Source organism: Vibrio palustris, assembly GCF_024346995.1.
In the GTDB taxonomy this organism is placed as follows: domain Bacteria; phylum Pseudomonadota; class Gammaproteobacteria; order Enterobacterales; family Vibrionaceae; genus Vibrio; species Vibrio palustris.
In genome coordinates, this window is the sequence record NZ_AP024888.1 from 634385 (window position 1) to 749727 (window position 115343).

At 42.8% G+C, this 115343-nt stretch carries 109 protein-coding genes, 6 tRNA genes and 1 pseudogene (2 of these 116 running past the window's edge); 40 read left to right on the forward strand and 76 right to left on the reverse strand.

The features are described 5' to 3' along the window. The 5 genes from OCU30_RS15205 to OCU30_RS15225 form a co-directional block, all read right to left on the reverse strand. Positions 1–1082, reverse strand: partial view of an FAD-binding protein gene (locus OCU30_RS15205; RefSeq protein ID WP_077314214.1) — the 5' portion only. It extends 364 nt beyond the left edge of the window; only the first 1082 of its 1446 coding nucleotides appear in the window; the start codon lies at positions 1080–1082; the stop codon falls past the left edge of the window. Beyond that, entirely contained in the window at positions 1079–1915 is an 837-nt protein-coding gene (locus tag OCU30_RS15210; RefSeq protein WP_077314213.1) for a TauD/TfdA dioxygenase family protein, read from the reverse strand. Before OCU30_RS15210 ends, OCU30_RS15205 begins: the two co-directional genes overlap by 4 nt. Before the next feature lie 386 nt (positions 1916–2301). Continuing rightward, complete coding sequence (locus OCU30_RS15215; protein ID WP_077314212.1) at positions 2302–2991, reverse strand: hypothetical protein; 690 nt, start codon at positions 2989–2991, stop codon at positions 2302–2304. Positions 2992–3238: 247 nt separating this feature from the next. Beyond that, positions 3239–3802, reverse strand: a complete 564-nt coding sequence (locus OCU30_RS15220; RefSeq protein ID WP_077314211.1) for a sugar O-acetyltransferase — start codon at positions 3800–3802, stop codon at positions 3239–3241. 41 nt (positions 3803–3843) lie between these two features. Further along, positions 3844–4629 carry a nucleotidyltransferase domain-containing protein gene (locus OCU30_RS15225; protein WP_077314210.1) on the reverse strand — a complete coding sequence of 262 codons (786 nt, stop codon included), beginning with the start codon at positions 4627–4629 and terminating at the stop codon, positions 3844–3846. A gap of 367 nt (positions 4630–4996) precedes the next feature. Here OCU30_RS15225 and OCU30_RS15230 point away from each other — a divergent pair, with 367 nt between their 5' ends. The 3 genes from OCU30_RS15230 to OCU30_RS15240 are packed head-to-tail and all read left to right on the forward strand — an operon-like array spanning position 4997 to position 8879. Beyond that, positions 4997–5704 carry a gluconate 2-dehydrogenase subunit 3 family protein gene (locus tag OCU30_RS15230; protein ID WP_077314209.1) on the forward strand — a complete coding sequence of 236 codons (708 nt, stop codon included), beginning with the start codon at positions 4997–4999 and terminating at the stop codon, positions 5702–5704. Continuing rightward, positions 5701–7479: a GMC family oxidoreductase gene (locus tag OCU30_RS15235; RefSeq protein WP_205408795.1), complete on the forward strand. Its 1779-nt coding sequence runs from the start codon at positions 5701–5703 to the stop codon at positions 7477–7479. Before OCU30_RS15230 ends, OCU30_RS15235 begins: the two co-directional genes overlap by 4 nt. Continuing rightward, a complete protein-coding gene (locus tag OCU30_RS15240) occupies positions 7476–8879 on the forward strand; it encodes a cytochrome c (protein WP_077314207.1) in 1404 nt (467 codons plus the stop codon). The genes OCU30_RS15235 and OCU30_RS15240 overlap by 4 nt, the downstream gene beginning before the upstream one ends. Positions 8880–9038: 159 nt before the next feature. Here OCU30_RS15240 and OCU30_RS15245 read toward each other — a convergent pair whose 3' ends face one another. From OCU30_RS15245 to OCU30_RS15255, 3 genes are all read right to left on the reverse strand, one after another. Beyond that, entirely contained in the window at positions 9039–9515 is a 477-nt protein-coding gene (locus OCU30_RS15245; RefSeq protein WP_077314206.1) for a GNAT family N-acetyltransferase, read from the reverse strand. Positions 9516–9631: 116 nt separating this feature from the next. Beyond that, the gene (locus tag OCU30_RS15250) at positions 9632–10663 is read right to left on the reverse strand and encodes a DUF2235 domain-containing protein (RefSeq protein WP_077314205.1); all 1032 of its coding nucleotides are present in this window, start codon (positions 10661–10663) and stop codon (positions 9632–9634) included. 343 nt (positions 10664–11006) lie between these two features. Then, a tRNA-Gly gene (locus OCU30_RS15255) sits at positions 11007–11081 on the reverse strand. Positions 11082–11491: 410 nt separating this feature from the next. On the opposite strand from OCU30_RS15255, the gene OCU30_RS15260 reads away from it, so the two are divergent. Continuing rightward, the gene (locus OCU30_RS15260) at positions 11492–13396 is read left to right on the forward strand and encodes a methyl-accepting chemotaxis protein (RefSeq protein ID WP_077314204.1); all 1905 of its coding nucleotides are present in this window, start codon (positions 11492–11494) and stop codon (positions 13394–13396) included. Positions 13397–13565: 169 nt separating this feature from the next. Here the strand turns inward: OCU30_RS15260 and OCU30_RS15265 are convergent, their stop codons facing one another. From OCU30_RS15265 to OCU30_RS15280, 4 genes are all read right to left on the reverse strand, one after another. Then, on the reverse strand, positions 13566–13934 hold the full coding sequence (locus OCU30_RS15265) for a hypothetical protein (RefSeq protein WP_077314203.1): 369 nt from the start codon (positions 13932–13934) through the stop codon (positions 13566–13568). Between the two features lie 3 nt (positions 13935–13937). Then, positions 13938–14312 (reverse strand): hypothetical protein, encoded by a 375-nt coding sequence (locus OCU30_RS15270; protein WP_077314202.1) that lies wholly within the window; start codon positions 14310–14312, stop codon positions 13938–13940. A gap of 18 nt (positions 14313–14330) precedes the next feature. After that, positions 14331–14636 (reverse strand): ElaB/YgaM/YqjD family protein, encoded by a 306-nt coding sequence (locus OCU30_RS15275; RefSeq protein ID WP_077314201.1) that lies wholly within the window; start codon positions 14634–14636, stop codon positions 14331–14333. A 249-nt stretch (positions 14637–14885) separates the two neighbouring features. Next, the gene (locus OCU30_RS15280; protein ID WP_077314200.1) at positions 14886–15815 is read right to left on the reverse strand and encodes a ParB/Srx family N-terminal domain-containing protein; all 930 of its coding nucleotides are present in this window, start codon (positions 15813–15815) and stop codon (positions 14886–14888) included. Between the two features lie 1002 nt (positions 15816–16817). On the opposite strand from OCU30_RS15280, the gene OCU30_RS15285 reads away from it, so the two are divergent. Together OCU30_RS15285 and OCU30_RS15290 are read left to right on the forward strand one after the other, a co-directional pair. Next, on the forward strand, positions 16818–16994 hold the full coding sequence (locus tag OCU30_RS15285) for a DUF1328 domain-containing protein (RefSeq protein WP_077314199.1): 177 nt from the start codon (positions 16818–16820) through the stop codon (positions 16992–16994). 55 nt (positions 16995–17049) lie between these two features. Beyond that, positions 17050–17250 carry a hypothetical protein gene (locus OCU30_RS15290; RefSeq protein ID WP_077314198.1) on the forward strand — a complete coding sequence of 67 codons (201 nt, stop codon included), beginning with the start codon at positions 17050–17052 and terminating at the stop codon, positions 17248–17250. 214 nt (positions 17251–17464) lie between these two features. On the opposite strand, the gene OCU30_RS15295 is transcribed toward OCU30_RS15290, so the two are convergent. Both OCU30_RS15295 and OCU30_RS15300 read right to left on the reverse strand, forming a co-directional pair. Further along, positions 17465–17797 (reverse strand): YggL 50S ribosome-binding family protein, encoded by a 333-nt coding sequence (locus OCU30_RS15295; RefSeq protein WP_077314197.1) that lies wholly within the window; start codon positions 17795–17797, stop codon positions 17465–17467. A gap of 165 nt (positions 17798–17962) precedes the next feature. Beyond that, the gene (locus OCU30_RS15300; RefSeq protein ID WP_077314196.1) at positions 17963–18457 is read right to left on the reverse strand and encodes a GNAT family N-acetyltransferase; all 495 of its coding nucleotides are present in this window, start codon (positions 18455–18457) and stop codon (positions 17963–17965) included. Between the two features lie 161 nt (positions 18458–18618). Between OCU30_RS15300 and OCU30_RS15305 the strand changes: the two genes are divergently transcribed. After that, the gene (locus OCU30_RS15305; protein ID WP_077314195.1) at positions 18619–19275 is read left to right on the forward strand and encodes a nitroreductase family protein; all 657 of its coding nucleotides are present in this window, start codon (positions 18619–18621) and stop codon (positions 19273–19275) included. Positions 19276–19429: 154 nt separating this feature from the next. On the opposite strand, the gene OCU30_RS15310 is transcribed toward OCU30_RS15305, so the two are convergent. Beyond that, positions 19430–19768, reverse strand: coding sequence for a hypothetical protein (locus OCU30_RS15310; protein WP_077314194.1), 339 nt, complete (start codon positions 19766–19768; stop codon positions 19430–19432). Positions 19769–20162: 394 nt separating this feature from the next. Between OCU30_RS15310 and OCU30_RS15315 the strand changes: the two genes are divergently transcribed. Next, positions 20163–21785, forward strand: a complete 1623-nt coding sequence (locus OCU30_RS15315; protein WP_077314192.1) for a methyl-accepting chemotaxis protein — start codon at positions 20163–20165, stop codon at positions 21783–21785. 88 nt (positions 21786–21873) lie between these two features. Here OCU30_RS15315 and OCU30_RS15320 read toward each other — a convergent pair whose 3' ends face one another. From OCU30_RS15320 to ypfH, 3 genes are all read right to left on the reverse strand, one after another. Further along, a complete protein-coding gene (locus tag OCU30_RS15320; protein WP_077314191.1) occupies positions 21874–22380 on the reverse strand; it encodes a GNAT family N-acetyltransferase in 507 nt (168 codons plus the stop codon). 65 nt (positions 22381–22445) lie between these two features. Further along, the gene (locus OCU30_RS15325; RefSeq protein WP_162841029.1) at positions 22446–22913 is read right to left on the reverse strand and encodes a GNAT family N-acetyltransferase; all 468 of its coding nucleotides are present in this window, start codon (positions 22911–22913) and stop codon (positions 22446–22448) included. A gap of 138 nt (positions 22914–23051) precedes the next feature. Further along, positions 23052–23681 (reverse strand): esterase, encoded by a 630-nt coding sequence (gene ypfH, locus OCU30_RS15330; protein WP_077314189.1) that lies wholly within the window; start codon positions 23679–23681, stop codon positions 23052–23054. Positions 23682–24091: 410 nt separating this feature from the next. Here ypfH and OCU30_RS15335 point away from each other — a divergent pair, with 410 nt between their 5' ends. Together OCU30_RS15335 and OCU30_RS15340 are read left to right on the forward strand one after the other, a co-directional pair. Beyond that, a complete protein-coding gene (locus OCU30_RS15335) occupies positions 24092–24292 on the forward strand; it encodes a hypothetical protein (protein WP_077314188.1) in 201 nt (66 codons plus the stop codon). 1036 nt (positions 24293–25328) lie between these two features. After that, positions 25329–27542, forward strand: coding sequence for a glycoside hydrolase family 6 protein (locus tag OCU30_RS15340; protein WP_077314187.1), 2214 nt, complete (start codon positions 25329–25331; stop codon positions 27540–27542). Between the two features lie 159 nt (positions 27543–27701). Here OCU30_RS15340 and OCU30_RS15345 read toward each other — a convergent pair whose 3' ends face one another. The 4 genes from OCU30_RS15345 to OCU30_RS15360 are packed head-to-tail and all read right to left on the reverse strand — an operon-like array spanning position 27702 to position 30068. Then, positions 27702–28181 (reverse strand): ASCH domain-containing protein, encoded by a 480-nt coding sequence (locus OCU30_RS15345; protein WP_077314186.1) that lies wholly within the window; start codon positions 28179–28181, stop codon positions 27702–27704. A 43-nt stretch (positions 28182–28224) separates the two neighbouring features. After that, entirely contained in the window at positions 28225–28593 is a 369-nt protein-coding gene (locus OCU30_RS15350; protein ID WP_077314185.1) for a MazG nucleotide pyrophosphohydrolase domain-containing protein, read from the reverse strand. Between the two features lie 24 nt (positions 28594–28617). Continuing rightward, positions 28618–29037 (reverse strand): GNAT family N-acetyltransferase, encoded by a 420-nt coding sequence (locus OCU30_RS15355; RefSeq protein ID WP_077314184.1) that lies wholly within the window; start codon positions 29035–29037, stop codon positions 28618–28620. A gap of 29 nt (positions 29038–29066) precedes the next feature. Next, positions 29067–30068, reverse strand: coding sequence for a S66 family peptidase (locus OCU30_RS15360; RefSeq protein WP_077314183.1), 1002 nt, complete (start codon positions 30066–30068; stop codon positions 29067–29069). A 208-nt stretch (positions 30069–30276) separates the two neighbouring features. On the opposite strand from OCU30_RS15360, the gene bioB reads away from it, so the two are divergent. Then, positions 30277–31377, forward strand: a complete 1101-nt coding sequence (gene bioB / locus OCU30_RS15365) for a biotin synthase BioB (RefSeq protein ID WP_077314182.1) — start codon at positions 30277–30279, stop codon at positions 31375–31377. Between the two features lie 182 nt (positions 31378–31559). Here bioB and OCU30_RS15370 read toward each other — a convergent pair whose 3' ends face one another. From OCU30_RS15370 to OCU30_RS15405, 8 genes and pseudogenes are all read right to left on the reverse strand, one after another. After that, positions 31560–31967 carry a GFA family protein gene (locus tag OCU30_RS15370; protein WP_077314181.1) on the reverse strand — a complete coding sequence of 136 codons (408 nt, stop codon included), beginning with the start codon at positions 31965–31967 and terminating at the stop codon, positions 31560–31562. A gap of 560 nt (positions 31968–32527) precedes the next feature. After that, positions 32528–33526 (reverse strand): alpha/beta hydrolase family protein, encoded by a 999-nt coding sequence (locus tag OCU30_RS15375; RefSeq protein ID WP_083730721.1) that lies wholly within the window; start codon positions 33524–33526, stop codon positions 32528–32530. 136 nt (positions 33527–33662) lie between these two features. After that, positions 33663–34085 carry a hypothetical protein gene (locus tag OCU30_RS15380; protein WP_077314179.1) on the reverse strand — a complete coding sequence of 141 codons (423 nt, stop codon included), beginning with the start codon at positions 34083–34085 and terminating at the stop codon, positions 33663–33665. Between the two features lie 307 nt (positions 34086–34392). Next, positions 34393–35262: a delta-class carbonic anhydrase gene (locus tag OCU30_RS15385; protein WP_077314178.1), complete on the reverse strand. Its 870-nt coding sequence runs from the start codon at positions 35260–35262 to the stop codon at positions 34393–34395. 343 nt (positions 35263–35605) lie between these two features. Continuing rightward, positions 35606–36058: a GNAT family N-acetyltransferase gene (locus OCU30_RS15390; RefSeq protein ID WP_077314177.1), complete on the reverse strand. Its 453-nt coding sequence runs from the start codon at positions 36056–36058 to the stop codon at positions 35606–35608. 250 nt (positions 36059–36308) lie between these two features. Continuing rightward, entirely contained in the window at positions 36309–37046 is a 738-nt protein-coding gene (locus tag OCU30_RS15395) for an SDR family NAD(P)-dependent oxidoreductase (RefSeq protein WP_077314176.1), read from the reverse strand. Positions 37047–37183: 137 nt separating this feature from the next. Next, a pseudogene (locus OCU30_RS15400) lies at positions 37184–37426 on the reverse strand (hypothetical protein); the annotation flags it as partial. 153 nt (positions 37427–37579) lie between these two features. Further along, positions 37580–38035 carry a GNAT family N-acetyltransferase gene (locus OCU30_RS15405; protein ID WP_077314175.1) on the reverse strand — a complete coding sequence of 152 codons (456 nt, stop codon included), beginning with the start codon at positions 38033–38035 and terminating at the stop codon, positions 37580–37582. 138 nt (positions 38036–38173) lie between these two features. Here OCU30_RS15405 and OCU30_RS15410 point away from each other — a divergent pair, with 138 nt between their 5' ends. After that, entirely contained in the window at positions 38174–39148 is a 975-nt protein-coding gene (locus OCU30_RS15410; RefSeq protein WP_261821310.1) for a transposase, read from the forward strand. A 171-nt stretch (positions 39149–39319) separates the two neighbouring features. Here the strand turns inward: OCU30_RS15410 and OCU30_RS15415 are convergent, their stop codons facing one another. From OCU30_RS15415 to OCU30_RS15430, 3 genes are all read right to left on the reverse strand, one after another. After that, positions 39320–39931, reverse strand: coding sequence for a hypothetical protein (locus tag OCU30_RS15415; RefSeq protein WP_077315067.1), 612 nt, complete (start codon positions 39929–39931; stop codon positions 39320–39322). Between the two features lie 141 nt (positions 39932–40072). Further along, a complete protein-coding gene (locus OCU30_RS15425) occupies positions 40073–40846 on the reverse strand; it encodes a DUF2971 domain-containing protein (RefSeq protein WP_077315126.1) in 774 nt (257 codons plus the stop codon). A gap of 314 nt (positions 40847–41160) precedes the next feature. Then, the gene (locus OCU30_RS15430; protein WP_077315065.1) at positions 41161–41697 is read right to left on the reverse strand and encodes a hypothetical protein; all 537 of its coding nucleotides are present in this window, start codon (positions 41695–41697) and stop codon (positions 41161–41163) included. Positions 41698–41862: 165 nt separating this feature from the next. Between OCU30_RS15430 and OCU30_RS15435 the strand changes: the two genes are divergently transcribed. After that, positions 41863–42837, forward strand: coding sequence for a transposase (locus OCU30_RS15435; RefSeq protein ID WP_077315064.1), 975 nt, complete (start codon positions 41863–41865; stop codon positions 42835–42837). 232 nt (positions 42838–43069) lie between these two features. On the opposite strand, the gene OCU30_RS15440 is transcribed toward OCU30_RS15435, so the two are convergent. From OCU30_RS15440 to OCU30_RS15480, 8 genes are all read right to left on the reverse strand, one after another. After that, entirely contained in the window at positions 43070–43240 is a 171-nt protein-coding gene (locus OCU30_RS15440) for a hypothetical protein (RefSeq protein ID WP_159439151.1), read from the reverse strand. Between the two features lie 3 nt (positions 43241–43243). Then, positions 43244–43771, reverse strand: coding sequence for a hypothetical protein (locus tag OCU30_RS15445; RefSeq protein ID WP_077315063.1), 528 nt, complete (start codon positions 43769–43771; stop codon positions 43244–43246). 139 nt (positions 43772–43910) lie between these two features. Next, a complete protein-coding gene (locus OCU30_RS15455; RefSeq protein ID WP_139343491.1) occupies positions 43911–44378 on the reverse strand; it encodes a hypothetical protein in 468 nt (155 codons plus the stop codon). A 122-nt stretch (positions 44379–44500) separates the two neighbouring features. After that, entirely contained in the window at positions 44501–44800 is a 300-nt protein-coding gene (locus tag OCU30_RS15460; RefSeq protein WP_077315061.1) for a hypothetical protein, read from the reverse strand. An 877-nt stretch (positions 44801–45677) separates the two neighbouring features. Continuing rightward, positions 45678–45752, reverse strand: a tRNA-Gly gene (locus tag OCU30_RS15465). Positions 45753–45974: 222 nt separating this feature from the next. Next, entirely contained in the window at positions 45975–47072 is a 1098-nt protein-coding gene (locus tag OCU30_RS15470) for a M35 family metallo-endopeptidase (RefSeq protein ID WP_159439150.1), read from the reverse strand. Positions 47073–47340: 268 nt separating this feature from the next. After that, a complete protein-coding gene (gene qhpR / locus OCU30_RS15475; protein ID WP_205408818.1) occupies positions 47341–48396 on the reverse strand; it encodes an AraC-like transcriptional regulator QhpR in 1056 nt (351 codons plus the stop codon). A gap of 241 nt (positions 48397–48637) precedes the next feature. Continuing rightward, positions 48638–49648 (reverse strand): phosphotransferase enzyme family protein, encoded by a 1011-nt coding sequence (locus OCU30_RS15480; RefSeq protein WP_077315059.1) that lies wholly within the window; start codon positions 49646–49648, stop codon positions 48638–48640. Positions 49649–49935: 287 nt separating this feature from the next. On the opposite strand from OCU30_RS15480, the gene OCU30_RS15485 reads away from it, so the two are divergent. Both OCU30_RS15485 and OCU30_RS15490 read left to right on the forward strand, forming a co-directional pair. Then, on the forward strand, positions 49936–51273 hold the full coding sequence (locus tag OCU30_RS15485; RefSeq protein WP_077315058.1) for an aspartate aminotransferase family protein: 1338 nt from the start codon (positions 49936–49938) through the stop codon (positions 51271–51273). A gap of 280 nt (positions 51274–51553) precedes the next feature. Then, positions 51554–52618 carry an aldo/keto reductase gene (locus OCU30_RS15490; protein WP_077315057.1) on the forward strand — a complete coding sequence of 355 codons (1065 nt, stop codon included), beginning with the start codon at positions 51554–51556 and terminating at the stop codon, positions 52616–52618. Between the two features lie 312 nt (positions 52619–52930). Here OCU30_RS15490 and rplT read toward each other — a convergent pair whose 3' ends face one another. The 4 genes from rplT to thrS form a co-directional block, all read right to left on the reverse strand. Beyond that, positions 52931–53284 carry a 50S ribosomal protein L20 gene (gene rplT, locus OCU30_RS15495; protein WP_077315056.1) on the reverse strand — a complete coding sequence of 118 codons (354 nt, stop codon included), beginning with the start codon at positions 53282–53284 and terminating at the stop codon, positions 52931–52933. Positions 53285–53326: 42 nt separating this feature from the next. Continuing rightward, positions 53327–53521, reverse strand: a complete 195-nt coding sequence (rpmI, locus tag OCU30_RS15500; RefSeq protein ID WP_077315055.1) for a 50S ribosomal protein L35 — start codon at positions 53519–53521, stop codon at positions 53327–53329. A 98-nt stretch (positions 53522–53619) separates the two neighbouring features. Then, positions 53620–54147 carry a translation initiation factor IF-3 gene (gene infC, locus OCU30_RS15505; protein ID WP_261821311.1) on the reverse strand — a complete coding sequence of 176 codons (528 nt, stop codon included), beginning with the start codon at positions 54145–54147 and terminating at the stop codon, positions 53620–53622. Positions 54148–54174: 27 nt separating this feature from the next. Continuing rightward, positions 54175–56103 carry a threonine--tRNA ligase gene (gene thrS, locus OCU30_RS15510; protein ID WP_077315053.1) on the reverse strand — a complete coding sequence of 643 codons (1929 nt, stop codon included), beginning with the start codon at positions 56101–56103 and terminating at the stop codon, positions 54175–54177. A gap of 347 nt (positions 56104–56450) precedes the next feature. Between thrS and OCU30_RS15515 the strand changes: the two genes are divergently transcribed. Further along, positions 56451–57239 carry a siderophore-interacting protein gene (locus OCU30_RS15515; RefSeq protein WP_077315052.1) on the forward strand — a complete coding sequence of 263 codons (789 nt, stop codon included), beginning with the start codon at positions 56451–56453 and terminating at the stop codon, positions 57237–57239. Positions 57240–57410: 171 nt separating this feature from the next. Here OCU30_RS15515 and OCU30_RS15520 read toward each other — a convergent pair whose 3' ends face one another. Together OCU30_RS15520 and yjjG are read right to left on the reverse strand one after the other, a co-directional pair. Further along, complete coding sequence (locus OCU30_RS15520; RefSeq protein WP_077315051.1) at positions 57411–58109, reverse strand: GntR family transcriptional regulator; 699 nt, start codon at positions 58107–58109, stop codon at positions 57411–57413. Positions 58110–58186: 77 nt separating this feature from the next. After that, the gene (gene yjjG, locus OCU30_RS15525; RefSeq protein WP_077315050.1) at positions 58187–58864 is read right to left on the reverse strand and encodes a pyrimidine 5'-nucleotidase; all 678 of its coding nucleotides are present in this window, start codon (positions 58862–58864) and stop codon (positions 58187–58189) included. Between the two features lie 177 nt (positions 58865–59041). Here yjjG and OCU30_RS15530 point away from each other — a divergent pair, with 177 nt between their 5' ends. The 3 genes from OCU30_RS15530 (at position 59042) to yiaY (ending at position 62270) form a co-directional block, all read left to right on the forward strand. Next, positions 59042–59983: a LysR family transcriptional regulator gene (locus tag OCU30_RS15530; RefSeq protein WP_095532922.1), complete on the forward strand. Its 942-nt coding sequence runs from the start codon at positions 59042–59044 to the stop codon at positions 59981–59983. 83 nt (positions 59984–60066) lie between these two features. Next, positions 60067–60717 carry an isoprenoid biosynthesis glyoxalase ElbB gene (gene elbB, locus OCU30_RS15535; RefSeq protein ID WP_077315048.1) on the forward strand — a complete coding sequence of 217 codons (651 nt, stop codon included), beginning with the start codon at positions 60067–60069 and terminating at the stop codon, positions 60715–60717. Positions 60718–61121: 404 nt separating this feature from the next. Then, positions 61122–62270: an L-threonine dehydrogenase gene (gene yiaY / locus OCU30_RS15540; RefSeq protein ID WP_077315047.1), complete on the forward strand. Its 1149-nt coding sequence runs from the start codon at positions 61122–61124 to the stop codon at positions 62268–62270. Between the two features lie 173 nt (positions 62271–62443). Here the strand turns inward: yiaY and folE are convergent, their stop codons facing one another. Beyond that, positions 62444–63097 carry a GTP cyclohydrolase I FolE gene (gene folE / locus OCU30_RS15545; protein ID WP_077315046.1) on the reverse strand — a complete coding sequence of 218 codons (654 nt, stop codon included), beginning with the start codon at positions 63095–63097 and terminating at the stop codon, positions 62444–62446. Positions 63098–63258: 161 nt separating this feature from the next. Here folE and moeA point away from each other — a divergent pair, with 161 nt between their 5' ends. The 3 genes from moeA to OCU30_RS15560 all read left to right on the forward strand — a co-directional run bounded on the left by moeA (position 63259) and on the right by OCU30_RS15560 (position 66173). Further along, entirely contained in the window at positions 63259–64497 is a 1239-nt protein-coding gene (gene moeA, locus OCU30_RS15550) for a molybdopterin molybdotransferase MoeA (protein ID WP_077315045.1), read from the forward strand. Positions 64498–64505: 8 nt separating this feature from the next. Further along, complete coding sequence (moeB, locus tag OCU30_RS15555; RefSeq protein WP_077315123.1) at positions 64506–65258, forward strand: molybdopterin-synthase adenylyltransferase MoeB; 753 nt, start codon at positions 64506–64508, stop codon at positions 65256–65258. A 78-nt stretch (positions 65259–65336) separates the two neighbouring features. Beyond that, entirely contained in the window at positions 65337–66173 is an 837-nt protein-coding gene (locus OCU30_RS15560) for a sulfurtransferase (RefSeq protein ID WP_077315044.1), read from the forward strand. Positions 66174–66296: 123 nt separating this feature from the next. On the opposite strand, the gene OCU30_RS15565 is transcribed toward OCU30_RS15560, so the two are convergent. Continuing rightward, on the reverse strand, positions 66297–67310 hold the full coding sequence (locus OCU30_RS15565) for a sugar-binding transcriptional regulator (RefSeq protein WP_077315043.1): 1014 nt from the start codon (positions 67308–67310) through the stop codon (positions 66297–66299). Positions 67311–67769: 459 nt separating this feature from the next. On the opposite strand from OCU30_RS15565, the gene tal reads away from it, so the two are divergent. From tal to OCU30_RS15580, 3 genes are all read left to right on the forward strand, one after another. After that, complete coding sequence (gene tal / locus OCU30_RS15570) at positions 67770–68720, forward strand: transaldolase (protein ID WP_077315042.1); 951 nt, start codon at positions 67770–67772, stop codon at positions 68718–68720. A gap of 103 nt (positions 68721–68823) precedes the next feature. Further along, positions 68824–70815, forward strand: coding sequence for a transketolase (tkt, locus tag OCU30_RS15575; protein ID WP_077315041.1), 1992 nt, complete (start codon positions 68824–68826; stop codon positions 70813–70815). Positions 70816–71096: 281 nt separating this feature from the next. Then, on the forward strand, positions 71097–72146 hold the full coding sequence (locus tag OCU30_RS15580; RefSeq protein WP_077315040.1) for an OmpA family protein: 1050 nt from the start codon (positions 71097–71099) through the stop codon (positions 72144–72146). Positions 72147–72244: 98 nt separating this feature from the next. On the opposite strand, the gene OCU30_RS15585 is transcribed toward OCU30_RS15580, so the two are convergent. The 6 genes from OCU30_RS15585 to OCU30_RS15610 form a co-directional block, all read right to left on the reverse strand. Next, positions 72245–72859, reverse strand: a complete 615-nt coding sequence (locus OCU30_RS15585; RefSeq protein ID WP_159439149.1) for an OmpA family protein — start codon at positions 72857–72859, stop codon at positions 72245–72247. 193 nt (positions 72860–73052) lie between these two features. After that, complete coding sequence (locus tag OCU30_RS15590; RefSeq protein WP_077315038.1) at positions 73053–73661, reverse strand: beta-phosphoglucomutase family hydrolase; 609 nt, start codon at positions 73659–73661, stop codon at positions 73053–73055. Positions 73662–73760: 99 nt separating this feature from the next. Beyond that, entirely contained in the window at positions 73761–74306 is a 546-nt protein-coding gene (locus tag OCU30_RS15595; RefSeq protein WP_077315037.1) for a GNAT family N-acetyltransferase, read from the reverse strand. Between the two features lie 202 nt (positions 74307–74508). After that, positions 74509–75141: a response regulator gene (locus OCU30_RS15600; RefSeq protein ID WP_095532921.1), complete on the reverse strand. Its 633-nt coding sequence runs from the start codon at positions 75139–75141 to the stop codon at positions 74509–74511. Next, positions 75138–76856 (reverse strand): nitrate/nitrite two-component system sensor histidine kinase NarQ, encoded by a 1719-nt coding sequence (narQ, locus tag OCU30_RS15605; RefSeq protein WP_077315035.1) that lies wholly within the window; start codon positions 76854–76856, stop codon positions 75138–75140. Before narQ ends, OCU30_RS15600 begins: the two co-directional genes overlap by 4 nt. Positions 76857–77106: 250 nt before the next feature. Next, positions 77107–77802 (reverse strand): SH3 domain-containing protein, encoded by a 696-nt coding sequence (locus tag OCU30_RS15610; protein ID WP_077315034.1) that lies wholly within the window; start codon positions 77800–77802, stop codon positions 77107–77109. A 593-nt stretch (positions 77803–78395) separates the two neighbouring features. Between OCU30_RS15610 and glgC the strand changes: the two genes are divergently transcribed. Further along, complete coding sequence (glgC, locus tag OCU30_RS15615; RefSeq protein ID WP_077315033.1) at positions 78396–79613, forward strand: glucose-1-phosphate adenylyltransferase; 1218 nt, start codon at positions 78396–78398, stop codon at positions 79611–79613. Positions 79614–79697: 84 nt separating this feature from the next. Here glgC and OCU30_RS15620 read toward each other — a convergent pair whose 3' ends face one another. Further along, a complete protein-coding gene (locus tag OCU30_RS15620) occupies positions 79698–80615 on the reverse strand; it encodes an AraC family transcriptional regulator (RefSeq protein WP_077315122.1) in 918 nt (305 codons plus the stop codon). 194 nt (positions 80616–80809) lie between these two features. Here OCU30_RS15620 and OCU30_RS15625 point away from each other — a divergent pair, with 194 nt between their 5' ends. Together OCU30_RS15625 and OCU30_RS15630 are read left to right on the forward strand one after the other, a co-directional pair. Next, complete coding sequence (locus OCU30_RS15625) at positions 80810–81958, forward strand: iron-containing alcohol dehydrogenase (RefSeq protein ID WP_077315032.1); 1149 nt, start codon at positions 80810–80812, stop codon at positions 81956–81958. Positions 81959–82219: 261 nt separating this feature from the next. Beyond that, positions 82220–82675 (forward strand): methylglyoxal synthase, encoded by a 456-nt coding sequence (locus OCU30_RS15630; RefSeq protein ID WP_077315031.1) that lies wholly within the window; start codon positions 82220–82222, stop codon positions 82673–82675. A 141-nt stretch (positions 82676–82816) separates the two neighbouring features. Here the strand turns inward: OCU30_RS15630 and OCU30_RS15635 are convergent, their stop codons facing one another. The 4 genes from OCU30_RS15635 to helD form a co-directional block, all read right to left on the reverse strand. Continuing rightward, positions 82817–84409, reverse strand: coding sequence for an RICIN domain-containing protein (locus OCU30_RS15635; RefSeq protein ID WP_077315030.1), 1593 nt, complete (start codon positions 84407–84409; stop codon positions 82817–82819). 380 nt (positions 84410–84789) lie between these two features. Continuing rightward, positions 84790–86382, reverse strand: coding sequence for an RICIN domain-containing protein (locus tag OCU30_RS15640; protein WP_077315029.1), 1593 nt, complete (start codon positions 86380–86382; stop codon positions 84790–84792). A 375-nt stretch (positions 86383–86757) separates the two neighbouring features. Continuing rightward, positions 86758–87375 (reverse strand): bifunctional nicotinamidase/pyrazinamidase, encoded by a 618-nt coding sequence (gene pncA / locus OCU30_RS15645; protein ID WP_077315028.1) that lies wholly within the window; start codon positions 87373–87375, stop codon positions 86758–86760. Positions 87376–87384: 9 nt separating this feature from the next. Beyond that, positions 87385–89448, reverse strand: a complete 2064-nt coding sequence (helD, locus tag OCU30_RS15650; protein WP_077315027.1) for a DNA helicase IV — start codon at positions 89446–89448, stop codon at positions 87385–87387. Positions 89449–89689: 241 nt separating this feature from the next. Between helD and yccS the strand changes: the two genes are divergently transcribed. The 4 genes from yccS (at position 89690) to OCU30_RS15670 (ending at position 93964) form a co-directional block, all read left to right on the forward strand. Further along, on the forward strand, positions 89690–91867 hold the full coding sequence (yccS, locus tag OCU30_RS15655; RefSeq protein ID WP_077315026.1) for a YccS family putative transporter: 2178 nt from the start codon (positions 89690–89692) through the stop codon (positions 91865–91867). A gap of 202 nt (positions 91868–92069) precedes the next feature. Next, positions 92070–92231, forward strand: a complete 162-nt coding sequence (locus tag OCU30_RS15660; protein WP_162841033.1) for a hypothetical protein — start codon at positions 92070–92072, stop codon at positions 92229–92231. Between the two features lie 56 nt (positions 92232–92287). Next, on the forward strand, positions 92288–92602 hold the full coding sequence (locus tag OCU30_RS15665; protein ID WP_077315025.1) for a hypothetical protein: 315 nt from the start codon (positions 92288–92290) through the stop codon (positions 92600–92602). Between the two features lie 141 nt (positions 92603–92743). Then, positions 92744–93964, forward strand: a complete 1221-nt coding sequence (locus tag OCU30_RS15670) for a hydroxymethylglutaryl-CoA reductase (RefSeq protein ID WP_077315121.1) — start codon at positions 92744–92746, stop codon at positions 93962–93964. Here the strand turns inward: OCU30_RS15670 and modC are convergent. From modC to modA, 3 genes are read right to left on the reverse strand one after another with little or no spacing between them, the layout of a single operon-like run. After that, positions 93961–95079 carry a molybdenum ABC transporter ATP-binding protein ModC gene (gene modC, locus OCU30_RS15675; protein ID WP_077315120.1) on the reverse strand — a complete coding sequence of 373 codons (1119 nt, stop codon included), beginning with the start codon at positions 95077–95079 and terminating at the stop codon, positions 93961–93963. The genes OCU30_RS15670 and modC overlap by 4 nt on opposite strands. Positions 95080–95087: 8 nt before the next feature. Further along, on the reverse strand, positions 95088–95780 hold the full coding sequence (gene modB / locus OCU30_RS15680; RefSeq protein ID WP_077315024.1) for a molybdate ABC transporter permease subunit: 693 nt from the start codon (positions 95778–95780) through the stop codon (positions 95088–95090). Between the two features lie 6 nt (positions 95781–95786). Continuing rightward, on the reverse strand, positions 95787–96566 hold the full coding sequence (gene modA, locus OCU30_RS15685; RefSeq protein ID WP_077315023.1) for a molybdate ABC transporter substrate-binding protein: 780 nt from the start codon (positions 96564–96566) through the stop codon (positions 95787–95789). Positions 96567–96978: 412 nt separating this feature from the next. Here modA and OCU30_RS15690 point away from each other — a divergent pair, with 412 nt between their 5' ends. Then, a complete protein-coding gene (locus tag OCU30_RS15690) occupies positions 96979–97500 on the forward strand; it encodes a hypothetical protein (RefSeq protein WP_077315119.1) in 522 nt (173 codons plus the stop codon). A 19-nt stretch (positions 97501–97519) separates the two neighbouring features. Here the strand turns inward: OCU30_RS15690 and luxQ are convergent, their stop codons facing one another. The 6 genes from luxQ to OCU30_RS15720 form a co-directional block, all read right to left on the reverse strand. Further along, positions 97520–100084 carry a quorum-sensing autoinducer 2 sensor kinase/phosphatase LuxQ gene (gene luxQ / locus OCU30_RS15695; RefSeq protein ID WP_077315022.1) on the reverse strand — a complete coding sequence of 855 codons (2565 nt, stop codon included), beginning with the start codon at positions 100082–100084 and terminating at the stop codon, positions 97520–97522. Between the two features lie 11 nt (positions 100085–100095). Continuing rightward, positions 100096–101199 (reverse strand): substrate-binding domain-containing protein, encoded by a 1104-nt coding sequence (locus OCU30_RS15700; RefSeq protein WP_077315021.1) that lies wholly within the window; start codon positions 101197–101199, stop codon positions 100096–100098. 182 nt (positions 101200–101381) lie between these two features. Next, on the reverse strand, positions 101382–102536 hold the full coding sequence (locus tag OCU30_RS15705; protein ID WP_077315020.1) for a conjugal transfer protein TraF: 1155 nt from the start codon (positions 102534–102536) through the stop codon (positions 101382–101384). A 124-nt stretch (positions 102537–102660) separates the two neighbouring features. Then, a complete protein-coding gene (locus tag OCU30_RS15710) occupies positions 102661–102957 on the reverse strand; it encodes a GIY-YIG nuclease family protein (protein WP_077315019.1) in 297 nt (98 codons plus the stop codon). After that, the gene (locus tag OCU30_RS15715; RefSeq protein WP_077315018.1) at positions 102950–103627 is read right to left on the reverse strand and encodes a YceH family protein; all 678 of its coding nucleotides are present in this window, start codon (positions 103625–103627) and stop codon (positions 102950–102952) included. Before OCU30_RS15715 ends, OCU30_RS15710 begins: the two co-directional genes overlap by 8 nt. A 35-nt stretch (positions 103628–103662) precedes the next feature. Next, entirely contained in the window at positions 103663–103866 is a 204-nt protein-coding gene (locus tag OCU30_RS15720; RefSeq protein ID WP_077315017.1) for a hypothetical protein, read from the reverse strand. 190 nt (positions 103867–104056) lie between these two features. On the opposite strand from OCU30_RS15720, the gene OCU30_RS15725 reads away from it, so the two are divergent. The 4 genes from OCU30_RS15725 to OCU30_RS15740 all read left to right on the forward strand — a co-directional run bounded on the left by OCU30_RS15725 (position 104057) and on the right by OCU30_RS15740 (position 107399). Beyond that, positions 104057–104380 carry a DUF496 family protein gene (locus OCU30_RS15725; protein ID WP_077315016.1) on the forward strand — a complete coding sequence of 108 codons (324 nt, stop codon included), beginning with the start codon at positions 104057–104059 and terminating at the stop codon, positions 104378–104380. Between the two features lie 298 nt (positions 104381–104678). Continuing rightward, positions 104679–104918: a YgjV family protein gene (locus OCU30_RS15730; protein WP_077315015.1), complete on the forward strand. Its 240-nt coding sequence runs from the start codon at positions 104679–104681 to the stop codon at positions 104916–104918. A gap of 124 nt (positions 104919–105042) precedes the next feature. Beyond that, the gene (trxC, locus tag OCU30_RS15735) at positions 105043–105477 is read left to right on the forward strand and encodes a thioredoxin TrxC (RefSeq protein WP_077315014.1); all 435 of its coding nucleotides are present in this window, start codon (positions 105043–105045) and stop codon (positions 105475–105477) included. Between the two features lie 320 nt (positions 105478–105797). Further along, entirely contained in the window at positions 105798–107399 is a 1602-nt protein-coding gene (locus tag OCU30_RS15740; RefSeq protein ID WP_077315013.1) for a BCCT family transporter, read from the forward strand. Positions 107400–107873: 474 nt separating this feature from the next. Here OCU30_RS15740 and OCU30_RS15745 read toward each other — a convergent pair. From OCU30_RS15745 to OCU30_RS15755, 3 genes are all read right to left on the reverse strand, one after another. Further along, a tRNA-Cys gene (locus tag OCU30_RS15745) sits at positions 107874–107947 on the reverse strand. A gap of 10 nt (positions 107948–107957) precedes the next feature. Further along, a tRNA-Leu gene (locus tag OCU30_RS15750) sits at positions 107958–108044 on the reverse strand. A gap of 313 nt (positions 108045–108357) precedes the next feature. Next, on the reverse strand, positions 108358–108993 hold the full coding sequence (locus tag OCU30_RS15755; RefSeq protein ID WP_077315012.1) for a hypothetical protein: 636 nt from the start codon (positions 108991–108993) through the stop codon (positions 108358–108360). Positions 108994–109539: 546 nt separating this feature from the next. Between OCU30_RS15755 and OCU30_RS15760 the strand changes: the two genes are divergently transcribed. Further along, complete coding sequence (locus tag OCU30_RS15760; RefSeq protein ID WP_077315011.1) at positions 109540–110103, forward strand: porin family protein; 564 nt, start codon at positions 109540–109542, stop codon at positions 110101–110103. A gap of 89 nt (positions 110104–110192) precedes the next feature. Here the strand turns inward: OCU30_RS15760 and OCU30_RS15765 are convergent, their stop codons facing one another. Next, positions 110193–111440: a 2-hydroxycarboxylate transporter family protein gene (locus OCU30_RS15765; RefSeq protein WP_235861874.1), complete on the reverse strand. Its 1248-nt coding sequence runs from the start codon at positions 111438–111440 to the stop codon at positions 110193–110195. 285 nt (positions 111441–111725) lie between these two features. Between OCU30_RS15765 and OCU30_RS15770 the strand changes: the two genes are divergently transcribed. After that, positions 111726–113330, forward strand: coding sequence for an ATP-binding protein (locus tag OCU30_RS15770; RefSeq protein WP_077315009.1), 1605 nt, complete (start codon positions 111726–111728; stop codon positions 113328–113330). Then, positions 113323–114000, forward strand: coding sequence for a response regulator (locus OCU30_RS15775; RefSeq protein WP_205408817.1), 678 nt, complete (start codon positions 113323–113325; stop codon positions 113998–114000). Before OCU30_RS15770 ends, OCU30_RS15775 begins: the two co-directional genes overlap by 8 nt. Before the next feature lie 133 nt (positions 114001–114133). Here OCU30_RS15775 and OCU30_RS15780 read toward each other — a convergent pair. From OCU30_RS15780 to OCU30_RS15790, 3 genes are all read right to left on the reverse strand, one after another. Beyond that, positions 114134–114207, reverse strand: a tRNA-Cys gene (locus tag OCU30_RS15780). A gap of 31 nt (positions 114208–114238) precedes the next feature. Continuing rightward, positions 114239–114325 (reverse strand) — tRNA-Leu (locus tag OCU30_RS15785). 249 nt (positions 114326–114574) lie between these two features. Beyond that, positions 114575–115343, reverse strand: partial view of a family 43 glycosylhydrolase gene (locus tag OCU30_RS15790; protein ID WP_077315008.1) — the 3' portion only. Its footprint extends 638 nt past the window's final position; 769 of the gene's 1407 nt are visible here — the last part of the coding sequence; its start codon lies off the right edge, out of view; it ends in the stop codon at positions 114575–114577.

Consider the following 115343-nt stretch of genomic DNA (forward strand, 5'->3'; position numbering starts at 1 on the left):
CTGACGTAATCTTGGGCATGGGTGCCATGTTTTGAATATTTGGTTGAACGTACTAACTCTCCTGAGCTCTCAATCACACTCGCCGCAATAGGCTGTCTTTCATTCTGGTAACTCTGCAATAGCGATGCAGGCGCTGCCTGTTGTAATTGCATACTTAGCTTCCAGATCAGATTAAACGCATCGGCTAATCCGGTATTTAGCCCCTGTCCACCATTAACGGAATGAATGTGCGCCGCATCTCCAGCTAAAAACACGCGATCCTCTAGCGAAAATTTTTCAGCGATTGATTCTTTGACTGTAAACTGGGAATACCAAATGATGTCTTTAAATGTCAGTGAGTGTGGGGTTACCGCTCTCCGTATCTTGGTGATTACCTCTGCTTGCGTAAATTCATCCGTATCCATTCTAATATAAAAACGATCCAAATCACCTTCGCGTGGAATCCAAGCCACATCTGACGTATCAGTCTGAAATACGATAATCTCTGGAACTTTAGGAAAATCAGTTTCTAGTACCCCATCAATCACAGCCCAAGTGATTTTGGGCCGGATAATATCGAATGGAATATCAAAATGGCGGCGTACAAATGAGTGAGAGCCATCCGCACCAATCACAAAACGTGACTGAACTTGCTCACCTGAATCTAAGGTCGTTATACATCCTTGTTCATTTAAGGTGATATCTTGAACCGATGTTAATCGCCGTACAGCGTGATCGTATTGTGTTAGTTTCTTATCCAAAAGCTGTTCAATATAAGATTGCCCAAGCATCAGAAAGTGTCGATGATAACACCCCTCTAACGCCTCCCACCAAGAGGATTGACGCGAAACAAACTCACCATTAGCCCAGATAGAACTGGTATTACAGGTTTTACCTAATGGATAGAGATCATCAAATAAATCTACTAATTCAAGAAGTTGTAGTGTTCGAGCATTCAATGCATCCGCTCGTCCAACCATTAATGGCCCAGCGGATTTATCAATAATTACGGTATTTAAACCACTGCGCGCCGCTAAATAACCACACATTAACCCAACAGGGCCTGCGCCAATAATAGTAATGTCTGTATACATGGTATTCATTGATAAGACTCCAAGTTTGGATTGTCAAAAGGAGGGTTACTCAGTATTTGTACACGCCGGATATAGCGGGCGGAATGAGAGTGAAATGACTCACGCCCATGTAGCAGCGAAAAGTTATCGTTAATCACGATATCTCCGTTTTGCCATTCATGAGCATAGAAATTATTGGTGTGGTAAAGCGCAGCACGTAGACTTTCATGCAATTGCATGACTTCATGTTGTTCTATACCGGTGAACTGCATATGCGGGGGATTAATTAATTCCCCTTTTTCCTCAAAATGCGGTTCGTTATAACGAATGACAGGATAGCCTTTATAAGGATGCTCACTAATGATCGGGGCAATGGTGCGACTATTATAGAACGCCATCTTGCGCTCATACACGCCGGTCGCTCTTCGCCATAATGCTAAATCTTCTGCCGATGCTTGTTCCAATATGCGCTGCGTATTAGAAAATGTGGTTCGGCCACCTTGCCCTGGGTTAGGTGCCTTGACACATTGAAATATCTGACACTCAGGCACTTGAGGACGATACATCCCATCCCAATGTAGTGGCATATAGCTGTTATCGAAAATATGATCATTAGGCTCATCATGTTGGATAAGCTCTAATACTTTACCAAAAGGCCAAACACTCACTTCCCCCCACTGTTCACTATAAGCAATTAAATCTTCGTTAGTTGCTAATGTATCAAAACCTCTTAGTACAACTAATCCCTCACAATGAAATAAATGCTTTAACTCTTCCATCGGAATAACATTTAAATTCGTATCATTAACTGGTTCTAATTGAATACCAAATGGCTTTAATCTGGTTATTTTATAACTTTGCATATACCTACCTAATAATATAAAGGAAGCAACACATTATTTACAAATTAATAGAAATTCAAACACAAAACTTATTAAAGGAATGGCATTATCAATATAAAACATTGATAATAAAAAATATTACTAACTATGCTACCTTGTTAAAAGCCTTTTCATGAATAATAAAATAGATATCACAATATTTTATAAGTCATAAAAAATAAACTTACTAAATTAATTAACAGTAAAAATCACAAAAATTAGCAGTGAATTTTTTATTTTATATAAATAGTCATTAAGCCTAACGAGAAAACTAGTTAAGTGTTATTCACTCATGAAAAAACTCAACGCATAAAAAAACGAATCAATAGATTCGTTTTTTATCAGTTGAGTTTAACTAGTTTACTAAATTATTCATCTGAATCCGCATGAGAGGCGGCATTAAAGCTGGTCATATTTTCAAAAGCCTCCATCCAAAAATAAGAACTAATAAAACTAAATTGGCGTGATGCCCCATTATCGGCTATTTGCTGCAACTGCCAGACAATACCTGGCGCTTCTGGGAATTGGTCGCCTTGGATTTGATCTTCATATAACCGATTGATTAACGCAAGCTCGCCTTGGCCATGAGCCAATAGTCGCACCATCGAAGACTCAGGCGATGTATCGAAAATCGTCATATCTTCTTCGTTTTCGCCCGTGACTGTCAGCGTCATTTCCACGCCTGTTGGCTCGGCAAAGGTACCATTGAATGCTTCTCTTAATAACGCATACGCGCTAAAGAATCGCTCATGATACAAACAGTTGGCATATTCTTCCCAATAACGGTCTTCGAGCATGTCATGGCTGACTTGATCAATTTTTCCTTGCGGTAATTCTGGAAACAAATGGGTTAATACCACCGCCGCTGCGCCTTCTGGACCTTGGTCATTCAGCGACATCATGCACATTTCTCTAAGCTCAGTCGCATCCATCGCGTCTAAGTCTTCATCAAAACTCATAATATGCATTAGCGCGCGATAATCATCATTAGACCACGCGTTGTTGATTTGGTTAATTTTCTGGAAGGAATCGATTTGAACTGTAAATTGTGGCTGCATTGTGCACTCCTACTTGACGTTCATCTTGCAGAGAATTGAGCTGCTCGTGTTGATTACAAGTCAGCATGGATCTTGATAAAAGCAAGATCGAACCACCAATGTACCTTGTGTGGACGTAATATGCTAATCCTGCATATAATTATGGGTAAAACTTCACCAGCGCCGCAGTAGTTCGTTTATGTCTTTACCGCCAAAGACTGAGTGATGATTAATAACCATCAGCACCGTTGATGGGTTGACTCTGATGCTATGAGGAGAGAGGAACCTGCTTTATCACTTGCGCTGGGTTGCCGCCAATCACCACATTATGGCCAAAACTTCGTGTCACTACGGCGCCAGATGCCACCACAACATTATTACCTAACGTCACACCAGGGTTAATCACCGCATGGCCACCGATCCAACAGTTATCACCAATAGTGATTGGCTGCGCGAATTCTCGTCCCTGCTTTCTGGCGATTGGCTCGACCGGATGGGTGGCGGTATAAATGCCCACTTGTGGGCCAATAAGACAATCATCACCAATGGTTACCAAGGCGACATCTAATATGACGCAACCAAAGTTCGCATAAAAGTTATCACCAACATGGATATGACGACCATAATCACAATGAAACGGAGATTCAACGTGTAGCGTACTTCCCGTCGCGCCAAATAAACTTGTTATAAGATCTTGGCGTTGTTCAGAAAACTGAATAGAAGTCAGGTTCAGTTTTTCGGTCATTAGTCGCGCTTGTAAACGTAGCGCCACTAACTCCTCATCACTCGCATCATAAAGCTCTCCGGCGAGCATTTTTTCTCTTTCTGACACATAAGCCTCCTTGCTGACGCTATTGTCACTCACCTTATTCACTAACTTACGCTGTTGTTGACTTTTTGTGGTGCGAGGATCTCAGCACTTAAGCGCTGGAATAATTCAATAGCGCCCGACTTCGACGTTAACTCGCCCACCGCGTATTGATACGCTAAATCCAAGTCAGCCTTATGATTGGGATAATACACTTTTGCCACAGCAGCGCATTGGGCTAAGTTGATATACCAACTGCCATCTTGCTCGGCAACATAGTAATACGCCGACCTGAGTAATTTTTTACCAATAATTTTAGCAACATTTATATCACTCATAATGGCAAATTCTGGCTGCATCTTTAGTAAATAATTGCATAAATCTCCATTAATAGCTTGGGCTATGGCAAGACTTGGTTTGTGACGAGGAAAATGAACGGAATGATCCTTACCCCAAATACAACAGCAGCAATGCTTTAACCAAAAGTGCCAATGGTAAACTTCTCGCGGCTTAAGCACATCATAGAGATACCCTGGGTCAATATCGAGCTTACTAATTTCTGAATAAGTTTGGGGAATGCTAGCCGATATTTCATTAAACACCTGCTGGTGGTGAGCAGTGAGAGGAGTATTGAGTAGGATAGAAAGATCTAAGTCAGAACAACCAATAACCGCCTCTCCTCTTGCCACACTGCCATACAAATAGATGCTATCCACTTGCTTAGGCAAACGCTGAACGAGCTGTGAAACAACCTGATCGACCACCATTTTAAATTCACGTTGGATAGAATTTACAGAACAAACATTATCGATAAAACCGTGTTTATCTAGACCTCGGCGACACTGATGCATGCTGAATCCTTTCAGAAAAGTCTTATCGTAACACTCACAACGACTTGTGGCATCGACAATTATGCGTAAAGTCAGGCGTACATTTGCACAGCAATGCGGTGAGGCAATTTTAGCACTCCGCTTGAAAATACGCACACAGTTACTAGGCTAAATAACAAGTTACGCGCTTTGGTTAGATATCAAATACCAGAATGAGAGTGGTTACTCGTAGTAACATAAGTAAGCTAAGCGACACACTAACACTGCCTATGTGCCATTTTAAATTCTTAGATTTTGGCCGCCCCTACTGATGATATATAGATAACTCCGACTTAATCGCGTAACTAGTGAACATGGTTGTTCATCATTTTTATCGCAAGGAGTCTCTATGACTAACATTAACCGCCGTCGTTTTCTAAAAGGCGGCAGCGCGACATTAATCACATCCTTTGCCCTTCCTAGCCTCGCCGCCTCAAATACCACTGCAGATACTGCTGAAGATGTCGGACGCGGCGGCAAGTATCAATTACAATTTTTCTCTGACTCTGACTTTGAAATCGTGGAAGCCATCATTGATCAGTTGATTCCAGGAGACGAGCTCTCACCAGCAGCGAGTGAGTTAGGCGTCGCCGAATTCATCGACAGTGAGCTTGCCGGCCCTTATGGCCAAGCCACTCACTGGTATATGCAGGGTCCTTTTGAACCCGGTCTTCCCACGCAGGGTTATCAAACGCGGCGTACACCGGGACAATTGATCAAAGATGGGATTCACGCCGTGGAAAGCGTCGTTCAAGCAGATTATCAAACGCGCTCATTTACCGCGTTACCATCAGAGCAACAGGTAGAATTATTGGAACGCATTGAACAAGGAGAACGTGAGCTCCCTGGCTTGGATGGAACATTGTTTTTTAAACACTTACTCGCTCTCACCAAACAAGGCTTTTTCTCCGATCCAATGCATGGCGGTAATAAACACATGGCCGCATGGAAAATGATTGGTTTTCCTGGGGCGCGATCGAGTTTTTATGAATGGAAGGATAACACCGACAAGCCCTACTCTATCGCACCCGTAGCGATTAAAGGAGTGAAATCATGAGTATAAAAAAACCAGCAGTGGATGTTGTCTGCGTGGGCTTTGGCATGACCAATGCGATCGCCGCACAAGAGTTAACAGAGGATAACTTGCATGTCGTCGCACTGGAACGCGGTAATTGGCGTAATACGAGTCCCGATTTCGCCTATCCTAAAAATACCGATGAGCTGAAATGGGATACCCGCCATAAATTACAGATGGATCTCTCCAAATCAACGATAACCTTTCGTAATCGCCCACATCAAAAAGCGCTTCCAATGCGCCACCTCGGCTCATTTTTACCTGGTAGCGGTGCCGGTGGTTCAATGGTGCACTGGAGCGGCCAAAATTGGCGTGCCTCGCCCAATGATCTTCGTTATCGCTCGTGGTTAGAAGAGAATTATGGCGCAGACTTTATCCCCGATGAGATGACGATCCAAGACTGGGGGGTCAGCTACGAAGAATTAGAGCCTTACTACGCAAAGTTTGAATTAATGTGTGGTATTTCAGGTAAAGCGGGTAACCTCAATGGTGAAATACAAGCCGGCGGTAACCCGTTTGAAGGGCCACGTTCTGGTGAGTACCCGTTACCGCCCTTAACTCAGCCGCATAGTTGCGAGGTATTTAACGACGCTGCTAAATCGCTTGGATTACATCCATTCCCAGGTCCGGCGGCACAAACATCTAAGCCCTATCGCAATATTTATGGTGTAGAGATGCAAGCTTGCACCTACTGCGGCTTTTGTAGCCATTATGGCTGTTACAACAATTCAAAAGCCTCACCACAAGCATGTATTCATCCGGCATTAATGCCTAAACCGAACTTCGAATTACGCTGTAATGCCCACGTGACACGTGTGCTATTAAGTGAAGATGGCAAACGCGCCACCGGCGTCGAATACATGGATGCCGATGGACAATTGATTGAGCAACCCGCTGATATCGTCATCATCGGCGCGTTCGCACTCTTTAATGTGCACCTGTTGCTCAAATCGGGGATTGGTGAACCTTACAACTATGAAAAACAAACAGGCGTTGTCGGGCGAAATTATGCCTATCAAGCACTGACTAACGCAACGGTCTTTTTCAAAGATAAAACCTTCAATCGCTTTGTTGGCGCAGGCGGCTTAGGCAGTTGTGTTGATGACTATCAGACCACTCAGTTAGAGCACGACAAACTCGGCTTTATCGGCGGAACATATTTAGCAACATGGCAAGGCGGCGCAGCGCCGATTGCCGCAACCCCCGTACCTGACAAAGTCAAAAACTGGGGCAGTGGTTGGAAACAAGCCGTGACTCAATACTATGACTCTCACCTTTCGATTAACTCTAGTGGTTCGGTCATGTCTTATCGCAGCGCGTTTCTCGATTTAGATCCCACTTACAAAGATGAGTTTGGTGAACCATTGTTGCGTATGACCTTTGATTTTTATGAGAATGAGCAAAAGATGTCGCGCTACGCGATGCAACAAGTTAAACAGATCGCGCAAGCTATGTCGCCGGAACATATCGATGTACATCAGCTCAATGTGCCTTATGACATCGTCCCTTATCAATCGACCCACAATACGGGCGGCGCGATTATGGGCAGTGATCCGCGTACCAGTGTCGTCAATAAATATCTACAGGTTTGGGACGTACCCAATGTGTTTGTCCCCGGCGCCAGTGCATTTCCACAAAACTTTGCTTATAACCCGACTGGCACGGTTGGCGCACTGACCTATTTTATGGTGGATGCCATTCGTCATAAATATCTAAAAGCGCCTGGTCCTTTGGTCTCAACGGAGGAGATTGCATGAATCATTCATCATCAATGCGACTGTTGCCGCTCATCTACCTATTAGCCAGTAGCGGAGTGTATGCCCAGCAAGACACCCACTTCCCGTATAAAAAACAACAGCCGATTGCCGCTCACGTGCAATCAGCTGCCTTAGCAGATAAAGCGCGCAGCGCGGCAATCAAGCGTGGGGCAGCAGTCGCGCGAGCGGCAGATTGTAGTGCTTGCCACACCGCCACAGCGCAACATCCCTATGCGGGAGGGTATCAATTTGATACTGGCGTCGGGGTACTGTATTCATCCAACATTACCTCTGATCCCGACCATGGTATTGGAGATTGGACTTATGCTGACTTTGCTAAAGCCATTCATAAAGGCGAGAGTAAAGACGGCCATAATCTGTACCCTGCGATGCCGTTTGCCGCTTATCAAGGGATGACCGAACAAGATACCAAAGATTTATGGGCTTATATTCATGCCCTTAAACCAGATAGCTACCAGCCACCAGACAATGATATGTCTTGGCCGTTTAGCATGCGTTGGGGCATCTCTTTATGGAAATGGACCTTTGTGGATGATGAAAGGTTCACTCCAGATCAGCAACATTCAGATCAGTGGAACCGAGGCGACTACTTGGTCAATGTACTCGGGCATTGTGGCTCTTGTCATACAGAGCGTAATATCGCTATGGCGAAAGACCATGATAAGGCCCTGCAAGGCGCTGTTACGCAAGGCTGGTATGCCCCATCACTGTTATCGGGCACAGACCAGCCTCTCGATAAATGGGATATCAATGAATTAACCCGTTTCCTAGGTACTGGTGTCACGCAAAACCACTTTGCCGCAGGACCAATGCGAGAAGCAGTAGAACACAGTTTGCAGTATTTATCGGTTCAAGATCGCCAAGCGATCGCGCTTTACTTAAAAACATTGAGAAAAGATACCGATGGCGATACGGTTGCGATGGCGAAAGAGCCCGAACTGCCGACCATCACAAAACCTGCGGCGACGTCCTCGTTGACTCTAGACAATATGCATGCACGCACAGCCAGTTTTACTATAAGCGATCCTGTGCTCGATAATGCAATGACACAAACGGACCACCCCGGAGCCGCATTATACCGAGATAACTGCTCGGCTTGCCACTTACAAGGACAAGGAATGCCAGGCATGGTGCCGAATCTTGCCCACAGCACCGCGGTCACCGCAAAACAGCCCAATAATCTACTGCAGGTCATTTTGCATGGTGCGCGTAATGCTCAAACAGAGCAGCATCCAACCGTGCAAGTGATGCCCGCATTTAATGAGCGATTAAGTGACCAACAGATTGCTCAACTGGTTAACTATTTACATCAGCAGCTCCGCCATGATGACTCTGATACGGATACTGTCACCGCAGAGCAAGTCGCAGAGTATCGCTAACTCAATACTCACACTAACCGCCACACTCACCGATATCATCAATCATTGGTGAGTGTGGGCAAGGACGCATCATATCGTAATAAAAACGGTAGGATAACAGTGAAAACCTTGTTCATTTAGAGTGGATGTCTTGGTATTTTAGCGCACTTAAACTGTTTTTTAGGTAGGTAGCCAAAGCTGATAAAAGTCGGTTTCATCATGCTTAGGATTCTTACGCACAAACTGCCAACCGTGGCGCTTATAAAATGTAAGAGCTGGTTTGTTAGTCCGGCTTACTGAAAGTACCGCACGCAAACACCCCGCTTTACTCAAAGTGCTTACAATATAATCCTGTATTATTGGAGCGATTCCTAACCCTCTAAAATTCGGTTTTAAGTAAATAAGATGCACATAGCCAGTTTCCGGTTCAGGTGAAAAACTACGAAACTCTAACTGTCCTGCAAACTGGTCATCGACAAATACATGGATGTAAAACCATTCTAATGTCGTTAACCGTTCAACGACCCGTTGACGATAACCGTTGATGAAGTCGTCGAAACCATCGTAATGCCCAAAACTACAAAAATACGCATCTTTCCTAGCAGCAACACATAGTTCAAAATCATCCATGTCAATCTGCCGAAAACTAATTTTCATACTTAATTTTGCCCCCAATCATCTAACACCTCAATCAGCTGTCCACATTCACTATGCGACGACAATGATGAGATTATCACGCATTTGGCTCAAGACACTATATTGAAAAGCGCGCATTACTTACCAAGGGAAATACCATCCCACCCTAGGGTTTCAACTAACTGCTTAAGCTGTTTAGGGCGATATTGTTCATCCCGCTCATATCGCTGTTTGACACTAGGATGGATCATTGTGCCTGCCACATTTAACGGGCGATAGTACGGTTTTCGGAAACGGTAAATACTGGTTCTTGATGGATGAAGTTTACCTGTCACGCCGTCGGTTAGTGACTTAAAAAGATGCGCTTCAATGGATAGCCCAGCGGAGCGGGCCTCTGTGAGCATCCATTCTAAGGCGGTATCGGAGGAGCTGGTATGGGTTATGGGATCAGGCTTATTTGCTCCACCAATATCACTGTGGGTACCAGCAAACCAAACTTGCTTCATATTCACCCCACTCCTTTGTTGCCAAATAGTGGGCTGAAAATCTTCACGCTTTTCATCGATGGATAACGCGTGTCGGGCAAACGTAATATTTGGGCCCATTTTAGTGTCATAAAATTCGTCTTTTCTATCAAACACTCCCAATAAACTAAATGGTATGCCTAACGCCCCAACCGTATCCCACACACCAATAAAGTGAACATTTTTACGGGTATTACAGTACATGTCGCGAAACGTCAGCGCTTTACTTCCCTCTGGGTGGCAGTTTTGAGCAGGGCTTTTATAGATAGACCAGGCTTGCTCTATCCGATTGGCATGATCGCGCTTTAATATTCCACAATTATTGATAAGCCCGCATAACGCTCGTACGGTATACGCTCCGCGGCTAAAGCCAAATAAATAGATATGATCGCCTTCTGTGTAGTTTTGTACAATATAGCGATATCCATCCAATATGTTCTTATGTATGCCTTTCCCCGTGATCCCACTGCTGTATTTGTCATGTTCAGAGCCTAACCCCCAGTCATAAAACACATGCTGGTTAATCCCCGTAGTGGAAGGTGAAATTGCGCGTGCGATTTTAAGCACATTCGTTGGGAAATCTTTTTGCAGATCTTTTTCCGGTCGTTCCCATGTACCATCAGAGCACACCACAATATTGGCCATGATTCTTCCTTGATTTCGCTTAAACTTTATTTTGCGTAACAAAACACGCAAACAAGGCACCGCCATAATTTCACTTATCTAGGTTACTGGGTTCTGCCATACCGTTAAGCGCTATTGTCTCATCCTGCTGGAACGTAAATGTTTAGTGTATGATTTTTATAGAGAACACAACCAGTAAATTACGCATCTATATGCATATTTATATCAAGAATAGTTAAAGATTTCTATGGCTCATGTTTTGACAGTACGAATAGACTGAAAAAAAGGGCAAGACGGAAAAACACTTAATGTGTAAGGATGTGGATATAGTCTGATAATGACAGGTAATGAGAGGAAACAAGATTGGAGCGGGCAGCGGGAATCGAACCCGCATCATCAGCTTGGAAGGCTGAGGTAATAGCCATTATACGATGCCCGCTTTGGTGCGCATCGAAGCGATGGAATTAATATGCCACTTTCATTCCCAAAAGGAAAACCTTTTTTCTTTAAAAACGAGCACTTGAATATGAATTAAACAAGTTGGGCATTTATCACTCAAAAAAAACCGCAAGTCATGGATGATGAGTTTGCAGTACTAGGTGGCGTATGATGTATGAGGTTGTGCTCACCTTCACCAAGAATACACGTCATCTCACCCTAGTTGATATAGCAAAAACTGCCAATATATTTTAGCTTTTGACTCATTTATGAAACATATTTCATTTATAAGTTTTAAAAAATATATTTTGTCCGCATTTTTTGTCGCAAAATCCTGACAAAAAATTTACAATATATGCCGCTTATTTCATACCTTATTCGAAAAGACACTAGTACTGTAAAGGATTACACATGAAAAACCCCTTAGAAAACGCCTCTATTGGCATAAAACTGGCCTTTGGTTTTGGCGTTGTACTGATACTAACGCTCATTGTTGCAAGTACTGGCTTTATGGGAGTTAACACTCTATTAGAGCGTGCTAATAAAGTTCAACACTCCAACCAAATGCGTCAAACAGTCACAGAGTTAGGGAATCAACGAAAATTATATCTAGACACTGGATCCCAAGGCGCTTACTCCAATGTTTTGACACTAGAAGATGAATTGAGTAAACAAATATCTCTCGCAAAAAAACTTTATGTCAGTGGAGATGATATAAAACGAGTCAATAGTGCAGACCAAGCTCTTAAACAATATACACACACGTTTTCTAAACTGCATGCTGATCGCCAAGAATGGGTAAGAACGGGTAAAGAGGCAAGCGGCGTACGTAACAACCTCACCGAAAAAGCCGATTTGATGATTAAGGCGCTGTCAAAAGACGACAATTACATGGCAATGCTGACGACATTAAAAGTCAAAAATGAAATAGCTGATACCATGTTGGTCATCACGAAGAATGTAGGTAAAAACAAACCCATCCCATCCGATGTTATTAACCAACGTATTCCAACTATCGCAACAGACATACAGAAATTGCAACTTGATGGCGAAGCACAGACATACCAGCGAGACATTAATCAATTATTTATTCAATATCGGCAATTATTAAATACGAATCCAGATTTAACGAAAAAGCTCACTGAGAGCTCAACCCAATTGCTTTCCTATGCCAAAGAAATCACGAGTAATCTGCAAGAATTGAGCGAGCAGCAGCGTCAGAAAAGTGTGCATGACGGTGCAAAAGTTCGAACTTTACTGATTACAGTAACCATAGGTGCAATTGTTATGGGGGCGTTCTTCGCATGGTTTATTCGTCATATGATTGTTACGCCAATGCGAGATGTTACCCAAGCCGTATCGGCAATCGCTGACGGTGATTTAACTCACACCTATCGCACAGAACGTCGTGACGAATTAGGCAAGTTATACAATGATATTGGCACCATGAACGTGACGCTACACACATTGATCTCTGAAGTGATCAATGGTGTGCTTAACCTCAGTAGCACGAGTGAACAGCTCGAAAACATATCACACAATAGCCAAAACCGTATGCAATCTCAGCGGGATGAAACCGATCAAGTCGCGACAGCCATTAATCAAATGTCAGCCACGATTTCTGAAGTGGCTCGTAACGCCAACACAGCGGCGTCGGCCACCACGACTACGGATGAATTAGTGAACCAAGGAAGCTCAATGGTTAACAACACCGTAACGCAAATCAGTGAATTGGCAACCGATTTGAATAATACCAGCCAAACGATGGCTGCGTTAAAAGAGCGTTCTGATAATGTTGGTAATGTATTAGAAGTGATTAAAGCAGTGGCTGAACAAACAAACCTACTTGCTCTAAACGCGGCGATTGAAGCCGCTCGTGCCGGTGAAGCTGGGCGAGGCTTTGCAGTGGTCGCCGATGAAGTTCGTGGGCTAGCTAGTCGTACGCAAAAGTCAGCCAAAGAAATCGAAGACTTAATTCATCAATTACAGAATGGCGCGGAAGAGTCATTCAATAAAATTGAAGCGAGTCGTGACCTTTCGACTCGTAATGCTGACCAAGCGAAAGATGTGATGGCATTATTTGAAAATATCAGCCTAGAAATGGGCAATGTACAGGATATGACTCAGCAAATCGCCACCGCTTCCGAAGAGCAATCTCAGGTATCGGAAGACATCAACTCCAGTATTGTTAACGTGCGTCATTTAGCGGATGAAACCACTGAAGGCGCTGCTGAGTCAGTGACCGCGGTCGCTAACTTGAAAGCGCTTAGCTTAGATTTGAAATCCTTAACCGAACGTTTTAAGACCAAAAGCTAATCACTCTTAGCCATCATCTAAAACATCGAAAGCCCCTGCCAAACTTGTCAGGGGCTTTTATTTCGTAGCCGTTTCGATACTCGCTCAGTTATGAGCGAGTCTGAACATCACTAATAGATGGGTAAACGACGTAACTCTCAATGAATAGCGATTCAGTAATAAGGCAAGATTATAGTTGTGACGGAGTGTCATCGGACGGCGCAGCGGGCGATGCACTCGCCTGATCGTTAGCCGATTCTTCGGCTTTAGATGTGGCGTCTTGTGGTTGCGCTGCCATATAGGTCATGACTTGGGCTGACAAAAAGCTCAATATATCTCGGCTTGCACCATTTAATAAATTGCGCCTCGCTTTTTTCGCCATGTCTGTTTGAGTGGTCGCTCCCATGACAAAACTTGCCAACAAACCAACCGGACTGCTCGCCATATCAATGGCACTCTTTTGTGCTTTTTTTCTCGATTGCTCAGCGTGCTTTTCTAGCTGCTTAGTGTGCAGGTACAATGCATCACGTTGATGCTGCATATGCTTAATGCCAAACATGCCCTACTCCTCTTCCGCTGGAATAATCGTATCCAAGGTACGTGAAAAGTTCATATTATTTAGCGTACGCTTTACAAAATACAGTAAGACAATCGCGCTCAGAAAGGTAACCAATGTTGCGGTTAAAAATATTCCGATGAGTGGCAGACCATAACTCCACGCTATCACAGCACTGGTTGCGATGATCAATAACCAAGTTGTGAGTAACAGAAAAATCACACCGCACATTAATGCTAAAAGTTGAGCGCTAGATGCTACCCATAGTTTAGCTTCTAGCGCTCCCAGCCCTAATACACTCTTGAACCACTGTTTGTGAGACGTCACCGCCTGACTAAAATCAGAGGTGTCTGACGACGTGTCAGAGTGTGGTGCTTCCATAGTGGTTATTCCTTGATGCTATTTACGCTTGCATAAAAAACTCGCAGCGACAGCGCCAGCTAAAAAGGCAATACCGATGGCTTTTGCGGGGTTTTCTTTTGCATATGAACCCACCGCTGAACTAACTTTTTCCGATTGTTGCTTAGCAGTGTCGGCCATTTTATGTGCCTGTTCACTAATTTGTTGAGCAACTTCTTCAATACGCTCTTGAGTTTGCTCTTTCGCTTCTGCTGCACTATCGACGCCTTTATGTGCTACATCAGCCGCGTCGTCTACTTTCTCATGTGCTTTTGATTGTGTCGTGCTCTTAGTTGCTGTAGCCATTCTAAACTCTCCTTTGATTTAAAAATGAAGCTAACTTCAACGCCTGTAACGATTCAATACAATGTTATAGCGATCGAGATAACTTTAACGTATCTGTCACTCTAGCGTATTTTTTCGACACACGCCAATCTAGTTTGAGTACTAAATATTTTTTTCTTATTTAGATACAATAAGATGTGAGATGCGTTCACGATACTGGTCTTTATCTTCAATACCTATGTCATCGCGTCTCAAGACAGGGCTTCCTGATTATTGCTTCATCTTCAATTGATGCTTATAACGCAGCATGTTATCAACCTTGCCATTAGATTTAAGTAATTTATCCAGCCCTTTTTGGCTAAATTGACGAAACTGACCCATTTGTGTGGTTGAACGTTTAGAACCACCGACATTGTGAGTTTTTAATGTCAAAATTACCTGACTCACAGCCCTGATCGCTCGTTCATAGCCCGCTTTATCATTGAGATCAAATTCTTTAAGGGCAACTTTATCGCGTATTTCATTAGCCCAATAGAACTCCAAAAATGGCACTGGCGATGGTGGTTTGTTCCACGCAACACCACGCGAAAAATACATTAATGCACGGTATTGATCATTCGCGAAATTCGTCAATCCAAGTGACGAAGGTAATTCACTGACCTTTATCGTTTGAGCAGATTGATTATATAACCAAACGTTACCATCCTCTTTCATTGCATGCCAAAACTGCGTCATATTAGGCAAGCTTCGATAGTCTTTAGCGACAAGAAGATGTATACGAAAATGCGCCCCACCCTTGGGCATTTCATAAAACGCATTTAATGTATGATGACCATCGGTTAGGTAATACTGTCCATTAGGGGCAATAACGACCGTTTTCATTTCATCTTTGTCAGTGCCGACACGCGCCTCGCAGTTATAACTGTCACTATTCAATAGGCTTGCAGACTTAACGCTACCCATCACGCCACGCTGTCCGTTCGCTTCGCATATATCATCAAATAGTTTTTTACGGTCAACGGAGTACCGTCCGAGTTTATACCACACTTGATCGTAACCAATTGATGCTTGAGTGGGATGCAATTGGCTCAAAGAAAGCTCTACAATATCGCCTACGCTTATATCCTCTGTTGTCCTAGCTTGTGCTATCGTACACACAGTACACATCACACCCACTACTAATAATCGCAACAACATCATTCATTAACCTTCGTACAATATGAAACACTATCTAAATATTAGAGCATCAACATGACAAACACGTTGCGGATTCATCGCCATGTTTTAACGATGCGTTATTCATTCACATTATTCACGCCAACGAACTCACCCAACTGAGTTATCAGCTTAATCAATAAGTTCTGTTGTTTTGGTTGTTTACCGCCGAATAAGCAAGATAATGCTTATTATTAGAAAAAAGCTTCTTTTCAAACTTCATTCTAATCTACTCACACATCGCTAAAAGAATCTAAGCACACGATCAAATGACCGTGTAATGCCGCGAACCTAGTATTTAAATGAATGAAGACAAATAATGAGACGGGTAGCTTTTCTAGCGGTTAATCCGCTCCACAAGGCTTTCTAATGGGAACTGAAATTATTTTTTGGATAAAAAACCATGCGTAAGATTACAAAATCAGCTATTTGTTTGGTACCATTTTTTAGTCATTATACAGCTTATTTTCGCTGGAACCTTTTTCATAACTCACGGTCTCAATCCCATGCATCAGTTATTAGTTGGTGTTTTTCTTTCTTGTATAACCACCAAGCAAACGTTAAAATTAATAAATAAATGATATTATTTAGCAGGTGTAGTGGTTCTCGCCGCCTAAACCTAAAATATGTATATTTATAAGAAATAAACCAGCAACTTTTTATATTTTAATCAGAGAGATAACACCATCACCAACATCGCCTCTATATTCATAATATGAAAAATCCAATCAATACCACTCAAAATATTATTGGCTATGTTTTAGCAAAACTCATAACCATGAATCTAAAATGTTAAAAAAATGCATTAATTTGTCATGTGAAGATTAAAATTATCATTTTTTGAAGCCATGTGGATTAATGTGGGGAAAATTTTTATCATTTCCAAATCCTTGTCTATAGTTGATCACAGTTAGCGTTAACTCTCATTGATTATTCCAATATATGAATTTGCATGAGAGCAACATCAACTACTCTAAGGAGAACTTAATGTTAGGTTGGACCGTACTATTTTTAGTCATTGCGCTTGTCGCAGGCCTGTTAGGCTTTACTGGTATTGCTGGTGCGGCTGCAGGGATCGCTAAAGTTATTTTCTTTATTTTTATCGTGCTTTTATTGGTTTCACTAGTATCAAGAGCATTAAAGGGTAAAGCCCCTAAACCTTAATAATCATCACTCGAATAATGTTTATTAAGGGAATTGAAGTATTTAAGGAGTTCATATGAAAAACATCGTTTTAATCGTAGTCATTGTTGCAGCAGTATTGTTTGGCGCTTCTATGTTCATGAAATCAGATGATAATACAACGGCCGAAGACGTCGGTGAAACCATTGATAACACCGTCACTGATAGCGGTAATGCTATCGAAGATAAATGTGAACAGCTAAAAGAAAAAGCAGGCGCTGAAGATAGCGATTGTTAATTAATCAGACTCAAGGTTGCGGTTATTAATAGCCACACCTTACGCAAAAAATCCCGCAAGTTATTGCGGGATTTTTTTATGCTATCAGATGAATTATGTGGGTTCATACCCATCGCAGGTAATACAGCAACGTCATCTAATAGTTGTTATCTTGTAACTTAATGCGCAGACGGAATTAAGCGTGTGGCAATGTGAGTTACAACATAGCGGAAAGTTAAACGTCGCCGTTTACATCCACCAAGGGACCAATTTTAATGTTAGAACACATCGGCTTAGCGTCTAACCAGCTTTCAATGGCTTGTTGCTGTGTTTCTGTTACGGAATCATAACGGCCACCAGCCATTACGAACACATTAAACTTTTCATTAGAGGCTGAACCGCCAAACATTAAATCCTGACCTTCGATAAACTCGACAAAGTCATCGAAAAACGTATGAAGCTCGGCTTCATCTTGTGGTTCTAAGTTGAATTCTAATTCAAATCCAAAAACCGTGAACTCACCGGTCAGTAATTTCTTTCTTAATCTTCTGCTGCGATTTGTCGCCATTATTTCTCCGTCACTCGTTATAGCTGCTTTGATAGTCAAGCCGCCCCGTTGTACACACTTATGCGTTTATAAGCAAATATTGCGGCAAAAAGTTTTTTTTCAATGCGCCTATTGAGCAGTCACTAAGCAAAAAAATTAGCGTTATATTTCCACTTTGTTACGCTTTTAAGGTTGCTCACACGCAAAGCGATACACAATATTTTCAATTGTATGCTCTGAAATCTCGATATCGATTCTACCAATACGCTCAAACCCCAGGTGCTGATAAAAGCCATTCGCTGCATTTTCTACCCAGGTATATAACCAGAATGGCTGACCAAATTGTTGTTTTAGTTCAGATAGTAGTGCTTTGCCTATCCCCTGCTGCTTGAAACGGCTGTCGATATACAGCCTTTGTACTTCATAACCATTCACTACAGACTCATAGTGTGAATGAAGGTTCAGCAATGCATATCCTTGCAGAGCACCATGCTCTTCACATACTAATATTCTACAATGAGGATCATTCAAATAGTCGATAAATTGAGCTTCTGTAAACGTCTCAAAGACATACTCAGAAAACTCACGCCTAATGCCAGCGACTGCGTAGTTGTCCAACCACACCTTTATCGATAATGCCGCTAAGTTAATACAATCTTGCTGTTTTGCTAATCTAATCATGGCTTCCTACCTCGTAAGCTCCCAACCAGTAATGGCACATTTAACGACACGCCCCGTTCTTCCTCAAGCTCTAATTATGTTTATCAAAGCCGATACAAGGCGTATCATTTGCTCTGTTTTAAGATATTAATAACATAATTTATTTTCGATAGGGGAAAACGATGACTCATCCAATGATTGCAGATCTAGAAGCACGCTATACAACTAAAAAATACGATGCATCGAAAATCATCTCAGAGCAGGATTTAGCGATTCTTTTAGAAGCCATACGCTTATCACCATCATCAATTAACTCTCAACCTTGGAAGTTTATTGTCATCGAATCGGAGCAAGCAAAAGAACGTCTGCATACTACATTTGCAAACAAGTTTCAGTTTAATCAAAAGCATATTAAAACAGCGTCTCACACGATTTTATTTGCCTATAACCCTGAGTACACCCGTGAAGATTACGAGAAGGTCGTGGATGCAGATGTCGCCAATGGCCGTATAGCAAAAGACAATCGTGATAGTGCATTCGGCGCATTTGCGTTTGTTGGGCTCAATACCGATGAACAAGGAAGAAATGCTAACTGGACCAAAGCTCAAACCTACATCGCATTGGGTAACGCCATGCACGCCGCCGCACGTTTAGGCATTGACTCGACCCCTATGGAAGGCGTTGATAAACAGATGATCAGTCAAGAGTTTGCACAAGAGCTACAAGGCTATGAATGTGAGCTTGCTTTAAGTGTTGGCTATCATCTGCCTGCTGATGATTACAATGCCAGTTTGCCAAAATCTCGTTTACCATTGGCGGACGTGGTCACGCGTATTTAACCCAATCGATTGGTTACGAACGCGCGGTCGGCACATGCAATAGCCAAGGGCACTCGCTGTTAAACAGCCGGTGCCCTATATTTTTAACACCATTCATGAGACTAACGTTTCGCCCAAATTACAATACCACACAGCGCGTGATACGCTGTTCGTTCTAAAACTCATCATGAGTGTCACGCTCGTGATAACTCGGAAACTCCATCTCTATCACCCCATCATGATGAAGTGTAAACGACACTTTCTCGTGCTGTATTCCTGTTTCGTATATATCAGAACAACCACGGAACACTTCCCAATCGACCCCATAGTAAAGTTGATATAACTCTCCTGTAATATACTCAACACGTTCAACCTGAATACCGTTTACATTATGAGCCGTCTGATCGATGTAAGTCAGATCAGGAATCAGACGCTGCTCAAAGTCACTTTTATTAAGCGCTAAATAAATGGCAAGCTCAGAACATAACTCTGCGCCGTTAACGAGCGGTTGCATGGAACTCGAAAAAATTAATCTCACCGTCTCAGTCTCCCTGACTTATTCTCTGTTCGTCGTTGTTGGTATCGTGCAAGGTGTCGTTTTTATTAATCAACGCCACACAAAATCTATACTTCTACAACTATATGAAGTAAAAAGAACTATCCTCGCAAAAACTTACGTGAGCCCTGCTTGTCGCAGTTTAACTCTAAAGCAGCAGTTACTTGCTGAGATTTCATAGTATACTCACACTCATCAGCGATGGCCTATCATGCCCTACGCAATTAGGCTGCTGCTAACAAGCATTCATACGCCCATAAACATGGTGGGTAAATAGAGAACTGGCATCACAAGAAGCCACAATAATTATAAAAATAAAACATTATTATAGATAACTAAGAGTAATAAAAACATGACTATAAATATGCGCCTCACCGTAGGCTTTGGTGTGATTTTATTAATGATGCTCACATTGACCATCATTGGAACCTCAAGAGTGAATCAAATTGATAGTAATATAACTGAAATCAATGATCTTAACTCCGTGAAACAGCGTAACGCCATTAATTTCCGAGGCTCTGTACATGACCGAGCGATTGCTATCCGTGATGTCGTCTTACTACGCAATAACACGGATTTACAAAACACCATAACACTTATCAATAAGCTTAATGATGACTACCAAGTCTCACATAAAAAAATGAGCGTGCTACGCAACGATATGTCTGCCGATGAACGTGCATTACTCACAAAAATTAATGATATTGAAAGCCATACCGTCCCTCTTGTTAATAACATTATTGCAGCAAAACAGGCGAATAACATCGATCTAGCAACAAAGTTATTGCTCGATGATGCGCGTCCATCCTTTGTTGAATGGCTAAACACCATCAATCAATTTATTAATCTAGAAGAACAAAAAAATAATATCCTGACCGATAAAACACGAAGTATCACCAGCTCATTTGAAATATGGATGATTTCACTCTCTGTATTGGCCGTCATCATCGGTATAGTGGTTGCTTATGTTATTAGTAAACAAATAAAAAATGCTGTAGGCGGAGAACCTCACGAGGCTGCCGAAGCCATCGCACGCATTGCGAAAGGGGATTTGACTACACAAATAAACTCATGCAGTCCGAATAGCATGATGGCTTCTATTCAAATTATGCAAAAAGAATTAAAAACCATTGTTAATAACATTATGCAATCCTCACAGGCACTTTCTTCTCACTCAGAAAGTGTCGCTTTCGGCTCTCAACAAGCACTCAATGCGGCAGATAGTCAGGTAACACTGACGGATTCGGCGGTCGAAAGCTTAACGGATATGAGTCACAGTATTGATGCCGTCGCGAGTGCCGTTAAACAAACCGAAGATAATTCAAAAATCACGGCGCAGCTTTCCCAGCAAGGTAGCGCTTCAGTCGATAAAGTCGAGTCTGAAATTCGCGAGATATCCACCGCGATAAACGCGACCGTAAGTCAAGTTAATGTATTACAAGCGGATGTTAAAAACATTGGCGATATACTCAGTGTTATTCGTAGTATTTCTGATCAAACCAATTTATTGGCACTCAACGCCGCCATTGAAGCGGCTCGCGCTGGAGAATCAGGCCGTGGCTTTGCCGTGGTAGCCGATGAAGTCAGACAACTCGCGAAACGCACTGGAGATGCAACGGGTGATATCGAGAAAATGATTTCACAGATTCAAGATAACACGCAAGCCTCGGTCACCTCGATGGAAACAACAGTGCCACAAGTTGAAAATGGTTTAGCGTTAATGAATGAAGCAAATAAGCTATTAAAAGAAATCGAACAGCAAGCGAATGACTCACTAGATAAAGTATTAGAAGTTGTAGACTCCACATCGGCACAAGTCGCAACGGCCGCGCAAATCAGTGCCGGTGTTGAAGATATTGCCAGTATGTCTAAAGACACCAGCTTATCATTAAAAAATAATGCGCAAGAAGCCGTAGCGTTAGCGGATTTATCAAAAACATTGAAACAATACATGAGTTATTTCAAAGTCGAGTAAAGTACTTCGAAGTACCAATCTAAATAAGGACATACCGATACATATTGTCAATGGTATGTCCTTATCAGTTCTCGTGGCTCAAAAGGTATTACAATAACTTATAAAAATACACTGTGCCTTCAAGCTCACCGTTAGAGCTACGAGCAAACTGAGGAATATGCCCTGCTTCTGTATAGCCAATTGCCCGATATAAAGAAGAAGCTACATCACCAATTCGAGTATCGAGTACAAGTAACGATAAACCAAGCTCACCAGCAACACTTTCCATACGCGCCATGAGTTGTTTACTCACACCTTGTCCTCTGGCATCCGTATGAACCATGAGTTTTTCAACTTCTCCACGATGTGCGCCATTGGGTTTAGCACACAATGATAACTGAACCGCGCCGATGACTTGCCCACTCTCACAAGCTATAAATATTTTCCTTTCCCCTGTCTCTAGTTGTTTAGCAACAGATGACCAATACAAAGACACTTCTTGCTCATCGACAGGCGTTAAAAAACCAACAGAAGCGCCACTTTCAATACAATCTGTGAGCAAATCCTGTAATTGTTCAGCCACATCTGTAATCGTATTAATTTCCTTAATATCCATTATATTCCCTATATTCCTTATGATTAAATGATACCCCAAACGCTATTTTGCATAATGAATCGTGGCTACATCCATTTTTCCATCACAAAATTCTTAAGATGCTGACCTCGAATTTCAACATTTTTAATCTCTGCGACTTGAAAACCAAAGTGTTCATAAAACGCTCTGGCCGTAATACTAACATGCGAATAACACCGCTTAAGGCCATGTTGTTTAGCCCGATTTAATACGCAATTCATGAGCGCTTTGCCAATGCCCCGCTTTTGATACTCATGGTGGCAAAAAAAATGGTCAATTAGCCCATCGGCTTGCAGATCAGTATATCCAACAATAACATCACCAATCTGTGCAACTATTGGTAAGGCATCTTTCATATATTGCTTCCAAACGGATAAATCGAAACCATCAGGTGCCCAAGCCTCTACTTGTTCTTGCGAATAATCACGGATATTAATACGACGAACCGTACAAAAAAACAGATTCCATAAAGCTTCAGCATCTGTTTCTACATACTCTCTAATGACTATCTCCATCGCTGTTCCTTCAGTGTATTCCTTCTCAGCGCGACTCATTCTCAATAAACCGATGCTAAAAAGAGTATGGGGGGACTTGTTATCATACTTATATTTATACGCTCAAACCCTATCTATCGAGAACCATAAAGCAAAACGTCACTCATCTGAGGATTGCAGGTAATTCACGATCAAATCGACTTCTATTTGATTAATCGAGTGACCAAGATTAGGGAGCAGATCGTAAGTTGTCTCAGCGCCTAACTCATGTAATGCAGTATAAGCCTGTTGCGCAAATTGATGAGCAATCACTGGGTCTTGGTCGCCATGGAGAAAATGAACCTTGGTGCCTAATGGGACCGTTCCTGGTGTATTGGCGAACCTCCCCGATAATGAGATTACATGAGAAGCCATACGCTCATCGTGGATTTGAGTTGATGATAACGCCATTATCGCGCCCTGTGAAAAGCCAATTAATACGGTATTGTCCGCTGTCACACTTAGCTCTTGCTGCCATGCTCGAATGGTATCCATAAAGCGAGGCATCGTCGCCTGTATTTTAGCCAAGCGATTTTCTTCCGTCACTCCTTGGACGGAAAACCACTGAAAGCCCTCACCAAAATCAGAATCATCAGGAGCTTGTACAGAAATAACAGCCGTATCTGTAAAGTGCTTTGCTAAGTTTTCACCCAGCGAAGCTAAGCTTTGAGGTGTCGCACCGACGCCGTGAAACATAAGAATTAAGCGTTTAGGATCAGAAGGACGCTGTAATATTAATGCAGGTGTCATAAAGGTTCCTTGATTAGTCTTCACCAATAAATCGTAAAAAATATGACGATATGCCGTGGTAGAGGTTCGTATGTAATGTCACTGCTTATTAATAATACATACCGCTTTCAGCACCCAAAGACAAGCCCAACCCACACGGTGCGCGTGATAGAAAAGTTAAAACACCATTTGTCAGTGAATACGCATAATATATTGTTAAATCATACCTTCGTGTACGGAAAATTAAAAGTTCCTAATAATCAATAACTAAAAGCTTAGTTATTGATTGCACTTAGCATCAACATGAAACAGATCATTTTAAAAATAATAAACATTTTTGAAAGTTAGTTACGGACATTGATCACACTTTCTTTTTGTTGTATAGTTATTACACACTGAATTGGTAATTTAATTACATTAAGGAATCCACTATGTTATCTGTAATTAAGAACATCTTTGTACCGAAAAAAGATTATGCTGGCCGTAGCATCAACGCGATGATTGCACGCCTTGCCGCGCAAACAAATACAGATGTACAGGCTTGGTCATACCTGCACGAGCTAGAAGCTTACGAAAATACAAATACTGGAATGCGTGTATACCGCCACGAAGTTTCTCAGCGTGCCGCATGATTACTTTTCTGGCTACCGATATTTAAGGGTCGACTTTTAGTCGGCCCTTTCGTTTTTAATAACATGACTCATACAGCCATGTTAATAGTGTGCACCTAAACCACCTCTCACCATCATCGTTAACCGCTTAGCAGCACTATCACACTCTCCAAAAAAATCTCTTTTAATCAATGATGATGTGTCTGATCATTTGAGCGATAACAATCCTCGTAATACCCCCACAAGTAGTAATCATCGTAAAGTCGTTGTCATAACTCCCCTATCACTAAGCGAATGCTACGACGGTCGTTGCGCCGTACCAATCGGCACTCTCGGATAAAACCAGAAGGCTCGCATAACGACGTGACCATGGTATAAGAAGCGTGACGGCTTTTCTTACATCCGAGTCTCATCAATCTTATTATTCAATCGCTTTAAATAACTAATATCTCATTTATTAATGTTGATATAATCCATCATTTCAATATTTTTATAACATAGCGTATTATTTATTTTACGGAACTTTTATATTATCAATAACGCTGATGAAATTTTACAACTGACACGAAAACGATTACCTTAAAAATAATAAGTGACCATCCTCCCAAATATTTGTAACGCATATTAAACCAAAATAAATTTTTGGAACCTAATTACATAAATCATTAATTATAATAGTCAGTTAAAGTAAATTTTATTTCCTACCTTTAAGTGAATTTTTAAGAAAAAACATCGGCATGCGAAACCACCTCTTATCCCTCTGAATTAATTGAATAAAAATACGTGTAGGTTAATTTAATTTCTTCGACAAACAAATTAAATACATAATATTTAATTCATTAAAAACCTCGCACCTTTAGTGGTACAACCTCACAATATATCGCTTTTTATATTTTATTTATTGGTTATTTCTTGACGAAAATAAAAGCGGCATCTAAACCCAGATAGTATGAATAATAAGCCGTATATTTATTCAGACAAGAAACGTTAAGTCCATAATGTAGTGACCGTCTAAGCCTGGAAGGTTGAGACAAAATAAAATATTAGGAGACGAGAAATGAGAAAAGGGAAGAATAAAATTCGGCTATTGCCGCTCGCCTTGGCGATAGGCGCAGCAATATCGTCGCTTGGTGCACAAGCCGCATCCTGTTCATATTCATTAACCAGTGAATGGGATACAGGATTTCAAGGCGCAGTCACCATCACCAATGACGAAAACACCGATATGAATGAGTGGCAGATTGGTATGAAATACCCTGCTGGGATAGCTGTTACACAATCTTGGAGCGGTAAACTTTCTGGCAGTAATCCCTACTACATTCAGAATACAGCATGGAATGGTACGATTAAAAAAGGCCAAAGTTTAGTCATCAACTTCATGGGTACCAGCAATGGCATCAGCGCTAACAATGTGGAACTCATCGGGTCAACTTGTAGCGAAGGCGACACTGCTCCTTCGAACAATTTACCTGAGGCCGTCGCTGATGCGACACCTGTCTCTGGCATTGCCCCATTGGAAGTGAGCTTCAGTGGCACTCGCTCAACCGATGAAGATGGCGATACACTGACGTACGTCTGGGACTTTGGTGATGGTGACACCTCGGCGGGTAAAGAGGTTATGCATACCTATACAGAGCCGGGCGAATATACGGCTAAACTCACGGTCAGTGATGGCACTGGCGTGGATACCGAAACCGTCATAATCAATGTGACGACACAATCAGGTAATACTCCACCGGTTGCAGCGATGACAGTGACGCCGGCATCCGGACAAGCCCCACTGCTGGTTAACTTTGATGGTTCTGCCTCTACGGATGCCGATAATGATGTGCTGACTTATATCTGGGACTTCGGTGATGGCGCAACTGGCTCAGGGGTTAACACATCACATACGTATGCCGACGCTGGGCAATATACCGTCGCATTAATCGTGACCGATGGTATAGACACCAATAAAATCATTAAAACCGTTAATGTGACCGATGATGATGTACCACCGACAGTACAACGTGTGGACAACCCATTTCGCGATGCAAAATGGTATGTCAACCCAGAATGGTCAGCCAAAGCATCAGCAGAACCAGGCGGTAGTGCCATCGCAGATCAAAGCACTGGTGTTTGGCTCGATCGCATTGGCGCGATTGAAGGAACAGACAAAAAAATGGGGCTGCGAGCACACTTAGACGAGGCTCTAAATCAAGGCGCTAACCTGTTCACGGTTGTGGTGTACGACTTACCGAACCGAGACTGTAAAGCGAAAGCTTCAAATGGCGAGTTACTCATTTCTGAAGGCGGCATGGCCCGTTATAAAGATGAGTTTATCGACCCAATTGCCGAGATCTTTGCCGACCCGAAATATAAGAGCATCCGTATTTCGGCGGTGATTGAGATTGACTCGTTACCGAACCTTGTCACCAATCTAGACATTCCAAAATGTCAAGAAGCCAATGGACCTGGCGGCTACCGTGAAGGGATCACTTACGCGCTCAATAAATTCTCCCCTATCAAAAACGTCTATTCCTACATTGATGCTGCTCACTCAGGCTGGTTAGGTTGGGACAGTAACTTTGGTCCGGCAGTGACCCTAATTGCCAACGTGGTCAAAGGCACCAATGCAGGATGGGATAGCGTTGCTGGCTTTGTTACCAATACAGCCAACTACAGTCCACTGGTTGAAACCTACCTTCCGAATCCAAATCGGAATGTCGGTGGTGGGCCGATTCGAAGTGCCCAATTTTACGAATGGAATCCGTACTTTGATGAAAAAGACTATGCGATTGAATTTCGTAAAAAAATGATCAACAAAGGTGCACCAACGACCTTAGGTATGTTGATTGATACTGGCCGTAATGGTTGGGGTGGCCCTGAACGGCCAACACGTGTGAGTTACTCTTCGGATAAGAACACCTATGTGGATGAGTCACGCATCGATCAGCGTTATCACCGTGGTAATTGGTGTAACCAACCCAGTGGTATTGGGTATAAACCGTGGGCAGACCCTTATACTGGTGTCGATGCCTTCGTTTGGGTAAAACCACCTGGTGAATCAGATGGTATCTCTGAACCGAATTTCCAACCGGATCCAGATGACCCAGCAAAACAATACGATCCAATGTGTGATCCTAACAAAATGAGTGATTCTGCGCCTTATCCAACCGGTGCAATGGACAACGCGCCACATGCCGGCCGTTGGTACTCAGAAGGATTCCAACATCTACTAGAAAATGCTTACCCACCAGTAAGTCAACCTGCGGGGCCTCCTGCTGAATAAGCTAGCGAGTAACCGCCCTGACAACCTAATATTATTTAGGAAAGTCAGATAAAAAAGCCGGATCTGTTAACAGATCCGGCTTGTTCGCATTGATGAAAGCATGTGTAACGCTTCATGAGTTATAGAAAGACAAAGAAGCACTATGATTTATTCCACTTTTCATTTACTCAAAGTTGAGGGATATACGACGTTGAAATGCTCTAAAACCAGAGACATCTCTTGTGACGGTTGAATGCCCAATTCCTCACATTCTTGACTAAAGAAAGCCCAATGAGCCTCGCGCCACCACTCTAACGATTTATCGCCCTCACCTTCTTCGGCCGCAAACTCCGCTGTCACATCACAATAGAGACACGTGCTGACCGAAATAATTTCAACGATACACACAGGCGTCCCGTTCCAGTTCGTGACTACATGCAGATCGCCAACTTGAGGACGGCTTTCATCAGCATGGCTATACCAATACTCAAGACTGCACGATGCACGCTTTTCTCCACGCGCAATGAGATCCGCACACACATTGGCGTTGTACTCATCCGCACAAAAATAGCCAGCACTAAAAGATTGGTACTTTTGCGCAGTATCGGCTGACAACGTACTTAAATAGTACTGTAAATACTGCTCACTTCTTTCGTCCATTGTTTCTCTGACACTCCCAATAAATTCAATATGTTACGATTCACTATTTTTCGTTGGCATGCTCTTCTGCTAACTGTTTTTTCTGCTGTTGCTTCACGTCATCCCAAGGAATACCATTCTCAATAGCACCGACGCGCTCTTCATACTTACGACAGGCACGGGCAATGATGCTATCCAACGTTACCCCAGCCTCTTTTTCAAGAGATAAAATGGCGTTGAAATAATCCCAAAGTACATCGCCAAGTTCATCTTCAAGATAACAACGCCGATGTTTGGGGATTTCCTCGACAACCTCATCGACTTCATTTTTCATTTCTGTCAAATAGATTTGCGAGCCAGAATACCAAGGGTTGCTATTATCAAACTCTGACTTACGCTTAGCGATTTGAAACAATTTATCAATATGTTGCATTTTAACTCCACGACATTACATAGGTTACGTACTGACTTGTTTTTTAAGAAAATAACTGGTGTGGTTAGGCGGCATATCGTCCAGTTCACCAAAGATGACATACCCTTGTTTTTGATAGAACGCTAGTGCTTGGAAGGAGGTCGTTTCTAAACGGTAACGCATAATACCTTGAGCACACGCATAGCCTTCCAAGTGGCTTAACAATCTTGAACCGAATCCGCGCGAACGTATCTCTGCCGACATCCACAAGCCTTCCACATACAGCCAGCCCCATTTTATTTCCCCAAGAATACCGCCTACGGTCTGGTTATTCTCATCCTTAACAAAAGCGGACACTTTTTCGCGATGCACAACGCCAGTGATGCCCTCATTAAACCCATTTAGGCCGGCTTTCAGCACTTCAAAATCATCGTCACTCGGTTGAGTCACCGTTGTTATTTTCATTCGCTCACCTCTTTTTGCAAACCTAGTAACTATCGCAAGAGCCAGTTTTCTTCAAGGCTAAATTCATGCCTATCAAAATCAATTTTCCCCTTCACTCCCAGCGGGGTGACTAGCATCGGGTGTGTGTGGCAACTATCAAAACCATAGAGTATCGGCACTGGTTGACCATTGAGTACTTCTAATAAAACATCTAACGGTGTCCGTTCAGTGCCTTTATCATCGAATAATTCGTGCTTACCCAGCACTACTGCACCGACTTTATCAAACACACCACACGCCAATAAATGAGCAAAAGAACGTTCCACGGTTTCAATACTTTTTAGAGAATCTTCAATCAGCAAAATATCACCGTGTTGAATCTTTGGCATATAGTGACTTCCCCAAATCCCAGCAAGCGTGTTGAGGTTTCCGCCAATGATGCGCCCTTGAACGCTTCCCTGACCAATAAACCGCCATTGGTTGGGATAGGTTGGCTTCGCTGAGTCTTGGGTATCCCAATTGTAGCGAATATCCGTCCACGCCTTTGGCATGGAATACACATAGCTATCTTTGGGGCTTGAAAGCATCTCAACGAACGATGCAAATGTTTCATCAACCAAAGGGGGGAACTCACCAAAAGATGCCACCAACGCGGGCCCATAAAACGTAACCAGTTCAGTTTGCGCAGAAATCCCCATCAGTAAAGCCGTGACATCCGAATAGCCGATGATGATTTTAGGATCGCGCCTTAACGCCTCATAATCGATATATGGCAGCAACGCATTACTATTTGAGCCTCCAATCGTGGACATGATGCAGCGAACGCTGGCATCTCGGATAAGTTGGTTAAATTCCTCTGCTCGCTCTTGAATTGATCCGGAACGATAGTGATCAGATTTCCCCGTAAGTGAGCCAGCAACCAGCTCAAACCCTTGCTTTTCTAGGTACGTTTTTGCGCGCTGAAAACGCTTTTGGGCAAACACGGTTGCCGGCGAAGAAGGAGAGAAAAAGCCAATTTTATCCCCCTTACGCAAAGCTTGTGGATATAACATTGAATGCCATCCTCCATAATGTCATTACGTCACATCATTTATGACGTGGGTGTCTTGTTTAAGAATATTGTTTAATATCAAACATATCAAGCAACAGATAAGAAGTTCATTGTTTACGCAAATGTAAACCTTGTGTAATTAATTTTATTGACAATAATTTTTACCCGATTACACTCACTCCATAATTCATTGATAAAAAAGCAAGTGTATGTCCGTTTTGTCACACGCTCCCAAATCACAGACTTCTCTTCGTCACGATTGGACCAAGCCTGAAATCGAGGCCTTATTTTCCCTTCCTTTTAATGATCTCGTCTTTCAAGCACAAACTCTTCACCGTCAATTTTTCAATCCCAACGAGATTCAAGTCAGTACATTACTCTCAATTAAAACGGGGGCTTGCCCAGAAGACTGTAAATACTGCCCTCAAAGCGCACGCTACGACACAGGATTAGAAAAAGAACGCTTAATGCAAATGGACACCGTCATCCAACGCGCCAAAGAAGCAAAAGAAGCGGGCTCAACGCGTTTTTGTATGGGAGCGGCATGGCGTAATCCAAAAGAGAAAGACATGCCATATCTCACTCAGTTAGTCTCTGCAGTGAAGCAATTAGGATTAGAAACGTGTATGACTCTTGGAATGCTGAGCCGTGATCAAGCGATTGCACTAAAACAAGCAGGACTGGACTATTACAACCACAATCTTGATACCTCCCCGGAATACTACGGGGAAGTCATCACAACACGTACCTATGCAGACCGCCTACAAACATTAGACCATGTTCGTGAATCGGGAATGAATGTCTGCTCTGGCGGCATTATTGGTATGGGAGAAACCGCTGATGACCGCGCGGGGCTACTCAAGCAATTAGCCAATTTGCCCGAACATCCCCAAAGTGTTCCGATCAATATGCTAGTCAAAGTGCAAGGCACCCCGATGGCCCATTTGGATGATCTCGATCCTTTTGATTTTGTGCGAACGATAGCGGTTGCAAAAATCATGATGCCTGCTTCACACATTCGGTTATCTGCTGGTCGAGAGAACATGAGCGAACAAACTCAGGCGTTGTGCTTTTTAGCCGGTGCGAGTTCCATTTTTTATGGGTGTAAACTACTCACCACATCAAACCCCGACACCGACGCAGATACTCAGCTATTTAATAAATTGGGAATAAATAGAGAAACCACCCGAGATTTTTCGGATGAAGCGCACGCCCAAGCACTGCACGATGAAATACTGACGCATGAAAACACTCATCATACGCCGTTTTATGATGCGGCGGCGGTAAGAAAAACCGTTACCCATAAATAGGCTCATGTACACTTGGAGTGAGCATGAGTGTCTATATGTTAACGGCTCACCACTAATTGAGACATCTATCATTTATTGCATGGGTGTCTTATTTAATATTTCTATGTTAAGAGACGGTAATATGTGGGATCCAAATATGGCGAAAAATTAACTATTGACGCCATACTCGTGTGTAATGTTTATTACCCACGATCTGCTGGATGATTCACTCCGTCATAGATTGGTATGCCTTGTATTTTTAAGGGGTTTATACCTTCTAGGCAAGAGACGTTGAACCCATACTGAGCAGGATTTGACCTACGCTGATGATGGGTATATATGCCACAGTTACTACAAAAATAATGCTTGGCTGTGCGTGTATTAAACTGATAGAGCTTTAGCAGTTTTTCACCCTTTAAAATTTTAATACCTAAAAGAGGAATTGATGCGACAATTGCCCCCCTCCTTCTGCAAAGCGAACAATCGCAACGACGAACATCAATTAAGCCATCCGGCAGATCAAGCTCAAACGCTACTGAGCCACCATGGCAAGAAGCCTTGTGTTTAGCCTTAATAGGAATGCCGTCAACTTCCCTCAAATTTATTGCCATAGTTTATTCCTTGCGAACACATAACATTTTAATAGTGCGCATGCGCGTTTACACATTTTAAAACTCATTCAAAATACTTTTAATCTTATGAAAAATAATACATTTTCAGTTATCCCCACAAAAATCAAAACAGGACAAACGAGTATGCGCATTATTTTTACACTGTCGATTCTTATTCATTGATACTAAAAGAGTTTCTTACCAGCCACCAGCCAAAACACGCACTTTTATGATTATTTTTCAGACAAAACAAGCCAAAAGTTGGCGAACCAAAAAATAAACTGTATATTTATCCAGTAAATAAAATACCTACAACGAGTGTACGATGTCTTGCAGCCCTTTTATGAATTACCTTCACTGTGAGATGCGTATACGTGGCAAATACTCGCCTTACTGTCGATGACTCACCTCAGCTCAATAAGCAACTTCATTTATATTTATACCAAACCCTTGATAGATACTAACGAGACACCCATGATGTGATTTTTCTATATTAAGAGACGGAACTACGTGCAATGAAAATATTGCGAAAAATTAACTATTGACGCCATACTCTTTTGTTATATTTTTGATTTCAGTGGACTCAATACCTCAAGCAACCTTTGATGAATTGAGCTTCGATCGACGTTACCAGTTTCTTGGCAAACAAAAGCCGCCCCCTCTTTTGCCAATATTTCAATAGCTTGCGGCTTACAGACTTGCATAAAACTAAAGTGCGAAGCACCTTTGATTTCTTTGTAAGAAAGGTTGCTTAGGCTGGTATTTATATACGGAATAATTTGTAATTTCGGCGGGATAGTCTTGTCCAATTCACCACCAACTATTACAGTCTTTGCCGACAAAGTATCTAACGATTTGGGTAATATCGCAGGCACGTAACCTGGAGCGATAGCAACTACATTTGTTATCCGTTTATCTCTGTAATCACCTGAGATCATAAGGCGTTCCTGTGGTGAAAGATCACTGAATGCATTGCTGAAATAATCGCATGACGCATCATTGTACTGATTACAGTATTTCTGATACCCCCTAATATCGAATTCTGCGCCTGCTAATGCTAATGCTGTGTAACCACCTAAAGAATAACCGATGACAGTTATATTATCTTTGTCTACATATTGGGCGTAATCACTTGATAGTATCTGATCAACAAGGAAGGAGACATCTCGAGGCTGATCCCACATTCTAAGGACGCTCTCAGGCGTAGCTTGACCTGTTGTATAACTAGGATGATTTGCTGAAACAACAAAAGCACCATTCTCAGCTAACTCACTCCCAAGCCATGATAGGTTTTTCCAATTACCTGAAGTTCCGTGAACTAGGATGTACAATGGAAAATCCCCACCTTTTGGGGGTGCTGATTTAGCAGCCTTAAACCCATAGAAAGCTATATTTTCGGCGAAAATAGTTTCGGAAGCGGTCGTTTTTGTTGGGTAAAAGAGCTTAGTCTCAATGAGCCTATGCCTTTCATTATCTTGGTAATTATCTTCGGCGATGCCTATAGCTGCCATGCTTGCCGAACTGAGGCAGCATAAAGAGGCTAAAATTATTCTTTTCATACTTTCCGTTATCCACTGACGTAAAACAAAAATATAACGCCGCAAGCAACTGCGACTGAAACGGAACTTGTTTTTGTGCGAGCATTTTACCGCATAAAAACAAGTGGAGAGTAAGACGTCAGATTGACTTGCTTTATTATACATTTAACTCAGACTTAGCTTCATTGATAATTAAATTTGCAATAGCCTGATTACTTTCTTCCCTAAGACTTTCCTCAGATAGAGAAGATTGCCCTCGCCAAGATATATGATATTCAGGCGCCAAGTTATTCACTAGCCCTACAGTGTACCCCCTCGTCCGAGTGGCGCAGATAATCAAGTCGCAATTATTTTCTTTAAATAATATAAGGCTAGATGACAATCGGCTATTGGGATCGCCTTGTGTTTCTATGCCAACCTTTACACCATTGATGAACAATATATTTCGCTGATCTCCATCATTAATACTATGCTCATCCATAATGGATTCAGCCATTGATAAAAGTCCCTTGTGAACAATACATAACGTGCTGGTTTTTCCTGAATTCTCCGCCCCCGAGAGGGCAATAATTTTTTTCACTGGTCGATCCTTGATTTTATGTATAACATCTTAATAGTGAGCATGCGCGTTATTTCATTTATCTACAGCGTATTATTTCTACACTCTCGATTCTTATTCATTGATACTAAATGAGTTTTTTACCAGCCACCAGCCAAAACACGCACTTTTATGATTATTTTTCAGACAAAACAAACCAAAAGTTGGAAGCATACTAACAAGACACCCATAATATTAATCACTGTTTTTGATAGTATGAGTGCGTGGTTTATTTTGACGTGACGTAAAACAACATGAATGGCGTCATAATCAAGTATTCTAATGTTTTTCAATTGGTTATTTTAGAAAGCAGCTTAGGATTAACGACAAGATTTCTCACGCCATGCGCATGATCCTCGTTAAACACATTCCCTTCGCACCATTTACCCACTGACGCAATGTTCACCTTGGCAACCTTAGGTCGCACGCTCCAAGATACCTGAAAAGGTGAGCCCTGTTCGTTGTAATTGGGTCCAGTTGTCGAACCAGAGTAGTCAACCGGCGCGCCTGTATTATTAGGGATAGAAAAGGCTTGCTGAAAACCGTTCTTTTGACCATGAGAGGTCAGTGTCATAAAATCTAACGCATTAGGATCGTTAACCAAAACATAGACTTGAGCTTCAACCCGTAATTGCGGGTTATGAATGGCTTTGTTCATACATGCCGCTAAGGTCGGGCCCGGTTTTACCTCGGCAGACGAATAGACGTAATGCACTTCGATAGTATCCCCCGCCTGTAATCCGCCATGTGCACTTGGGCATACCTTATGCGCCAACGGCGTTGACTCTGCCTTTGTTAATGTGCCGGAATATTGATAACCAGACTGATAACCATGACCGTCTCCATTACCTGCATAGGTGACAAATTCGCCGCCTTTATGCTCGGCATTTTTGTGAAAATGAATATTGCACAAATTCATCGCCGTGTATGGCGGAGCAACACCAAAGGAAACTGGATTACTTCCATCCATCGAGTCGATATCCCGAGGAGCTTGAGGACCAAAACCTTGATTGGCCGTATTGGTCTTTAGGTTATCGCGTTGCTGCGCAATGACGTCATCTGAAACCGCGTGATGATGGCCGGAATGACTTTCTTTAGCCTCAAGGTTTCCAGATACACCAGACAGCACCGCTAACACACAATACATCGTTGCCTTCATTACTTCACTCCTATGAGGATATCACTTAAATTCCTATTAGCCTTTCGATTTCAATATGTTAAATCGAGACTTCCAGCAAAGTTAAACTAATATGAATCCGTATAAATTTCAAAATAGAAACGGTGATGTGCATACCATAAAACAAAAAGAAGCCGATGGCGTTTTGCGCATCGGCTTCTTTTTTACCAGTAATAAGACTAAGCCCGCGAATTCAGAAAAATACGTTAGACTGACAGTTCAATAAGACACTCATAATATCACTTTCCAATAAAGAGAGCTGGTACTTAGTAGCTGCACACATCGATATTTCCCAACGAGAGAAGTAAGCGAGTTTATTGCGTTGTTACACCGTATCTATACGAAGAACATAATGATCAAATGCCGTTATCTTACAATAGCCGTGTTTTTCGTAGAGCGCTTTTGCTGCTAAGTTATCTACCGTCGTCGCTAATTTTAGAGAGACACTGTCATTGTTCTTAGCAAATATTTTTACATAATTTAGCAATTCACTAGCGACGCCTTTACCTCGAACGTTCTGTATAACGAATAGATCATTCAAATACCACATTGTTTTCATAGCAACAGATGAAAATGATGGATATAGTTGAACAAAACCTACAGGTTCGCCATCTAGATCGAATGCAATAAAGAACTTTGAATCTTGCTTCGAAAAACGTTCAGATAAGAATTCAGTTGAAGCATTAATATTTGATGGTTGACCATAAAACTGGCGATATAAATCAAAAAGTTTTGAAGCGTCTTCAATATGAGTTTTATCGGCCTGATGAATATCCATTTCAGTGTATTCTCCCTTTATATAAAACACTCAAGTAATGTAATAAGTAATATTGAATAAAATAAGCAATGATGCATAAAAACCAGCGCTTTAGACTTACAAAAAAACCGTTTATAGTATGGTGCTTTGCTTATTTAAGTAGTTAGCAACGCCTACCACCCTGCCTAAACTTTTATGCGGTAACCACTAAATTCAAAACAAACCGAAAATGTCACGCGTTGCGAATTTGCTTGAATTGTTTATGAGCTGATCATGCCAACGATAGCCCACCATCAACGACCAACGTGTGACCGACAATATAACTGGCTTTATCGGATAATAAAAACTCAATTGCATTAACGATTTCATCGATTTCCCCAAAACGATTAAGCGGTACTAAATCAGAAACATCCGCACGGATAGTGGAGTTTTCAAGTTGTTTTTCTTCCCATCGGGGAGTCCACGTTACACCGGGAGCAACCGCATTGATTCGAATTCCTGATTGGATACTTTCTAGGGCAACGGATTGCGTCAACCCCTCAAGCGCGTGTTTAGCAGCACTAAACATTGATGCATTGGGTGTTGGTCTAATACCATTGATGGAGCTTACATTTACTATGGATGCCCCTGCTTCCATTAGTTTTAGTTCAGATCTCAAACACAAGGCTTGGCACAAAAAATCCACATGAAGTGTTTCTTTGAGAAATGAAACATCGACTTGAGGTAGGTAGCCTCTAGAGGAAAGAGTCGGAGAAGCATTATTTACTGCTATATCCAATTTTCCATATTGAGCTTCAATGTGAGTAAATAAACCGTCTAATTGCTGCTCATCCGCAATATCAACCGCCTGGTAATCAACAGATTTTAATTCTGGATATTTTTGCGTTGCTTCAAGCCAAATATTCTTCGAACGCGAGCAAGTAATAACTTTATATCCCTGCTTCACGAACCGAAGAACCGAATACAAACCAATACCTTTTGAGCCACCAGTGACTAATGCAATTTTCAATATAGAACTCCTTTTCTATTTATGAGCTTTGGCGGCTAATGCCGCGTTAAGGTGCACAGCTATGTGTGCCATAATCTTGAGCGAAGCGAAACCAGCACACGGCGCGAGTCTCTCTTAAGTGCTTGTTATACAAATTTTTACAGCTTATCCGCCAACTTCTTAAGGTAAGATTTGGCTAGTTCATTTTTACCTCGGCTTAACCACTTTATACACTCTAAAAGTTCCCAGATTAAGCCTTGGTCACCATTTGTATATGCAGGAAAGTCTTCGTGCTTTGGTGCTGGAGCATCGGTTAATCGTGACTCCACAGCACCCGCTTTATCAAATAGCACTTTGAAAGGTCTTGATATATCAAAAGGTTCGCTTAGATCTAGGCAATATTAACAAGACACCCATAATATCTAATAAACAATAAATCAACCGTCGTTACCGATATATTCGAACCATCATTTTTAATACCTCTAACACACCTATTCCACTCAGAGAGCGTAACGAGTAACTCCCTATTGCTAACTTCATTGTATAGTCGATCATCAAATAGCGCGGTGTTTATAGCAATAACGATACGCCTGACTGGCGCCATACTCGATAACAGCCGTTCTTTGAAAGCCATTTTTCTCGTAAAAACGATGCGCAGTAACACTAAACGTTGGCGTTTCAAGCTCGATAACTGTTCCATAAGACGCTTCGTGTTTAAGAAAATCGAGGGCCGATGTGCCGATGCCTAAGCCTTGACAAGCAGGAGCAATAAACAGCCTATAAAGGTTAATGATTTTATGCACTTGTAAAAAATAAAAACCACCAACAACTTCGCTTTCATGCCTGATCACGTAATAACAATACTTTTCCAAGGCTTTCGCTTGATGATCATAATCATCGTAACCGGGAGGGCCAGAGCCGCATATTGTTCGATCGGGTGAGAAGGCCGATATTTGGATATCCAGAAGGGCCTCAATATCATCTAAAGCCGCTTTTTCAATTGCATACATCCTTGAATCTCTCCGCTGGTGACACCCATGGTATTATAATAATAAGGTACCTATAATATCTAACAATAAAACTGTACAAATATACAGTTAAACACTATATTTTTTATACCTCGTTACCTAATAATTAGAGAGCGGCGTATGCCTAAATCAAGAAGCCAACAAATCAGCTTAGTCGATACACCCTACTATCACTGCGTGTCTCGCTGTGTGCGCCGCGCTTTCTTATGCGGTGATGATGCTGTTACCGGGCAAAACTACGAACACCGGCGCGGCTGGGTTGAGAAACGATTACTGTTTTTAACCCAAGTCTTCGCTATCCAAGTGTGTGCCTATTCGGTGATGAGTAATCATACTCATGTGGTGCTTTTTATTGATGAAGAGGCGGCCAAACATTGGTCAACGATGGACATTGTCACTCGTTGGCATCAATTGCATAAAGGCACGCTCATCACTCAACAATATGTACAAAATGGCGCGGTGCCCGAGCATTTACAGCCTTTATTGGACGCCACCATTGAAACCTATCGCCAACGGTTAATCGACATCAGTTGGTTTATGAGAGAGCTGAACGAATCCATTGCAAGACAAGCCAACCAAGAAGATAACTGCACGGGTCGATTTTGGGAAGGGCGATTTAAATCTCAGGCCTTGCTCGATGAAGCCGCACTCATTGCCTGCATGGCGTATGTCGACCTAAATCCAATTCGAGCCAAGATAGACCACACTCCGGAAACCTCGCATTATACCAGCATTAAGCAGCGTATCGCCGCCGCATTACATCCGGAGCAACCTCACAATCTTTTGCCATTTATTGGCAATCCCAGGCAACATCAGCCGAAGGGGCTCCCCTTCCAGCTTGCTGATTACATCGAATTGGTTGATTTAACGGGGCGAATACTTCGTGATGATAAACGCGGTCACATTGATGTTTCACTGACGCCAATCCTGCAAAGGCTCAATATTCCATCCGACAATTGGCTCATCATTACGAGTGAATTTGAGCAGCACACGCATATAGCGGTGGGCAAAGAAAACAACCTAACACGCTACTATCAACACTGTGATTACCAACGCCGACCGAAAATCACTCAAACCCAAAAGCTACTGGCTTAGTCACGCCATTCATTGCTTGACCAAAACTATAGCGGAACGTCCTCACTCGGCTTGAACAAACTAAAACTTAAGTAAAATGATTAATTCATCACTCAAAACCCAGAATGACTAGAACATTCTAAAATAACATAGTGATGAACGATAGAATGACATCCAAAATAACGCATATTTTCATAATATGGGTGTCTTGTTTATTTGTGTTGTCTGCTTGAGCGTATTGTTGGACGCCAGTGCCTGGATACAGGCCTCTCGCAACGCCCAGGCATCTTCGAACGACTGGTCATTGTGGCTGGCCCACTTCCTTATCGCTTCTTGGTGCAGAGACTTCTTTTCTTCCGTTAGATGCTCAGGGTACATCACGTGCTCCGACAGCAAGGCGTCGAAAGGTGATGAACTTCCTGCGCTCACACCGGTAAAGTCATGTCGCTGGTTTCCGAGTCGAAGATAACAGTGAGCTTCTGGGATAGAAGCAAAACCTGCTCGGTCCAGCACCACTCCAACACCTGGCGTGTTCTGCTCTGACATCGCATAGAGCCCGACAACCAACTCCACTTCCATATGCTCACATTCATGCGCCACCGCGGCCAGTAAGCGATGCTTGAAACTGCATGTGCCTCGCAGCTCATTAAGAACCGACAGAAAATCTCCGGAATCCGAGGGGCGCCCATAAGGCAGCTGCCGGACGTATTCGGCAAGACTGAGAAAATGATCGAAACCAAGTATCCGCACATCTTTGGTAAGCGGGCCATTTTCAGGAAGCTCGAAATCCAGTTTCGGGGTCACGATTTCTCCTTATGGCTTTCAACGCCCTGTTAAGGTGTGAGCAACGCAATACTGAAGCCTCCGCATACCACCTTAAACACTAAATGCAACGCATAGTAAAAATGCCACGCGTTCCGAATCACTCTTGAACAGATTGTTATATCAATGTTTTACTACGATCTCGATACTGCTTTTTCTTTCTACAGCATACCTGCGCTCGATAAAGGCAGGGAGTTTTTCATCCAGATAGGCTATGGCACGCTTGTCCATACGACAGCCAAAGATTATAGCGGTAATCCATTCTGGTTTATAAGAGACTAACGTGTAGTTTGGTTCCTGCTTATTGATAAGAGGCTTCATGTCTGAGCCGAACTGGACCCTGTACTCGCTTTCATATTCCCACTCTGTTAACTTAATTTTAAGAGCTTCCCAGATTTTCCTTCCGACTTCTCCATTATCCAGTAGACCAAATTGCATTTTAAATACATCAAGCAGCTCAAAGCGAGCTATTGAATCTTGGTAAATTACTTTTTCCGCGTTTATATCTTTGACGTTCCATTCTAGACAGAAGCCTTTATGAGAATTAGCGTAATGTGACCACATGAGATTATTGTCAGGTTTATCCGTTAAACAAAAAAACAAGTATTCATCGAATTTTTGGTTTACATTTCTACGGAAAGCTTCAAAATTTCTTTGTCCAGCCTCACCAAAAAATAACTGTTTGAACTCGTGCTTTTCCGCACCCTTTAGCTGCACGTGAACGGCTCTAAGCTCACTTTTAGTGGGTATGATGAAATCAATTTTGGAATCAAAAAGGTCGTTGAAATTTGTTCTTTTCGAAAATGTCACTTGATTATTCAATACGTTTTGGATGGCATATTCATTTTCAAGGTTTTCGAAATTATAAACTGGACAATACTTGTACAGACTTTCCAAATTTTGTACTCCATTGATATAACATTTTAATAGTGCGCATGCGCGTTTACACATTTTAAAATTCACTCAAAAACTCTTTTAACTTACTGAAAAAATAATGCTTTTTCATTCATATCCGCAAAAACCAAACTGGAAAAACGAGCATGCGCGTTTTCACATTTATCCACGGCCTGTTATTTCTGCTGCATATATTCTTATTCATTGATACTAAAAGGATTTCTGAATTCGTGCGAGTATTTTCATAATATGGGTGTCTTGTTTATTTGTTTTGTTTATTTAACACTCAAGCGTTAAGCGTCCATTGATTTGCTTTGTTATGTTTTTTGAATTACGTTAAATTTTTTAACTGTATTGACATCAAAAGATTTTATTTTAGCTAATATTTTTTTAGTATTAGATATCGTATTATTTCCTTTATTAATCATTGACATAAAATATAAAATCCTTTGCCAATTTTTGAAATGTTCTTTACTTACTCCAGAAATAACTGGAAGCATAGCCTGAAGAGAACTTAGCTCGATGCTTATATGGTTTTTAATATGATCGCATAGCGCTTCTGATTCTATCACTGAAATTTCTTCTGAAATTTTATTTATAATTTTTGCATTAAATGCTGATTGAAAATCATAAAATTTAAATTTTTCTGGGCTTTCAATAAACAGCTCAAATTCTTTATGCTCAACTAGACACCTATCTAAAAGAGGTTTAAATCTCAATAGATCAACTATAAAAAATCGCAAATAAGATCTAGCTCTTCTTTCATTTTCTATTACTATTTTTTTCCTTCTACGTTCTTCTATATAGCTAAATATCAAATAAACAAAGACCATATCAACAACAACACCAATCATTTCAGGGAAAATCCCTCCTACTATGAAATCTTTGTAGTAATTATTGCCATTTTCTTTAATCCCATATTAACAAGACACCCATAATATCTAACAACAAACTGTACAAATATACAGTTAAACACTATATTTTTTATACCTCGTTACCTAATAATTAGAGAGCAGCGTATGCCTAAATCAAGAAGCCAACAAATCAGCTTAGTCGATACACCCTATTATCACTGCGTGTCTCGCTGTGTGCGCCGCGCTTTCTTATGTGGTGATGATGCTGTTACCGGGCAAAACTACGAACACCGGCGCGGCTGGGTTGAGAAACGATTACTGTTTTTAACCCAAGTCTTCGCTATCCAAGTGTGTGCCTATGCGGTGATGAGTAATCATACTCATGTGGTGCTTTTTATTGATGAAGAGACGGCCAAAAATTGGTCAGCGATGGACATTATCACTCGTTGGCATCAACTGCATAAAGGCACGCTCATCACTCAACAATATGTACAAAATGGCGCGGTGCCCGAGCATTTACAGCCTTTATTGGACGCCACCATTGAAACCTATCGCCAACGGTTAATCGACATCAGTTGGTTTATGAGAGAGCTGAACGAATCCATTGCAAGACAAGCCAACCAAGAAGATAACTGCACGGGTCGATTTTGGGAAGGGCGATTTAAATCTCAGGCCTTGCTCGATGAAGCCGCACTCATTGCCTGCATTGCGTATGTCGACCTAAATCCAATTCGAGTAAAGATAGACCACACTCCGGAAACCTCGCATTATACCAGCATTAAGCAGCGTATCGCCGCCGCATTACATCCGGAGCAACCTCACAATCTTTTGCCATTTATTGGCAATCCCAGGCAACATCAGCCGAAGGGACTCCCCTTCCAGCTTGCTGATTACATCGAATTGGTTGATTTAACGGGGCGAATACTTCGTGATGATAAACGCGGTCACATTGATGTTTCACTGACGCCAATCCTGCAAAGGCTCAATATTCCATCCGACAATTGGCTCATCATTACGAGTGAATTTGAGCAGCACACGCATATAGCGGTGGGCAAAGAAAACAACCTAACACGCTACTATCAACACTGTGATTACCAACGCCGACCGAAAATCACTCAAACCCAAAAGCTACTGGCTTAGTCACGCCATTCATTGCTTGACCAAAACTATAGCGGAACGTCCTCACTCGGCTTGAATAAAGTAAAACTTAAGTAAAATGGTTAATTCATCACTCAAAACCCAAAATGACTAGAACATTCAAAAATAACATAGTGATGAACGATAGCGTGACATCCAAAATAACGCATATCTTCATAATATGGGTGTCTTGTTTACTGTTTTGTGAATCCGTCTTAAACGCTTGTTATATGAATTATTTTCGCTCCCAATCGACTTTGGGTTCAATTGCATCAGGAAGAGGATTATCTTTTATTATCTCTCGATTGGGTGTTGGATTTGAAGGTTGCTCGGGACAGGGCTGATCATTTGGTCGTGGAGTATCTTGTGAAGGTTTATCAGGGTGATTTTGGTACGTTTTATTCATGGCTTAGTCCTTTGGTATGAAAAAATTTTCTGCTGGCAATTCTAACTTAACTTCCTCTGTACATTTTTCTCGAAGTTTTTCATCGATAGAAATCCCTTGCTCTTTGACACCAACATGTTTTTTACGTTCTAACGCTAATTCAAAAGCTTTCTGGTGAGTCGTAGTATATTTTTGTGCATTAACGATTTTTCCGATTAACTTTTGCACGTCATAATCTAACACCAAGTACCCAGTAATTAACGAGTCATACCGCTTAATTTTATCGGTGAGTTTTAAAAATGGCTGTAAAAAAGACAATAACGAAGCAAAGGCAAGTATATAGCCCCAAAATTCACTTCCTGAGTCTGTAGTCCAATAACTAAACCCAGCAATAGCTGATGTAGGAAGAGAAGCAGCAATTACTATTTGCATTGCTAAGTTCAAGTGTTCTATGCGCTCAAGTTTCTTACTGTAGTACTTTACACTTAGCCTTGCAGTTCTCTGCAATTTATAGACTTCCCAAACAGGGTGTTCTAAGTTCCTTTCTGACAATGACGTACTCTCCTAATTCATATAACGCCCAGTTAAGGGGTGAAGCACGCAATGACCAAGCAACCGCATACCACCTTAATCACTAAAACCAACGCATACCAAAAATGCCACGCGTGCTGAATCCATCTTGAACTGTTTGTTAGAACTTTTGTTTTAGTTTAGTTTTAGAATGAAACCAGCAAAACAAGCCACCTTCAAACAACCCGATTAAACCAATTTGAATGAACCCAAAACCAACTGACTGAAAAGATTCTGGTTCAATGGCAAGCACGAACAGTGGAAATACGATTAACAAACCGCTAACAACTCGGAAAATACCAAGAATATTAGTACTTACCTCGAATAGCGTAGAAATAGTAAAGTTGAGTACTGCTTGCTTTCGACTCTGAGGGTCAATGTAAATTCTGTCATCAATCAAATAAAGCAACCAAAACAAAACCGCAGCGCCAACTGCATAATAAAGCAGCAGATCGGGAGAAATCAAAGCACTGACCGTTGAATCGAGTAACTCGATACCCCCTAAAAAATACGCCAAAAATACAGGCACACCACCAGAAAGAAATACGACAATGATTTCTCTTAATGCAAATAGCTTCTTAGACTTCATAAATGAATAAAGTTAGTGTTAATAAAAATTAATAATATCATAAAGATACACTGGTGTGAGTGAAAAGTTCTAACGCCAAGCTAAGCGGCGCAGCTTTGCTGCGTCCTTGCTTGAGCGCCTTGTTATGAGTTTTGTCTAACAATTAAGGTTACTATTCCTGTAACCACTGCAATACCAAATGCCCAGAGAAACTTTCTGAAGCCTTGATCTTTTAATTTCTGAAGATGCTCTTCACCTGTAGCTGTGAGTCGTACTCTTGCGGCACTATTAATTTTTCCATCAGGCGAAAACTCGATCAGCCCGTCTGACTTTAACCCCTTATAGAACTCTAACTCTTCTTGTGTTGAATCAGCGGAAACCGGATTAACTTGGTTTCGAATTGACTTTAGAGCCTTAATTTTATTTTCTACAGTTGGCTTCATACGATTCCCTTTTAGACTCATAACATTTTAATAGTGCGCATGCGCGTTTACACATTTTAAAATTCACTCAAAAACTCTTTTAACTTACTGAAAAAATAATGCTTTTTCATTCATACCCGCAAAAACCAAACTGGAAAAACGAGCATGCGCATTTTCACATTTATCCACGGCCTGTTATTTCTGCTTCATATATTCTTATTCATTGATACTAAAAGGATTTCTGAATTCGTGCGAGTACAAACCATGCACAATTGAGATATCTAAAATGGATAAACGCGCACAAAAGCAGGTTTTTGAAAAATAAACTGTCTATCCATACAAAAATAGACGCACTGGCAGGACACCTATCATATCTACCGCGCCAGCAACTGGACTCTAGCGAGATTGAGCCTACTCTGGGGTTGAGAGCTACAAAAACCTCATAAACATTGCCGTCAGCCAAAGCTTCCGAGAACATGACTGGGAAAGTTTTTACCCATCACGCGCCGCAAGCGCACTGTTAACCTTGGACACGCCTTTTGTACTCGTTTCACGCTTCAATCAGTGAAAGTCTATTGGGTGGGAGTTCTATCTCAACCGATGAGGTGCTATTCCCCACGCTACCGCCATACCTTGCAAGTAACAAAGCACATGAATAACAATCTGTTGCATAAATTTATATCAAAAAGCGCGGGAGATTCCTATCGGAAAAAGAAAGAAAACCACAGAGTGTGAGGGAATGACGAAGAAAGTGAGAATAAATACAAATCGCAGCGGGAATCATGTTGAGTAGCAGATAATACGAGACGTTCAGACGTTCAGACGTACGAAAGCACGCTTTAGTGCGTGATATTGTTAGAATTCAAAAATAATAATTTAGGATTGGATGAAGCAAGATTGGAGCGGGCAGCGGGAATCGAACCCGCATCATCAGCTTGGAAGGCTGAGGTAATAGCCATTATACGATGCCCGCTTTGGTGCGCATCGAGGCGATGGAGTTAATATGCCACTCTCACCGTAAAAAGAAAACCTTTTTTTTATGATTTTGTCGCGTTTGTTTAGTAAATAATCAAATGAATATCAAATGGTTATAAATAAACCACTTTTAGTAGTAGCAATGTGTGCAAGCTTATCATGGCCTAAGCCCAATCAAAGGCAGCGAAACAGCTCGCTACCTTTGTATTGAGGTAAGTCATTAATCCAATTGCGGCGTATTTTCAGCAAAATACTCGTGAGAGTCAGCATTGTTAATTGCTTGCGCGGGGTTGGATTGAGCCAATTGACGAGCACTATACTGCCCGTATGCCACGTCGTCTGTTCCGCCATTCACAGTAAAGTGGCTCATTTCATGCACTAATGTACCTGCTTTAGAGTCAGTGCCTGTGGTTGGCGCGTTCCAAAATGCGCCGCATAAATGAATATGGTACGGCTGATTAGGATAAACATACGCAAAGGCATTCGAGTATTGAGAATCACAGCCACAATCGGCCGTTACCGTGTTATCGATTAACGCACTGGTAATTTTATAAAAGTGTTGGGTAACGGTAGCAAAGCGGTTACCATCATATGCGCCAAACCATTGAGCGTAACGTCTTGATGTATTGCCATTATCATAGTGATCGAGCAAATAATTATAGGCATCGTAAGAGATGTTTTGCGCCGCTTGCACAGCACTACTGATGGACGCTCTTTGACTATTGGAGCAACTGCCTACATAGCTAATACCACTTTTAGGTGCAACGTTTACCGCCACTTTTGATTCAGCGAGTGCCACGAACTTTGGGTCAATCCCTGCAACATAAAAGTTCACATCGTTAGATGATAACGTCTGCGGGCCTTGTGGCTTAGCACGTTTGGCTGCGGTAGGCTGCTTAATTAATTGCAGTGCAGTCACATCAAATTGTACCTGATAGTTCCCCGCTGCCGTCATATCATAATATGCAGATAAATCGACAGTTTGTGTGAGGGTTTGTCCAGCACCTATAGGGATATAGTCGGCGTCTGTCGGGCTTGGGCGTTTTACAATCGGCCCTGTATAATCGACTTTTTGTCCATTCACAGACACATCAAATGCATTACTGTTCAATTTGTCGTTTGTCGCTAAAAACCAATCCAAGACTTTGACGTTATGATCACTCTGGTTAGTAATCGTCACTTTCACCTTCACATCACTGTTTTCACCATACGAGGTTTCGAGTGGTGTGACGTTTACATTAAGCGCCGAATCGGCATACGCCATTGACGAACTTAAGGCTAATGCCACTGCGGCCCAAATCGGTGTCCTTTTTTTCATCTTCTGTTCCCTTTTGGTCATTGATAAACTTGGCTAAATATCAATAATTTCACTATTGATATAGTTTATTGTTTAGCATCATCTTAATTTGTAAAGGTGAAGATAAAAGCGTGTTTTAACTTATCGAGTTTATGGAATAAGACCGACAAAAATCCTGCAATAAAATGAAAAAAATTAAATAATATCCATAAAAAACAATAACTAATAGAATGTCATCTGGTATACACTTTCATAACGAACTCGGTTGTTATGGCGGCGCGACCAACACCTAGTTGGTACGATATTGACGTGGGCTTACGCCAAACCAACGACGGAACGCACGTGAAAACGCACTGGTTTCTGAATAACCTAGTAATAATCCCATTTCCGTAATAGGAATATGCGCTTGCTGTAAATAATGCGACGCTAAATCTCGACGGACACTTTCCAGTAATTGCCGGTAAGTGACACTCTCAGCTTTCAAACGACGCTGCAAAGAGAGTCGGTTCATGCCCATGACATCGGCGATTTTATCTAGCTCTGGCTCACCATCCACTAAATGGGTTTGAATACTGGCTCTCACTTGCTCGGCCATAGATTGGGTTGCTTGCGAGACATTCAAACGCTGTAAGGCTTCCATCATAAGCGATAATAGCATCGGATCCGCGTTGGGCATTGAACGCGACAAGCAGGTTTTATCAATCACCATAGAGTTAAAGGGTTGGTTAAAATACACAGGCGCATCAAATACTTTACAGTGCTCATGCCAGCTTTCAGGGCTAGCATGCTCAAAATGCACCATCCGCGGCGCCCACGCTTTACCTGCTCCTTGGCGGATCAGATTGATCACCATACCCATAGTCAGTTCGGCATCCTGACGGCGCACTACAATGCCGCCATGGCGTATTTGGTAATCAACGCGGACTGCGTCACCTAAATCGACGAATTGCATAAAGGTGTCGTGTTGATGCCAACCGAATGCATGCACTAAATTTGTCAGTGCATCTTGTACGGTGGCAGAGCATAAGCCAATATAACCTATCAATCCCAGTTGCTGGGGCATAAATTGCTGGCCGTAATATAGACCAAAGTGTTCACATCCAGTTTGTTGCGCCGCTTGTTCCAACACTTGGCAATAATGGGTGAGTTTGAGACTGGAAGTCGGCTGGGTGAGAATTTCAGGGTTAACACCACTGCGTCCTAATATACGGTCGATGTCTCCGCCCTGCTGCGAGATAAACGTAGAAAGGCCGGTGGCGGCCGCAGCCAGCACTCCTTGATTTCCCGCAGGTGGTTGAGAAAGTGCCTTCATAACATAGTGACTGTGGGTGCAAGACATATCCATCGTAATGATCCTTCATCGATGTAAACTGATAACCGATCAAAGTTAAGCAAAAATCGCTCCATGCTCAAAACGCTGCACTAGCGCTATGCTGGCAACATACTGCACCAATCAACGCCGCTACAACTATCGCTCCGCACCATTAATGTGCAGAGCGTACGAGCATTCCCCGATTATATTTCGCGACAGATCACCATACTGGTATTAAGGATCAATCATTTCATATTGAGTGATGGATGGCGTTTTATACCGCGTGTTTTAGCACTTTCCAACGGTCATCAAGATAATCGCGACACAAACGTACAGTTTCGGCGACCCAGTGATCACCTAAGCTTTTCGCCATTTCGGTTTGCTGATGAGACCCCACCCAAGCCAGTAATTGAATACGACGTTGCATAATCATAATTGGTAGCATATTCAGGTCGCGCTGTGGTAACGGACGCACTTTTTGATATCCTTGTAGCAAGCTGTTAAGCCATTGCCCCATGTGCTCATAATGCTCATAAAAGCTCATGGCCGCCGCAATATCATGCATAAACCAGCCTTCGCCGCAGTCATCAAAATCAATCACGCGGGTTTCACCTTTATGAAATAATAAGTTGGTTAAGCGCAAATCAGCATGGATCAAACCGTATGTTTCTGCTTCTTTTCCATAGTCATGTACGTGGGTTGCGATGTTATCGACAGCGTGTTGCACGGTTTCAATATCTTGCGGTGACAAGCCCGGCACCTTTTGCCAATGCCCCCAATGACCTTCAGCACTCAACATCGATGCATGATCCCACTCTAAGCGCTTAAACCACTCGGGACGTTGCCACTCAATGCTGTGTAAGTGAAGGCGCGCCATAATTTCTCCAAGCGGCTCAAATTGCTCTGGGTCGATATCGGTGGTTGGCATGTCCCCTTCAATCCAACGAAACAAAACGGCAAAGCGCAAATCATCATCACTAACGCGAATGTGTTGAACCTTGGTTCCTTGTGCATCGGCAATCGGTGCTGGGGTCACAAACCCTTGCGCTTCTAACGCGGCAAGCCATTCCAGTTCACTTTGAATGTTCAGTGCATTGTGATAATCAGGTCGGTGAATACGCAACGCAAACTGCTCGGTCGCCGTCTTCACTTTGAATGTGGCATTTTCAGAACGACAGATTAACGTTGCCTCGCCTTGATGCTTTGGGAGGTAACGAGTCAATACCTCATTGGCCATCGCGATCATATCACCATCGGTTAATGTATCGTATTGTTCCATTTCCATTACGTCATCCTTGTCATTAATCGGTGTAGTGGCAAGAATGCCGCAATGCTGTCTCACTGCGCTTGACCTTATAACGCTCTTTCACGCGTCATTTGCTATAAACGGATCACTTTGCCTCAAAGTTGTCTGAAAAAATCACAAAGCGCGCTTTCAGGTCAAGTTTTTTACGAGTGGCTCGCGCAAGATGGAATCATTCACCGTGCAGTGACCGCACTTACTTTCTAGTGTTGTCATCGTTTATCAATATCGCCACGGTATGCATTCTGCTATTTGAGACCGGAGGATTTATGGTCGTACGCTCTACCATTATGGACACCAATAGTTTTCGCCCCGAGCACGCCAGCGAGCTCGACGATGCCACACGTGAATTAACCAACAAACGTGACCGTTTGCTAGGAGAATCTTACCGTTTGTTTTACCGTCGTCCGGTGCATTTGGTTAAAGGTCTCGGTCAATATCTATGGGACGCCAATGGCGATAAATATCTCGATGTGTATAACAATGTGGCGAGTATTGGTCATTGTCATCCTGCTGTTACCTCAGCGGTGAATGAACAAATGCAGAGCCTCAATACGCACACTCGTTATTTACATGAGCGTATTTTGTCTTACAGTGAAGACATTCTACAAACCATGCCTGAGGCCGTGAATAAAGCCATGTACATGTGTACGGGCTCAGAGGCGAATGACTTAGCAATGCGCATTGCACATTCTTATTCTGGCGGTACGGGGATCATTGTGTCGCAAGAAGCGTATCACGGCACGAGTGCGTTAACGTCGGGAGCATCCCCTGCGCTGGGTTCAGGTCAGCCGCTATCTCCTCATACTGGTCTTATTGCTTCTCCAGATCATTACCGCTTAGCCGGTCAAGATGCTGGTTTATGGTTTGCGCAAAAGATGCAAGAAAAGATCGATGAAATGAGCGCAAATGGAATCAAATTTGCCGGCTTCATGGCAGATTCTATTTTTTCCTCCGATGGAGTATTACCGGGCGACCCTGGATTTTTACAACCAGCTATCGATGTGGTGCATAAAAACGGCGGTATTTTTATCGCAGACGAGGTACAACCGGGCTTTGCGCGCACCGGCGAAGCGTTCTGGGGCTTTGCTCGCCACGGTATTGTGCCAGATGTTGTCACGACGGGTAAGCCGATGGGGAATGGAATTCCGGTGTCTGGCTTATTTGCTAAACACGATGTGCTGGCATCATTTAGTGATCAAATCCCGTATTTTAATACCTTTGGCGGTAACCCTGTCGCAATGGCGGCCGCGCAAGCGGTATTGGGTGTGATTAAAGACGAAGATCTCCAGGCGCACAGCGCCATCGTTGGGCAGCAACTACTGAATGAATTGAAAGTACTGCAAGCCAAGTATGAATGCGTTGGCGATGTACGCGGCGCAGGCTTATTCATTGGCTTTGAATTGGTGACGGATAAAGAATCGAAAGCCCCTAACAAAGCGCTTGCTTTAGATTTAATTGAAAAACTGCGCGATAGAAAAGTCCTCACATCGGTTGCAGGCCCACACGGTAATGTCTTGAAACTCCGTCCGCCTCTGGCTTTCCAAGCGCACGACATTGATTGGTTAGTCGGCGCTTTGGATGAGTCTTTGCAAGCAACCTTATAAAAAACTTACCTGCTTTGCTTCCCAACACCATAACAAGACAAGTCGCCACTTATCTTGTTATGGTGGCTGCTTACATTAAGCGTCTAATCTTATGTCCTGTGCTACCTTCCCCCACAATACTCCATCAAAAGCAACCCAACATAAGTAAATTATGGTGGATGCCTATCACTCCCGCACACAATGCAACCTTTGCAATATAGTTATCAGTTAGCGTAAGATGATTCTGTTACGCTGGTTATCTAACCATTCATTTGAATAAGCACAGCGAAGGAGTGCGTCAATGGAATATCGTCAACTAGGTCATTCGGGCCTACGTATTTCTGCTTTTACTCTCGGTACCATGACTTATGGTGGGCAAGGCAAATTTGCCCACGTTGGTCAAGGTGGAGTAGACGTAGCCAAAAGACAAATAGATATGTGTATTGATGCAGGTATTAATATCCTTGATACTGCTGACATATACTCAGACGGCGCATCAGAAGAAATCTTAGGTAAAGCCTTACAAGGTCGCCAAGATCAAATGCTGGTCGCCACTAAAGCTCGCTTCCCTACCGGTCCTGGGCAAAATCAAGGCGGTAACTCTCGTTACCATATTATTGAAGCCTGTGAGGCCTCTTTAAAACGCCTAGGGACAGACCACATCGATCTTTACCACATTCATGAGTGGGATGGCTGGACACCAGTCGAAGAAACACTAGAAGCAATGGATCGTTTAATTCGTGATGGTAAAGTGCGTTATTATGGCGTGTCTAACTACACGGGGTGGCAACTGATGAAAACACTCGGTAGCGCCGCTGAAAATCATTATTTGCGCCCAATCAGTCAGCAAATTCATTACACCCTACAAGCGCGAGAAGCTGAGTATGAACTCTTGCCTATTTCAAGCGATCAAGGGGTCGGCGCAATGGTGTGGAGCCCACTTGCAGGTGGTTTACTCTCAGGTAAATTCCGCCGTGATAATCAAACACCGCAAGACTCCCGTCACCTGCAAGGCTGGAAAGAGCCGCCAGTCTCTGACACTGAAAAACTGTATGACATTGTCGATGAGTTAGTCGCGATTGGTGAAACACATGGTGTCTCGGCCGCACAAGTCTCGTTAGCTTGGTTACTGACTCGCCCAGCAATCAGTTCTGTCGTCATTGGCGCGCGTACTGATGAGCAATTAAAAGATAACCTCGCTGCGGCTAATTTGACGCTAAGTAACGATGAACTGGCACGCTTAGAAAAAGTCAGCCGTCCACCACTACTCTATCCTTACTGGCATCAAGCGATGACCGCTTCGGATCGCTTAGGCGCTACCGACTTACAGTTTTTGCAGCCATACTTGGACGATGAGCAATCGTAAGCTCTGATCCGTATCTAACGTTGATATTTTCAATGCTGAGTAGTTGTATGAATACTCACTAAATTATACGTTAGTGACACTGTCACATAATGGCGACTTATACAGCGTATTGTAATATTACAATGCGCTTTTTCTTTGCTGCTCGGCTTAACCACACCAGCACAGTGAGGAAAATATGTGTGATAAGTTAGCTCGACCAACTATCAACACAACGGTTGCTCATTTATACGGCTTGTCTCAGCACTAAATAACAGGCAATAAAAAAGGAGAGCTTGCGCTCTCCTTTTACTTAACCTGTAAAACTACTTCTAATTAAAGAGCAGCTTTTGCTTTTTCAACAAGTACTGTAAATGCAGCTTTGTCGAATACCGCGATGTCTGCAAGAATCTTACGATCGATTTCGATAGATGCTTTTTTCAGACCGTTGATAAGACGGCTGTAAGACAGACCGTTTTGACGAGACGCAGCATTGATACGTGCAATCCAAAGTTGACGGAATTGACGTTTCTTGTTGCGACGGTCACGGTAAGCGTATTGACCAGCTTTAGTAACTGCTTGGAAAGCTACACGATAAACACGTGAACGTGCTCCGTAGTAACCTTTAGCTTGATTAAGAACTTTCTTATGACGTGCACGAGCTTGTACACCACGTTTTACGCGAGGCATTATGCTTCTCCTAAACTAAACGAATTAAAAAACTAAAAAGAATTAAGCGTACGGTAGACAACGTACAATGCCAGCCACTTCACATTTTGGAAGGATAGCATTTGGACGAAGCTGACGCTTGTTCTTAGTAGTACGCTTAGTCAGGATGTGACGTTTAGTAGCGTGCTTAAATTTAAAACCACCAGCTGTTTTCTTAAAACGCTTAGCAGCACCTTTGTTGGATTTCATCTTAGGCATGATGAAGAACTCCGCATTGTAATAGTTAATAACACGTAATCAAGGCGAACAAAACCGTCCGCTTACACGGACGATTTTATTACTTGTAAGGCCGTTAATTACTTCTTCTTAGGGGCAATCACCATAATCATCTGGCGGCCTTCTATACGCGACGGAAAAGATTCTACTACAGAAATATCTGCTGTGTCTTCTTTAATTCGGTTTAGTAGGTCCACACCGATGTTTTGGTGAGCCATTTCTCGGCCACGGAAGCGAATTGTTACCTTCACTTTGTTGCCTTCTTCAAGGAAACGGGTCAGGTTGCGTAGTTTTACCTGATAGTCTCCGATATCAGTTCCAGGACGGAATTTTACTTCCTTGATCTGGATCTGTTTTTGCTTTTTCTTCTGATCTTTTGAAGCCTTGCTCTTCTCGAAGAGGAACTTGCCATAGTCCATCACTCGACAGACTGGCGGCTCGGCGTTAGGGCTGATCTCTACGAGATCCAAACCAGCTTCTTCAGCTGTAGCTACTGCTTCTTGAATCGATACGATACCTACAGACTCGCCGTCTACGCCAGTTAAACGTACTTCACGAACGCCACGAATCTCACCGTTTAAACGGTGCTGGTTTTGTTTGGCCGGCAATTGGCCACGTCTTCCGCCTTTAATAGTTTATTCCTCCAGATTAAGCTTACGGCTAGCAATCTCAGATTGGATATGTTCAATAAAGTCATCCAATTTAAATTTACCGAGATCCTTACCTTTACGAGTACGCACTGCTATTTCACCGGCTTCCATTTCTTGGTCACCACATACCAGCATGTACGGAACACGTTTCAAAGTGTGTTCACGGATTTTAAAGCCTATTTTCTCATTTCTCAAGTCTGCTTTGACACGAATTCCACATTTACGCAGTTTTTTCGCAACTTCTTGAGCGTAATCAGACTGTTTGTCCGTAATATTCAGCACAACTGCTTGTTCAGGCGACAACCACGTTGGGAAGAAGCCTGCGTATTCTTCGATTAAGATACCGATGAAACGCTCTAATGAGCCAAGAATTGCGCGGTGAATCATAACAGGGACTAAACGCTCGTTATTCTCACCTACGTAAGTCGCACCTAAGCGGCCTGGTAAGTTGAAATCAAGCTGTACAGTACCACATTGCCATGCACGGTCTAAACAGTCATATAAAGTAAATTCAATTTTAGGTCCGTAGAATGCGCCTTCACCCTCTTGAATGTCAAATGGAATATCCATTGATTCAAGAGATTTGATTAAGTCCGCTTCGGATTTGTCCCAAATTTCATCGCTGCCGACACGTTGTTCTGGACGCGTAGACAGTTTTACTGCGATGTTATCAAAACCAAAAGTTTGGTACGTATCGTAAACCATTTTAATACATGACGTCACTTCTTCTTGAATCTGATCTTCAGTACAGAAAACGTGCGCATCATCTTGTGTAAAGCCACGTACACGCATAATGCCATGTAGTGAGCCTGATGGTTCGTTACGGTGACATGAGCCAAACTCAGCCATGCGCAACGGTAAATCACGGTACGACTTCAACCCTTGGTTAAAGATTTGTACATGTCCAGGACAGTTCATTGGTTTGATCGCGTATTCACGATTTTCTGATGAAGTGGTAAACATCGCATCAGAGTATTTATCCCAGTGACCAGAACGTTCCCAAAGCACTCGGTCCATCATTAATGGGCCTTTCACTTCTTCGTAATCGTATTCTACCAATTTGCTACGAACAAATTGCTCAAGATCGCGGAAGATAGACCAACCATTATGATGCCAGAAGACCATGCCCGGCGCTTCTTGCTGCATATGGAATAAATCAAGCTGTTTGCCCAATTTACGGTGGTCACGCTTCGCGGCTTCTTCAAGACGAGTTAAGTGTGCTTTTAATGCTTTTTTGTCATGAAATGCTGTGCCGTAAATACGTTGCAGCATTTTATTATCACTGTTGCCGCGCCAATATGCACCAGCGACATTCAACAGTTTAAAGTTCTGACAAAAGCCCATATGTGGTACGTGTGGGCCACGACACATATCGACGTATTCAAGGTGATGATATAAGCCAGGGCGGTCATCGCGTGCCACATTCTCATCAAGGATTTCCATCTTATATGGTTCACCGCGAGATTCGAAGGCATCACGTGCTTCCTGCCAGCTTACTTTCTTTTTGACGACTTCATATTTGGTTTTTGCGAGCTCTTTCATGCGAGCTTCGACTTTTTCTAAATCTTCTTGAGATAAAGAATGATCCAGATCGATATCGTAATAAAAACCACTGTCGATAGTTGGACCGATCGCCATTTTTGCATCTGGGAACAGCTGCTTAAGCGCATGACCCAATAAGTGGGCGCATGAGTGACGAACGATTTCTAACCCATCGGTTTCATCTTTTGCGGTGATGATTTCAAGACTTGCGTCTTGCTCAATCACATCACATGCATCAACGCGCTCACCGTCTACACGACCTGCAATCGTTGCTTTTGCAAGACCAGGACCAATAGATTGAGCAACATCGAGAGTCGAAACTGGGGTGTCAAATTGACGCTGACTGCCGTCAGGGAGAGTAATTGTAGGCATTATATATCCTTACAGTGGTGTTGCACACCAAGCAACACTTGCGAGTGAATGTTGTGTTTTACACGATTTAAACAAAACACATGAGACAATGTCGAACAAATTTAGGGACAAATACGGATGCACCTTCTTAAGCGACGCCGCTATTCTAAAGCAATCACCTGAAATAACAACCGATTTGTCAGCCGAGCATGTTGTGTTAAACAAGCTGCGCATTTCTCGTATCGTTATCACATTAAGTCATCGTTGCGTGTCGGCCAATCCTAAATAATAATGAAAACTGTTCTCATTGAGTTTGTCGCGATAAAGCGTTATTATATTCCTATATTTTACCTTAGACGGACCCTTTTATGTCAACTACTCCTCAACGTCGTCCAAGCTTTGCTTTAACCGTTATTTCAACCAAGCAGATATCCCCAAATTTTCAACGAATTCAATTACAAGGTGAGAGCATTGCTCACTTTGAGAAAGATTGTATTGGTGGATATATTAAGCTGCAATTCACGCCAGAAGGCAGCGCCGATTTAAGTACGTTAGCACAAGAGGCTCGCCCTAGTTTAAGAACGTATACAATTCGAGATTTTGACAAAGACAATCACATTCTTACGTTAGATTTTGTCCGTCATGAGATTAATGATCCTTGTTGTGGGTTCGCGGCGCGCTGGGCATTGGAATGCCAAGTCGGCGATATCATTCAGATTGCCGGCCCTGGAAAAAGCCCCGGTATTAATCCAGCTGGTGACTGGTTCTTTTTAGTCGCTGACATGACCGCTCTACCTGCGCTGAGCGCGCAATTACTTACCTTGCCATCGGATGCCCAAGGTTATGCCATCGTTGAAATTACCGATGCTGAAGATGCTCAAACACTAGCGTTACCGGCGGGTATTGAGGTTATTTGGCATGTCGCAGATGAAGGCACTTCATTAGTTGACGCTGTACAAGCCTTAGAGTGGCGCTCTGGTCAATGTGCGGTATGGTGCGCCTGTGAGTTTGAGTCGATGCGCGCATTGCGTCAGTATTTCCGTAACGAACACAACATAGACCGTGAATTCATTTACATCAGTAGTTACTGGAAACGTGGCGTCACCGAAGAAGGTCATAAAGTCATTAAGCGCAAAGACAACGACACGCAAGTATAATGGTCGTGAACAGAAGATAGATGAGTTTGACTATAAATATAATGGCTGCGCGTGATTGCCCATTGGATAAAACCGCCGATTACCAATAACGGCCGGCGGTTTGTATCATCAATCACTCTGCGGCTCGAGCGCCCACTTTAGTGGGCGTAAAGGTAAGCTGTCGATTCGGTTTCACCTTGGAGAAATCCCTTCTATTATAACAGCATCATGCCGCCAATATTCCATATCTAGCCGCACAAATTGTTGTTGGTCATCATGATACTGACGTGTCACCACCACGGCGGGCGTCCCACCTGTAGCATACAAATGCTGTGCACTCTCACCAGATAACGCGCCGATTTTCACCTGATACTTACTCACTTTGCAGGTAACGAAAAACTGCTCGGCAAGTTGTTGGGTTAACGACTGTGTGGCCGATACCCCCTTCCAATTGAGCGTATTGGGATGATGTAAATAGCTCATCACGAAAGCGACGGGGCGAGATTCTAAGTAGCCTATACGCTCAATACACTGTACATCAGTAAATGGGGGTAATTTCCCCATTTGCGCGATGTGCTTATCCGCCATTTTTCGAGTCGAGCGAATAAAGCGCATCTCGGCTTGCCTACCTTGTTGCGTAGCAAGTTCTTGAAATTCATTCTCGCTCGCAACGTCATAACGCAGCGCTGGAGGTGAGATAAACCATCCTCGGCGATCTTCACGATAAATCGCCCCTTCGGATTCCAGCAAGCTAAGCGCCTCACGCAAGGTGACTCGTGTCGTATTAAAAGATTCGGCCAACTGGCGTTCAGACGGCAGTTTTTGCCGCGGTGCTAATAAGCCCGCGGCAATTTGCTCAATGATGATGTCTTTGATTTTTACATATTGCACACGCGCAGCCTTAATGATGGTTCAGACAACTTAATCAAATGAATTCGGTTTGAATCCACAACACCTCGCCGACGGTGTTATTTTGCCAGTAAATGGTGCTGTAACTGTGCTAAGTCTTTTACTTGCAAAGTGGGCGTAATGCCCTCAGGCACCGGCTCATTAGCTTCATTTAACCAACAGGTATCAACGCCTATATTCATGCCGCCTAAAATATCTGAACGAGGGTTGTCACCGACCATCATGACGCGCTGTTTATTGGGTTGCCCCATTTCGGTGAGTGCATATTCAAAGATACGTGCGTCGGGTTTCGCACACCCTACCGCTTCTGAGCACACCACAACATCAAAATGTTGTGCTAAGCCGTTTTTCTCAAGACGCACTTGCTGCAGATCGACAAAGCCATTGGTCACGATACCCAATTTTACATTGCCTTTTAAAGCATCCAATAGTGGCTTGGCGCCGGGTAACGGCTCACAAACTTCGCCCATAGCGCGCAAAAAGTCTTGTTGGAGTTCTTCAGGCGTGACATTTAATCGGGTTGCTAGTGGAACAAAGCGCCCGTGCTTAAGTTGGTCTGCATCAATTTCACCATTTTGATACTTGACCCACGCTGGTTTATTAATTTTTTGGTATTCGTCAAAATCATCTTGAGTAAACGTCACTCCGCGCGGGGCTAACATAGTTTGTAACCCTCGAAAGGCATCAAAGCGAAATATCGTTTCGTCAGCATCAAATAAAATCCAATCGTATTGCATGAGCTCTCCTTTATATTTATCAACTTATTGTAATAGTTTTCCCGCCTTGACGTAAGTCTTCTTCACCACACAATGTGTTTCCTTGTGTTCAACAATTCTTTTTAGTAACCTACTTTGGTTGCTAAAAATGGCTTTATATTGCCAAACAGCGGTGTCCTACTATCAATGAGAGCAATGATGTTTAATGATTTCTCTGCTATTCCCATTTTTGTTGCTGTGGTTGAATTAGGCAGCTTTTCACGCGCTGCCGAGCGCCTAAATATAACTAAATCAGCGGTGAGTAAGCGTATTACGCAATTAGAGCAAGGGTTAGGCGCTCGATTACTTAATCGTACAACACGGCAAATTAGCCTGACAGAAGCCGGCGAACGTTATTACTCGCATGTGTCACAAGCGCTAAGCTCAGCCCATCAGGGGGTCGATGCCGTTGCTGAACTGCAGGGAGAACCGCAAGGCCAACTGAAAATTAGTGTGCCAATGTCATTTGGTATTCGCCATATCTCTCCTTATATCACCGAGTTTTTACAGCGCTACCCTAACCTACGTGTGGATATTCAGCTTGATGATCAAATCGTGGATATTGTTTCACAAGGTTTAGATATGGCCATTCGGATCGATAATATGCCCAATTCAACCTTGATTGCTAAGCGTTTAACGTGTTGTAAAACCGTGTTATGTGCCTCGCCAGCCTATATACAGCAGTACGGCGAGCCCACAAGTCCCGCTGATCTAATTGAACACAATTGCTTGCAATACTCCTATTTTCGGGGAGGACAAAGTTGGACCTTTTATGATGGTATCGAGCAAGAGTCGGTCATTCCTCATGGCAATGTACACGTCAATAACAGCGAGGCGATTCGCCGTATGCTACTGTCTGGTTTAGGTGTCGCACAACTGCCCACTTTTATTGTCGGTGAAGATATTCGTTCAAAAAAACTCGTGCCAATTATGTCCCATTATCAGTTACCGGAAAGCGCAGTGTATGCGGTGTATCCAGTCCGTCAGTATTTGCCACAAAAAGTACGTTTGTTCATTGATTATCTCTCAGAGAAATTTGATCAAACCCAGCCTTATTGGGATCAAAACGTGTTTTGCTCTCATCCAACTAAAGAATCTTAACCCTTGCCTTTTCAAACGCGGGATACGCCTGCTAAGGTCAGATTTAGGCACTGTGTTCCAAAAATACCAGAAGGAGTAACCTCATGAAAAAAGTGGCAGTAATTTTGAGCGGCTGCGGGGTTTATGATGGCAGCGAAATTCATGAAGCCGTATTAACCCTGCAGGCTATTGAACGTCATGGGGCAAGCTGGCATTGCTTTGCACCAAACGTGGAACAGCGTCAGGTTATCAACCATATTAATGGTGAGTTAATGTCTGAATCACGCAATGTGTTGGTCGAATCAGCGCGGATTGCACGTGGACACATTAGCGATGTCGTAGAACTCTCGGCCCAAGATTACGATGCTATAGCATTACCAGGCGGGTTTGGTATGGCAAAAAATATCACTGACTTTGCCACTCAAGGCGCAAACTGCCAACTGAATGATGATGTTGCCACTGCGTGTCGCGATTTTGCCACGACGGGCAAACCGGCAGGTTATATTTGTATTTCTCCGCACATTATTCCCATGATTTATCCACACGGCGTCGAAGGCACAATTGGTAATGACACGGATACAGCTGCCGGCTTTACGGCTTTAGGTGGGCAACATATTGACTGTCCAGTTGAGGATTACGTGCTTGATCAAACTAATAATGTGCTCTCAACTCCTGCGTATATGCTGGCCAGTTCGGTGAGCGAAGCAGCCACAGGCATTGATCGCTTAGTCAAAAAATTAGTCGAATTGGCTTAATCAAAACACGGAGAGCGTGGCTTAGTGACGATAAATGAGAGTTTGGTAAACCCGCTCGTTTAAACGGCCAATGTAAATAACTTGCTACACAATTATTTAAATGCCTGCGAATTAGTGTCTATTGCATCGCTTATTCGTAGGCATTTAAATGCATAAACACCTATAGTTCAGGCTTTTTATCACACTGCTCTTTATTATTAATTACTTACATATCAACCTTCTACCAATATATTTCCCCTTTCCACACTGACAAATTTGATCTCTATCAATGTCGCCTCATATTCCAAACGCCCTGCGGTAAAAATTGTTTTAGATCAATAATAACGTGTCGCGAGTCTGTCATAGTTTTTAACAGTTGGTTCACACCATAAACATACATATTTTATTGCTTTTGGAGCTGCCTTATGACAAGTGCATTTTTTATTCCTACTGTTAATCTAATGGGCGCAGGTTGTTTAACTGACGCTGTGGACACCATTCAATCTAAGGGGTTTAAAAAAGGGTTAATTGTAAGCGACGCGGTCTTAAATAAGATTGGGGTCGTACAAGACGTCGCTGAATTACTCTCTGCTCGCGACGTGGCAACCGTGGTTTATGATGGTACTCATCCAAACCCAACGGTGACTAACGTCAATGAGGGTTTGGCTATTTTACAAGACAACCAGTGTGACTTCGTTATTTCGCTAGGTGGCGGTTCACCGCATGATTGTGCCAAAGGGATCGCACTGCTCGCTTCAAATGGCGGTGAAATTGGTGATTATGAAGGTATCGATCAATCACCAAAACCGATGCTCCCGCTTATAGCCATTAATACAACGGCTGGGACAGCATCGGAAATGACTCGCTTCTGCATTATTACCGATGAAGAACGTCACATTAAAATGGCGATCGTTGATAAACACACTACCCCACTGATTTCTGTCAACGATCCTAAGTTGATGCTAGCAAAACCCGCTTCTCTAACCGCTGCAACAGGAATGGATGCACTCACCCATGCGATTGAAGCCTACGTTTCGACAGCCGCGACACCGATCACTGACGCGGTGGCGATTAAAGCAATTGAAATGATTCAAGCCAACCTACGTCAAGCCGTTAAACACGGGCAAGACTTAGACGCTCGTGAAGCGATGGCTTACGCACAATTTATGGCGGGAATGGCATTCAACAATGCCTCGCTCGGTTATGTTCACGCTATGGCGCACCAATTAGGCGGATTTTATAACCTGCCACATGGCGTGTGCAATGCCGTATTATTGCCTCACGTACAGCGTTACAATGCGAGCGTTTCTGCTGACCGTTTACGTGATGTGGCCAAAGCCATGGGGGTGAATGTTGCACACTTAAATGCCGAGCAAGGGGCAGATGCCGCGATCAGCGCGATTGTTGCACTATCGACTGAGATTGGTATTCCATCAGGCCTTGCAGAGCTGGGGGCTAAAGTAGAGGATGTGCCAATCTTGGCAAGTAATGCACTCCAAGATGCATGTGCTGTTACTAACCCTCGGCAAGGGACACATGAAGAAGTGTGTGCGATTTTCCAAGCGGCCTTCTAAACACTCATGTATGCCATGGCTGACGGCATAGACAACGCTTTGAGTAAAATGCCTTGTCTTATTATCGAATGGCAATGTGGACTCACCACCGAGTCATAACGTAAAAAGCGCCCGTGTTAAACGTGCGCTTTATTCGCTTTTTGCGTTATTAATATGGGCGGCTAGAGTGTGACTTAACGCAAACCACTAAGAAATTCAGCGCGAGTCGACGCATTAGATTTGAAAATACCGCCTAGTGCAGTGGTCGTCGTTTCGCTCGTTGCATCCATCACGCCGCGTGATTTTACACAATAATGAGTGGCATCGATCGTAACGGCAACATCGTCGGATTCTAATAACGTTTGCAAAGCAACTAAAATTTGCTGAGTCATACGCTCTTGTACTTGAGGACGCTGCGCAAAGAAACGTACGATACGGTTAATTTTTGATAACCCGATGATTTTACCACGAGGGATATACGCGACCGCAGCTTTACCATCAATCGTAACTAAATGATGTTCACACGTACTGGTGACCGTTATGTCTTTCACGCGCACCATTTCACTGACATTCATTTTATTTTCAATGACTGTGATTTTTGGGAAGTTTTGGTAGTCTAACCCTGAAAAAATCTCGTCAACGTACATTTTGGCAATACGTCTCGGTGTTTCTTCCAGACTATCATCAGTCAAATCGAGTCCGAGAACATTGAGAATTTCACCCATGTGGTGTTCAATTTTCTCTTTCTTTTCAGCTCGCCCGAACTCATTGGGGGCCATTGGCGTTTCAAGTCCACGACTCTCCAACGCTGCGATTACTTTTTTTGCTGAGTCACTCAGACCAGACATTGCACTACCTCTTACGTTGCCCTTAGCAGATGGCGACCAAGGATACGCGTATTTATGGATAATTACACCCCATTTTATCACGGGTCATTATTATTTCTGCCGATATATTTATGATAAACTGCTGTTAATAAAACAATGTCGTAAATTGCAAGGATAAAACCATGGGATGCTGTGATGTACCAGGCTTAATGCCCATTGAAGACGCGCAAGAGAAACTCCTCGCGGATATTCAGCCCGTCAGTGACACATTAACCTTACCGATTGGAGACGCCATCGGTTATGTCCTCGCTGACGATATTTGCTCGCCGCTCAATGTACCTCCTTTTGATAACTCGGCGATGGATGGTTATGCCGTACGTCGCGAAGATATCTGTGCCCAGCACACATTACCTATTGCAGGTAAGTCGATGGCCGGCACGCCATTTGACAAGGTATGGCCTAAAAATACCTGTGTGCGTATCATGACAGGGGCGCAAATCCCGAACGGTTGCGATGCGGTGATCATGCAAGAAAACGCACACGTTACCGAATCTGGCGTCCTATTTAATGAAACGGATCTCAAGCCAATGCAAAACATTCGCCCCGTTGGCGATGACATTTGCCAAGAAGATGTGGTGTTGACAAAAGGCGCACGACTCACTGCTCGTGATATCCCAATGATCGCCACGTTAGGCATTGCCAACGTCACTGTACTGAAAAAACCCGTTGTCGCATTTTTCTCTACTGGCGATGAGTTACAGCCGCTGGGAAGTGAACTCGGTGCTGGGCAGATCTACGACAGTAATCGCTATGGCATTAAAGCGTTAATTGAACAATTTGGTTGCGAGCCACTCGATTTAGGCATTATTGCTGATAACCCTAAACAATTGACCGAAACATTCATGCATGCGCAGCAACTGGCCGATGTGGTGTTAACCTCTGGCGGAGTCAGTGTGGGTGAAGCGGATTATACTAAAGATATTCTGGGCCAGTTGGGGGAGATCAACTTCTGGAAATTGGCAATCAAGCCGGGTAAGCCGTTTGCTTTTGGTACGCTTCCTCAAGCATGGTTTTGCGGACTACCGGGGAATCCCGTCTCCGCTTTTATTACCTGTTATGTATTAGTACAGCCATTACTCGCTAAACTAGCCGGACATACACAATGGCAAGCCCCCGTGTCGATTCCTGCTATTACCCATTCTAGCTTTAAAAAATCACCGGGACGCACAGACTATCAACGCGGGATCTATCACATTGAAAATGGTCAAGTGGTGGTAGAAAGTACCGGTAATCAAAGCTCTGGCGCTTTTCGTTCTATGTCGCTTGCTAACTGTTTTGTCGTCCTTGAACGAGAACGTGGTCGAGTGGAAGTGGGAGAAACCGTCAATATCGAATTATTTAACGCCAGTATTAGCGCATGAGTCAATCAATAGACACCCTCTCTGATAGGGAAATGCTGCGCTATAACCGTCAAATTATTCTTAAGCACTTCGATTTTGACGGACAAGAAGCATTAAAAACGAGTCGAGTTCTCATTATCGGTGCGGGCGGCCTTGGCTGTGCCAGTAGTCAATACTTGGCGACCGCTGGTATAGGGCATTTAACGCTGGTTGATTTTGACCGAGTCGAATTGTCCAATTTACAGCGCCAAGTTTTGCATCACGATGCCGACATTGGCCGCTATAAAGTGGACTCGGCAGTCGAAACACTCAAGCAATTGAACCCGCATTGCCAAGTAGAAGGTATCACTCACCGGCTCGATGATATCAAGCTGAGCGACGCGATTGAACAACATACCATTGTGCTGGACGCCAGTGATAATGTGGCAACGCGTAACCAATTAAATAAGTTATGTTACGCTCATAAAACCCCACTCATCTCTGGCGCGGCGATTCGTATGGAAGGTCATGTTTGTGTGTTTACCTACCAAGATGAACAGGAACCATGCTACCAATGCTTGAGCGCTTTGTTCGGCGATACCGCTTTAAGCTGTGTCGAATCTGGAGTGATGGCGCCTGTGGTTGGCATTATTGGGGCGGTGCAGGCCATGGAAGCTATCAAAGTAATCGCTAATGTTGGACGTACATTATCGAGTAAAATGTTGATGCTCGATGCCTTGACAATGAGTTGGCGGACCATGACATTGATGAAAAACTCGCACTGTGAGATCTGCAACACTTAAGCGCATTAGCAAAATATTATAAAAGCCGTGTTCATCAGCAAACAAATACCATGAGCACGCACATTAAAGGAGCGGGTTATGTCATCGTTAGTTTCTGTAGATTGGCTCAAGCAGCACATTCATGATGAAAACGTGGTTGTGCTGGATGCAAGTATGGCGTTTAAAATTCCGGTAGAGCCGCAAAAAGACACGACTAATATTATTGCGGGTGCGCGCCGTTTTGATTACGACACCCAATTTTGCGATCCAGACAGTCCCCTCCCCCATATGATGCCTTCGGCCGAGCGCTTTACTCAGTTAGCACAAGCTCTCGGTCTTAATCAGCAGGATACGTTGGTTGTCTATGATAATAGTGGCACTTATGCCTCTCCCCGAGCGTGGTGGATGTTACGTGCCATGGGTCATGACAATGTCTTGGTGCTCAATGGCGGCTTAACCGAGTGGAAAGCACAACATGGCGATATTGTTCAAAACTACGCTGAGCCTCGCGAGCCTGGCGACTTTCAAGCTCAATATAACCCTGATGCCTTTGTCGATGCGCAGACTGTTTTAGAAAACATTGGTCGTCACGATACCCAATTATTTGATGCACGCGGCCATGCACGGTTTGCGGGCACAACACCAGAGCCACGTGACGGAGTCCGTAGCGGGCATATTCCTGGCGCGATATGTTTGCCGTTCACTGAACTTATGGATAACCACCGGCTTAAACCACGCGCAGCACTCATGCCCATTGTATCCAGCCTCTTAGCTGCCGAACGTCAAGCTATATTTAGTTGTGGTTCCGGGGTCACTGCATGTATTTTATTACTCGCTGCGCAAGAATGTGGTTACACCAAAACCGCTGTTTATGATGGTTCATGGACCGAATGGGGACAGCGTTACGATTTACCCATTGCCACCGAGGATGGATAACTCAAACTAGTGGCAACTCTATACCCTCACCACCTAGCATCCAAATAAGCCATCAAAATCAGTAACGCCGTCTAGGTTAGACGGCGTCTTGATATGGCTCGTACAGTACGGCTGCTCAACCTGTTACTCGTCAGCATTAAGTGAGGTAAGGCGCGCTGTTTGCATTTGTTCATCGAGATTTAATACGGTTAATGCGTTACTGACACTGGTTGCCACGACATCGACCGCACCGGTGCGCAATGCTCCAAGCAGCGCTAAAGGCTTGCTATTTTCAGAGGCAATAGCAATCACTTCAGAAATCGGACGAAATTCTTCAATACTCATCCCAATAACACGATCGCTCATTCCTGTTTTGGCGATGTGGCCACGTACATCAAAAAAGTCGTGTCCCGCAAAGTCCCCCACAACGCCTTGGTGTAAACGCGACTGCACGACTTCATTCGGAGTAAACCAGCCTAAATCAACCATGTAGTTGTTTTCACTCATATCGCCAATCCCGACTAACGCCATGTCTGCTTTACGGGCTAAATCTAGCGTTTGCTTAACCGTTGTGTTTTGCATGAAGACCATTTTTTGTTCATAGTTTTCGGCATAAGCAGGCGCATACAGGGTTTCCGATGTACCACCATATTTTTTCGCTAATTGACGACAAATATGATCGGCGTTAAACATGCTGCCCCGAGGGTGAATTCCACCAATTCCACACACAAAAGTACAATCTCTTGGTGTAATGACCCCCACATGATGCGCAACAGAGGAAACGTTACGCCCCTGCCCCACAGTCACAACCATGCCACTTTTTAACGTTTGTGATAAATAATTAGAGACCAGACCAGCCACTTGTGTACGCTGGGCGGCTTCATTGGGCTGATCCAGCGCTATCAATGCTCGTTTCACACCAAAACGTTCAATGAGACGTTGTTCTATTTTGGCACTAAATACCGGATGGTACTTAACCGTAATTTCAACAATCCCTTCATCCCGAGCTTGTTTAAGTAACCGACCTACCTTGGCACGAGAAATCGCGAATTTTTTGGAAATTTCTTCTTGAGTTGAGCCATCCTGATAATAGGCAACCGCAATTTCTGTCAAGAGATCGCTGTCTTCGAGAGAGATCTCGGATTTATTGGTACTCATAATTTACTCTTAGATCGAGGGTTCAAGGTGCTAACAATGAACAATTGTCATAATCCGTTACAAAAGTTGTAACCGATCTGACGTTTGAACATATGCTCCATGGTAATACATTTGTTCATGCAATGTAACTTAAGATTCCACAATGTAAATGTTAACACCGCGTAATCCCTTGTAACGATTGGTTATCATAGCACCAGACGGGAATTCAATAGGTGATACGTATCGTGGTAATAGACAAAATCGGATTGACTTTCGGGGCAAATAAGATAAATATGGACGCATCATTTACTCATCAATCGATCATATGTTCATAAATGATAAGGTCAGATTGATTCAAACGAAAACGAAGAGTGATGTGTGTTATCGTCATGACTTCGTAATCTAAAAAGAACATGCTTTTTAGACGCCTGTTGCAACGCAAAGGTCGCCTAAACCAACGACGAATGAAGGACTATACAAATGAGCAATAAATTAGAGCAACTACGCAAAATGACGACTGTTGTCGCGGACACAGGTGAGATCGAAGCGATCAAAAAATACAAACCTGAAGATGCTACAACTAACCCTTCTCTGATTCTTAAAGCCGCTCAAATTCCTGCTTATGCACCGCTGATTGAACAGTCTATTGCTGCTGCCAAAGAGCTAAGCAACGACGAAGACGAACAAGTGGATAAAGCTTGTGACATGCTTGCGGTGAACATTGGTAAAGAAATTTTAAAAACCATTCCTGGTCGTATTTCTACTGAAGTTAACGCTCGCCTTTCTTACAATACAGAAGCAAGTGTTGAGAAAGCACGTGAACTGATGAAATTGTACAATGACGCTGGTATTCCAAACGAGCGTATTCTTATCAAACTCGCATCAACTTGGGAAGGCATTCGCGCTGCAGAGATCCTTGAAAAAGAAGGCATCAACTGTAACCTAACGTTGCTATTCTCATTTGCTCAAGCGCGTGCTTGTGCAGAAGCTGGCGCTTACCTAATCTCGCCTTTCGTTGGTCGTATCATGGACTGGTATAAAGCGAAAGAAGGCCGTTCATTCGAAGCACAAGAAGATCCAGGTGTTATCTCTGTATCTAAAATCTACGAATACTATAAAGAGCACGGCTACGATACTGTGGTTATGGGTGCAAGCTTCCGTAACATTGGCGAGATCTTAGAGTTGGCTGGCTGTGACCGTCTGACCATCAGCCCTAACTTGCTACAAGAGTTAGAAGAAGCAGAAGGCGATGTTGTCGAAAAATTAGTCGACTCAAAAGGCTCTAAAGCAGCGCCTGCGAAAATGACGCACTCTGAGTTCCTATGGGAACACAATCAAGATCCAATGGCCGTTGAAAAACTGGCTGAAGGCATCCGCAACTTTGCCGTAGACCAAGGCAAACTTGAAGCGATGATCAAAGATCAACTATAAGACTTAATCACAAGCGAGTGGCCTCAAACCACTCGCTTGTTCATTTTATTTCTTAAGCCGCCACTGTGCGGCTACCTACAAACTTAAATCGAGACATCCAAATATGAATCGTAAATATTTAGCAAATGCTATTCGTGCTCTAAGCATGGATGCGGTACAAAAAGCAAAATCTGGCCACCCTGGCGCACCAATGGGTATGGCAGATATTGCAGAAGTTCTGTGGCGTGACCACATGAACCACAACCCAACTAACCCTAACTGGGCAGGCCGTGACCGTTTTGTACTTTCTAACGGCCATGGTTCAATGTTGCTTTACTCATTGCTGCACCTCACAGGTTATGAGCTTGGCATTGACGATCTTAAAAATTTCCGTCAATTACACTCTAAAACGCCGGGCCACCCAGAATACGGCTATGCTCCTGGTATCGAAACAACCACTGGTCCACTAGGCCAAGGTATTGCCAATGCAGTAGGTATGGCGATTGCTGAGAAGTCGCTTGCCGCGCAGTTTAACCAAGACGAGCACGATATTGTTGACCACCATACCTACGCCTTCATGGGCGACGGTTGTATGATGGAAGGCATTTCACATGAAGTGTGTTCACTTGCTGGTACGCTAGGTCTGGGTAAATTGATCGCGTTCTGGGATGACAATGGTATCTCTATCGATGGTCACGTTGAAGGTTGGTTTGGCGATGATACAGCGAAACGCTTTGAATCTTACGGCTGGCAGGTTATCTCTAGCGTTGACGGTCACGACTCTGACGCAATCAACAAAGCGATTGAAGAAGCGAAAGCGGATACTTCACGTCCAACGCTAATTTGTTGTAAAACCATCATCGGTTTTGGTTCGCCAAACAAATCAGGTTCTCACGATTGTCACGGTGCACCACTAGGTGATGATGAAATCGCAGCAACACGTGAATTCCTAGGTTGGGAACATGCCCCATTTGTTGTACCTAGTGACGTTTACGCGAAATGGGATGCCAAAGAAGCGGGTCAAGCAAAAGAAGCCGCTTGGGATGAGAAATTCGCGGCTTACGAAAAAGCTTATCCAGAGCTTGCGGCTGAATTCAAACGCCGCGTCGCGGGCGATCTTCCTGCTAACTGGGAAGCAGCCACGCAAGAAATCATTGAAAACCTACAAGCAAACCCTGAGAAAATTGCGTCTCGTAAAGCATCACAAAACGCGCTTGAAGCCTTCGGTAAAATACTGCCTGAATTCATGGGCGGCTCTGCTGACTTGGCACCATCTAACTTGACCATCTGGTCGGGGTCTAAGTCACTGACTGAAGAAGATGCGTCAGGTAACTATATTCACTACGGTGTTCGTGAATTTGGTATGACCGCAATCATCAATGGTATTGCATTACACGGTGGCTTTGTACCTTACGGTGCAACCTTCTTGATGTTTATGGAATATGCACGTAATGCACTGCGTATGGCAGCATTGATGAAAACCCAAAACATCCAAGTCTACACGCACGATTCAATCGGCCTAGGTGAAGATGGTCCAACTCACCAACCTGTAGAACAAGTGGCAACACTGCGTATGGTGCCTAACTTGAGCACGTGGCGTCCATGTGACCAAGTTGAGTCTGCGGTTTCTTGGAAACTCGCAATTGAGCGTAAGACGGCGCCAACGGCGTTAATCTTCTCTCGCCAAGGTCTTGCTCAGCAAGAACGTAGCGCTCAGCAATTAGCGGATATCAGCAAAGGTGGCTACATCCTTAAAGATAGCGCTGGTACACCCGATCTTATCTTGATTGCAACAGGTTCAGAAGTAGAGCTTGCTGTGAATGCAGCAGACGAGCTGAGCAAAGAAGGCAAAAACGTACGCGTAGTGTCTATGCCTTCAACCGATACGTTTGACAAGCAAGACGCGGCATACCGTGAATCTGTGCTGCCTTCAAGCGTGACAGCACGTGTTGCCATTGAAGCGGGTATTGCAGACTACTGGTTCAAATATGTAGGCCTAAACGGTCGTGTAGTTGGTATGACGACATTTGGCGAATCTGCACCAGCAGATCAACTATTTGAAGAGTTTGGCTTCACAGTCGACAACGTGGTTGCGAAAGCGAAAGAAGTGCTTTAATTCAATGTCACTCTTTGTATAAACAGAAGGGCCAGTCTGATGACTGGCCCTTTTTTATTTTGTCTAGATATGCCGCTATTTTGTTAAGTTACTGACATTAGAACTTAACTATATGACACTGCTGCATTAAACCATGTCCTTTTACTGACAAAACTCTGATTTATGCCCCCTACTATGACTGGGTATTCAACGAAGAATAATTCGGGCAGCGTGACTCGATAAATGAATTCACACTACCATATTACGCTGACAATAATTAGACTCAACTTAAGGGTTTTATCATGAAAAAAAACATCGCTCTTACACTCATCGCAAGTATGGCTAGCAGTGGCCTTTTTGCTCAAACCGCTTTCGCAGACAATCTTTATATGGGAGCCCGTGCTGGTCAATCATTCTCTAATGATGCCTGTGAAACGAATCATAATTGTAATGATGATGACCCAGCGGCGGGCCTATTCTTAGGCTATGACGTCAACCAATACATGGGCGTTGAGCTCGGTGCGGATTGGCTAGGTCAATACGACTTAAATTACAACGACAATGGTACTCTGAGCCGCAGTAAACATAACTTATCTGCCATCACTTTAGCGCCGAAATTTTCTTACCCTATGTCAGAAAAAGTGGATGTGTATGCAAAAGTAGGCGCGGCTTACATGCAATACGGCGATGACTCAGATTACGTACCAACCGGCACAGTGGGTGCTGAATACCACCTTTCGAAAAAATGGGATGCACGTCTTGCTTACCAGCGTTACCAAGGTATGTCTGATCATGTTATGCACAACATGGACACCGATCTTGTCACCGTCGGTTTAAGCTATAACTTTGGTCAAGATGACGCTAAGCCAATGCCTGCAAAAGCGGCTGAGCCAGCGCCTGCACCCGCACCAAAAGCTGAGCCAGCACCTAAGCCTGCACCAAAGCCTAAGTGGGTAATGAAGCAACACAATAATGTGACTGATAAGAGCTTCTTTGAGTTGGACAGCGCTAAGCTGACTGAAGCTGGTGAACAAACACTTGCTCCTCTATTAGCAACGTTGAAAGAATACCCGAATGCATCCGCTAACATTATCGGTTACACAGATACTACAGGAACAAAATCGTATAATAAGCAACTATCGAAAAAACGTGCTCAATCTGTTGCCGACTACTTAGTTGAAAATGGTATTGATAAAACGAAATTGACCGTTGATGGCAAAGGCGAAGCGGATCCAATCGCAAGCAACGAAACTCGTCAAGGTCGTGAACAAAACCGTCGTGTTGAAGTCATGATTCCACAGTTTGAATACAAGGTGAAAACATCGGCTGCCAATGCACAAACCGGTGCTTAATACGTACAACGTATGACATCTAGTCTAAAAAAGACAGAAGCTCAAGGCTTCTGTCTTTTTTTTTGTTTCTTTACGGTGACTCTTAAAGAGAGCAATACTTATGAGCCATTGAGAATAAATAATAATTCCGCACGACGGTTGCACGCGCGTCCTGACGCCGTTTTATTCGTACATGCTGGAAAGTACTCACCGTAGCCACGCGTATAAATAGACGATTTTGAAACACCATTCATTTCGAACAGAGCTTCGATACGTTCTGCGCGACGCTTAGATAAGTCATCATTTAAAGACTCACTCCCTGTAATATCGGTATGACCATTGATAACAACTGTTATCGACGGATAACGAGAGAGGAACACACTCAAGCGTGCGATCCAAGGGTATGAGCCCATTTCTACCGTGGCAGAATTTAAACGAAAATAAATCGACTCATTGACATGCACCATCATCGACGAACCTGGTAATACATCATAAGCGATATCATTAGACCGTAAAAAACCAATCAATCGATCGTAATCCGAGTGATAAGACAACGCCACTTCAGCCGTTTTTTTGGGTTGTTCGGGTTGTCCCCATTGCGGATTTCGTACATTGGTATGATCTTGTGGCGCTTGATCAAGTTTATCATTGCGCACCATCTTACTTAGCTCACTCATTGAGCTAAGGCTACACCCGCTTAACAATAACGATAGGATCAAGGCAACATACTTCATCTGATAACTCATCAATGATTGAATTCTATAAAGGTTATCGACTGATAAATCATAAACTTTACGCAAATATTATGACGATGTGAGTCAACCAACTGCCGAGCTTAACAGTAATAAGAGTACTCTTGAACTAGGCAGCGTTTATCTATATTGAGTCTAGACTAACACCGTCAATGTTGTTCGATGGCAGGCAATATTAAACACTTAACGGTACAGGATGTAATACTAACCCTTCCTCTGTCACTAAGATGCAATCCATGCCGCCTGAGTGTGCGGCTTGCATCCCCAAAAGTGTATCTTCAAACACTACACATTGTTCTGGGCGCAAATTTAAGTGCGCGGCGGCGGATAAAAACGTCTCGGGGTGCGGTTTATGATTCGTGACATCCGTCGCCGTTACCACAGCATCAAACTTATTTAATAGTCCAGTCCGCGCTAAAATAGACATGGCCATAGTACGTTGACTTCCTGTTCCCACCGCGAGAGGTTTTTTGCCATAATAAGCATGAACTAACTCTGTGGTCGCAGAAATAAGCGTTTCTTGCCCTTCTAAGCTCGCAAAATGCGTCATTTTACAGTCTGAAACGACTTGAGGATTCAGTTGCAAGTGGTAACGCTCATTAATCACATCGACTATCTTAATACTTGGCATACCACCCATGCTATTCAACCACTCTGCGTCGAATGGAAAATCATATGTTTGCGCAGCGTGTTCCCAAGCAGCTAAATGTGCAGGCATCGTATCCACTAACGTACCGTCCATATCAAAAATCAGTCCTGCGTAGTCATTTAACTCTATCGCCATATGCATGTTCCTTTACGTCTTATGATTATTTGAGCATCATTCCATGAAGCTCGATGTAATGCAATTGGCTTACTATCAACTGGCAACACCGTAGTATCACTAAGCGGGCATTGACTCTTCCAAGGCGTGTGCTAATTCATTTGGGCTTTCCCATGTATAAACCCATTCATGAATGGTGGTGCCGCAAGGCGAAAGCCAATCACGATCAAGGTGATGACTACAACCAATATGATCATAAAAGTCCACCGCTTGCTGATTATCTTCCATAACTTCAAGATAAATACCAGATTGTGGAAAAAATTGCTCGACCCATTGCAATGCTCGTTGGATCAATAGCTTTCCTAACCCTTGGTTACGGTGTGACGGTTTGATATGTAGCGTTTCAATGATCGTGCCCTTCTCAAAATCGTGATTGCCAAATAAACAAATGAAGCCCAGAAGTCCGGTTTTATCTTCAATTAATAAGACATGCTGGTTAAAAGGAGGATTCGTTAAACGAGTTTGCCAAATGAGTTGGCGGTCTTCATCGACATCATCATCCAAGTAGTCTTGGCGTAGGATATCTTGGTAGTAGGTTTTCCAACTTGTGGCATGAAGATGAGCGATACGCTCATAGTCTTGGTACTCTGCGGTTCTAATATCCATATTCACGTCCTGATTACATCCTGTAATACTTAAAGAATAGTATATTATGCAAAACGAACAAAAATACAAATGCGGCATTTGAATATACAAGACATTGTCACTAAAACATCACTAAGCGAATGAAGACAGAAAACAGACAGGAGAATATGCTGCAAAGAACAAGGATTATGTACATGTTCCATGCAGCATGATGGCAAGAGGGTTATTTACGTTCACCATAACGTTCTAAATACATAATCGTTGCTGCGGTGCGAGACGGCACCTGTAGCTTTTTCAGTAAGCTTTTCATATGCACTTTAACGGTCGACTCAGAGATGAATAGTCGATCGGCAATTTGCTTATTACGAAAACCTTTTGCGACTTCACTTAAGATCTGCCCTTCACGATCGGTAAGGGCCTCAAACAAATCGATCTGCTCGCGTCGATTACTCAGGTACTTAAGCACCACATCGCTATACGATTTATTACCATTAGCGGCATTTTTTAATAAATCAACCAACTGTTCCGGTTCGGTGTCTTTCAAAAGGTACCCATCCGCACCGGCACGAACCATGGCTTCGATGTCACCAACATTATCAGAAACCGTTAAAACAACCACAATCGCACTGCATCCATCGGTTCTTAACGCTTTGAGTGTGTCGAGCCCTGATAACCCTTTCATATTGAGATCTAATAAGATCATATCTGGTTCATCAGACTGGGCCAGAGCAATCGCTTCATCACCACTGCTTGCTTCTGCGATGACGTCGAATTCAGGCTCAATGCTTAACAATTGCTGAATACCTCGACGCATCAATGGATGATCATCCACCAGCATTATTTTGCATTTATTCAAGATAAGTCTCCTTTCTTATTCGCAGGATACGTAATAGATACTTTACATCCCTGGTTAGGCTCGGAATCAATATGTAATTGACCACCTAAACGTTGCGCACGTTCATACATAATATTCATCCCGTAATGGTTCACTTTTGAGGGGGGATCACTAAAACCAATACCATCATCTTTAATATATACCGTGACCACCCCGTTTTCTTCACCACAATAAATGGTGATATGGCTCGCTTGGGCGTGTTTAATGGCATTAATCGTAGCCTCACGAATCAACTGAACCAAATGGACCTGCTGCTGAGCACTTAACTCAAAAGACACAAGTAAGTTATCAAGATTAATAATCGCGCTGGTTCTTGCGCGTAATTGATCCACCACTTCATTTAATGCCTGACCAAAACTGCTTTCTTTGAGTGTCAAACGAAACGTCGTCAGTAACTCACGTAGCTGTTTATAAGCACTCGATAGCCCAGTATCGAGCTCGGCAATAACCGGGTTAGCACTCGCTTGCAATGTTTCATGATCGTCGGCTAGCATAGACCGCTTAAGTAGCGATACTTGTATTTTCAGATAAGACAACGACTGTGCCAATGAGTCATGTAATTCTCTAGCAATTGTCGCTCGCTCCTCAAGTAATAATAGTTGTTCAGATTGTTTTTGTGATTTTGCATAATGAATCGCTTGTTCAAATATATGCAAAAAGTTTTTAATGAGGATTTTATCTGGGCAAGGCAGTCCTTCTTTCCAACGTAAATACCCCAGCAACACGCCATCGACACTCAACTCCCGATGTAGGGAGTATTCTGCATAACGTTCACCAGCATGTAAGGTGAGGCCCTGTCCACCTGCATCAATAACTTGTACTTCTGCACTGATAACGCCTTCTAGAGAACAAAAGTAATCTAAAATTACCTGAAAATTCTCCACCGTTAATCGAGACGATGAAAGCTCTTGAGACGATTGATACAATACTTGTAGAGATTGGTTTGCCATTCTTAAATGACGTGTTTTTTCATCGACGGCAATCTCCAAACCTTGATACAACTGGCCAAGTTCTTGAGACATACCATTGAATACCACCATCAACTCGCCGAGTTCGTTATGCGGTTGTCCCGATAAACTAACATCAAACTTCCCTTCTCTTACATTTTGGCTTGCCTGAGACAAACGCTTGAGAGGTTTGACAATTTCGTTACGGGTGTAGCGTACGACCACCAAGCAGATTAAAATCACACCACTGAGACATAACGCGGCAACCCATGCCAATGTCGTCAATTTACGTTCATTATAATGCTGTAATTTGTACTCAAATTGCTCGATATAACGAATGTAAGGATCGACTTGTTGGGTTAAAGAAACATTATGCTGGCTTATCAGCGTTCTTTTGATCGACTTCCAATCTAGCACCAATTGACGATAATAAGCGCTAATATTATTAGGCACCCACCAATTATTTAATTGCCTCATTGTCGGACCATATAGCGTATCTTCAAAATCATCAATATGCTGTAAGGTATGTACATCATTGGTTTTGACATCAATGGTAATTCGATATATTTGCGTTCTTAAAGAACTAGAAGCGTTGATCATCTCGGCATCATTTAGTGATGACGCAAGAGTAAAGATGGAATAGCCAATAATGATCAGACTAAAAATGATGACTAAGGACATCCATTTTACAATAAAACTGGTAACCGATTGCTCTATCGAACGTAACAAATACCTCTCCTTAACCATTAACGATATAAGATGACATCAACAATAACTGTCTATCTGCTACTTTAGAGTGATACGTTATAGATAGGTTATAATCGATTTTTATGATAGGAATAAACTCTGAAAAACAAGCTTTTGTGACATAGCACAAGTTATAATTTATGGATAAGAGACACTTGCCCGCCAAAGACTTGTGATTGTGTCAATATTAACGCTTTACGGCTGCCGATCACTGCGCAAATACAGCGATACCTTACTCATCATTGACTCTGAATGTTTGACCGTTCGATGCATCCAAATAGATTTTGTGCAGCCGGTCTAACCCACCACAATAAACAAAATACACGTCTCTATCTTGAAAAGATACCGCTCTTACCCAACCATAGGTTTCTTCAAAATCTTTCGGCTTACATTGGTTAGATATTAGCAACTCATTGGTAGTATTAAAAAAAGTCGTTTCATATTTTCCCAAATCATCCGACCGATTGATATAGCCAAGTACTGTTTCCTTTCTTTGTTGGGGAGTAATCACCGGTTTTTCAATCACTAGACCATCGAGAGGTATCCATTTCGCGGTCGCTGGCTGATCTTGTACATAAACAAAATATTCAGTAATTCGCCCCCAACCATCGGTTTTTTCTAATAAATTGACCTTATCTCCACGATGTAAGCGTTCTTCAACAAAAGCATCTTTATTCGGCTCGCTACGGATAGGCAGTGTGGCAACTGACACGTAGTAATCCATGATTTCTTTTTTTTCTTCAGGTGCGGTGACGGGTGTGGTTGTGTTACTTTCAGGTTCTGCCGGTGGAGTTTGCGGTTTTTCGCCCAAGAAGCGACCTATGCCAAAAACGTCACCATGGTTGGGCATATAATAGAATATATAGTAACCCGCGCCGGCAGCGCCGATTCCCAAGATCAGTAACAATAGCATCAGTAACTTTTTCATCAGTGCTCATTTCCCCATACACAACAAACACATCACCGTACCTTAAGTATTAGCAGGTGTAATAACAGTGTCTAAAAAGAAATGGCGAGGTGATTATTTATACAACCATTTTGTGATAACAATCTCATTAGCGCAGAGTACAACCAAGAAACTAAGATAATTATCCAACAAACACCCTCAGTATTTACAATGTAAATATGGCGATGACGCCCTACTTTAAAATACCGCTTGTTCATGCTGAATTTAGCGCAAAGTGCGTGTAAACCCGTAAACTAAACAGCAATACGGATAAAACAAAGCCGTGATGAATAGTTCCATAGGCCACATAGCTCAATTTATCCGCAGTGTATACTCGACCTTTACTTATTTGGAGACGATCACATAAACGAATAACTTGTTACATAAAGCGCTTACATTGAAATTATTAATTGAGCTAGAACTACACAATTTCTCACAAACTCATCGTTTTGATGAGTACCTTCTGATATAAGTGAGTATTACTATAGTATGTATTTACTGCGTAACGACGCAAAAGCCTTCATATTAAATGACGGTTATCTAGGCAGTACTGTCGATTTTCACGGAGAAACTAGATGCAGGATACTCTTACAGTCGTGCTAGCCGGTGGTGTAGGTTCTCGGCTTTCCCCTCTTACCGATGACCGAGCAAAGCCCGCCGTACCTTTTGGTGGGAAATACCGCATTATCGATTTCACGCTTACCAATTGTTTACATTCTGGGTTACGTCGTATTTTAGTGCTAACTCAATATAAATCTCACTCACTACAAAAACACTTGCGTGATGGTTGGTCTATTTTCAACCCAGAATTGCATGAATATGTGACTGTCGTGCCTCCTCAGCAGCGCAAAGGCGGCAAATGGTACGAAGGCACCGCAGACGCCCTATTTCATAACATGTGGCTTTTGTCGCGGAGTGATGCAAAATACGTCGTGGTACTGTCGGGGGATCATATCTATCGTATGGATTACGACGCAATGCTTACACAGCACAAAGCATCAGGTGCAGGGTTAACTGTCGCTTGTATGGATGTCGAACGCTCTGAGGCCAGTGCATTCGGTATTATTGCGGTCAATGATGACAATATTGTTACCTCATTCATTGAAAAGCCAATGGATCCGCCATCCATTCCAGGTCACAGTGATCGCAGCTTAGTGTCTATGGGCGTCTATGTGTTCAGCATGGATGTACTGAAAGCAGCATTGAATCAAGATGCCGATAAAACCCATTCTGAACATGACTTTGGTAAAAATATTATTCCCCAATTGATCCCAAGTAACACCGTCCACGCGTATCGCTTCGCAGAGCAAGACAAAGGACGAGTAAAACGAGATTGCTATTGGCGCGACGTAGGCACCATTGATTCGTATTATGAAGCCAATATGGATTTATTAGAGCCCGTGCCGCCATTAAATCTTTATCAGAAAAATTGGGCAATCCGCACGTATGAGCCACAGTACCCACCCGCACGCACTGTATCTTCCGCAACGGGCAATGAAGGTATTTTTATCAATTCAATGATTGCTAATGGCGTCGTCAACTCAGGTGGTTCGGTTCACCACAGTGTCGTGTCGTCAAATGTTCGAATCCATGATGGTGCGACAGTAATGGACAGCATTATATTTGAAGATGTCAGTATTGGTGCCGGCTGCCAAATTCAAAACTGCATTATTGATAAACACGTAGAAATACCACCCAATACCGAAATTGGTTTTGATAAAAAGAAAGATGCGCAGCGCTTCCATGTGTCAGAAAAAGGTGTCGTTGTGATACCAGAGAGCTATCAGTTCTAGTCACACAAGTATTCTATTCAAGCTCCCCCTAAACGTCTCTTTTAGGAACAAGGCGTAGAGGGGAGCCATGATAGATACTCAACATTATTTAGTCGCGGGTTCAGCCAGAGTATTGAGTGCTGATTGGCCTTTCGGGGTTTGGTTAAAATGACGCTTAAACTCACGGCTAAATTGGGAAGGGCTGACATAACCGACTTTCATTGCAGCTTCTGTCACACGCAATCCTTCCACTTGAATTAATTGTCTCGCTTTATTTAGCCGTACTTTTTTAAGGTATTGCAGTGGCGATTCCATTGTGACGGCACGAAAAGCATGATGAAAAGCTGACACGCTCATATTCGAAACCTCTGAAAGCAACTGTACCGATAGTGGCTCACTGTAATGACTATGGATTTTCGCGAGCGCTTTGGCAATACGCGCATAATGCCCTTCGTAGCGTGCTAACTCGACTAATACATGCCCTTCTGTCCCGGTCAGTACACAAAATAGTATATCGTCAATGAGAGATTGGCTCAGTACTTTTGCTTCGACTGGAGACAATAAGGCATGCATCACTCGCTCACAGCTGCTCAACATTCGCGCATTCATTTGTACAGATTGAACGCCGCATTGACCCTTATTGTTTTGTGCGCAATATTGCATTCCGTGCTCATCGAGCAGGCTCACCATACGCATCAATAACGTGTGATCGATATGAATATTGAGCCCCAGTATCGGCTCTTGTTGACTCGCAAAGGCCTCACATTCAAGCGGCATAGGAACGCCTGCGACGAGATAATCATTGGGCCCATACGTCACGCAATGCTCGTTTCCTATGGTAATTTTTTTATATCCTTGACCAAGAATAATAATACCCGACTCGTAAACAAATGGAGATTTTGGGGTAGCTTGGGTATGGCGAAAGAACTTAACTTCTGGAATGTCAGTCTTTATATCGCCTTCAAGTTCCTGCAATTGGTTTTGTTCTACGTATTGCTGCATTAATGTCGCTAAATTACTCACACTCTCACCTTCGTTACTTACAAACCACCACAAATTTGTAGGATTAGACATTAAATTTGGACAAATGACGCTATTAAAATACATTATTAAACACTATTATGCACTCATAATATAGACACAGTTACGATAAACTTAAGTCAACACAATATGCCTAGTTGAGGAATAATCCTTTCTGGAAGCAATAGGAGCGTACAATGCAGTTTTCTTACTCTAACCCAACCCGACTCCACTTTGGGCAAGGTCAAATCAAGACCATCGCACAAGAAATCCCTCTCGATAGTAACGTATTGGTGATATACGGCGGTGGCTCTATCAAAAAAAATGGCGTTTACGATCAAGTTGCGGACGCACTAAAAGAGCACACTTGGAAAGAGTTCTCTGGTGTTGAGCCAAATCCAACCAAAGAAACCTTGGATAAAGCGATCACCATGGCCAAAGAACACAACATTAACTTTATTTTGGCCGTTGGTGGCGGCTCTGTTATTGATGGGTCGAAATTTGTTGCCGCTGCGGCCTGCTACGAAGGTGAAAGCTGGGATATCATGGTTGGAAAACATACGGTGACGACAGCGGTTCCTATTGGTGCAATTTTGACCCTTCCAGCGACGGGCTCAGAGTCTAACTCTGGTGCCGTGATCACCAAACGTGAAACTAATGATAAACTTCCGTTTGGTTCTAAAGCCGTGCAACCTCTTTTTGCTGTTTTAGACCCAGATGTAATGAAAACGCTGCCAGAACGCCAGCTTATCAATGGCGTTGTTGATGCATGGGTTCACACTTGTGAGCAATACCTCACCACACCAACCTCTGCCAAGGTACAAGAAGGTTATGCTGAAACATTACTGCGTACTCTGCTTGATTTGGGGAATCGCTACGATAGCCGCGACAGCGATGAATGGCGAGCCAACCTAATGTGGTCAGCCAACCAAGCCTTGAACGGTTTGATTGGTACGGGGGTTCCACAAGATTGGGCTACCCACATGATTGGACACGAATTTACCGCTTTATGGCAAGTCGATCACGGACGTTCATTAGCGATCGTACAACCTTGGCTACTGCGCAACCAAATGGACGTAAAACGTGCCAAATTAGAACAAATGGGCCGCAACGTGTTTGGCCTAGAAGCTGGTGACGATTTAGCGGAGCGAACCATCCAAGCAATCGAAGCATTTTACCATGGGTTGAATGTCGCGACTCAATTTGGTGAACACGGCATGACGCACTCAGAAGCGGTTGATACGGTTGTTAATCAACTAGACAAACACGGTATGACCGCTCTAGGTGAGAACAAAGCGATCACTTTGAAGCAATCTCGTGAAATTCTAGAAAAAGCGTTGGTTTAGACCAATCCACTTCAATGGGCGCATCAGCGCCCATTGACTCAAAAGTTCATATTTCCACAATAACTATAACGATATTGTCGCGTTATATCACTGATCTTGCCTGTAAAATCCGCTACACTTTTGCTTTATTTAATCCCAATAAAACCCAATGATGATGGTATTGGTAACGAGTGATGGCTTACATCAATGAGCCCTACACTCTCGTCAGTCATCTTGGTATTGATCTCGATAAGACCATAAAAATCAAATAGGAATTGAATCATGCATAAAACCACTCGCGTTATGAGTGCCCATAAACACGTGGCCTTAGTTGCACATGATAATTACAAAACTGAACTATTGCGCTGGGTAGAAGAAAACAAATCAACGTTACAACAGCACTTTTTGTACGCAACCGGTACCACGGGCACAATGCTGAGTAAAGAAACAGGCCTTGCGATAAAAAGTAAAATCAGTGGACCAATGGGCGGTGATCAACAGGTCGGCGCTATGATTGCCGAAGGTAAAATTGACGTATTGATTTTTTTCTGGGATCCACTCAATGCCGTACCGCATGACCCTGACGTGAAAGCCTTGCTACGTATTGCCAGTGTTTGGAACATTCCTGTCGCCACTAACCGCGCCAGCGCGACGTTTATTTTCAAATCTGACCTTATCAACCAAGAGGTAGAAATTGAAATTCCAGACTATAACGCATACTTAAGTGAGCGCGTATAGCTCTGTTATTCGCAACGATAACAGGGTGCTAGCCAATAGCAGTCAATCAAAACAAAAATAGGCTCTTCAGATGAAGAGCCTTTTCTTATGGTCGCTATTGAATTATATTTTATAAATCAACACTCTACATATAATAATCGATTATTGTGGACCGACTTGACTAATTACACCAGCGACTTCATCAGCAGTTTGAGTTGGCTTAGGGAAAGCTTGTACATCTTGGAATACTTGACCATTTGTATCACGATGCGGATCACTCGCTGAAGATCCTACATATTTATTGCCGCGTACATTAATGTAGCCTCCACCATTAACCCAATGTGGGCTTCGTGCATTTTCAAAATAGTTATTTTCTACTAATGCTTGAGCACCATGAGAGGTACTGATTGAGTAATACGTGATGTTTTTCCAATAGTTATTAAAGATATGCGCACGTGTGTTTTCACCCGTTAATTTCGGGTTACGGCCGGCCGCTTCATCCCAAAAGTTATGGTGGAAGGTCACTTCCGTATTTTTCACTAAGTTTGTGTACCAGTGATGATTGGCACAGACTTGCGGATTTAGCCCTTTAAAGTGGTTCCAGCTTACGGTAACGTTTTTACTATTACCAAAATCAATTTGGCCATCACTGATATCTTTAAACGACACATGATCAATCCAAACATGGCTGCTATCATCCACTTCGATACCGCTGCTCGCTTCAACTAACGCAGGGTTCACATCATAAATCTTTAAATTTTTAATAATGACGTTTTGTGCTTGATATACCACCAACGTTCCGCCGCGAATACCCGAATTTTTATTGCCGCCAATCACTGATTTGTTCGGCGTTACCAAAATACGTGTTTCGTTGCGATTAACTGTAAATGTCTGATTAGTATCACTATCTAAAGACTTACAAGATGTATCTCCAACAGGAATACGATACCAGAGCTTACCTGGGTCATCCCACATCGCACAATCTAAACGACACGCTTGTACAGGACGAGGCTCAGTACGGCAATCAATGGTCGTGTTAGCTGGAATGTTAATGACACGTTTTCCATCCGTGCGCAATTCACGCACTAAAGCATCACAAGTTTTCACCGTAACTTCTGGGCCACCCTGACCTCCGGTGGTGGTATATAGACCATCATTACCCGATTGACCTGCAAAACCAATGGGACCATCGCTTGGCGATGGAGTATTCGAATCGCTGCCACACGTGCCGTTGACTGGATTAAAATACCAACGTTGTGAGCTCGAATTCGCATCATCATTTTGATATACGTTGGCCGCATCTTCCCCGCTCGCAACCGTCAGAGATTTTGACGAAAGTTTGTTTACGATTTTGAACGAGCCGTTACTTTGGTGCTTTAATTCCCAACGTTGTGTGTCACTATCTAGATCTTCATAGGTATCAACATTGGCGCCGTTTGACGTTGAATTATTATAAACTTCGACGACCTTATTGTTATAAGCCGATTTAATTTTCCAATAATTATCTTTCTGTTTAGTTACAATAAATTTTTGGTTATTCGGCTTCCAATTATTATAAGTGATCACGTTTGGCGTTGGTCCCGAATCACTGGTATCAACATCAAGTGCTTTATTCGCACCTTTATTAATGATGAAGTACGTACCACCAGAACTTGGAGCTTGTGTACAATTAGCAGCAAACACAGACGCACTACTTAGCGCCAGAGCTAAAGCAATACCATGCTTAACTACGGTATATTTGTTGGTTAATAACATTTTAATTCCTATACATCTTACGATTAATGACTCACTCTCCTCTGGAGGTTATGAGTTAATGATATATCGTTCTATAACTAAATATATCAGTAGGTTATTGTAAAGAATTTGCTTTACATTTTTCTGACATTAGCCATTTTTTGCTGCATTGATCCCAACAAAAATTTGAACATAAACTTTATGACCCCTAAATCAAAGTAATAGGGACATTATCTGTCCCCCTATATCGGTATAAGTAAGAAAATTAGATAATGGACACAATAAATACGTTGCTCGGTAAATCGACCCTCGCGCTTGTAATGGCATCATCGTTAGCTTATTGACCACAAAAAAGCCCTTCATGAGAAGGGCTTTGATTAATATAGAGTAACCATCAACTATTATTGTGGACCAGTACCTTGATCAATAATACTACCTAAGCTGCTCGGATCTTGCAGTGAATATGGGTACATATTAACATCCTGTAGCACCGCATCACCAGAATCGCGATAAGCATCGGTTGCCGAACTTCCGACATATTTATTACCACTAGCACTTAAGTATCCGTCACCATCACGCCAGTGCGGACGTAGCGCATTCTCAAAATAGTTATTTTCAACGAGTCCTTGGGCTCCATGTGAGGCACTCACTGAGAAATAAGTAATATTTTTATAGTAGTTATTAAAGATATGAGCTCGAGTATTCGCGCCATATAACTTAGGATTGCGACCAGCCGCATTATCCCAGAAGTTATGGTGGAAAGTGACTTCAGTATTTTTAACTAGGTTGGTGTACCAGTGGTGATTAGCACAAACTTGATTATTATTACCGAAGAAACGGTTCCAACTAACGGTCACATTTTTACTGTTACCGAAGTCAATATAACCATCGCTGATTTTTTGAAACGCAACATGGTCAATCCAAACGTGAGTACTATTATCAACTTCAATACCACTACTCGCTTCAACCAATGCTGGGTTCACATCATAAATTTTCAGGTTTTTGATAATGACGTTTTTCGCATCATAGACCACCAGCGTTCCGCCTCGTAGGCTAGAGTTTTTATTGCCACCGATGATAGATTTGTTAGAAGTAACCAACAATCTCGTTTCATTACGATTAACAGTAAAGGTTTGGTTGGTATCACTATCTAGTGACTTACATGATGTATTACCAACTGGGATACGATACCAAAGTTTGCCTGGATCGTTCCACATAGCACAGTCTAAGCGACATGCTTGAACCGGACGTGGTGCAGTCCGACAGTCAATCGTCGTGTTGGCAGGGATATTAATGACACGACGTCCGTCAGTACGTAATTCACGCACTAACGCATCACAGGTCCGTACTGTTACCTGTGGGCCACCTTGTCCACCAGTGGTTGTCGATAAGCCATCATTGCCAGGTTGAGCGGCAAAACCAATCAAGTCGGTAGGTGCATTGCCACCACCACTCGTACCACATTGTCCATTTACTGGATTTAAGTACCAGCGTTGTGAGCTCGAATTGGCATCATCATTTTGATATACATTCGCGCCATCTTCTCCGCCTGCTACCGTTAACGATTTAGACGAAAGTTTGTTGACGATTTTAAATGATCCATCACTTTGACGTTTTAATTCCCAGCGCTGCGTATCACCATCCCAGTCTTCATAGGTATCAACATTCGCACCATTAGAGGTTGAATTGTTATACACTTCCACCAGTTTATTGTTATAAACCGATTTCATTTCCCAATATCCATCCGACTGTTTATTTAATACAAACTTCTGATTATTGGGTTTCCAATTGTCATACGTAATCACATTGGCTGTGGCACCGCTATCATTCGTATTCACATCAAGGGCTTTATTCGAGCCTTTATTGATCACGTAATACGTATTACCAGAGCTAGGCATTTGTGTACAATTCGCTGCTAAAGCAGACGCACTGGACAGCGCCAACGCTAACGCCACGCTATGTTTGACCACCATAGATTTGTTGATTGATAACATAGTTAATTCCTACGAGTTTTGTCCATAAATTACTCATTACGATTCCACCTTGCCAATAATGAGCGACGGATACTTTTAGAAAAAATGCATTGCATCCGTAAATTAGTGTAAAGAATTTATCTGACAATTTGCTGACACAATAGGAAATCTGTTGCATTGATCCCAACAAAAAATAGGTCATGCCTCTATCGGCCTAAAAGTATTACATGAATCACAGTAAATGAGATAATTAAGTGATAGTTGTATCTGCAACATGATGGTTGTATGTGCAACATCATGGTCAGACATAATAAAAAACGCCCATCATAGTGTTAACTATGATGGGCGCTTGTTCATTGATTGACTGACTATCTATTCAACAATAAATCCCTAATATTAGGCAGGTAGAGCATCTGATACGATTAAGCGACAACCTGCGCTTTGCATGGCCAATAACGCTTGCTCGCAATCTTGCGGCTGCATATTGACTCCGCGGCACGCATCTGTCACTACCCAAGTGTTAAATCCGAGTTCAACAGCATCTAAAGCAGTAAACTTCACACAATAGTCCGTCGCAAGCCCGGTAATATAAACATCCGTCACCCCAAGATTATGTAAATAATCTGCAAGGCCAGTCTTACCTAATCGCTGATTATCAAAAAAACCACTGTAGCTGTCTATATTCTGCTGGGTGCCTTTATAAATCACATGTTCGATGGCCTCAATATTGAGCCCATCGATAAAATCACTGCCAGCACTACCTTGAACACAATGATCCGGCCACATGATTTGTGCAACGCCGGCAAGATCGATAAAACTACCGACCTCCTTATTATGGGTAGAAGCAAAGCTGCCATGCCCCTCTGGATGCCAATCTTGGGTCGCAACGACATGATCAAACTGACCCATTAACTTATTGACCACCGGGATAATGTCGAACGCTTGCTCGACAGGTAACGCACCATCCGGTGAAAAATCATTTTGTATATCGACTAATATCAATGCACTTTTCATAGTATTTCCTTATTTTTTCTTCACAACGGGGTAATCGCCATCAATCAGCTCTTGTACAAAACTTGAGCCTTTCCCATTGTGAGTAATCCATACCTTTTCTTTGGCTCGGGTCATTGCGACATAAAATAAGCGGCGTTCTTCCGCATACGGGTAGTCATCACCGTTTTGATTCATTGCACTATCTAAATGCGCATTCTTCATTTTCATTGGAAACTGAGTTTCGTCGGCCCCGACTATGATGACATAATCTGCTTCTTTACCCTTACTGGCATGACACGTCATAAAGGTCAGTTTCAATGATAAATATTGGTTCTGCCAATCAGGCAACAATTCAGGTTGATGATAATGATTACGCCCCAACAATAACACCGTTTTGAGTCCATCGGCCTTACGGTTCAGTTGTGCGAGTATTTTCTCAACTTGACTCGTCGGCGCCACATACACCGCTTTTTGTTTTTGTGCTTTGTAACTAATGAGCGGTTTTTGTATCTGGTTCGGGTTTTTTTGAATAAACGTATTTGCCACAGCCCCAATCTGCTCATTAAACCGGTATGTCGTATCCAAATAATGCACCGTTGAGTGCGGAAAATGCTTTTGAAAATCAGTCGTCAGATTCACATTAGAGCCAGTAAACTGATAAATAGCTTGCCAATCATCACCAACGGCGAACAAATTACAGGCTTGCGGGCGTTGTTCACATAGTGCTTGTAATAGTTCTAAACGAGTAGGAGAAATGTCTTGATATTCATCCACCATAATAAATTGCCATGATGATGTATATTTAGACTGCGCCACATACTGTTTCGCACGCGTGATCATAAGATTAAAATCCACCTGCCCAGCATCTTTAAGCATTTGCTGCCACTCTTGATAACACGGCCAACATAGATTCAGTTCACTGTTTAGTCGTGTGTAGTCAGGATGATCGATCAAATGCTCTTGTATCGCTTTTTTCTTCATGTCTAGCTGACATAAATTATCAAGCTGAGACTCTAACCAAGCAATCAATTTCGGATTTTCTACTTGGCTACCGAGCTCATCGTCACCAGTTAAATACGCAATCGGCCATTTAGAAAGGTGTTTTTGCCAACGCTTAAAATTGGTCGGTGTCATCCAATGGCGTTTTAGCCAATCGATACACCATGCTTGTTTTAATTTGTTATCTGCGGCAACTGGTGACAAGGTCACATCCTGCCCATCGACATGCTTAAGAATAGTGAGACCAAGCTGATGGAAGGTATTGACTTGCACGCCATCGGCGGTATCGCCCAGCCGTTGCTTGATGCGTTCTTGCATTTCTGCCGCGGCTTCTTTACCAAAGGCAACCAAAAGAATATCTTCAGGATTGGCTAAACCACTCTTGAGTAAGTAGGCAATACGGGCGATCAATACACTCGTTTTCCCTGACCCTGCGCCTGCCAATACTAAATTATGGTCATCATTAAGCAATACAGCTTTTTGCTGTGAATCATTAAGCGGTGATGACTCTATCTCTTGAAATAGGGTCTGCCACTGTGGTTTTTCTTGCTCAACCCACTGATCATTACGTAATTCAAGTTGCATCGATGGCTCAGCAATCCAAGGGGTCATTGTCTCCATTGCATGCGGAACTCGCTGCGCTATTTCTGCTAATGAGATCCCCATAGCGGTCATATCTTGATTTACCCGCTTGACCCATTGCTCAATTAAGGAATGGGGTAAAAATGATGGAATGGCTAGGATTTTGGCTAAATCCTGTTGCCACTGAGGTAAATAATGACTTAGCTGCTGACACTGCTCTTGGTGCCATGCTTGATAAACGGCTACAGCATGCTCTGCCCATTGGCGACATTGTGGCCAAGGTAAGCCTTGAACTAGCCAAGAGCGTTGCTCTCCGTTCACTTCATGCGCATAAAATTGTAACGATCCCCAGAACAAGCCATGATGGACTTTGACACAGCCATTCCAGATCTGAAAAGGGATATGCTCTTCCTCTTTAATCGAGGATAAAACGATGTGTGCTTTATCTAACACAACTTCATAATATTCATTCGTTATTAAAAATTGGGCAGTCTTGGATGCGCTCAGCTGCATGGTGTCAACTCGTTGATTAAATTCGTCGTCATCATAACGTACTCACCATAAGGTTTGAAAACTTACTGTTAATATTTTCCATCATCTATCCCGAGAAGTAAAAAGCCAGTAACGGGTTACTCGTTTCATTACGCTATATCTGAAACAAAAAGGAAGATTTCTTTGACCTAGATACCTCGTAATTATATGAGTTCTGATACACTATGCGGTTATTAACTACGATAAATATAATAGAGATACAGTGCTAAATACCAACCGCCTTCGTTTATATTGGGCCAACAAAACACTTAATTATTCTGCCTTGATTTTAGTCACCCTCCTCGGGGTTGTGATCCCTTGCTGGTATTATCAATTGAATACCTATGTTACGCCTCTGATTTTAGGCGTTATAGCCGCCGCTTTGTCCGAGCGTGATGACAATTTTACCGGGCGATTGACAGCAATGTTGCTCACACTCCTATGCTTTGCGATTGCCGCTTTCTCTATAGAGCTACTCTTTAACCATCCGTTATGGTTTGGTATTGGACTGTGTCTATCCACATTTAGCTTTACTATGTTGGGCTCCTTTGGTTCTCGCTACGCTAGCATCGCGTTTGCGTCCCTGTTGCTTGCGGTCTATACCATGATTGGCGGTGCACAGCCTCACAGTATTTGGTTTCAACCCGTATTATTATTAACCGGAGCGGCTTGGTATTTTTTAATATCGATCATCTGGTATATATTTTGGCCAATGCAGGTCATTCAACATAACCTTGCAAGTGTTTTTAACCAGCTTGCCACTTATCTTGATTCCAAAGCCGCTATGTTTCATCCCGTCACCGGCTATACTCCCCAACCTCACCGTATTAATGAAGCACAGTTAAATGCCGCGACTGTCGCTTCGTTAAATCAATGTAAAGCTTTGTTGCTAACTCGCGCTCAACGCGGACACGTAGACAGTGCCAGTGATCGTTTCTTACGCATTTACTTTTTAGCGCAAGATATTCATGAACGAGCAAGTTCCACTCACTATCGCTATCAAGAACTGGCTGACCATTTCTCGCGTAGCGATATTCTGTTTCGTTTTCGTTACTTACTCGATAGCCAAGCCGCTGCATGCCGCAAAGTGGCACAGTGTATTCGTTTAGGGCAAGACTACGAACACAATGGCGAATCACTCTCGGCATTAGATGAATTGCAATTTTCATTAAACTATCTCAAAGAGCAACATAAGGATGAACAACGTTCATTATTAGCACAGCTTGGCTACCTTTTTACCAACCTTATGACAGTGGAGAAACTTCTGCACAACATTGGTTCTCCCTTTAACAACGTTCTGGATGAGGAAGAATTGCAAGATACGGAGCCACGGACTTGGAAAAACATGTGGGGCAATCTAAAAGCCAACATGACCCCAGATTCTATGTTATTTCGTCATGCGGTAAGAATGTCTACGGCGCTCACTCTAGGATACGTTATCCAGCAAAGCCTCGATTTAAACCTAGGTTATTGGATTCTCTTAACGACACTATTTGTGTGTCAACCTAACTATGTTGCCACACGTCAAAAAATCGTATCACGGATAATTGGTACAGTGGCTGGCCTTGTTGTCGGGACCTTATTATTAACATTATTCCCCTCTCAGGAAAGCCAGTTGGCGTTTATCGTTATTGCGGGGGTGATGTTTTTTGCGTTTCGCCTCAATAACTATGGGTATGCGACTGGCTTTATCACCTTATTGGTTTTGTTCTGTTTTAGTCAGTTAGGCCAAGGATTTGCCGTGATTTTACCACGCTTAGCCGACACGCTCATCGGATGTGTGCTCGCCGTCGGTGCTGTGGCCTATATATTGCCAGATTGGCACTCTAGACGCCTACATAAGGTGATGGCAGATGCCATTGCTAGTAACAAACACTATTTGGATCAAATTATTGGTCAATATCGTATTGGTAAAAAAGATACGCTGAGTTATCGCATTGCCCGCCGTAATGCACATAACCAAGATGCAGCGTTGTCCGCGGCCGTCAATAATATGCTCGCAGAGCCGGGACGTTTTCGTACCACAACCGAAGAAAGCTTCCGTTTTCTTACGCTAAACCATGCACTATTAAGTTATATTTCCGCTCTTGGAGCACACCGCACTCGCATAAGTGACCATGTTCATACGTTGATTTTAGAATCCCATTCGTTGATTCATCAGCACCTTGATGTGCTTCATCAGCAACTATTTAATCATTGTGAGCAAAGCGACGTATTACTGATTAACGATCTTGGTTTAGAGAAAAAATTATCGACTTGGCGCGACGAAGACGATGATAGTGCTCGGATGGTATTACAACAACTGCACCTGGTATATCGTATGTTACCAGAGCTTCATTCCCTCGCCGATAAACTTGCCGTACGCGTGCAACATCCAGAAAATACTGAGCAGGCACACTAAAACTGAGCTAATTCACTTAACGGTGAATTAGCCTATTTTTAACACATATCGGACATTGCTATTTAGCAAAATCGTACTATGTACCCATAAAGTATGAGGGTCATACAGCACTTAATAATTACGTTGAAAGAAGTAGACGTTCATTATTGACTGACGTGCCTTCTAAAATAACGTCAAAGTATGAGTTAGGGCGGAGAGTACTATGTCCAGTAACCAGTTCGAACAAATCAAAGATCAGGTTGAACAGCTAACACCTCAACAGCTGAAAGCCTTACAGGGCATGATAAATTATAGATTGGATGATAGACAACAAGACTTATTAACCGATGAAGAGCGACACCTTATCACCAGCCTCTTTGCGTAATTGACTTGTAAAAACACGAATAACTGTTTAAACTTTGTGCAACTAAGGTGGTTAATATGTCAATTTCAGGTATCGGTTCGAATGGCTACGGCATCATCCAGCGTTCACAACAGATGGCCGACAATGCCGCTCAAGACATTCAGCAAGCTCAAGTACGGGATCAACGTCAAGATCCAATGGAATTTAATAAGGTTGATTTGTCTGAACAAGGCAAAGCTCAAGCAATGAGAACCATGAGAGAAGAACCGACCCCTTCTCAAACGGACGCTCTTATCGACTTGAACCAAGCTCAGCATTACAACCGCGCGGGTGTCTCTGTGGTTCAAAAAGAACGCGAAATGCTTGGCAGTATGTTAGACTTACGCGTCTAACCATAAGAATAACGACTTAAAAGGCATCCTCTGGATGCCTTTTTTATTGCTTATTCGATCAAACGTTTTAGACATGATTATATATTGTGTTTATTGGCTGCATTAGTACAATGCCTCGATGATGACCGACCTAACTATTTCATGATTGATAATTCTTCACGCTTTCAACCTTGCCAGATTGACTCAGTCAATACTGATGACGCTCGCCCACTCGACTTACCTGCCAGTGGACGTTTAACCCCTCATCTCGTCAATAAGCGTTGGCAACAAATAACACAACCAGAAGCGCAAGCGGCCTTACTCGATCATCAGACCGAGCAAACCATGATGACTTATCAAAAGAATATTGAGCACTTTATTGGTACTGTAAAGCTTCCCGTGGGTATTGCTGGACCAATCATGGTACGTGGTCAGTATGCGCAGGGAGAATTTATTATTCCACTTGCTACAACAGAAGCGGCACTGGTTTCATCTTACCATCGTGGCAGTCGTTTAATTACCGCAGCAGGTGGCGCCGATGTTATGGTTCTACGCGAAGGCGTTACACGCACGCCTGGGTTTGCTTTTGACTGCCTAGCCGATGCGGCACAATTTATCACTTGGGTTTCACAACAATTCCATTGGTTAACCTCACTAGCAGAGCGCACAACCCATCATGGTAAATTACAAAATATCCAAGTTGAGATGGAAGGTAATCATGTTTATCTTATCTTTGAGTTTTTTACCGAAGATGCCAGTGGGCAAAATATGGTGACCATTGCGACCCAAGCCGCTTTTGACTATGTCATGAACAATAGCCCCGTCACTCCTCGCCATGCTTTCTTAGATGCGAATTTATCGGGAGATAAAAAGGCTAATAGCCATGCTCTACGCCATGTCAGAGGTAAAAAAGTCACCGCAGAAATTCATATACCTGAGCGTTTAATTGAGCGCTACTTACATACCAGTAGCGATGCGATGATCGAGTTTGGTTTAATGGCCAACAACGGCGGACAATTGAACGGCACTATTGGCACAAATGCTCACTATGCTAATGCATTGGCTGCATTTTACATTGCTTGTGGCCAAGATGCCGCTTGTGTAGCCGAGTCGGCCATCGGTATGACACGCTTTGAACGTTCAGTCCATGGTGGCCTGTGTGCCAGCGTAACATTACCCAATATTATGGTCGGCACAGTCGGTGGCGGTACGCAACTGCCCTCACAAAAAGCATGTTTAGATCTTTTAGGTTTACATGGTCCTGGACATGCCAAGGCATTAGCGGAAGTATTAGCAGCGACCTGTTTAGCCGGAGAGTTATCCATTGTGGGCGCATTCTGCGCAGGTCACTTCACCCGCGCGCATCATAAACTTGCGCGTTAAGACGTAAAAGGGATCACATCACGCTGCGAAATGCTCACGCCTTTAATTTGTGCATAGAGGCGTTGGCCGACCTCAAGATTTAATTCGTGCAACGCCCACTCGCTAATCGTCGCCCATAATTCACAATCTGGGGCCAAATTTAATCGAATTTCAACATAACGCGCCGCATTATCATTATGTAAATGACGGATCTCGGCCACATACACAGCCAACACATTACGAATTGAAGTATTAGTCGGTTTATCTAATGCGATGGACACATCGGTCGCGCGTATTTGTACACGCAGCGCGTCTCCTTGCACTCCTTTGCAATGTTGAACCCATACTGGAACTTGCTGATTCAAAAGTACTTCTGTCAGTCCATATTCTTCCCATTGATGATGAATCGATGCACTAAATAGAGAGCTACGCTCGTTGACGCCTAACCACGGATGCATGGCTTGCGAACGCCAGACCTCTTCCACCAAACCTGACTCAATGACACGCCCTTGTTCCATTAACACCAAGTAATGGGCTAAGCGTAATAGCTCATCTATGCTATGCGTGACATAAACAATGGGTATATTAATACGCTGAGCCAAGTGCTCTAGAAACGGCATCACCTCACGCTTTCTTGGTAAATCCAAAGACGCCAAAGGTTCGTCCATTAGTAGTATCTCAGGATTAGACAATAAAGCGCGAGCGATAGCGACACGCTGTTTTTCACCACCAGACAAAGCGTTGGGATAACGCGCTAATAACGGCTCCAGTGCCAGCAGATCAATGACATCATGCCACATGCTGCTATTATCGTGATGCGATTTCATGCCATAACGTAGATTACCGCGTACTGTATAATGAGGGAATAATCGAGCTTCTTGAAATACATAACCAACCTTACGTTGTTCAATCGGAACATTTATACCTGCCTGTGTATTGAGCAACATACGTCCATTCAGGCATACAATACCTGAGTCTGGCGACGAAAGACCGCTGACGGCATTAATTACCGACGTTTTTCCGGCTCCGGAGCGTCCAAACAATACCGTAATACCGCTAGCTGGTATTTCAACATCAATCGCTAAACATGTGTCTCCTAACTGCTGTTGAAATTCAACCTTGAGCCCTTGGTTCATCGCCATATTCATCGTTTGCTCCCAAGCCGAGATGTCATGATTCGACTGCACCATTCAGATGCAAATAAAGACAAAAGTGCAATCACAACCGACACAATACACAAGCGCGCTGCACTCATTTCAGCTCCAGGTGTTTCCATAAAATTATACATAGCGAGTGGAATAGTCTGCGTTTCACCGGGAATATTGGACACAAAACTAATTGTGGCGCCAAACTCACCTAAACTGCGTGCAAACGACAACATAACTCCCGTGATAAGACCTGGTATGGTCAACGGTAACGTTATGGTAACAAAGGCTTTCAATGGTGAAGCACCCAGCGTACGTGCAGCTTGCTCTAACTTTATATCAACGTTCTCAATACTTAAACGAATTGAACGCACCATGAGAGGTAACGCCACTACCGAGCACGCCAGTACCGCACCACGCCAGCTAAAACTAAACGAGACACCAAACGTACTTAACCATTGACCAATAACCCCTTGCTTACCCATGGTTATCAATAATAAATAGCCGATCGCAACGGGTGGCAATACTAGTGGCAAGTGGATAATACTATCGAGAATACCTTTACCAGGAAACTGGGTACGAGCCAAAATAAAGCCTAAAAAAAGGCCAATAGGCAGTAGCCATATCACCGTCATACTCGCCACTTTCACGCTCAAAATCAACGCAGTGATTTCACCATCCGCAAGCCACATAGCGATCTAGTGCTCCTTAAAGGTTGCTTGACCTAAATGCGTATTAAACCCATATTTTTTTAAAGTCTTCTGGGCATCAGTCGAATGCATATAGGCGACAAAATCATCCACCTGAGGCGTTTGACTCAGTGTCACTAAGGGATAGTGGATAGGATCATGATGTGACTCTGCGAACGTATGCACAATACTGACAAGATCGGATTGTAACGCATCTGTTTTGTAGACTATCCCCAACGGTGCCTCGCCTCGTTCGACCAAAGCTAAAGCTAAACGGACATTATTAGTTTGCGCGAGGCGCGGTTGAACCGCTTGCCATACTCCTAGACTTTGTAACGTTTCACGAGCATAGATACCTGCTGGTACCGCTTGCGTATTACCAACCGCCAAACGAGAATCATCGAGCTTTGCTTGCCATGCCGACGACTCCCCCACATCAAAATGAGCAGCAGGTAAATCACTGGGCTGAATTAAGACCAAATCATTCCCAACTAATAAACGAACATTAGCAGCAGATACTGTGCCTTGATTGACTAAATAGTGAACCCATTTTTCGTTGGCAGACAGATACACATCAGCGGGTGCGCCATGCTCTATTTGACGAGCCAATGATGATGATGACCCGAAGACGGGAACCACTCGAATATTAGGATGTTGCTGGTGGTAATCCGACACTAATTCATTCACTGCATTCGTCATGGAAGAAGCCGCATACAAATGAATAACAGATTGAGCCCAAACCGAATGGCTCAAAACAATGGAAAGAAACAGGACGAGAATTGTTTTCATTTAAATATCTCACTTCAATAGGAAAATTTTCACGCAAAGATCGTAACATGACTGATACGCGACCTTTTACTCGTGGCAAAAGTTCGTAAACGTGACTGACATCATTACATCATGTATCAATAAAGTTTCAAGTAAAAACCACAATAGATAGAATGTCTTATAATAGATATGTATATATCTACGCATATTGATATGCTGCGCTAAATTTTATGGACTCCATAGATGTCACCGCTTGTAACAATAAAAAGAAACCAATCAGTCCATTACATCTTTAAAAACTATGACAAAGCAGCTTATTATTGAATCTATAAATAAATCATAAGACGATGAAGATAATACTTAAAATACTATCAATTACTTAGTTATGTATTATCTTTAGTATTATGTACATTCAGGATATTCATTACTCATGATGCAAAAATCGACGTTTATTGTAGCCACTACCCTAGCCCTTTGCTTACCCACTACAGCGCTCGCGAATAACTTTAATTATAACTACTTTGAAGTCCGCACTACCGTTAGCCCGCAATCTTCTGGCGTAGAATTAAGCAGTTATTTCACCGAAAACTCGCATTTTATCCTACGTGGAGACTCGCGGTTTAGTAGTGATTGGGATCTTGCCGCCGGTGTCGGATTTAATGGGCCATTTGGCAATTTTGTCGATATTTATGGTCAAGCCTTGATTCATCAAATTCGCGAAAATGGATTTAGTGACAGCAAAGATTCCACAGATATAGAAATTAGTTTAGGGGCCAGGGCGTGGTTAGCCCCTCAGGTGGAAGGTTCTTTGCGTTTAGGCAAATTAGCCGAACATTCAATCTTTATTGCTGGCCTTCGTTTTCATTCAACCGACCAACTTTCTGTTGGCATCGAAAGTCGCAATGCCGGTATTTGGGGCCCACAGCTTGGATTAAGTGTACGCTTTGTGTATTAAGCACTCAGTGTGCTAGCAATTAAGTCGATTCTAAATGCTGATTTTTAAAGTATTGGAGCGCTCGATACAGGCTGATTTCTTTAATTGGTTTGACCAAAACATAGTCTGCTCCAGCAGCAAAAAAAGCATCACGCGTTGCGTCCATACCATCAGCCGTACATGCGTAAACCACCACTGGCAGCTGTAATTCTTGTTTAATACGGGCAGTGGCTTCCACACCACCTAACTGTGGCAACTGGTTATCCATAAGCACTAAATCGAAATGTTGGGTTTGTAGTTTCTCAATCGCTTTGTATCCATCCGTCACCCAATCGGTTTTAATATTGTATTTTTCACAAAATGCCTTCGCAATAAACGCATTAGTATGATTGTCTTCTACTAACAAAACAGATAATTGACGATTAAATAACGTAAAGTCAATGACATCCGAATCCGGTGTCGGAAGTGACTTAGAGGGAACAACCACATCCAATGGGATCGATAAGGTAAATTGCGTGCCTTGATTCACTCTCGAGGTAACACTTATATGACCCTCAAGCATAGTCAGTAAGTTTTTCACAATCGCCAGTCCAAGACCACTACCGCCATATTCACGGACATGCGGCGTACCCGCTTGCATGAATGGTTCAAATACCACTCGTAAGTCTTCTTCACTGATCCCGATACCGGTATCGCTGACCTTAATGTCTAAACTCAATGGAGAAGTGCTATCATTGATATGCATATCGACGGTAATACCGCCTTCATGTGTAAACTTAGTCGCATTATTTAGCAGGTTAAACAAAATCTGATTAATACGCACTTGATCATTGCGCACGTACATAGTGTGCGGTATATCGGTATTCACTTCTAATGTTAACTGCTCATCACGACATAACGGATAATAAATTTGCTGGATAGTCATGGCTAAATCAGCTAACCGGAACTCGGTCGGCTTAAGAGTAAATTTACCTTGTTCAATCCGAGAAAAGTCTAAAATATCACTCAATACCGCAAGTAAATGCTCGCCACTACTGCACAACACTTTCACTTGCTCAATTTGTTCTTTCGTCTCGACCGTGCGTTGCAGTAACTGAGAAACACCCAGAATGCCATTGAGTGGGGTACGTAACTCATGGCTCATTTGTGCTAAGAAGTCTGCACGTAATTTCGCCGATTCTTCTGCTTCTTTACGCGCAATACGGCTTTGCTTTTCAGCTTCAATGATAGTAGTGATATCATGCCCTTGAGCAATCACAGATTGTATTTCATTATTCACTGTAATCGGTGATAAATTCCAGCGAAACATTTTGCTGCCCAGCTCCGTCAAGACCGATGAGGTCAAATGGCCTCTAGTGGTATCTTGAATCAGTCCTTGTAACTGCTCAGCAAGCATGGTGAATAATGACTCTCCATTTTCATATTGATTTAAAAACTCTTCTTTCGCCGAAGGATTCATTTTTATTAATGACCCATCAGCGCCCCACAACAGCATCGGTGACGTTGTGTAATTAAACAGATCTTCGAACTGTTTTTCTTGTTCGGCTAACCGCGAGAAGGTGTTTTCTAAGGTCCGTCCAAAATGATCAAATTCATAAATCAAGGAACCAGGGAAGGATTTATTGTCGCCTTTCTTCGCCACTTGGTGCGTATAAGACATCAAGCTACTAATCTCACTTTCGATACGGCGTTGAAGCCACCAACGTGTTAAAAAAGCCACAATCACCATTGCGACAAGCGCGAATGCCATCCAAAAATAGTAATTATTCCTGAGTGATAAAGCATTATGATTATTTTGCACAGAGTACACTTTCAAATAAGTTGATACACCTTCAACCATTAGCGTCGCACGGCTCACCATGTACTCGTTGTATATGCCTTTATCTTGTTTTGACTGGACAATATCCGCCGCTGAGTAGGCTTCACTACCACTTAATGTTGTTGCTAACACGTGAGAACCCACCGTTAGAATCAGACTCTCTGAGTTACTGCCATCACGCATCGTTTCTAACAAGGCATAGTTATTATTTAGAACGATACCCACGTAGAGGTAACCACTGACTTCTCCCGTTTTTTGATCCACCATTGGTGAACGCCGAATTAAAAGATACATGGTGTTTAATTGCGAAGGCGTGGCAATAAGATGCCAATTGCTATTGAAAGCGACGCGACTAATGATGTTGTGCAGGCTGTGCTCAGCAATGCCATAAAATTGCGCATTACCGTCATCCCAGAATTGCCCTTTCGTCGTGGTAATAAAACGAATATCAGGGGTATTGGTAATTTCCCTTTGGTCAACTCGATTAAAATATTGATCTATCGGTCTAAGGTTCTGATGCTCTATCATCTTCACCAAGCTTTGGCTTTGCGCACTACTATCTTGGTGGATTTGCACGGTAGACAAACGATAATCAAATAGACTTTGCACTAAATTACTCGTCTGCCGGCTTGTCCTTTTTACTTCTTGCGACATCAAACGACTACTGATTTGATAACTCTGGAATAACACGGTAACAATCAACACGCCGAGTACCATCACAATCGCATAACTGACAAAATTCGCGATATGTTTTTTGGGCTTAATGATCATATTTTGAGGCTTCATATGACTAGCCCTTAACGGTCTGAATAACGAAACGCTTGCTTCTCTAACTTGCGAATGCGTTCGGGGCTGTCTTCCTTCGTGACCAAATCAAACTGACCAGAATAGACCGTGGGTGACGGTTTGCCTTCTAAATCTAGCTTAATCGCTTCAGCCATAGCCACACCTGTATCATCGTTCATGCGCATCACCGTCGCATCAAGTTTCCCCGCTAAAATAGCATTGAGTTCTGCGGTGCCTCCTCCCCAGCCATTTAGCTTGATATGTTGTTTGCCTCGCTTTTCTAGCGCGTGCATGGCACCTAGCGCAATATCAGTGGAGCAGGCATAAATGAATTGAATATTGTCATTTTCATCGAGAATATGCATTGTTGCATCATAGCCACTTTGTTCAGTGGCATTGGTATAGTAAGACGCCACTAATTGAGCATTACCACGGTTATGCATTTGTTCAATAAAGGTCCCACCGCGCGCTGCACTGATATAGCCTTCAGAATAATACAGCATTGCGTAACGACTATTTTTAGGCTCTGCTTGACTAAAGTAATCCACGAGACGTTGCGTGCCGATCTCGTGATCAAAACCAACGTACATGAATGGCTGATGCTCTTTCCATGCTTTCACTGGTGTCGTGATATTCTGTAAAATGATTTTAGTTTCAGATGACTGCAATACATGTTCGATGAATTTACGATGTCGCACTGAATTTAATGTGAAAATAAGATATTGCGATTTATCTTTGAGTGCTTCCATTAAAGACAAGCTTTGCTGACGTGCATCCACATTCGGACGTGTAAAAACTTGATTTATCGTATAACGAATGCCGAGCTCTTCCATACGTAATTCAAAGGCTTTGATATTACGTACCCAGTAATCAGACACTTGGCTAGCCGGATAAATAACGGAAATCGTGATGGGTTTGTTTTGGTGCTGCGCCAAAGGGACAGGGTTTTCATGCACCATATCACTTAATTGCTGAGTCAATTTCTTTTGTTCAGGGTGGTTGTCGAGGTACTCTTGATAATGCCAATACCCTTTCAGACTTTGAGAAGCGTGGGTTGGCAGGCTGAACGCGGTTATAAATCCACACATCATAAAGGTAGAAATTGTTTTGATCATGTCATCTCGTCTCACGCCACGAATAAAAAGCACCGTGTGATGGACTCACGGGCTCTCATCCCTAGATGTTAGGAATAAAAAAAACAGCCCGATGATTATGAAACATAAGTAAATTAAATGATAGTACGGATAACAAAAAAGCTGGCTATCCGCACTACATTGTTGATTTGGAGAACAGAACGTTAAAAAGTGAAGGCGATGTTAGCCGCAACGCCCATTTGTTGCTGGTTAGCGTAACTACCGCCAATATCGAGACTAACCACATCACCAGGGCTGATACCAATGCCCGCAGTCACTGCATTATCCATATTATCCTTTAAGTCAATGGCATAACCAGCGCGTAATTGTGCCCACCCCCAAGCGTTACCCTCAATGCCAAATCGTACATATTGGGTATCATCATCACTGCTAAGAAAACGTTTTTTCTTCGTTAAATCAACATCAACGGCGGCGGTAAAAAACGACGTCACATACGCACCAGACACCGTCACCTGCGTATTCAATTTATAAGTGTCTGAACCATCTTGAGTGTCAATCGACTTTGAGAACAGATCTTTCACTGCGATACCAGCGCGAAAATCACTGATCATCCAAGCAGCACCTAAATCCATATTGAATGCTGATTTTTTTTGTTCGCTTTCGTCATAGTCATCTAGGTCAAAGTCTTCTACTGACGCAGAATCTTGATAAGTACGTAATTGCTGAATTTTAGGTGAAATACCAAAAGCCACATCTTGGCCCGCCAACGTAAACCGTTTCGCGATTGCCAATCCGAACTCGACGTTAGCAAACGCGGTTAGCGCAACACTCGAATTTTCATAACGGTTCTGTACCAAGGTTGGTAGCGTGCCTAAATCTGGAGCAATATTTGGCTTGGCATTAATTTCAGCTTCGCCTTTCATAAACAAATTAAAGGAGAGCGCATTCATAGGAATGGCAATCGCCGCCCCCGCGCTTGCACTTACATTGGTGGCTTGATTATCCGATAAGCGATTGAGGTAGTCATTTAGCTCACCTGCATTTGCTAGCTCGGCAGTGGTGCCGCCACTTTTAAAATCATCGATAGTATCTTGTAAGTCATCTACTTCACTAAGGGTATCGTCTTTATCTCGAGCTGAAATACCAATACCGGGTAATAACAACCCAATATCATCATTATCGCGATAAACAGCAACAAGCGCAGGGTTGTAAAATGGCGCAAGTAAATAGTCGGCGCTGCTCACACCAGTGCCCCCCATTGCCATCCCGCGCGCATCAACCACTCCACTACTTGCAAATACAGGAGCCGACACTAATGATCCAGCGACCATTAAACCCAGTAAATGTTTTTTTCCCATGATAGCTATACTCTTTGTAATAGGCTTAGACTAAGCGTAATGCGTGGGAGAAATAGCAATCGATAATTATTAAAACAAATCGCGAGAATGTGAATCAACTCTCGTTAACAAGGGAAATGAGGGATCAGTCGACGTTAAAAAGAGTGTCGAGTTGGTATTCTCGACCAATTAATCGCTCTTTTTGTTTCTTGCTTAGCTGTTTAATGCGGTACTCTATTTTTTGCGCTTCACTTCGCGATGTGGCTACTTTTTGCATCCATACTAAATGTAATGGCCCTTTACCTTTTAACGCTTTCGCACCTTGTCCAACTTGATGCTGAGCAAACCGCCTAGTCACATCTGTCGTGATCCCACAATACAGCGCATTGTGGCGAGTCCTTATTAAATACACCCACCACCACTGACAAGTCGCTTCAGTCATTATTGTTACGCATTTCCGCTTCAAGCCGAGCAACCACGGCCGTTAGAGAGATCACTTGCTCACGTAACTCGGCTATTTCCTCTTTGAGAGATGCCGTATCTTCCGGAAGCGGACACACAGACAGCGATGGCGTAGGCTCCACTAACGCTAGTGCTCCAACATCAGAAAACACATGCTGGTAGCGACACTCTCGCTTACCGGGCTCTCTTGCTAGCTTGACAACGAGCGCTCCACAAGCGTGTTCATTCGCCATATACTCAAGCACCGCCTCAGTCTCTTTACTATCCGTAAACTCACACAGACGATTCGTCCTCGTGCGCAGTTCGCCCGCCGTTTGTGGCCCACGTAGTAATAATAAACACAGAATACCCAGCTCTTGTTCGGTTAATTGCAAATCGCCAAATTCCGTATTACAAAAGCGGTGTTGATATTTACGCGTTGCACTAGAAAACTTACTTTCATCACTCACAAGACGACGGTCTAACAGCGCGTTAACGCCATCTAATACCTGATTTTCATCAAGATCGGTTACCGGGTCTCGATTACTTTTTTGATTGCATGCCGTCATTAAGCTTTTAAGACTTAAAGGATAGTAATCCGGAGTAGTAATTGCTTTCTCTGTTAAACAGCCAATAATTCTTGCTTCAACAGGTGAAAGTTCCATGATCATTATAAAATCCTTATTGTCATTATATATGAACGTTTTTAATGCTCGTTCTTAGTCGGTAATTGAATAATCTTCCCATTTTCGTCGACGAGAACGATTTTGGCACGATTAAGCTCAATTTCCGTTAATGCTTGTTCTTCACGTTCAGTCACATAAGCGACACCGAGACGGCTTGATATACAATCAACATCCGAATCTACCTGATGTGGTGTCTTCTCTACTACAATTTCAGAGTCATGCATGATTTTGTTACAACTTCTTCATTAATTAGGTGCCATCATATAGCGCATCTTTGATGAAGTACAATGTCGCAATAATTTAGGCGCTCAACAATTGACCAGCTCTGTCTTATCTTTGATCTAAAAGCTGTTATGAGTGAAAACTATGTGTTTTAATCAGAACTAGTAAAAGACATCTATAGGGAAGGGACCTATGAACAGCGTATTTGAAATCGTGAGCCTAGCTCGCCGTAAGAACAAGCTCAAACGCGAATTAATCGACAATGAAAAAAAAGTGCGTGATAACCGTAAACGTGTCGATTTGTTAGAAAATTTAATGGACTATTTCCATCCGAACATGACACAAGAAGAGATGCTGACGATTGTGAAAAACATGAAGTCAGATTACGAAGATCGTGTCGATGACCACATTATTAAAAGTGCAGAAGTCTCCAAAGAAAGACGCGACATTAGTCGTCGTATTCGAGAACTGACACAACAAGATAAAATTGCGACTCAACAAGGCAAGAAATCATAATTGATACTCAGCCTTGTGATTATTAAGCCCGTACTAAGCGGGCTTTTTGTTTTCTTTACCCGCCTAAACGTTTAAATACCACATGTAATCGATTGCCTTGTCAGTTTCTTTGTTTTTCATAGGAATTGCGCCTTCCATCACATTTTGACAACTGCTATAGTCCGTGCCTCTAAAACACAGCGTGTTTCAGTACTCTAATGGTCATATCTTTCGAGGCATGAAGCTTCCCTCTGTTTCTCATGAAGAGAAGTCTGGACCAATAACGCCAACCTCTGTTTCAGATAAGCAAGGAATTAATATGGATCTCAATACGATTGAAATCACGGGATATGCTGCCTCGATAATGGTCGCGATATCACTCACGATGAAAGACATTGTGAAGCTACGTGTGTTGAACTTCATTGGCTGCATCATTTTCTGTATTTATGGCAGTATTATTGGTGCATGGCCTGTCGTCGCCACGAATACCTTCATCGCTATCGTCAATGTTTACTATTTGTATAAGATGCGTCCGTCCAAACAAGACACGTCAACCTAGAAGAGTCCTATACTGATGGTCATGTTTGACTAAAACATGACCATTTTAGATGCTTGTGACACTCGCTCATCACTTCGACTTATTCTATAATCACCACCATCATTAACTTGTTAAGATTATCACCATGTCGACACTCACCACTCGCTGCCCAACTTGCCAGCGCTTAAACCGTATCCCTACCACTCGAGTAGAACAAAAGCCTCACTGCGGACAATGCCAAGCATTACTGCTCGATGGCGTACCGATTGAAGGCACAACGGATAATATTACTGCACTACTCTCAAGCTCTAAACCTGTTGTGATTGATTTTTGGGCACCATGGTGCAATCCCTGTGTCGGTTTTGCGCCCATTTTTAGTGATGTAGCTGCAGAAAGACATGATCAGATCCGCTGCGTTAAAATTAATACGGAAACTCAAGAGGCACTCGCCGCACAGTATCGTATCCGTAGCATTCCAACGATCATGGCATTTAAAAATGGTCAGTGCATTGACACGATTAATGGTGCATTACCTAAAGGGCAGTTCGATGAGTGGCTTAATAACGCGTTAAATAAATAACACGTCTTAAACAGGTAGTTAAAAATATCTCGTTTACAGACACTTATTTTGTTTGCTCTACACTCGAACATAAAAGATTCTTTTTGCCATCATTTACAGAAATGTACACGTAATATTTACGCTATAAAGTGAGAAACTTGCTTGTGCATCATCTAACCAATTAGGGGGAAATTGAAGATCTAAGGTGTCGATAATATCGACAGAGTGATATATTGTTCATTCGAAAGCTTTACAATCAGATTTTATCTATGATTTCTGCAAATCATCCAGATAAAATTCTGAGTGGAAGCCTATAAAGTCATTACTAAAAGCGACTAATAATGCCAGATGTATTCAAGAAATACAGTATAGAAACCACTGACTATGAAGTCGGACAAGATAATATTCAAAAATGGGGTTTTGATGTACACAACGCCGTTTTTGGAATCAGCGCTAGTCTAATCATTGTTTTTCTTATTGCTGTTCTCGTTGCTGATCCAGCGACTGCTAAAGACACACTAAGTACAATAAAAAATACCATCATTGAAGACGCGGATAGCTTTTTCATGTGGGCGATGAATGCCTTCCTCGTTTTCGGGCTCATCCTCATGGTATCTCCTTTCGGAAAAATAAAAATAGGCGGACGTGAAGCAACTCCTGATCACTCCACTTTTTCTTGGCTTTCCATGTTATTTTCTGCCGGCATGGGCACCGCTTTGCTATTTTGGGGCGTAGCTGAACCGACAGCATATTATACAGATTGGTATGGCACACCTCTTGATGTCACACCATTTACTCCTGAAGCAAAAGCACTAGCATTAGGCACGACCATATACCATTGGGGTATACATGGATGGTCTATGTTTGGTCTTGTTGCCCTATCGTTAGCATTTTTCCACTTTAATAAGGGTCTACCTTTATCCATGCGCTCTGTTTTCTACCCTATTTTTGGAGATAGAGCTTGGGGTTGGTTAGGACATATTGTGGATATTGTGGCCGTTCTTGCGACCTTATTCGGTTTAGCAACATCCCTAGGGCTAGGCGCACAGCAAGCATCAAGTGGTATTAACTATACGTTAGGTACTCACGCTGGCATGTGGCTAGATATGGTTGTGATAGCCGTTGTAACGGCCATTTCCGTCTTATCAGTCATGAAAGGTATTGATGGTGGAGTAAAACGTCTTAGTAACTTCAATATGATATTTGCGTTTGCGCTATTAGCTTTCGTGATAGTGGCATGTTGGGGCACGGTTTGGTCATCACTGACCAATAGCTTTATGGGGTATGTTGAAAATATTATCCCGTTGAGTAATCCATATGGGCGTACTGATGAGAAATGGATGCATGCATGGACACTATTCTACTGGGCATGGTGGATTTCTTGGTCACCGTTCGTCGGTATGTTTATCGCACGGATTTCTCGTGGCAGAAGTGTTCGAACCTTCATGTTAGCGGTAACGTTTATTCCAACCATTGTAACACTCATTTATATGGGCATTTTTGGTGGTGTTGCCATCGATCAAGTAGCGAATCATATTGGTGTGCTTGGAGAAAAAGGGATTACTGATATTTCCATGACCTTGTTCTACATGTATGACAATATTCCTTATGGTAATGTAATATCGATTATTTCTATCGCTCTCATCTTAGTCTTCTTTATTACGTCATCAGATTCAGGCTCGTTAGTTATTGATAGTATTACAGCGGGCGGAAAAGTTGACTCTCCTATCCCACAACGTGTGTTTTGGGCAAGTATGGAAGGTGCTATCGCAGCAACGATGCTGTGGGTCGGCGGTAAAGATGCGCTACAAGCATTGCAGTCAGGAGTCGTAGCAACAGCATTACCGTTCACGTTTGTACTGATTATTATGTGTATGAGTCTTCTGATGGGGTTAAAGTCAGAATATTCGGTGTACAAAAAAATCCCCTTAGTGCAGAACTAACCTTCTCACTGATAAAAAAAAGAAGCGCATATGCGCTTCTTTTTTTATGCGTATTCGCCACTAAGACCTGGAGAAATGAGACGTCATATCACACGATAATCAAGAAAATAAGACACACAGCAGCGATTACAGAACGATTATCAATCATGACCTCTAGCTCGCTCTTGTAAAGCATAAACCGCTGATTGATGGTGTAGGCATGACAGGGGTGCGATCGATGACTCATCCGTTTCTAAACTTCAATAAGTGCTGATGAATAGCATCTTATTTCTATACTAAATCAGACCAATATAGAGCACTAGAACAAGTGTGAATGATGACAAGAACGTCGAAGAGAAAATTAAAGACCATTACCAAATGTTACTCGTCGATCATACCTACACCTCAAGTGTATCCAATGCTGACAAGAACAAGATATCAGAGACCAATAGACGTAAAAAAGCCTGACCAGTTTTGATCAGGCTTTTCAATATCTGGAGGCGCGTCCCGGAGTTGAACCGAGGTCCACGGATTTGCAATCCGCTGCATAGCCACTCTGCCAACACGCCTTAAATGATATGGTGCCCCGGGCCGGACTTGAACCGGCACAGCGCGAACGCCGAGGGATTTTAAATCCCTTGTGTCTACCAATTCCACCACCGGGGCAGCTATTGCTGGTGAAGACACCCTATCATTAATCTTAACGCCTTTCCCGTTAAGACGAGATGTACTTTACTCGATTGAGAAATAAGATCAATAAAAAATTTAACTTTATGATTTAAATGATCAAAAAACAATCTCACCTGTTTAATATCGCCGCACATAGTTGAAGTTATGAGCAAATATAAATCGGTTTATTTCTTAATCACGGTTTCTCTTGCAAGTCATATCCATTAAAAATGGTAAACTATAGAGTATGTATGAGAGTATGATTATCCACAGCACCAACTTGCGCGATAATACAAGGGACCCTTTAAGATTAAATAGTATACTTTTTTGCTATATCATCGGTTATACCGAACGGCATATATTCTTTTAAAAGCATCAGTGTATTTTGACTTGCCGTCAACCACATTGATAATGCGTAGCTGTAATTATTTAAATCGTCAACAATATATTGATTTTTTTTATCTGTATGCCTATTCAATGGTGTTAACCATGAATTATTCGCCGACGCACTAGACAATGGCACATCACCTTCAACGTGTGCTAAATCGATCAAAATACTCAATTTTTCATTAATTTTTTCGATGTCTATTTCATCAATGTTGTAGGCTAATATATCGTTATTAATCACATCTGGTAGCGTTTTTAAAGCGAGAGTTAAAGAATCAATACTTATCTGTCTCATCATTGTTTGCACAGTATTCCTGTAACCGTCAGCCCCCTCTTTTTCATATTTAAAACGCGGTTGTGAACAATGTATCGATTGATGCTGCGAAAAGTTCTCTTGGACAAACCCTGATCCATAACGATTCAAAAGAAAAACAACCCCTGTTGTATCGTGTATTTTCTGTATAACTTTATCAACTAAGTAACTGATTGACTTACAATCTGCTTCAGAGCGAATAGCTTCGAGCTTGGCAATACGTTCATCCAAAAAATGTAATTCCATAGTTTTCTTCCTAAATACTACAACGTGATAGAGCGATATTTAATCAAATATCTGTAAGTCTATTTATCTCACGATATTAGTAGGTTATCACTCTATGTAAACGAAATTTTTTCTCTTACATGGAGCAATTCCACATTATTTATGAGAAAAACTTAATTCGTTTCTTTAAATATCTAATGTTGGCTGATTAATATCTATTAATCATAGCTAAAAGACCATTACCTTCACAATAAGTTACGCCGTCACATTAATTGAATAGTGTTCATTTGCCGTTTACACCCTATCCATAAAATTGTCGTCATTGACGTCTTACTGTCACGCCATGACACGGTGATGACTATTTAACCACTTAATGACGTATTTATCACCGTTAGATGAAAAAACTTTTAATTTAATTGTTAATAATAGAAGAGTTGGATATCAACGTGATTTAAATCACGACATAAGGAAATAACATGACGTCAATTATTTTCTTTTATTTACCCCATAAAGACGTATTCGATGTGGCCACAACGCGCATCTATTGAAACAAATGAGGAGTACATAATGAAAAAGCTATTTCCAGCCATCACAGGCCTACTATTAATTGGTGCATACTCTCTTCCTACTTATGCTGCATCGAATAACGATAGTGGTTTATATGTCGGTGGTAACGTAGGTTATGTAAAGATCGACGGGCAGGACGATTTTGACGACGACAATGAAGTATACCAAGGCTTACTTGGTTATCGTATTAACCCTTACTTAGGCGTTGAGGGTAGCTACATCGATTTTGGTAAATACGGTAGTAGCTTAGCAAATGCAAAAACTGACGGTTATACAGCTGCGCTTAAGCTTACCGCGCCAATTGGCGATCGCGTCGATCTTTACGCCAAAGGCGGCCAGCTTTGGTACAACACAGATTATGATATTGCTGGGGCTTCAGGAGACAAGGATGACACCGCGGTCTTTGCTGGTGCTGGTGTTGGATTTAAAGTCACTGATAACTTTATCGTAAACGCGGAATATACTTGGTATGACGTAGATTTGGATGTCAAAGACGTGCGTGATGGCTCTGATACCAACACAGACTTTAATCAGGTAACGGCAGGTGTTGAATATCGCTTTTAACCACTAAGCCAATAGTCTCGTAAAATCGAAGATTAAAAAAGGGGCTTTCGCCCCTTTTTCTGTTCTATCTTGTTTAGCACACAATCATTTTATAGGAATAATTGTAGTAATGATGTGGCTAGAATAAGCATCAAAGCACCGCCCAAGCGTGAAGAGATCTGTGCAAATGGCATCAGTCCCATACGTTTACACGAGGCAAGTACGGCTACGTCGCCTGTTCCGCCCATGTTTGCCATACATAGTCCGCCAGTAATCGCCGCTTCGATTGGGTAGAACCCCATCATACGACCAATAATAGCACTGCCCACTACCGCACCTGATACCGTTGCAAACACCATAAATAGATTTGCCCAAGTTAATGCCGCGACGATTTGATCTAAATCGGTATATACAACACCAATACCCACAAGCAGTGCTGGAGTTAAGTTATCCAATACAAATTTTGACCATGTATGCGCAGAACGCTCTAAGTCACGTGGCATCAGTCCACTGACTTTAATCAAAGCAACCGAGATAATCATAAGCGCATAAGGGTGCATATTGATTACTGAGTGCAGTAAAGTACCAATCATGTACATCGTAATCGCTAGCAAGGCACCAAGACCAAGTGATGTCACCGTAATTGGAAATTCTTCCTCTTGCGCTTCATCAGCATTATTTTCTTGACCAATAATTAACTGGCCTTCACCGGTTAAAGATGGGTAACGTTGGCCTAGTTTGCTCAATAGGCCAGCTATAACGATAGCAACCGCATTACCAATCGCTAATGCAGGTACCATTTTAGACATCAACATATCTTGAGATAGATCCGTACTACCAGAAATGATTTCAACCAATGGCACCGCACCTGCTCCCATGCCACCGCCCATAATAGGCAAAGCAATCAGCATGATAGAGTCAAAGAAGTTTTCGCCAAGCACAACACCGACGAGACCGGCAAACAAGAAAGCACAAGCAACACCACCAGCGATGACCGGAATGTATTTAACGGCTGCTTTCTTCAATACTTTGCTGTCCATACCCAGAATCGAGCCTGTCACCAAACTTGCGATAAAGAATGAAAGGAAACCGCCACTTTTCGTAAATGTGGTAACATTCTCTACAACTTCAGTAGGAACGACACTGCTATGAAAAATGTACGATGAACCGAAAATCACGACAATCGCACCACCACCAAAATATTGGTTAACGATCGGAGTTTTATTACCAAGCGTATTTAAGATATAGCCAACGACGGCCATAACACCAACCGCACCGATCATACCGGAGGGCATTTTGTTTTCGATGGTTGCAAGAAGGATGACAATAGCGGACAAAGCAAAAACGACATTCATCATCGTTTTATCCTTTGCAGATATGACAGCATTGTTAAACATATATTGCTCACTTGTAGGGTTGTTTTAAAAAATTTTCGCGAAGTTTAGCAATTCCTCACTCGCTGCCTACTGAGTTAAGCACTAATGAAACTATTCGATAGTTTTGTAACTTTTGTAACCCTACTTTGCTGAAAAACCGCGCAGTTTTATGACAATATTTTTTGACTCACGAACTAAGCCTACGCAAAATACCCCATACTATGACGTGCTATTAACATTTTCTTAAACTGACGGAAGCTAACGTACATGAAATTGAAGAGTCATCTTGCTTTGTCGACCATTGCGACCACCTCGACGATCGTCATTGTGGTCACCACGGCGATATTTTTCTTATTACAAAATATCTATCACGATGGGCTAAGAGCAAGAGGCATCGAACTCGGCAAAGTCATTGTACACAACGACCAAGTTATTGAGGCGGTCAAAGATAGCAACCAAGGCAAGCCCACGTCACTCAATCATTATATTGAGTCTTTACGAGCACAAACTGGTGCATCCTTTATTGTCGTAGTGAACAAGCAGGCGTATAGGCTTAGCCATCCTAACCCAGCACGTGTAGGTAAACATTTTGTTGGTGATGATATCTACAGGGCCTTAAACAGTGGTGTCAGTTACAGCACCGTGGCTAAAGGGTCCTTAGGCAGTGCAATTCGCAATTTTGTCCCTGTGATTAGTAACGGTGAAGTGATCGGGGCGGTGTGTATTGGTTATTTGTCCGATAAAAGCTTTGCTATCATGCTAGCGCAATACGGACACATTGGCTTGATGATAGCGATTGTGTACTTAATCGCAATATCGATGACCATCGTGTTATTTTGGAAAATGAAACGTACCTTCCTCGATTATGAGCCAGAATATATTGTCAATCAGTTTCATGAGCACGAGCTGATCTTGAATAGTATTCGCGATGCAATTATCGCGGTCGATAATAAATTGAATGTCACGACAATGAATAATAGCGCGGTTAACCTCTTCTCTTTAAGCACTGTTGGCCATTCTCAGCAGCTGTATAAACCTTTAGCCACCTTCTCTACCTCATTAGCTCATATGGTATTAGAGGCTAATTCACGTTTTCACCAAGGTGAATTTTCCGTTGGTAATCTTTGCTATCGTGCCAACGTCTACCCTTTACAAAGTCAAAACCAACATACCGGTTACGTCGTCGTTTTCTTCCCTAATCTAGATCACTCCCAAATGGAGCGAGAATTGCTCTACCTGAAAAACTATGCGGAACTCTTACGCCATAAGACTCATGAGTATTCAAACAAACTCAATACGCTTTCTGGGATGTTACAGTTAGAACATACGCAAGAAGCCATTGCGTTTATCCAACAAGAAACCGATCATTATCAGTCAGTGATTAACGCCATAGTACGCACTGTACATAATCCCGCTGTGGCAGGGCTCTTGCTCGCGAAATTTAACAAAGCCTCCGATATGCATGTCAACTTTGTTCTCGATACCGATACGACGCTTGACGATTATGGTAAAACGGTGTCAGATAAATTGGTTACTATTATTGGTAATTTAGTCGATAATGCATTATTCGCAGCTTGGGAGAATCGCACTCAGCAAACACCCAATGTGCAATTGTATCTAAGTGATCGTAGTCAGCATGTTATCATTGAAGTACAAGACTCGGGGGTCGGCGTACCTGAATCAATCAATGAACGAATTATTGAATACGGCGTCAGTACCAAACAGGACGAAGAGCAGCATGGAGTGGGCTTATATCTGGTCAATCAATTGGTCGACTACTTTTCAGGTACGTTGGATTGGGAACGAACCGAAGAAAATACCACCCTATTTATGATTTATCTCGATAAAAATAAGTTAATGCAGTATGACTAAATACAATGTAATGATTCTTGAGGATGATCTTCGTGCAAGCTATATGCTTGAATCCGCCATTAAGCAAGATGAAGACTTTACCGTTGTCTCAGTCAGTGAAAGTTATTCTGAGGCATTGTTACAGTACGCGATTTATCAGCCTCAATTGATCTTCATTGACATGACCTTACCGGATGGACATGGGTTAGAATTTATCCAGCGAATGCGTAAGCAAGGCGCAAGATGTGACTTTATTATTACCACCGCGGATAGAGATATCGAAACATTGACTAAAGCTATTCGGTTGGGCGTTTCTGATTACCTTGTTAAACCCATTCGTATGTCTCGGGTATATCAGGCATTAAAAGATTATGATTTATACAAGCAGCAGGTTTCCAGTAACTCTACGGTCGACCAAAAAGATATTGACCTCTTATTACGTAAAGTTGAGCCTAAAGATACTCGTAAAACACCTAAAGGAATAGATTCCACTACTCTCGCCAAGTTGAAAGCCCTGATCGTTGAGGAGCAATTAATCGAATTCTCTTCGACTGACATTGGCGAGCGCATGAATGTTAGCCGTATTACGGCCCGTCGTTATTTAGAGTTTCTCGAATCAGAAGGCGTGGTCAAATTAGTGTTAAATTATAATACGGGCGGACGCCCTAAACGGCTGTATAGAGTCACTTAACTGAGCGGTAATGTTTTATACATCACCAACGAGGCCTTCATCAGGAGGCCTTAAGTGCTTAAGGTAGGAATATAAATTATAGACACAAAAAAACCAGCTTAAGCTGGTTACTCGTCATTTAGCGATGGCTAAATGGAGGCGCGTCCCGGAGTCGAACCGAGGTCCACGGATTTGCAATCCGCTGCATAGCCACTCTGCCAACACGCCATATCAGATTGTATCTCTATAACAACATAGATGGTGCCCCGGGCCGGACTTGAACCGGCACAGCGCGAACGCCGAGGGATTTTAAATCCCTTGTGTCTACCAATTCCACCACCAGGGCAACGCAATCATGCGATGGGTAAGACACCATCTTTCTCAGCGACCTTTGCCGTGAGAACGAGATGTACTTTAACCGATTGAAAAAATGGGTCAACAAAAAAATCGTTTTATTTATTCAACCGTCTAAAAAGCCACCTGCCGTGTATGGTTAATAAACACTATGAGCAACTTTTATCCACATAAAATACAAAGCGAAAGGTCGCAACCCTTCGCTTTGTCTGTTACTAACCGTCTTTAGAAACGTGACGAGTTAATATTTTGGCCAGCCTTGGCTATCCCAGTTTAATTTACTGATGATCATTTTAGGCACACCTTTATCATTACGATCGTAACCATGGCGGATAATGACATCAGTATTGACAATATCTTGTCCACCAACAGCAACCCAACGATTACTCGCGCCTTCAAATATCTCAGCGTTACCATCTAACATACGCTGACCAGACTTCGTTAAGAAAGGTCCCGTAATACTCTTCGAACGGCCATACGCGATGCGATAAGTACTATTTAGAGCTTCGCAGCATTTACCCACCGACACAAATAAATAGTAATAACCTTGACGATATATTAAGGTCGGCGCTTCGATAACTTCGCCAGAACGACGAGCCAGAGAGTATAACTGTCCCATTGGCTTCATTGTTTCCGGATTTAAGCGAGTCATCTTAATCCCGTCCCAATGTGAACCAAAGACTAACCAAGGCGCGCCATCTTTGGCAATCACTAAGTCTGGATCAATCGCGTTATAGTTATTTGCTGATGTCGAGTTCAAGACCATACCATCGTCTCGCCATTGACCGCTTTCAATCGACGGCGCTGACGTAAGACCGATTGCCGACGTGTTCTTACCAAACGCAGAGATAGCATAATATAGCCAAGTACGGCCATTGTACTCACGTACATCCGGTGCCCAGACATCAATACCGTTATTCTCAGGTACTGCGTTACGCCACCAGCTCAATCCATTCGGGAATACTGCAGGCATCGGTTGCCAAGATAGTCCATCAGTCGCGTATTTACCT

Coding starts and splice junctions, on each gene's coding strand:
- OCU30_RS15210 (WP_077314213.1), bottom strand. CDS start 1,915: ATGCAAAGTTATAAAATAACCAGATTAAAGCCATTTGGTATTCAATTA.
- OCU30_RS15215 (WP_077314212.1), bottom strand. CDS start 2,991: ATGCAGCCACAATTTACAGTTCAAATCGATTCCTTCCAGAAAATTAAC.
- OCU30_RS15225 (WP_077314210.1), bottom strand. CDS start 4,629: ATGCATCAGTGTCGCCGAGGTCTAGATAAACACGGTTTTATCGATAAT.
- OCU30_RS15230 (WP_077314209.1), top strand. CDS start 4,997: ATGACTAACATTAACCGCCGTCGTTTTCTAAAAGGCGGCAGCGCGACA.
- OCU30_RS15235 (WP_205408795.1), top strand. CDS start 5,701: ATGAGTATAAAAAAACCAGCAGTGGATGTTGTCTGCGTGGGCTTTGGC.
- OCU30_RS15240 (WP_077314207.1), top strand. CDS start 7,476: ATGAATCATTCATCATCAATGCGACTGTTGCCGCTCATCTACCTATTA.
- OCU30_RS15245 (WP_077314206.1), bottom strand. CDS start 9,515: ATGAAAATTAGTTTTCGGCAGATTGACATGGATGATTTTGAACTATGT.
- OCU30_RS15250 (WP_077314205.1), bottom strand. CDS start 10,663: ATGGCCAATATTGTGGTGTGCTCTGATGGTACATGGGAACGACCGGAA.
- OCU30_RS15260 (WP_077314204.1), top strand. CDS start 11,492: ATGAAAAACCCCTTAGAAAACGCCTCTATTGGCATAAAACTGGCCTTT.
- OCU30_RS15265 (WP_077314203.1), bottom strand. CDS start 13,934: ATGTTTGGCATTAAGCATATGCAGCATCAACGTGATGCATTGTACCTG.
- OCU30_RS15270 (WP_077314202.1), bottom strand. CDS start 14,312: ATGGAAGCACCACACTCTGACACGTCGTCAGACACCTCTGATTTTAGT.
- OCU30_RS15275 (WP_077314201.1), bottom strand. CDS start 14,636: ATGGCTACAGCAACTAAGAGCACGACACAATCAAAAGCACATGAGAAA.
- OCU30_RS15280 (WP_077314200.1), bottom strand. CDS start 15,815: ATGATGTTGTTGCGATTATTAGTAGTGGGTGTGATGTGTACTGTGTGT.
- OCU30_RS15285 (WP_077314199.1), top strand. CDS start 16,818: ATGTTAGGTTGGACCGTACTATTTTTAGTCATTGCGCTTGTCGCAGGC.
- OCU30_RS15290 (WP_077314198.1), top strand. CDS start 17,050: ATGAAAAACATCGTTTTAATCGTAGTCATTGTTGCAGCAGTATTGTTT.
- OCU30_RS15295 (WP_077314197.1), bottom strand. CDS start 17,797: ATGGCGACAAATCGCAGCAGAAGATTAAGAAAGAAATTACTGACCGGT.
- OCU30_RS15300 (WP_077314196.1), bottom strand. CDS start 18,457: ATGATTAGATTAGCAAAACAGCAAGATTGTATTAACTTAGCGGCATTA.
- OCU30_RS15305 (WP_077314195.1), top strand. CDS start 18,619: ATGACTCATCCAATGATTGCAGATCTAGAAGCACGCTATACAACTAAA.
- OCU30_RS15310 (WP_077314194.1), bottom strand. CDS start 19,768: ATGCAACCGCTCGTTAACGGCGCAGAGTTATGTTCTGAGCTTGCCATT.
- OCU30_RS15315 (WP_077314192.1), top strand. CDS start 20,163: ATGACTATAAATATGCGCCTCACCGTAGGCTTTGGTGTGATTTTATTA.
- OCU30_RS15320 (WP_077314191.1), bottom strand. CDS start 22,380: ATGGATATTAAGGAAATTAATACGATTACAGATGTGGCTGAACAATTA.
- OCU30_RS15325 (WP_162841029.1), bottom strand. CDS start 22,913: ATGGAGATAGTCATTAGAGAGTATGTAGAAACAGATGCTGAAGCTTTA.
- ypfH (WP_077314189.1), bottom strand. CDS start 23,681: ATGACACCTGCATTAATATTACAGCGTCCTTCTGATCCTAAACGCTTA.
- OCU30_RS15335 (WP_077314188.1), top strand. CDS start 24,092: ATGTTATCTGTAATTAAGAACATCTTTGTACCGAAAAAAGATTATGCT.
- OCU30_RS15340 (WP_077314187.1), top strand. CDS start 25,329: ATGAGAAAAGGGAAGAATAAAATTCGGCTATTGCCGCTCGCCTTGGCG.
- OCU30_RS15345 (WP_077314186.1), bottom strand. CDS start 28,181: ATGGACGAAAGAAGTGAGCAGTATTTACAGTACTATTTAAGTACGTTG.
- OCU30_RS15350 (WP_077314185.1), bottom strand. CDS start 28,593: ATGCAACATATTGATAAATTGTTTCAAATCGCTAAGCGTAAGTCAGAG.
- OCU30_RS15355 (WP_077314184.1), bottom strand. CDS start 29,037: ATGAAAATAACAACGGTGACTCAACCGAGTGACGATGATTTTGAAGTG.
- OCU30_RS15360 (WP_077314183.1), bottom strand. CDS start 30,068: ATGTTATATCCACAAGCTTTGCGTAAGGGGGATAAAATTGGCTTTTTC.
- bioB (WP_077314182.1), top strand. CDS start 30,277: ATGTCCGTTTTGTCACACGCTCCCAAATCACAGACTTCTCTTCGTCAC.
- OCU30_RS15370 (WP_077314181.1), bottom strand. CDS start 31,967: ATGGCAATAAATTTGAGGGAAGTTGACGGCATTCCTATTAAGGCTAAA.
- OCU30_RS15375 (WP_083730721.1), bottom strand. CDS start 33,526: ATGAAAAGAATAATTTTAGCCTCTTTATGCTGCCTCAGTTCGGCAAGC.
- OCU30_RS15385 (WP_077314178.1), bottom strand. CDS start 35,262: ATGAAGGCAACGATGTATTGTGTGTTAGCGGTGCTGTCTGGTGTATCT.
- OCU30_RS15390 (WP_077314177.1), bottom strand. CDS start 36,058: ATGGATATTCATCAGGCCGATAAAACTCATATTGAAGACGCTTCAAAA.
- OCU30_RS15405 (WP_077314175.1), bottom strand. CDS start 38,035: ATGTATGCAATTGAAAAAGCGGCTTTAGATGATATTGAGGCCCTTCTG.
- OCU30_RS15410 (WP_261821310.1), top strand. CDS start 38,174: ATGCCTAAATCAAGAAGCCAACAAATCAGCTTAGTCGATACACCCTAC.
- OCU30_RS15430 (WP_077315065.1), bottom strand. CDS start 41,697: ATGATTGGTGTTGTTGTTGATATGGTCTTTGTTTATTTGATATTTAGC.
- OCU30_RS15435 (WP_077315064.1), top strand. CDS start 41,863: ATGCCTAAATCAAGAAGCCAACAAATCAGCTTAGTCGATACACCCTAT.
- OCU30_RS15440 (WP_159439151.1), bottom strand. CDS start 43,240: ATGAATAAAACGTACCAAAATCACCCTGATAAACCTTCACAAGATACT.
- OCU30_RS15455 (WP_139343491.1), bottom strand. CDS start 44,378: ATGAAGTCTAAGAAGCTATTTGCATTAAGAGAAATCATTGTCGTATTT.
- OCU30_RS15460 (WP_077315061.1), bottom strand. CDS start 44,800: ATGAAGCCAACTGTAGAAAATAAAATTAAGGCTCTAAAGTCAATTCGA.
- OCU30_RS15470 (WP_159439150.1), bottom strand. CDS start 47,072: ATGAAAAAAAGGACACCGATTTGGGCCGCAGTGGCATTAGCCTTAAGT.
- qhpR (WP_205408818.1), bottom strand. CDS start 48,396: ATGGATATGTCTTGCACCCACAGTCACTATGTTATGAAGGCACTTTCT.
- OCU30_RS15480 (WP_077315059.1), bottom strand. CDS start 49,648: ATGGAAATGGAACAATACGATACATTAACCGATGGTGATATGATCGCG.
- OCU30_RS15485 (WP_077315058.1), top strand. CDS start 49,936: ATGGTCGTACGCTCTACCATTATGGACACCAATAGTTTTCGCCCCGAG.
- OCU30_RS15490 (WP_077315057.1), top strand. CDS start 51,554: ATGGAATATCGTCAACTAGGTCATTCGGGCCTACGTATTTCTGCTTTT.
- rplT (WP_077315056.1), bottom strand. CDS start 53,284: ATGCCTCGCGTAAAACGTGGTGTACAAGCTCGTGCACGTCATAAGAAA.
- rpmI (WP_077315055.1), bottom strand. CDS start 53,521: ATGCCTAAGATGAAATCCAACAAAGGTGCTGCTAAGCGTTTTAAGAAA.
- thrS (WP_077315053.1), bottom strand. CDS start 56,103: ATGCCTACAATTACTCTCCCTGACGGCAGTCAGCGTCAATTTGACACC.
- OCU30_RS15515 (WP_077315052.1), top strand. CDS start 56,451: ATGTCAACTACTCCTCAACGTCGTCCAAGCTTTGCTTTAACCGTTATT.
- yjjG (WP_077315050.1), bottom strand. CDS start 58,864: ATGCAATACGATTGGATTTTATTTGATGCTGACGAAACGATATTTCGC.
- OCU30_RS15530 (WP_095532922.1), top strand. CDS start 59,042: ATGTTTAATGATTTCTCTGCTATTCCCATTTTTGTTGCTGTGGTTGAA.
- elbB (WP_077315048.1), top strand. CDS start 60,067: ATGAAAAAAGTGGCAGTAATTTTGAGCGGCTGCGGGGTTTATGATGGC.
- yiaY (WP_077315047.1), top strand. CDS start 61,122: ATGACAAGTGCATTTTTTATTCCTACTGTTAATCTAATGGGCGCAGGT.
- folE (WP_077315046.1), bottom strand. CDS start 63,097: ATGTCTGGTCTGAGTGACTCAGCAAAAAAAGTAATCGCAGCGTTGGAG.
- moeA (WP_077315045.1), top strand. CDS start 63,259: ATGGGATGCTGTGATGTACCAGGCTTAATGCCCATTGAAGACGCGCAA.
- OCU30_RS15560 (WP_077315044.1), top strand. CDS start 65,337: ATGTCATCGTTAGTTTCTGTAGATTGGCTCAAGCAGCACATTCATGAT.
- OCU30_RS15565 (WP_077315043.1), bottom strand. CDS start 67,310: ATGAGTACCAATAAATCCGAGATCTCTCTCGAAGACAGCGATCTCTTG.
- tal (WP_077315042.1), top strand. CDS start 67,770: ATGAGCAATAAATTAGAGCAACTACGCAAAATGACGACTGTTGTCGCG.
- tkt (WP_077315041.1), top strand. CDS start 68,824: ATGAATCGTAAATATTTAGCAAATGCTATTCGTGCTCTAAGCATGGAT.
- OCU30_RS15580 (WP_077315040.1), top strand. CDS start 71,097: ATGAAAAAAAACATCGCTCTTACACTCATCGCAAGTATGGCTAGCAGT.
- OCU30_RS15585 (WP_159439149.1), bottom strand. CDS start 72,859: ATGAAGTATGTTGCCTTGATCCTATCGTTATTGTTAAGCGGGTGTAGC.
- OCU30_RS15590 (WP_077315038.1), bottom strand. CDS start 73,661: ATGGCGATAGAGTTAAATGACTACGCAGGACTGATTTTTGATATGGAC.
- OCU30_RS15595 (WP_077315037.1), bottom strand. CDS start 74,306: ATGGATATTAGAACCGCAGAGTACCAAGACTATGAGCGTATCGCTCAT.
- OCU30_RS15610 (WP_077315034.1), bottom strand. CDS start 77,802: ATGAAAAAGTTACTGATGCTATTGTTACTGATCTTGGGAATCGGCGCT.
- glgC (WP_077315033.1), top strand. CDS start 78,396: ATGCAGGATACTCTTACAGTCGTGCTAGCCGGTGGTGTAGGTTCTCGG.
- OCU30_RS15625 (WP_077315032.1), top strand. CDS start 80,810: ATGCAGTTTTCTTACTCTAACCCAACCCGACTCCACTTTGGGCAAGGT.
- OCU30_RS15630 (WP_077315031.1), top strand. CDS start 82,220: ATGCATAAAACCACTCGCGTTATGAGTGCCCATAAACACGTGGCCTTA.
- OCU30_RS15635 (WP_077315030.1), bottom strand. CDS start 84,409: ATGTTATTAACCAACAAATATACCGTAGTTAAGCATGGTATTGCTTTA.
- OCU30_RS15640 (WP_077315029.1), bottom strand. CDS start 86,382: ATGTTATCAATCAACAAATCTATGGTGGTCAAACATAGCGTGGCGTTA.
- pncA (WP_077315028.1), bottom strand. CDS start 87,375: ATGAAAAGTGCATTGATATTAGTCGATATACAAAATGATTTTTCACCG.
- helD (WP_077315027.1), bottom strand. CDS start 89,448: ATGCAGCTGAGCGCATCCAAGACTGCCCAATTTTTAATAACGAATGAA.
- OCU30_RS15660 (WP_162841033.1), top strand. CDS start 92,070: ATGTCCAGTAACCAGTTCGAACAAATCAAAGATCAGGTTGAACAGCTA.
- OCU30_RS15665 (WP_077315025.1), top strand. CDS start 92,288: ATGTCAATTTCAGGTATCGGTTCGAATGGCTACGGCATCATCCAGCGT.
- OCU30_RS15670 (WP_077315121.1), top strand. CDS start 92,744: ATGATTGATAATTCTTCACGCTTTCAACCTTGCCAGATTGACTCAGTC.
- modC (WP_077315120.1), bottom strand. CDS start 95,079: ATGAACCAAGGGCTCAAGGTTGAATTTCAACAGCAGTTAGGAGACACA.
- modB (WP_077315024.1), bottom strand. CDS start 95,780: ATGTGGCTTGCGGATGGTGAAATCACTGCGTTGATTTTGAGCGTGAAA.
- modA (WP_077315023.1), bottom strand. CDS start 96,566: ATGAAAACAATTCTCGTCCTGTTTCTTTCCATTGTTTTGAGCCATTCG.
- OCU30_RS15690 (WP_077315119.1), top strand. CDS start 96,979: ATGCAAAAATCGACGTTTATTGTAGCCACTACCCTAGCCCTTTGCTTA.
- luxQ (WP_077315022.1), bottom strand. CDS start 100,084: ATGAAGCCTCAAAATATGATCATTAAGCCCAAAAAACATATCGCGAAT.
- OCU30_RS15700 (WP_077315021.1), bottom strand. CDS start 101,199: ATGATCAAAACAATTTCTACCTTTATGATGTGTGGATTTATAACCGCG.
- OCU30_RS15705 (WP_077315020.1), bottom strand. CDS start 102,536: ATGGGAAAAAAACATTTACTGGGTTTAATGGTCGCTGGATCATTAGTG.
- OCU30_RS15710 (WP_077315019.1), bottom strand. CDS start 102,957: ATGACTGAAGCGACTTGTCAGTGGTGGTGGGTGTATTTAATAAGGACT.
- OCU30_RS15715 (WP_077315018.1), bottom strand. CDS start 103,627: ATGATCATGGAACTTTCACCTGTTGAAGCAAGAATTATTGGCTGTTTA.
- OCU30_RS15720 (WP_077315017.1), bottom strand. CDS start 103,866: ATGCATGACTCTGAAATTGTAGTAGAGAAGACACCACATCAGGTAGAT.
- OCU30_RS15725 (WP_077315016.1), top strand. CDS start 104,057: ATGAACAGCGTATTTGAAATCGTGAGCCTAGCTCGCCGTAAGAACAAG.
- OCU30_RS15730 (WP_077315015.1), top strand. CDS start 104,679: ATGGATCTCAATACGATTGAAATCACGGGATATGCTGCCTCGATAATG.
- trxC (WP_077315014.1), top strand. CDS start 105,043: ATGTCGACACTCACCACTCGCTGCCCAACTTGCCAGCGCTTAAACCGT.
- OCU30_RS15740 (WP_077315013.1), top strand. CDS start 105,798: ATGCCAGATGTATTCAAGAAATACAGTATAGAAACCACTGACTATGAA.
- OCU30_RS15755 (WP_077315012.1), bottom strand. CDS start 108,993: ATGGAATTACATTTTTTGGATGAACGTATTGCCAAGCTCGAAGCTATT.
- OCU30_RS15760 (WP_077315011.1), top strand. CDS start 109,540: ATGAAAAAGCTATTTCCAGCCATCACAGGCCTACTATTAATTGGTGCA.
- OCU30_RS15765 (WP_235861874.1), bottom strand. CDS start 111,440: ATGATGAATGTCGTTTTTGCTTTGTCCGCTATTGTCATCCTTCTTGCA.
- OCU30_RS15770 (WP_077315009.1), top strand. CDS start 111,726: ATGAAATTGAAGAGTCATCTTGCTTTGTCGACCATTGCGACCACCTCG.
- OCU30_RS15775 (WP_205408817.1), top strand. CDS start 113,323: ATGACTAAATACAATGTAATGATTCTTGAGGATGATCTTCGTGCAAGC.